This window comes from Mycobacterium bourgelatii (genome assembly GCF_010723575.1).
GTDB classification, from domain to species: Bacteria; Actinomycetota; Actinomycetes; order Mycobacteriales; family Mycobacteriaceae; genus Mycobacterium; species Mycobacterium bourgelatii.
The window spans coordinates 57,672-173,014 of sequence record NZ_BLKZ01000001.1 but is presented as its reverse complement, the minus strand read 5'-3'; the positions used below and the strand labels follow the sequence as shown (position 1 = coordinate 173,014).

The window sequence follows — 115,343 nt, the reverse complement described above, 5'->3', positions numbered from 1 at the left end:
TCGGGACGTTCTCGTGGCGCAAGGCGCTTAGTTGCGCGGCTCGAAACTATCCCGTATTTTGATGCCGCAAACTCACGCACCGGGGGCCGGGAAGGAGCGGGTTGGAGGCCACGGCCGACCCGGTGTTGTTGCCACCGACTGCACCGATTCCGAAATGGCTCGTCGCCGCAGGGGTCTTGTTGGCCCGAAACGCGGCCGTTCGAGCAATGGGTCAACGCTACGGTGGCGCTTTCGCGGTGAAGGTCCCAGTGGTGGGCACGCTAGTAGTAATTAGCGACCCGCAGCTGATCAAAGACATCAACGCCACGCGCAGCGATCTGATGATGCGACCGTCGACCCTAGGTTCGGCGTTGGGGCCCGGATCGACATTCAGCCTCCATGGAGACCCGCATCGCCGACGCCGCAAGCTGCTCATGCCGGCGATCAACGGCAGGCGCGTTAGCGGTTATGAATCCATCGTCGAGGACGAGGTACAGCGCGAGACCGCCGACTGGCCCGAGGGTCGCGAGTTCGCCACTCTCGAGTCGATGAGGCGAATCACCTTGAACGTGATCCTGCGCGCGGTGTTCGGCGCCGACGGGGAAGAGCTCGAGGAACTGCGAGCGTTGTTGCCTCCCATGGTAATTCGAACCTCGATTATGGCGGCGCTACCGCCACGCTTGCGCCGTGATGTCGGGGCGTGGAGTCCCGGTGGCCAATACGGTCGCTATCGCCGCCGTTATGACGAGGTCATCGAGGCATTGATCGCCAGGTCGCGGCAGGACCCGGATTCGGCCGATCGCCGCGATGTGCTGTCGTTGCTGGTCGGCGCGCGGTATGAGGATGGTCAGCCGATTTCCAACTCTCATATCGCCGACGAATTGCTCACCTTGCTCGCCGCCGGCCACGAAACCACGGCGACCTCCCTGGCCTGGGCGGTAGAGAGGTTACGCCGCCACCCGAAACTTCTTGAGCGACTGGTCGCTGAAGTCGACGCCGGGAAATCGGAATTGCTGCAGGCCACGGTGTGGGAGGTGCAGCGCACCCGTCCCGTCATCGAGGGCATCGAGCGGTTCACATTGAAGCGAGTCCGACTGGGCCCGTATGTGATTCCCGAAAACACTCTGATCGCGGTGAGCATGGTGCTGGCTCACAACGCTGAGCAGAACTACCCAGACGCCGAGCGATTCGACCCAGATCGGTTCGCTGGCAACCCGCCGGACGGATCATTGTGGATTCCGTACGGCGGCGGCATCAACCGCTGCGTGGGCGCAGCATTTGCCAACATGGAGATGGTCATCACGTTGCGAACGTTGCTGCGCCACTTCACCTTCGCACCCACGACCGATAAGGCCGAGCGAAATTCCATGCGCAGCGTGACAACGTCGCCAAGTCGCGGCGGTCGAGCGGTGGTCTACCGCCGACCCGTCCGCAACGCTGGCCCAGACACAGCCGTCGCGGCGCCGGCAGCCCTAGCGCCTTGAGGCGAACAAGCCCTACTGGCGAAGCAGGGCCGCGAGTTCCTCACGACTCGAGACACCGGTTTTCGCCATGGCCCGGTAGATGTGACCCTCGACCGTGCGTACGGATAACGTCAGGCGCTCGGCAACCGCGCGACTGGACAAGCCTTCGCCCAACAACGCCACGATCTCTTGCTCACGTGCGGTAAACGGAAGGCGCGTGCTGGCCTGACGCAGCGCTGGGGTGGACGCTCCACCGCAGCGCTTGGCCAACGCTTCTGCCCGTGTCGAGCAAATCAGCGCCGTTCCCCGTAAGTCCTTGCGGCGGTATGCGATCGCTGCAAGTGCAGCCGCATCCAGCGCGGCGACCAGATCGCCCATCTTTTCGTATTCCTCGGACACCGAGGCCAACTCGTCGGCGGAGCCGGTGGCCAAAGCTTTGACGAAGCGTGCGGCAGTACCCACCCGCGGACCCTCCACCACCTTCGTGAGTTCGTCCAGCCGGTCCGCGGTCGAGCCGTCGCCGAATTGCGTTGCCGTCTGCAAGCAGACCACCTCTGCCGCGAATTGCCCATTGGCTCGGCTCTTTTCAGCAGCAGCGGCCGCAATCGCTATTGCTTCGCTGACCGCACCCTGGCACCCCGCGACCCAGGCGCGCGCCAGTTCGCGCTCATACTCGACGAATCCATAACTCCGATGGTGCTCTGCGTCAACGGCGCCGAGCGCAGCCGATGCTTCTTCGGTCAGGCCGGACATGGCCAACGCGGTGGTGAGCGGGATCAGATACCGGTACCGAAATCCGTTGGAATCACCGGTAAATAGCTCGGCGACGGTCGTTAAAAGTGATTTCGCTTCGTCGAGTCGGCCCGATCCTGCTGCGGTTCGACCCCCGATCGCGGTGCTCAGTAATTGGGCGACGCCGGGAACGTCGGCGGTCTGGCGCCGCGCCTGCTCCGCCATCGCAGTTGCGTCACCCAGCCGCCCGCACTGCAACAGCGCCCCGACATGCCGATCGACGATGAGGAGCCTCATGTGGGCCGCAGTTCCCATCCGAACCGCATAGGCATTGCCGACGTCGGCGACACGGTCCGCCTCGGCGACGCGACCCGCATCACCATGGGCCACAACCAGTCCCCACGTCGCCGCCGAGCTCAGTATCGCGGGCAGTTTCGCAAGGTCCAATCCCCTACCGAACTCCATCGCCATTTCCGGCTTGGCCATCGACGCCCAGTAGGTGGTCATATAGGCCTTGATCCAGCTGTGAGTGGACTCCGTCGCGACTCGCGCGGCTTCGTCGAACATCCTCTTCGCGCCGTCGGGATCAGCGAGTCCCCATAGCTTGCCGAACCCGCGATGACCGAGCAGATACACGTGGTCTTCCTCGGTCAGTCCTTCGATCGGCGTGGCCGCCACGAGGGCGTCGGCCTCTTCGCCGCGTCCCTGCCAGGCCAGCGCGAACGCGCGGACGTTATACGCGGCAAACCCACCGCCCGCGCGAATTGCCGCATCGGCCAGCCGGTCGGCCAACGGGGCGTCCGCCAAGAACATCGCACCTTCGGCAGCCTTCAGCAGCAGTTCAGGGTCGGGCGTGAGGTCGGAATCGATGCTCAACACCGCACGCCGGACCACCATTCGCACTTCGTCGCGGTCTGCCGATTTGGCCAGTTCCGCAGCGACACGACCCCGCAGTCTGCGCAATCTGGTGGCCGCGACGCGCTTGCGCCGCAACTCGCCATACAGCGGGTGAGCCAGTCGGACTTCCACGCCGCCGTCGACCTTCTCCAGCGTGATCAAGCCGCGCACATCGGCGTCCTCGATCGCCTCGGGTCCAACGATCCGCGACAGCATCGCCAGTTCGATCGGCTCGCCCACCGCGAGCGCGTCCACGACGTCGCCGACCGCGCCGGGCAGCGTGCCCATCCGTGACTCGATCAATTCCGCCAGATTGGGCGGCACGACGGGTTCACCGGTCCACTGCCAGTAACCATGCCGTTGCGCCAGCCGTCCGTCGAACACTTCTTGCTCGACGATGTTTCGTAGATACAGCGCGTTGCCCCGCGTGAGCTTCCACAGGCGCTGGATGGCAATCGGATCCACCCGGCCGTCTAGCGCCGCCGCCAACAGGGTCGAGGTCTCCTCGGCCGAAAGTGGTTGCAAGTCCAGCCGTTCGAAGTTTCCGTTGCGCCAGACATCCTGGACCGCAACAGGAATCGGTTCACCGCTGCGAATGGTCAGCAGCACTTTCGCCGCGCGCCGTGCCACGATCTGATGGAGAACGAAGGCCGACAAGTCGTCCAGCAGATGCGCATCGTCGACCGCGACTATGACCGAAGTACCCGACGCCGCAGCGGTCAGCGACTCGATCACGTCGCGGACGAGTTGCACCAACTGGCTGTTGGAGAATTCTGGCGGAGCCAGCCAGGGGGCAAACGCTCCCAAGGGAAGCGACCGCGCCGACGCGCTCCCGACTGCCCAGCGAACGACAGATCCGCCGGCGGCCGATGCCGCGAGCGCCTCCCGCGCGACTCGGCTCTTGCCGACGCCCGCGGCACCCCACACGATGATCCCGGCCGTTCCCCTGTCAGAAATGGCGGATTCGATGACCGCCATCTCTTGCGAGCGGCCAATGAGGGGCCACGTCAGACGCACGCGGATAGCGTAGCCCCGGTATGCGGTGTTCTGGTCCTAATTGCCCCCTGACACGGCACGGCTCTCACTCCTTATGTTGCAGGGCAATGAGTTTCGCCTCGGCAATGCGATAGACGCCGTCGAGGGAATCGCCCTCGACGCCGACGTATTCGCAGATCACTTCGCGCGCCACGCCGGCATCACGCAGCCGCAGCGCCAGTGAATACGGCAGCGGTAGTTTGCGGAGCGCTCGCTCACGCTCGTCGAGACCATCGGACACGCAATCAGCGTGAACCCGCGCGCCGAAAGCCGACTGAGTAACGCGGTACTCGATCTTGTCCGGACCGTAGTCAAGATCAGGGTTGACGCCAGCGCCTCACACGGCGCAATGTGATACGCGTCATATGACCACCAGTCACTGGGCAGGGAGGCGGCAGCTCATGACGACGAAAGACAAGTACACGCACGTACCCGAGCCGTACTCGTGGGAAGTCCCCTGCGCAGGCGACTCGCGATTTACGTGGGAGTACGACGAGGGCCGCGCCCGACTCCTTTCCCTGTATCAAAAGGGAAAGGACAAGCAATGGGACGCCCAGTCGCGCATCGACTGGACGCAACAGGTGGACCCGCTGAATCCGGTCGGTCTGCCCGACGAGTTCCATCCTCTGTTCGGCAGCCCCACGTGGGAGGCCGCCGACAAATCGCTGCGCGACCAGATGCGCCTGCACTTTCAAGCGTGGCAGTTCTCCCAGTTCCTGCACGGTGAGCAGGGAGCGATGGTGTGTGCAGCCAAGATCGTCGAGGTCGTCCCGGACCTGGACGCGAAGTTCTACGCGGCAACCCAAACCATGGACGAGGCAAGGCACGTCGAGGCGTTCTCGCGGTTTTTGCAGGAGAAGGTCGGCCTGGTCTACCCGATCAACAAGCACCTGACCGCGCTGCTAGACGACACCCTGCGCGACTCGCGCTGGGACATGCCCTACCTCGGCATGCAGGTTCTGATCGAGGGGTTGGCGCTGGCGGCCTTCGGGGTGCTGCGTGACATGACTCCGCAAGGCTCGCTGTCCAAGCAGCTGCTGGCCTACGTCATGCAAGATGAGGCACGGCACGTCGCCTTCGGCCGGATCTCGCTGAAGGACTACTACTCCGCACTGACCGAAGCCGAGCGAAACGAGCGCGAAGAATTCGTCGTGGACGCGTGTTACCTGATGCGTGACCGGTTCCGCGGCGAGGAAGTTTTCGAGACCCTGGGCCTGGACGTAGAAGCCTGCGCAAGCTGGCTCGACACGTCGCCACTGATGATTCAGTTCCGCTCGCACCTGTTCAGCCGCATCGTGCCAATCGTCAAGGACATCGGACTGTGGGGCGACAAGGTGCAGAAGGCCTTCTCGGACATGGGTGTCCTCGACATGGCCGGCTCCGACATCGAGACGCTGATGAAGGCCGATGAGGACCAGGCCGAAGCGCTGGACAAGGCGCACGCCGAGATGGCCGAGCGGGCCGCCGAGGTAGACCAGGTGATCGCGGCGGGCGCCGGCTAGGCCCCCCTGCGGATTCTTCGCACCCCACCCGCCGTGGACACGGCGGGCGACCGAGTGCGCTCCCGCCCAGGATCGCGCTAGCGGTTGAGGAATATTTATAAAAGACGCTAGTGTTCACTAATCCGGTACAGATCGGGAGGAGCCGGATGTGAATTCGAGCGCGTTTGGCGTATTGACCGTGATCTCCCTGGCGCTGATGCTGGTTGCGGCGGTCATAGCGAGTGCATATGTGAGTCGGCTACGTAAGCGGGAATCGACCCCGTTCGGCGAATCGGTCGGCAGCGCCAGAGTGGTCGTCCGAAAAGTACGCAAACGCGAGCCCATGTCGGAAGATGAGCTGCACTATGCCCGCCAGGTCGTGGCCGACCGCGGCTCCCTCATGGCACTCTCCATTCCCGCCATGATCTTCATGTTGGGGTGCTTCTACGTGTTCGGCAGCCTCCAGCACCTGCACGGCGCGACGCCCTCCGAGCGGACGTTTCTCGGCGTGATACCCATGCTGACCTCAACAAACCTCGCCCTTCGCATGCTCAGCCACGTGCGGTTGAAGAGGCGTCTGCGGAAGGCGGCGTGAACACATGAGCCATCGTTCGATTGGTAGAACCGTTCTGTCGCAGGCATGGATGCCGTTGGTCGCCGTAATTGCGATCGGGGTGGGGGCGCTGTGCATGTGGAAGGTCCACCAGTTCTCCGAGCCGCCGCCGGTCATCACCGTCAATCCGCAGCAGGCACCGGAACAAACCACTCCCAAACACCTCACCTACGAGCTGTTCGGCTCTGCCGGTCAGGGCGGGCTGCTCACCTACATCGACGTCGACGGCCACCCGCACAAGGTCGACATCACGACGCTGCCGTGGTCGCACACCGAGACCACCACACTCACCGTGGTGTCGGGCAGTATCTCGGCACAGGTACACGGTGGCCAGATCGGGTGCCGAATGTTGGTGAATGGCGTTGTGCGCGACGAACATACGGATAGTCACCAGGACGCGGACGTCCAGTGCCGGGTGAAGTCCGCATGAGCGCGCACCAAGCTCCCAACCGGCCCTTCGTTGCGAGAACCGTTCGCGCCCTGGCGATACCGATCATCGTCTTCTGGGCACTGCTGGCCGTAACGACGAACACCTTCGTGCCCCAGGTGGAGCGCGTCGCGGAGGAACTCGCCGGGCCTATGGTGCCGCACTACGCGCCGTCGCAACGGGCGATGCTCCGGATCGGCGAGAAGTTCCAAGAGTCCACCTCCACCAGCTTGACGATGGTCGTTTTCGAGGCCGACCGGCCGCTGGGCGATCAGGACCACCACTACTACGACGACCTGATGCGGCGACTCAAGCAGGACAGCGCGCACGTGCAGTACGTGATGGACCTGTGGGGCAAGCCGATCACCTCGGCAGGAGCGCAGAGCGTCGACGGCAAGGCCACGTATGTACTGCTACGCCTGGCGGGCGATATCGGTCAGATGCAAGCGAACGAGTCCGTCGACGCCGTCCGGAAAATCGTCGCGAACGATACCCCGCCGCCCGGGCTCAAGGTTTACGTCAGCGGCGCCGCTCCGCTGGCGTCCGACACCGTATCCATCGCCAACTCCAGCCTGAACAACATCACCATCGTCACGATCATCCTCATCATCGTGATGCTGTTACTGGTGTACCGCTCCGTCAGCACCCTGCTGGTGCCGTTGGCCGGCGTTCTCATCGAAATGCTGGTCGCAAAGGGCGTTGTCGCAACCCTCGGCCATTTCGGGTACATCGAACTCTCGTCATTCGCGGTGAACATAGTCGTGGCGCTGACCCTTGGCGCGGGCACGGATTACGGCATCTTCCTGATGGGCCGCTATCACGAGGCGCGACGGGCGGGCGAAAGCCGGGAGGACGCCTTTTACACTGCGTACCAAGGGGTTACGCCCATCATCATCGGCTCCGGGTTGACCATCGCGGGTGCCGGTTACTGCCTGAGCTTCGCCCGACTCAACTACTTCCACACCATGGGGCCGGCCGTCGCAATCGGCATGTTGTTGACCATCGCAGCGGCACTGACGCTGGGCCCGGCGATCTTGACCGTGGGCATCCTGTTCGGAATGTTCGACCCGAGCAGCGCGGCCAAGGCACGTCTTTACCGGCGGATCGGTGCGAGCGTGGTGCGTTGGCCGGTGCCCATCCTCGCCGCTAGTTCCGCCATCGTCATGATCGGGGCGATCTTCGTGCCGTCATTTCAGGTGAACTATGACGACCGCCAGTATCAGCCACCCGACGCTCCCGCGAATCAAGGCTTCGCCGCAGCGGATCGACACTTCTCGAAGAGCAAATTGTTCTCCGAGATGCTGGTGGTCGAATCCGACCACGACATGCGGAACTCGGCCGACTTCATCACGTTGGACCGGGTGGCCAAGGCACTCATCCGACTACCCGGTGTGGCAATGGTGCAGAGCATTACCCGCCCCCTGGGCCGAGCGCTCGAACACGCAAGCCTCCCTTACCTGTTCACCACGCAGGGTAGCGGCAACGGTCAACAGCTCCCGTTCAACATGGCGCAGAACGCCAACACCGACAGCCAGGCGGAGATCCAAGCGCACACCGTCGAGGTGCTGGATCGACTGATCGTGCTGTTCCAAAGCATGTCGGATGAGATGCACCAGACGGTGGTCACCATGGAGGACATGAAGCGGGTCACCGAGAACATCAACGAGGAAATCTCGAATCTCGACGACTTCTTCCGACCGATCCGCAGCTATTTCTATTGGGACAAACACTGTTTCGACATTCCCGTCTGCTGGACGTTCAGATCGGTGTTTGACGGCCTCGACGGCCTCGACCACATGGCCGCTGACATCAAGGATGCCGTGGCGTCGCTGGAAGTCATCGACAGACTGCTTCCGCAGATGATCACGCAGATGAAGGTCATGCGAAATGACACCGCGGCCATTCAGGCGCTGCTGGTCAACAACTACGGTTCAGCGGATCTGCAGTCCACGCAGACCGACCAGACCTATGACGACTTGATCAACGTGGGCAACGATTTTGACCGATCACGCAGCGATGACTACTTCTACATCCCCAGGGAGGGCTTCGACAACGAGGACGTCAAAATCGGGATGACGCTGATGATGTCGCCGGACGGCAAGGCCGCCCGCTTCATCGTCACCCACGAAGGCGATGCGATGGGGCCGGAGGGCGTGGAGCATGTGAATGCCTTCCCAACCGCGATAACGACTGTGCTGAAAGAGACCTCGCTCGCCGGCGCCCGCGTCTACATCGGCGGTTCCGGATCCAACGACAAGGACATCAAGCAGTACGCCATGTCCGACCTGCTGATCGCGGCGATCGCCGCCTTCGTGCTGATCTTCCTGATCATGATGTTCATCACGCGAAGTCTGATGGCGGCCTTGGTGATTCCCGCCACGGTGGCGTTCTCCTACGCGGGGGCGTTCGGACTCTCCGTGCTGGTCTGGCAGCACCTCATCGGCTTGCACCTGCATTGGCTGGTATTGCCGCTGACCTTCATCATCCTGGTGGCGGTGGGCTCGGACTACAACCTGCTGTTGGTCGCCCGAGTCAAGGAAGAGATACATGCCGGGTTGAATACCGGCCTCATCCGGGCGCTCGGCAGCACGGGCGGTGTGGTGACGTCGGCCGGTTTGGTCTTCGCATTCACCATGCTGGCAATGCTCGCCAGTGATCTCAGGACGATCGGTCAGGTCGGGTCCACCGTCTGCATCGGACTTCTGCTCGACACCTTGATCGTGCGTTCGTTCGTCGTGCCATGCGTCATGCGCCTCCTCGGCCCATGGTTTTGGTGGCCGACGTTCGTGCGACAGCGCCCGCTGCGGCGCCGATCTCCGTCGGCGGCGGTGGCCGCGGCTCGCCCTTAGCCCGTAGTTCCCCCTGGTTTGGTGATGAGTGTGCCGTGACCTGGGGTTTTGTGTTGTCTGCATGACTACTTGTAGCCCAGGCGGTGGGTGAGGCCGAGTAGTTCGAAGGCGTGGTGTTGTAGTGCGGTGGGGGTGGTGAATTTGGTGAACGTGGGCATGTCGTCGGCGGGCTGGATGTGGCTGGCGCAGATGGTGGCTAGGTCGGCGAGCAGGCTGGTGAAGCTGTGCACCGGGGTGTCGTCGGTGGTGCGTTTGCGGGAGGCTTTGGCTAGGGCGGCATCGGAACGTTGAGCGGGGGCAACGGGGTTGGTGCGTTTGGCGGCGGCTGCGGGTTTGTCGTGGTCGCGAAACAGCAGGGGGGCCAGGGCTTGTTTCATGTGCCAGCTGATGTAGTAGGACAGCATGCGTAGGAACATGTGGGCGCGGACCCGGTCGGCGAGGTGGTGGCGGATGGGTCGCACGTCAAGTTCACTGTTGAGGGTCCGGAAGAAGCGTTCGACGTCTTCGAGTCCCTTGTAGCGCAACACCACATCGTCACGGCCCAGGGCGGATTTGGGCAGGTTGGTACGCAGCACGTAGATGCCGTCGAGGGCGGCTTCGGCGGCGATGGCGTCTTCGTTGCGGGTGAAGGTGAATGAGTTGTCGGTGATGGTGATGTGGAAGTGTTTGGCCATCTTGTAGTGGTTGATCACCTTGCCTACCCGTAGCGCGATATCGTCTTTGCCGCGCAAGGGTCGGCGGGTTCGGGTGGTGGCGTCGGTAATGGCGGTGAGTTGTTTTTCGGTGGCGGCCAACAGGTCTTGGCGTTTTTGGGTGCGCTTTTGAGCTAGAGCGGGGTTGTGGCAGCAGACCAGGCGTTCGCCGGGATAGTCCGGGGAGTTGATCTCAGCGAGGTCGTGTTCGTCGAACAAGCTCAGCTGCAGGGCGTCGGCTTGCACAAGGGCCTTGATCTGCGGGGCGCGCAGCGCGGTGATCCAGTCCAGACCGGCAGGGCGTAGTTCCTCGGTGATGCGCGCGCTGGTGATCATGCCGCGATCGCCGACAAGGGCCACCCGCGACAGTCCGAACCGGTTTTTCAGCTTATTGATTTGGGCGGTCAACGTTTTCGGGTCAGCGGTGTTGCCGTCGAACACTTCGATGGCAACCGGTATCCCGGCGGTGGTGGCCAGCAGCCCGTAGACGATCTGCAAACGTCCTTTGACCCCGTCACGGGCGTGTCCGATCTTGCCCAGGGGGCAGGTGCGGCCCTCAAAGGCCGCCGAGGACACGTCGTAGAGCACTAGGGTGCCATCGTTCAGATGCCGGGCGGCCAGCGCGGTTTCGATGGCATCTTTGCGGGCCAGCGCCCAGTCCATCGCCGCGTACAGGTCGTCCTCATCGGCCCCACTGACCCCCAGCACCTCGCCCAGTGAGCTGGTGGCGGTCTGGGTGCGCAAACCGCGTGCGGTGGCCAGCTTGGATTCCGGGGCGATGACCTGGGCTACCAGCATCGCGGTGACCAGGTCGCGCCGCCGCGATGGTGTCGCGTCGATGAGATCTTCGACGCCCAGGGTCCGGGCGGTGCCCAGCACTGCGGCCACGTGCCCATGGGGCAGGCTGCGGGAGACCTCAAACGACTCGGCCAGATCCCGCGTGGCCGGCAGGCCTTTGAGGGCACGCTGTAGCTTTTCCACCTTGCGCTCGGGCCAGTGTGACAAGTTGGCCAGGGTGCGTGTTTTGACTTTGCCGTTGTCGCGGTAGGACTCCCGCAACAGCACCGCTGGCGGTGACCCACGGTTGGGAACCCGAGTCACGTACATGATTACTTTATATCAACTTATCCGCGCTATATCTACGATATGCCAAGTTAACACGCCGAGCAATGCCATGATAATACATGACTACATTAGTACGCCCGCATGAACGCCAAACACCTGCTCACGAACAACATCGGGGATTCAGAACCCACTCAGCGGGGGGAACTACGGCTTAGCCTCGCCCTCAGCCTTCTCCGCCGTTTGACGGACCCATCATGGCAACGCTGGCCTGCATGACCAGATTGACCGCTTCATTTCGCGAGAGGGACTTGAATACTTCTGCGGCCATTCGCATCTCGGGACCGACCATCAGTGTCGGCCCATGGGACAGGTTGGCGAACGCATCGTCGATGACCACCGCCGCGGGCACGGCACCCTTCGGAATTTCGTCCAGCGAAGCAATTTGACCTCGTCGGTATTCGAGTTGACGCAACGACGGCGTATCGGTCTTACCGAGGACCAAGGCGAGCACGTCGACACCCTTATCGTGCAGTTCGGTCCAAAGGCCTTCCGTGAAGACCAGGTCGAAAGCCTTGCTGGCACCGTACACAACCATGTTGGGACCGCCGGCTAGCGCCGCACCGGAAGTGAAGTTGACGATGCCACCGCGACCCCGTTCGACCATGGGTGCCGCGTAGTGGTGGCAGAGCTGCATCATCACCAAACAGTTGCGGCGCAGCAGCGCCTCGGCCGCTGACACCGGATTCGCCAGGAACGCTTGGTAATTGGGGTCGCCACCAGCGCAATAGACCAGCATGCCGACTTCGAGGTCCGCAGTGTTGTCGATGATCACGTGCACGGCCTCTGGTGCGGTCAGATCCACAGCCACGGTCCTGGTCATCGCCCCGGTGCGCTCCCCGATGCCGGCGGCCACCTCTTCCAGCACATGCTGGCGACGGGCCACGAGCGCGACGTTCACACCGTTCAACGCGACCCGCTCGGCGAACAGCGCTCCGACGCCATCGGACGCGCCGACAACGACTGCCCACGGGCCGTATTTGTCGGCGAACTCAACCATTTGTGGCTGCCACCGTGCCGATGCGGATCGAGGTGAACTTGCGGCGTGCGATTCGCCAGCCCGCGTCGGTGCGCACCAGATGATCGTCGTAATAGCCGACGGCGTTAACGCCGGATCCGTTGTCGGCGAGGATCAGTGCGTCGATGTATGTTCTGGCCTTGGCGGTGTCGCCGTCGATATCGATGGCCTGGTTGGACATGCGATGCAGGGTGTGCGCGGCTCCGGCGTGAACCGCGTCCATGAACTGCACCACCTGTTGCGCACCCGTCCACTGGCCGATCTCGCCGTAGTCCACGTCGGCGTCGGCGGTGAAAACCTCGGCCAGAAGCTGGTATTGGCGAGTGTCGATGGCGGTCGCGTACCGCACCGTCAGATCGAAGATCTCGTCGCGAGCGCCTGTCATGTGATGTCTCCGTTCGGGTGAATCACGACCCGAGGTGGTCCCTCTGATCGCCGGGTCTGTTCCAGCGCCCCGGGCACCTCGTCGAGACCGATGATCCGCCCCACGCTCGGGAGGGGGTCAAGGCGTCCCTCGACGACGGCGTCGAGCACCCCGTACCAGTCCTGCGGCATAGGCCCGCCGCCGAACTGCAACGTCAATCCGTTGCGAGTCGCTTCGGTGATGTTCAACGTGTCCCCGGTGTACCAGCCACCCGCGCAGTAGATGCGTGACGAGAACTCCGCTTCGGCCGCGAGTTGGTCGATGAGTCCAGGTGCGCCAACACATTCGATCACCACCGCGGACCCGCCGAGGTGGTAGTCCGCTCGCGCCTTGCGGAAAGCGTCGAACACGGACTGTTCCGATGGATCCACCAATATGTGTGCGCCGAAGTGGTCTCGGGCCAGCTCGCGACGTTCCGGCTTGAGGTCTGACACGATGATCGGCTCAACGCCGCGACTGGACAACGCGGCCACCGCAGACAGACCAATTGCTCCGGCACCCACCACTATTGGGACTTCACCGGGTTCCAGGCGAGCCGAACGCACGTAGAACTCCCCGACGGCGAAAGCGTCGACAAGGCTCACGGCGTCGCTGGAAACCGAGCCTTCGACCGCCCGCGCCACCACCTCCGACACCACCAGGAGTTCGCCGAAGCTGCCCTGCGCCTCGGGATGCTGCCCGACGATGCGCATGCCACCCGCGCCGCCGTCGACCAACCGGATCGGCATCGAGGTCACCCGCGTCCCGACCGGGAAGGCATCGGAGCAACCCGGGCCATGGCCGATGACTTCACCGACGAACTCGTGCCCCATGACGATGTCGACGTCAGGGTCATACAGCGAGCGTCCCGTCGGGTCGTCGATCGCCAGTTCGGGGTGATCCATGTAGTGCACGTCGGAAGCGCAAATCGCCGTGCTCAGCGTCCTCAGCAGCAATTCGCCCGGACCTGGGACGGGATCGGCGGTTTCCCTAACGGCAAGGTTGCCGCCTCGTAATACCACTGCGCGCAACGGCTTTCACATCCAATCCACCGTGCATTTGCGGTTTTATCGAATAATCGAGATAATTTCTCAAACTATCGATTCAATCTAAAGAGCCGCTGATCAGGAGTCAAGGGTGCGCGGAACGACGTCGGCCCCCACGGCTCGGGTGGTTGACGTAGTGGAATTGCTCAGCCGTCCGGGTGAGCGCAAGTGGCGCTTCTCCGATATCGTGCGCGAACTCGAACTGAACCAAGCCACCGCACACGCGATCCTGAAAACGTTGACCGACCGCGGCTGGATCACCCGCGATCCGGCGACTAAAGCGTTCGCACTCGGTCCCGCGCTGGCACTCATCGCGGCACAACTCGACCATGCTCGCCCGACCGCGCTCGTCGGGCGTGAGGCGGCACGTCGACTGGTCGTGACCACCGAAATGCCGGCCTCGGTGGTGGAACGGGCCGGCGCGGACCTGGTCCTCACCGCGTTCGAACGCCCCGCAGACAGCGTCGTGGTCGCGCCGATCCACGAGCGAATTCCGTACACCCCTCCGTTCGGGGTGGCTTTTGCGGCTTGGGACAACGAGGAATCGCAACGGGCCTGGGTGCAGCGCGGCGCCGCCGACGATGCTGCCTTGGCCCGACGGCTACACGACGTTCTGGACGAGACCAGTGCGCGCGGCTACGACATCGATTGGATGACACCCGCGCTCGCACAGGCTGCACGGGTGCTCGGCAACTTGTCGGCGGTGCCAACCAGCGTGCGTCCCATCATCGACCGGTTGCGGGTCGAATTCACCTCCGCCGGTATCGATCCGGATGCCGTGACACAAGACCATGCGCCCATCGCGACCATCTCTGCACCCGTGCTGGACCGCGACGGTCAGATCCAGTTTGCGCTCGCCGTCCATCCCCTGCGGCCGATGTCGGCTGGGGAAATCCAGGCCACCGCCGCCGCCCTGCTGGCGGAGATTAGACGGATCTCGTGAAACTTTGCTAACCAGCCCGAATGCGCGAAGATCTGTTCACTCGCGAAAGGACCCATCTGTGAAATCGATTGTGCGAATCGTCGCGGCCGCTCTGGCCGCCCCCGCGGCAGCTGCCGTCGTGTGCGCTCCCGGCGCATCAGCCGACGGCAACGGCTTCCTCAACGAACTGCGCGCGACCGAGTCCCAGTTGCCCGGCAAGACCGCGGCCGAGATGGTTACCGCAGGCTACTTCACCTGCGGCAACCTGCGTCGGGGGGCTCTCGTACCCGACGAGATCAACGCCGTCGAACAGCGGTATGGCATTCCCGACGGGACGGCGTTCGTCAACGCCGCCATCACCAATCTCTGCCCCGACTTCGCCGGCGCCCCGGGGTAAGGGGACGACGGCGGCCAGTGTGAATGTTGCGACGCGACGCGCCGGTGGGCCGTCGCACGATTCACACTCGGAGGTCACTCTTCAGCGCTTGGCGCAGTTCGGCGTAAGCAACGACCAAGGCGTCGAGTGTGAAGCTCCTGTTCAGACCGCTGGGGTTGGGCAAGATCCAGGCAGTTGCGTCAGCGAACTGATCTGGGTGTCGGCCCCACCCGACATCGGATGTGCCGGTCATGGCCGCGAAGGCGCGCTTGCCCAGAAAGGCGACCACGCGCGGTCCGTGGTGGCGCATCTTGGCTTCGAACTCCGGACGTGCCCGCCGGAATTCGTCCGCTGATATTTCGTCTGCCCGCTGGGTAGCCCGCGCAACGACGGCCGTTATGCCACAACCGTATTCGAGCAGGCGACGTTCGTCCTGCGGTTGCAGTCGGGTGTCGGTGAAGCCCGCGAGATGCAGTACGGGCCAGAACCGGTTGCTGCGGTTGGAGAAGTTGTGACCGTCGGCCACGGCGGTCGCGGCGGGGTTGATCCCGCAGAAGACGACGTCGAGACCGTAGGCCAAGATGTCCGAGTCGAATCCGGTCGATCGGGTCATCTCTGACTGGCGCCGGGACGGCGCGCCCGATAGATCGAGATGGACCCGGACACCGTTCGGATCACCGATACCTCTCGGACGTTCAGAAAACCGGCCTCCTCGATCAGTTTCGGCAGGATCCCATCGGCATTGGGCTGGGTGTCGTCCTTGCCGTCGGCCATTTGGACCAGCCGAAACCCCAACCGCATCAACGCGTCGCGCTGCAGACCGAAGTCGGCGATGACGAGTTCACCACCGGGCCGCAACGCCTGGAACATGTTGCGGATGATTGCCCGCTTCATCGGCACCGGACACTGGTGCAGTACGAGGCTGGACACCGCCTTGTCCGCGATTGCAGTTCCGACCAGGTCGGCGACCGTGTCGCCCATCCCCTGGACGAATTCGACGTCGACGTGGGCTGCGCGCGTCTTCTTCCGCGCGATGCCGAGGACTTCCGGGTCGGGGTCGACGCCGATGACTCGCGCTTCGGGTTGGCCCCGTCCCAGCAACACCGCCAAAGATCCTGTGCCACAACCGACGTCGACGACCACATCGCCTGGACGCAGGGAAAGCTGGCGGACCACCTCCGAACGCCACCGCTTTTCGCGTGTCACCAGGGCGATAACCGCGTCGTAGTACTTGGTCCACTTCGGGTTGCCGGCGGCTGGCGTGAATGACTGCACTGACATGGCTTCGGTGATCCTAATCGTTTAGTAGGGGTTGGTTACTGGTCGTGTAGGCCAGGGCCATTCCTGTGTGGTCTGCCGTTGGGTGATGCCTGGGAGCTCCCGGCGTATGACGCCTTATGAGAGAGCGGCGCGCCTGACGGCAGATCATGGCTTTCGGTGGTGGGATGCCGTTGCTCGAGCCCGCCACAGGGTCGACCTCCCGGCTAACGATCCCGAGCTTCGAGCTCTTCGAAAGAACGAGGCCCTGTGGTGTGCTGGAGTCACGGACGGCTAGTGAGATGACGGACCTTCGAGTCCTGCGATTAGGGCGCCGCGTGACCCCATCAAGGCTCGTGACCGGTTGAGTGATCGAAGGAGCGGTAATTTGGAACTTTTTTGCGGAATCGACTGGGCCACATCGCATCACGATGTCGCCGTGGTAGACGCCGACGGTCGCGTGGTGGCCCGCGGGAGGGTCGATAACGACGCGGCCGGCTTTGCACAGTTGTTGACCCTGTTGGCCGAGGTCGGCGACAGCGCCGAGCATCCGATCCCGGTGGGGATCGAAACCGACCGCGGGCTGTGGGTAGGCGCGTTGCGCGAAACCGGCCGGGCGATATATCCGATCAATCCGTTGGCGGCCTCGCGGTATCGGGCGCGGTATGCACTCTCGGGCGCCAAATCCGATGCCACCGACGCAGTGCTGTTGGCCAACATCATCCGCACCGACCCCGACGCCCACCGCCGGCTGCCCCTCGACACCGAGCTGACCCAGGCTATCCGGGTACTGGCGCGCGCCCAGCAGGACGCCGTGTGGGCACGTCAGCAGATCGGCAACCAGATCCGCGATCTGCTCAAAGACTTCTACCCGGCCGCGCTGGCGGCCTTCGCAGACCTGCCCAGCGGAGGGCTGGCCCGCGCCGACGCGCGCACCATCCTGGCGGCCGCGCCAGCCCCACGCAGGCTGCAAAACTGACCCGGCGCGGCTGCGCCGGTTGCTGGTCAAAGCCGGCCGCCGCCGTGACCTCGACCGTGACGTCGAGCGGCTGCGCAGCGTGTTCACCGACACCTACCTGCACCAACCACCCATGGTGGAAAACGCGATGGGCATCCAGCTGGCCGCGCTGCTGCGCCAGTTCGAGGCCGCGAGCGCGGCCGGCGATGACCTGGCCGAGGCGGCGATCGCCCATTTTGAACAGCACCCGGACGCCGCGATCATCACCAGCTTCCCTGGCCTGGGAATCTGACTGGCGCCCGGGTGCTCGCCGAGATCGGCGACGACCGCGCCCGCTTCGCTGATGCCCGCGGGTTGAAAGCCTTCGCTGGATCGGCCCCTATCACCCGCGCCAGCGGAAAGAAAACCGTTGTGACACATCGGCATATCAAAAACCGGCGCCTGGCCGCGGTCGGCTCGATCTGGGCGTTGGCATCGTTGCGCGGTTCCCCGGGTGCCCGTCGCCACTTCGATGCCCGCCGCGCCGCAGGAGACTGGAACCGCCAAGCCCAACGACACCTGTTCAACAAGTTCCTCGGCCAACTCCACCACTGCCTGCAAACTGGCCAACGGTACAACGAACATCAGGCGTTTCCACCCCCTCTCACACTCGCGGCTTGACTTCTAACTTCGTGAGATGTCTCTCGGCTTGTCCTATGCCTAGTCGTACCATCGTTGACTAATGACTTTCTCTGCACGAACGGCCACATCCTTGTCCGCAGCGGCCAACCTGGAAATGGTCGACATGCGGCAGGGTGGTCGACCCATCGCCGGATCATTCGTCTACGAAGGTCACCGGGTGACGACCACCCGACATGTGCATGATCTCCACCAATTGGAGTACGTCTTGCAGGGCGTGCTCGAGGTGGAGACGGACTCCTCCGCCTACATCATGTCCGCGCGACAAGCCGCGTGGATTCCGGCCGGCCTCGGACACGTCAGCACGATCGACACGCAGGTCCGGTCGGTGTCGATATTTCTGCATCCGATGCTCATTCAACCCGGCCATCGCGGCGCCGGGATCGTCGCCGTGTCGCCGCTTCTCCGCGAAATGATCCGCTATGCGTCCCGCTGGCCCATAAACCGACCATCGTCGGATGCGTTGGCCGATGCCTATTTTCACTGTTTCGCCGAACTGCTGGCCGAGCTTCTCGATGCGCAGCATCCCTTCAGCCTGCCCACCACGCATCATCCGCAGCTCGCGGCGGCGCTCAAACATACGCGAAACAATCTGGACCGCATAACAATTGAAGATGCCGCTGCGTCGGCCGGAATGTCGCCCCGTTCGCTGCGGCGTTTGTGCCAGCGCGACTTGCAGATGACGTGGCGGGAGTACACCCAACAAGCCCGGCTGATGCGCGCCGCGGCACTACTCGCCGATCCTGAGCTGACCGTTCTTCAAGCAGCAACCATGGTCGGCTTCGACAGTGCGAGCTCATTCACGCGGGCGTTCAGGAACACCTGGGGCCAGTCCCCTTCGGCGTACCGCCGCCACGCTGACGCGCCCGGGCTGGCTTAGCGACGTCCCGCCGCCGTCGGACCGGCGACTACCTGCTGCGGCCGGAACTGCCGCCCGAACTGCCTCCGGAGCTGCCACCCGAGCTGCCGCCCGAGCTGCCGCCGGAACTTCCGCCCGAGCTGCCACCGGAGCTGCCACCGGAACTGAAGCCGCCGGAACTGCCGCCGCCGATGGAACCGCCACCGATCGAACCGCCACCCGAGCTGCCGCCCCCGATGGAACCGCCACCGATCGAACCGCCACCCGAGCTGCCGCCTCCGATGGAACCCCCACCCAGGCCGCCGCCACCCAGGCCACCGCCACCCAGGCCACCGCCACCCAGGCCACCGCCGCCGAGGGAGCCGCCGCCCAAGCCGCCACCCGGGCTACCGCCGATGGGACCACCTCCGCCGATACCCCCACCGGGCGACAGTCCCCCACCGGGAGACGGTCCCCCACCGGGGGCAAGTCCCCCACCGGGCGAGAGTCCACCACCGGGGGTAACTCCACCGCCACCGAGCGGCCCACCGCCTCCCCCGAGCGGGGGCGACGGCACTTGCACCGGTGCTGGGACCGACTGCGGCGGTAGGGGAATGACCGGAGGAATACCCAGCCCCGGGAAACCCCCGGGCAAGCCGGGAGCCGGCGGGCTATCCGGGATCGGTTCGCCAATCACCGGCGGGGTGTCCAGACCTGGTGAACCCGGAATCGGTGGGGTATCTGGCGCAGGAACGCCAACCGGGGTTTGAGGTTCTGGAATCGACACGGGAGGCGGCGCCACCGGCACGTACGTCGGCGGGTTGGCCACCGGCACGGTAGTCGGTGGGTATGACACTGGCGGACGCGTGGCCGGTGGCTGCGACACCGGAACCGTTGTCGGTGCGGGGGAGACCGGAGCCGTCGTGGGCGCGGGTGACGACACCGGGACCGTAGCTGACGGCTTCGGCGAGGCCGGAACCGTCGACGGCGCGGGCGACGACACCGGAACGGTGGACGACGGCGACGCCGGAACCGTCGAAGTTGGCGAATGCGCCGGGACTGTGGACGACGGTGACGCCGGAACCGTCGAGGTCGGTGAAGACGCCGGGACGGTCGACGACGGGGACGCCGGAATTGTCGAGGTCGGTGAGGACGCCGGCACCGTCGAGGACGGGGTTGGCGACGCCGGTACGGGCGACGACGGCGAAGACGCCGGCACCGTCGAGGACGGGGTTGGCGACGCCGGAACCGGCGACGACGGCGAAGACGCCGGCACCGTCGATGGAACCGGCGACGATGGCGAGGGCTGTGACACCGGCAGAGTTGGCGCAACCGGAACCGTTGGCTGGCGCGGCGGCGCTAACGGCAACGGAACGAGGAGCGGATAGTCGGGGTAGCTACGCGACACCCGACCCGGCACGATGGTGTCCGGCATTGTCGCGGGCAGCGGAAAGACAACCGGCATCGCCACCGCCGCATCCGCCGGTACTCCGGCAACGGGCAGCTGCGGGGGCGCAAACCCGTTAACCGGCACCGGATTTACCTCTGGGACGACCAACTGGATCAGCCTGGGCGACGGCGCCGACGACACATTCGGCACGGGTTCCCCCTGCTGAGTCGGGAAGATGAAGTTTTGTCCCGGCAGTTGTCGCACAGCTACGGCGGTATCCCGGATGCCAAGCGCCAGTGCAACTTCCAGTGCCACCACCGCGCTGATGAGCCCCACTGCCGCGATGCTGCCCAACAGCAGCATCGGTCTGCGTTGCTGCGGAGTCTCAATTATGCTGGTTTCTTCACCGGTGTCCAACACCACGGTGAAGGCCTCGGTGTCCTTATGCTCATCAGGTATTTCGCTATAGGCGAGCTTCTCGTCGCTGGCGGCCATCGCGTCGGAAAATATCGGTTCAGTAGCCGAATCATGATCGGACGCAATGGCTTCGGTGTAGAAGGCAACCGTTGACGGGTGGGCAGAGGCCAATGCCGCACCACGCGCAAGCGCGGTCTTTGGTTCCTCCGGAACAACTATCGCAAGCGAAGTCGCCGTCTGCAGTTGCCATTTCATCGAAGCGACATCGACGTCGGAGCCGATGACGAACAGGCCTTCAGGGCGCGTCTCGAGAGCCTCCGCCTCCCTAGCGAGCCGAGCCAGCTGCGCCATGTGGTCGGGGCCGTCCAGCGCTTCCTTGTGAATGTCATCGATCGCCCCGTCGGCGGCGGCAACGACCGCCAAGGTCGCGGTGTCGGGCTCGACCAGCAGCACGGCAATGCGCTCGTAGCCGTTCGCCTGCCCAACCGACTGGGCCAATGCCGCGGCAGCCAGGAACGCCGAGACCAGCATGACCTTGTCGACACGGTGCGCGGTCAACGCGTCGCGCAACGTGGCTGCCTCTAATTGGTCGGTCCAGGTCACCCCAATCGAGGCCACCTGGTGGCCGGCGTCGTTTGCATCCGCCTGCGTACCCAGGATTGCAGCCACCACTTGATTAGTTGCTGAGTCGGAGGCCTTCGATACCCGAAGCTCGCCCGTTTCGACGGTGACGCCGTCTGCGTTTTCCCCATCAACCAGCACCATACGGATTGCCGCAGGTGTCATCGATAGCCCGATTACGATGTCCACGCTACTCCAATTGTCTTTGCTAGCGAGCTACGTTTCCACGCTTCGTTAGGCTCGCGAAAGACAACCTAACGCCGCAATGCATGTACTTCGTTAGTCAGAGTTAGGTGCTAGCTGTGACTTCGCCGGCGCGAGGATTCAGGGGTTGCGGACGCACTCGTACGTGAGAGGGATGTCGGGACCGAGTTCGACGACGTCGAACTGGTCGACTCCGATGTGGTTGAAGGAGTCAGCCTTGATTCCGAGGCTCGACCACTTGGCGGTGTTCGTACGGTCGTCAGCGAACGTCAACGGAATCTCACCCCCATCTGACAGCAGCATGCCGTAGGTCTTGAGCGCCTTGAGGATTACCTTCTCGGACTTCGAGTACTTCGACTCATCGAAGTCGGCCCTCAGCCGAAACCACACACCGTAGGGCGGAGCATTCGGGTCGGAATTCTGCGGTCCGCCAGCGTGTGTCGCCGGACGCACGTAGACCCCCTCGCGCATGTGGCTGTTTGGAAGGATGAACCGAAGCGGGTGATTCACTGCGCCGGAGGCAACTTCGTCAGCGGTCGGAAGCAGCGCTGCGATCGGGAATCCCGCGGCGTCGGCGCTGGTGCACTGATCACCACGAAGAGTCTCCGGATAGGACTTGTTCAGGTCCCAGACGAAAAAGCCCACGGCCGCAATTGCATCGTCCCGTTTCGAGCCTTGGTAGATCTCGTAGAGCTTGTGCTCGTCGCGTTCCACCACGAGCAGATGGCAGTCGCCCTGGCCCTCGGTATTGCCCGACGGGTCACAGGTAAGGTCCGACGACCCCTCGATGTAAGCGTTGGGAGGCACGGGCATTCGCGCCGGAACTTGATCGCAGTCGGGGCCGCCAAAGCAATACTCCTCGGCGCCAACCACTTGCATACGGGGCGTGTTGCGATCGGCGTAGAAGATCGGAATCGAAAAGTCGATCTGAAAAGCATTGCCGTTCCCCCAGCCACCGGCGGCACTCAGTGCCTCGATGATGGCGGCGCTGCGCTGCGCGACGGCCGATCCGCTGACGTTCTTGCCGAACGGTTCGGCGACTTCGAACAACGCTCCACTAGCGGCGGGCTGGCCGATGTTGGTGCTGGTTGGCACGCTCGAACCCGATGGCGGCTTGCTCGTACTGCTGCCGCTGTTACAGCCGGTGCTCACCAACCCGACTGCGCAGCACGCAACAAGAACTTTCGTGAGGACAGAGCGGGACATCGGGTCGGTCCCCCCGTGGCTCAGCCGGCGAAGTCTGGGCAGAGATTGGTCGTCGCGGCGCTGACGAACAGCGTTCCGTTGCTGATCCCGTATTGCTTTTCGACCTTGCTCATCTCGTCGAGGACGGAGGCCCCGCCGCGTAGGTCACTGCACGTCTGGTAACCCGCCGCGACCACCTGATCCGGCGTCTTGCCGGGAAGCATGACGTTATTGGTTCGCAGTTCGCTGAGGAAGCTGTTCGCGTCGGCCGACGCCGTCGGGGAACACAAGACAGCGCCGGTGGCCAGGGCTACCAGGGAAGGAGCGACGAATCGCAAGATCGAACTCATGACGGGTTCCTTTCGCCGGAAGGTTTCCCGCGCATTCCCGTTTGTCCATTTTTCGAAACGATAAAAGCGACGGATTGGACCGTCGACGACTCTCCGTGCCTTTGGTACGGGTGATGGCCATGCGGCTGCGGCTGCAGATGCGACTGCAGATGAAGTGTTTACGACGCCCCGCCGCTAGAACGGTGGTGGTTCGTCGTCGGGGTCCAGCGGTGGGCCTTGTACGAGTTCGCCGGTCATGCTGAAGATGCGGATCTTGGCGCGGGCTTCGCGGTTGCGTTTACGTTCGGCCTTGACCCGTGTGGCGCGCTCTTGGGCGCGGGTGCGGCGCCGGCGGGGCATCATCGCGGCGCGCTGCCCGCAATAGTCCTCGGTGCCCTCGACCTTGAGACGAGGCATACCCCCCACCGCGCGGCACAGGCTGGGGAACAGCAACGCGCTGCCCGGGGTGGTGACGTGGGTGTCCCCGCTCGGGGACGTCAGGATCAGGGTGCCATCAGCCAGCTGTTGTTCGGTCCACCCGACAAACGTCTTCACCAAATGATGAAAAGTGCAGTAACACTTCATGTTCCCCGCATGCGTAGGACCACCCTGGGCATACGGGATGGTGTGATCGAGCTGGCAGTCCCAGGCCGACACCTCACACCCCGGCCACCGACACGTCAGATCCCGGCACTTGAGGAAATCCGCCAACCCCGCCGACGGCCGATAATGCGGTTCCGGCGCGGTGTCGCCGGGATGAGCCAACGGCACCACGGTCGCCGTGTGAGCCAACTCAGCCACCAGCTCAGGGGTGATCAGCCCGTCGGCGCGGACCTCGCAGGCCGGGGTGGTGCCGGCGCCCTGCAGGGTGGCCTGTTCGGCGATGACGTGGATGACCACCGGCGAGGCCGGCTTCTTCCCACCAGCGGTGCAGTCTTTGCGTTGGCAGTGACACGCCAGCCGGTCCGCCCCCGCGGCCAGTGCCCCCAGCGCATCGGCGCGGCGCTGCTCCCGGCTGCGCGGATCGTGGGCACATACCGTGCCCGCCAGCGCGGACAGGCGTTTGTCCAGGGCGTGGGCGTCGGGGGTCAGGAAGAATCCCTCGATGCGCGAGATGCCGTCCTGGTCCCCGCCGATCCACACCTGCCGATCCGTGTGCTGCTGGTCGCGCCGGCGCAGCGCATCGCGGTCCTGGCCGGCCACGATCTTGTCCACCTGCGCGGCCAACCGGCCCCTGGTCAGCGAGGGCCAGCGGCTGATATTGGTGGCGATCAGCTCATCGACGCGGGCCAGGATCTCCGGGTCCTCGATCGCATCAGTGTGATAGGCAATCGTGATAAAAGCACGGAAGTCGATGTCCCCGGCACCAAACACCTCCCCGGTCTTGGGCAGGCGCTCACGCATCACCCGCGCATAATGCAGCCGGCTCAAAGCCAGCCCCCGACTGATCCGCAGCCCCGCCCCCACCTCCGCAGCGACCGCGGCCATCGCATCAATGGCCCAGTCCTCATCACACCCACAGTCGGCGAACCGTTGGGCGAACAACTCCCCGATCGCCACCAACTGCGCGGCCGCGGCCTGATTCTCCACCCGCGCCGCCGCCCGCACCCGATCCAGCCACTTCGTGGTCTCCGCGGTCGTGGACAGCAACGCCTCCCGCCGCACCAGGCTCTCATCCAGCCACGCCAACGCCTCTTCGGGCACCACCCGCTCGGATAACCGCCCCCGCGACGTCGCCGGCCGCGGGTCGTCGAACATCGACAACTGGGAATCGAACATACTTTCGATTATAGCCAGCGCCACTGACTTGATGCTGACAAAGCGGGCTGGTCGATGATGACGCTGATCAAGCGCGGGCCGGGTCGTCTCCCAGTTGAGCTGTCCCACTGGTAATCGGGCGCTGATCAACAGCAGCGCCGAGGCGCGATGACAATCAGGAGCCTGGCAGGTCCGCCCGCTCCGCCACGATTTCGTGGTCGCGGACGAAAAAGAGTGACGAGTTCGGCAAGTCGATGAATTTCCGTTCGTCTTCCAGCAACGCCCTGCCCGCCTCGCGTCCTATCTCCGACGTACTTGCCGCGACCATGTCTTCCACACTGTCCCAAGAGAGTTCGGCGACGCCGTCATAGGGCGGCACCTCGCAGCCGCGCACGGCGGCCGCGGCGCCGAGGCGTGGATCGGCGATGGCATGCCCCTGGGTGTACCGGCGGATCCCCAGCGCGGCCGCATAGCTACGCACCAACGGCCCATGGCTTTCCAACCAGTAGCGGTGAAACTCCTCTGGCGACAACGTCGGCAGACGCCTGAGACAGAAAACGATCTTGATCACTTGGACTCCCCTGTCGGTTCAGCGGCGCGCGTGGTAGACCTCGACCCATGGGAGAGCGTGTCACGTCAACCTCAACGACTCGTCGAAGCAGCTGATCTCATGACCGAACGCGAGACCGCTGCCGACGCCTACATCGATGACGAGTAAGTCGGCGAAGCAGATTCCGTCACCACGCCGCCGCGGCGCACTGCGGCCCCTAGAGCCCCTTCTAGTTGGAATGCTCGCCGCCGCAGTCAGCATGGGCTGGGCCGGCCGGCCGTCGTACTGGTATGACGAAGCCGCAACGATCTCGGCCTCATACAGTCGGTCCCTTGGCCAGTTATGGCACATGTTGGGCAATGTCGATGCCGTCCACGGTCTCTACTACCTGCTCATGCACTGCTGGTTCCAGATTTTCCCGCCCACCGAGTTCTGGTCCCGCGCACCGAGCGCTCTGGCCGTTGGAGGCACTGCAGCGGGGGTAGTGGTGTTGGGCAACCAACTGTCGTCTCGCACTGCCGCGGTTACCGCCGGATTTCTGTGCGCGATTTTGCCCCGCGCCACGTGGGCGGGCATCGAAGCCCGTCCATACGCACTGTCGATGATGGCCGCTGCCTGGCTCACGGTCCTGCTCATCTGTGCCGTGCGGCGTAACACCGTATGGATATGGCTGACTTACGGCATCGCCCTGGCTGCGGCGATCGTGCTCGACGTGTATTTAGCGCTGCTGCTCGTGGCGTATGCCATTTTCGTTTGCATCGATCAGCGTCGACGAATGGTCTTGCTGCCGTTCACCCTTACATCGGCCGCCGCAGTCACTGCCGTCGCACCGTTCGTGGCGGTCGTGGCCGGGCAAGTGCACCAGATCAGCTGGGTCGCACCTATCGGGCACCGAACGATCGAAGACGTCGCGGTCCAGCAATATTTCGAGAGGAACCCACCGTTCGCGATTCTGTCGGCCTTGGTCGCGGTGGCCGCTGTTGCCGTCTGGCTGCGCTCGTCCCGGCAACCGACGGAGGGTGATCGCCAGCTGCTGATCATGGCGCTCGCGTGGCTGGTAATCCCGACCGCTCTGATTGTCATGTGGTCGGTGGTGGCCCACCCGATCTATACGCCCCGCTACTTGACCTTCACCGCGCCGGCCGTGGCACTGATCCTCGGGGTGTGCATAGCCGCGGTAGCGGTCAAGCCATGGATCGCGGTAGTGCTAGTCATCGTGTTCACGCTTTCCGCTGCCCCGAATTATGTTCGTATACAACGTAATCCGTATGCAAAATACGGCATGGATTACAGCCAGGTAGCCGACCTGATCGATGCGAAGGCGGCACCCGGAGACTGCTTGCTGGTGAACGACACGGTGTCGTTCATGCCTGCCCCAATGCGACCGTTGCTGGCGGCACGCCCGGATACCTATCGAAAACTGGACGATCTCACCCTCTGGCAGCGAGCAACCGACCGCAATGACGTCTTCGACACCAACCTCATACCTGAGGTCGTCGCCGGCCCGCTGCGTCAGTGCAAGGTCGTGTGGATCGTCACCGAGGCGGATAAGTCAATGCCGGCCCACGAACAGGGCATCGCGCTGCCACCGGGTCCGCGCTATGGAGCGACCCCCGCCTTTGCGGTTCCGCGCGACTTGGGGTTCCGGCTAGTTGAGCGGTGGCAGTTCAACCTGGTTCAGGTCATCCAAGCGGTGCGGTAGCCGCTACCAGACGCGGATGTAATCGATGAGCATGGACGCCGGGAACGAACCGCCCGCGGGATCACCAGCCCCGACTCCACCGACGGCAAGTGTGAACATGGGGGTCATCCAGTAACCCGGATTGTTGAACGGCCAGCGGAAGTCGTCGGGAGCGCCGCCGTAGACGTGGATGGGCTTCGGCGGAACGCTGAAGTACTGGGCGCCATCACGGAAGAACTTGAAGCCACCCTCATCCCAGCGCATTTGCCAGGTGTGCCAGTTCTCGTCCACCAAACCGGGAATGGACTTTCCTTCCCAGGTCTTCCCGTTCGATGCCGCATGGACCGTGGAGCCTGGGGCCCACTCGCCGTTGCCGTACCACTCGAAAATGTCGACTTCGCCATCGGGCAGCGGATCTTCGTTTACGGTCCAGAATGCGGGCCACAGACCCGGGCTGAGGCAATCCAGTTTGATCCGCGCTTCCCAGGTGGTGTTGATCATGCCTCGCCAGTTACCACGCAGCTTGCCGCTGTAATAACCGTCTAGCTCTCTGGTTGCCCGCAGCACGAGGTTGGAATTGCCGTCTTGGAAAACGTTGCGGCGATCGTCCCGGTAAATCCCATCTACCGGGGGGAACACGTCGTCCTGCCAGGTTTGCACAGTCCACTTGCTGGGATCGGGACCCGAGCCGGCCGGACCGTCGAATTCGTCATGGAAGAGGTAGGGCCCGGAAGGACCCGCGGATGGCGCTTGAGGCGGCGAGGGGTGAGCCTGGGCTTCGGGCACGCGAATCGCGGCCGCGGCTGCCAGCATGCCTAATCCGGTCGTCAACAACATGCTGCGACGATCCATTGAGGTACCACCGTTCTTTAGAGCAGGGATCTCAGTCTCGCGCCTTCCCCCTAGCCAATTTCATAAACGGTGTTATACAACCACGCGCCGGGGGACTCGCGCATCTCGCCACACAGGGTCGTCGCCACTTCGGGACTACTTAACGTTGCCTCACCTGGTGTGACATGGTCTCCGGTAACGCCATTGGTCCAAGACTGTACCGCCCGGCCCCTGAGGTGGTAGACCTCACCCATGGGCGAGCGCGTCACGTTCCCAAGCTCCACGGGTCCGATGCTGGCCGGCATCATCGACAAGCCGGAAGGGGCCGTGCGCGGCTGGGGCGTGTTTGCCCACGGCTTCACGCTGAACAAGGAATCTCCGGCCGCATCCCGGATCTGTAAGCAACTCGCCTCGGACGGCATCGGCATGCTGCGCTTCGATGCACTGGGCCTCGGTGGATCCGAAGGAGATTGGGGTGACGGGTCGTTCACCGGGAAGGTCGACGACATCGTCAAGGCTTGCGAATTCATGGCCGAGCGAAACACCGCACCCGACATCCTGATCGGGCATTCGTGGGGCGGCGCGGCGGTACTGGCCGCTGCCCGACAGGCTCCGGGGGTGCGCGCGGTTGTCACCGTGGCCGCACCCGTGGACCCCAGCCACGTCGAAAAACATTACGACGCCGTCGTCGACCGCTGCCTGTCCGAAGGCAGTGCCGAGTGGATGGTCGGGGGGCGCACGCTGACCCTCAAGCGGGCATTCGTCGAGGATGTCCGCGAGGCCCACCTGCACGACAAGATCAAGACCTTGCGACTGCCGCTGCTGATCCTGCACTCCCCCACCGACAACACCGTCGGCATCCGCAACGCGACCGAGATCTTCCGGTTGGCCCGGCACCCGCGTAGTTTCGTGTCTCTTGAGGGTTCCGACCACCTACTCACCGCCCGTGGTCAGGCTCGGCGCGCGGGACGAATCATTGGCGCGTGGGCGGACGCATACCTCGACGACGAGTAGTAGTAGGCGAGCACTAAGGGGAGTCGATGAAAACCACGGTGGCCCTCGTCGATCAACCGGGCGGCGAGTTCTCCCTCGAAGAGGTTGAGCTCGACGGCCCGCGCGACGACGAGATCCTCGTCCGGATTGTCGCAACGGGGCTGTGCCACACCGATATTCACCTGAAGGCCGCCCTTCCGGCCGAAACCTTTCCCCGAGTCCTCGGCCACGAAGGCGCCGGAGTGGTCGAGGCGGTGGGCTCGGGAGTCAGCGGCATCGAGGTGGACGACCACGTGGTGCTCAGCTTCCGCTCGTGCCGGAATTGCGAAAGCTGCACCACCGGACCGGTCGGCTACTGCCCCTCGGCAATGCTGCTCAACTACCTGGGTATGCGCTTGGACGGGTCGACGACTTACACACGCAGCGGCTCCCCTGTATTCGGCAACTTCTTTGGGCAATCGAGCCTTTCGAGGCACGCGATCGCCTACGCGGACAACTGCGTCGTCGTCGACAAGTCCATCGACCTGACGAAGGTGGCCCCGTACGGATGCGGCTTCCAGACCGGGGCCGGCACCGTGCTCAACGTGCTCAAGCCGGACCCGGCTGACAGCCTGGTCGTCTTCGGCGTCGGCGCGGTCGGTTTGGCCGCGTTCGCCGCTGCCAAGCATCTGCAGGTCGGGACGCTGGTGGCGGTCGACCCCCTCGAGAGCCGCCGCGATGCCGCGGCCGCCTACGGCGCGGTCGGCGTTGACCCAACCGCGGAAGGGGACGTCATCGCACGGGTGAAGGAACTGACCGGCGGCGGCGCATCGTATGCGATTGACACGACAGCGATTTCGCCGGTGGTGAAGCAGGCTCAACTGTCGTTGCGCAACCGCGGCACGCTGGTCGCGCTCGGCCTCGGGGCCGAGGAGTACACGATAGACGCGCTCGACCTGCTGCAAACAGGCAAGGTGATCAGGTCTTCGATCGAGGGCGACGCGGACCCACAGGAGATGGTGCCGCAGTTGATCGAGTTGAACGCCGCGGGTGAGTTCGATGTCGACGGGCTGATCGCGACTTACCCGTTCAGCGAGATCAACACGGCCGTCTCCGATGTGCTAGCGGGAAGGGTCGTCAAACCGGTGTTCGTCTGGTGAGGATCGACGCCGTCGAGACCCTCCACTGCTAGCCCTTGCCAGCATCTTCCTTTGTCGTGTAATCGATTTCGAGCTCTTGCTCGGGACGCTGCGCCTCGGCACGGAGGGAGTGGGTGTAGTAAGCCTTGTCCGCATCCGTGAGGGGAGGTTGGACAATGCTTCTGGGCCACAAGCGTCGGGCACGGACAACGTCGATCTGCATGGCATAGACGATCACGGTCGCCTGAAGGGCCAACCACGCGAGAAGTCCAAGGACGGCACCGAACATCCCGGCGACGGCCTGAGCGTGGCGCAGTTGGCGGTCCACAATGATGCCCGCCGCGGTGAGCAAGACTTGCCACCCCAAGGCGCTGATCGCGGCGCCCAACATCATCGACCGGACCGGCACACCTGAAGCCGCAACCCGGAACAGGACCAAGAAGAAGCCGAAACCTAATACCGTTCCGACGGCAAGGCTGACGAAGCGCGCAGGTAGGCCGCCGAAGCCCATCGATGCCGCAGCGCCCGCGGCGGTACTCGCAGCACCGGTGACCACGACAATGAGGCCCAACAGTGAGAGCAGGGTGAAGGTCCGCAAGTACCGGGGGAAGAATCCCGGCCAGTCGACTTTGGGTACGGCCCACACGGTGTTCAGCGTCTTCTGCAACGCATGGGCGAACCCTCGGCCGCCAATCAGTGCCCCACCGATTCCGATAAGTAGCGAGGGCGCCGTGCCGCTGAACGCTTCGACACCAAGTTGGTCGTGAATCTGGCCGCCGACGATAGGGAACTCGGCAAAAGCTGAGCTCACGACTTTTGCGTGCAGGTCGGGATGGCTGCGTAACACCACGCCCAGCACGGCGGTGAATGCCAGCAGCAGAGGAAACGTCGCCAAGAACGCGTGATACGTCAGCAGCGCCACCAGGTTGCCCGCCTCGTCATCGCCGAATTTCTTGACCACGGCGATCGGGAAGCCCATGACCGAGTGGCGCTGCTGCCAACGGTCGAATCTGCGAAATACCCGTTCGATCGCGTTCGGCTGCGACTCATTCGCCTCGTCTTCATCACCGGCGTCCCCGTTCTCGCAGTCATCCATCGGTCAACCTCCCACGCACCCGTCGGGGGATACCCGGAAACCCAACCCTTGCAACGGCAATCGCGGCCACATTTGAGCAACGGTCGAGCTACTGCGTCAACGCGATCTGACTGAAGAGCACCGATGTTGTTGGAAGAGAAGGTGAACAAGCCCTGCGGTTCATAACGCGGCTCATAAAAGGGTGAGCCCGGCTGACGAAGAGTCAGCCGGGCTCATGGGTGGAGGAGACGTCAGCGTCTCATCACCCCGGTCCGCCCACCGCCCAATCGGGACCTTGGTCCGTAGACGCCCGCGACGATGGCAACACCGATCGCGGCCAGTACCACCTGGACCAGTAGCTCCATCCAGTCGACACCTGGCGTCGCGGTTGGGATGCCCAACTTGTCAGCCAGCAGCGTGCCGAGCAGGGCGGCACCAATACCGACCACAATCGTCAACCAAATGGGGATGCGCTGCTTTCCCGGAACAACGAGTCGTCCCAGCGCACCAACCACCAGGCCGATGAGTATGGCGCTTAATACACCGTGAATTGTCATGTCGTTTCTCCCGTCGAGTGCATGATGCAGATCACATACCCGGCGGATCTCGCCATCAAACGCATGCATAATTCCGTCTTCGCATCGAATCCGTTGCATGCGAGGCCCCTTGAGTATGACTTGTCTATGACCCGGAGGGGCCCTGGAAAGCGGGGGCTGGCGTTCGTTATCGTCGCGCTCATGCTCGGTGGACTTGCCGCGACCCTGTGGGGCCAGCAGCGTCGGCTCATCTACTTTCCGACGCGCGGTCCGGTGCCGTCGGTGACCACCATCGCGCGCGACGCACAAGACGTCGTCCTGGAGACCGCCGACGGACTCCGACTCGGAGCGTGGTACCTACCAAGCCGAGGCCCCAGACCGGGCACTAGAGCAAGCCCGGGCCCGGCAATTCTGGTCTGCAACGGCAACGGCGGCGACCGTTCCGGACGGGCGCCACTGGCCCTCGCCCTGCAACGCGCGGGCTTCTCGGTACTGCTGTTCGACTACCGCGGCTACGGAGAAAACCCCGGGAAGCCCACCGAGGAGGGCCTGGCCCTCGACGCGGCCGCCGCTCGGGCCTGGCTTGTCGCACGGCCCGAGGTTGACCCTAAGCGTCTGGTGTATTTCGGCGAATCGCTAGGTGGCGCCGTCTCGCTGCGGCTTGCCCTTGAACATCCGCCTGCGGCCTTGGTCTTGCGTTCGCCGTTCACCTCACTGGCCGACGCCGGCCGGGTCCACTATCCGTATCTGCCGTTGCATCTCCTGCTGTTGGACCGCTACCCGTCCATCGACCGGATCGCCGCTCTGAGGGCGCCCTTGCTGGTCATCGCCGGCGACCGGGACAGTGTGGTGCCAGATACGTTGAGCCGGCGGCTGTTTGACGCAGCCCCCGAACCCAAGAAGTTCGTGTTGATAGCCGACGCAGACCACAATGATCGGGAACTGCTCGACGGCACTGAATTGATCGGCGAGACGCTGAAATTCCTGCGCGAACACTCGGTGCTGTAAAGCGGTCCAACGGATACACCAGGGGCGGTCCCTGCGTGTAGCGTGCTCGCATGGTTCAACAGTTGGATGCGGCCATCCAGCAATCGCCAGAGGCCCGCGTTCACACGTGGCTGGCCGACTTCGAGTCCGCCTTGGCGGCACGCGACGTCGACCGCGTAGCTGCGAAGTTCAACCAAGACAGCCTCTGGCGGGATCTGGTGGCGTTCACCTGGAATATCAAGACAGTCGAGGGCCGCGAAGGCATCGTCAACATGTTGCGTGCGCGGCTCGACGACACTAACCCGGCGGGTTTTCGCACCCAGGAACCTCCGGTCGACGAGGGCGACGGCGTGACGTCGGCGTTCATCGAGTTCGAGACCACCGTCGGCCGGGCCGTCGGTCACCTGCGGCTCAAGGGTGATCAGGGTTGGACACTGCTCACCGCGCTGAACGAGCTCAAGGGCCACGAGGAGCCGGTCGGTTCGCGCCGACCGCTCGGGGCGGTGCACGGTCCCGACCGGGACCTGACATGGGCCGAGAAGCGCGCGGAACACGAAGCCTCCCTCGGCTATTCGCAACAGCCGTATGTAGTGATCGTTGGGGGCGGCCAAGGCGGAATCGCGCTGGGTGCCCGGCTGAGCCAGGTGGGGGTCCCGGCCATCGTCCTAGAAAAGCACGCCCGCCCCGGCGACAACTGGCGTACTCGGTACAAGACGCTCTGCCTTCATGATCCGGTGTGGTACGACCACTTGCCGTATCTGCCGTTCCCGCCGAACTGGCCGGTGTTTTCGCCAAAGGACAAGATCGCGGACTGGCTCGAGTTCTATACGCGGGTAATGGAAATCCCGTACTGGACATCGACCACGTGCCTTTCGGCGTCTTTTGGTGCCGATACCAAACGGTGGACGGTCGAGGTCGACCGCGACGGTGAACGGCACACACTACGGCCCACCCACCTGGTGCTGGCGACGGGCATGGCGGGCAAGCCGAATGTGCCGGAACTCCCCGGCCAGAACGAGTTTCGGGGGGAACAGCATCACTCCAGCCAGCATCCCGGCCCGGACGCCTATGCGGGCAAGCGCGCCGTCGTGATCGGCTCCGGCACCTCCGCACACGACATCTGTAAGGCGCTCTACGAGAACGGCGCTGACGTCACCATGGTGCAGCGTGCGTCGACCCTCGTCGTCACGTCCGAGGCGGTGCTGGAAATCGCACTCGGCGGCCTGTACTCCGAGCAGGCGGCGGCTGCGGGTATCACGACCGAAAAGGCCGACCTGACAGGGGCATCGGTGCCGTACCGGATCATCGCGGACTTCCAGAAGCCGATATCGGACGCGATGCGATTGCGCGACAGTGATTTATACGAGCGCCTGGCGCAGGCCGGCTTCCGGCTGGATTTCGGCGACGACGACTCCGGCCAGTTCATGAAGTACCTGCGGCGCGGCGGCGGCTTCTATATCGATGTCGGCGCCTGCGATCTCATCTGCGACGGCAGCATCAAGCTTCGCCACGGTGCGGTGGACCGGCTGACCGAGGACTCGGTGATGCTGGCCGACGGCACCCAACTGCCCGCCGATCTGGTTGTCTACGCCACCGGCTTCCGGTCGATGAACAGCTTTGTGGCAGACCTGATCGGTCAGGACGTGGCCGACAGGGTCGGCAAGGTGTGGGGCTACGGTTCGGGCACCACCCAAGACCCCGGACCGTGGGAAGGCGAGCTGCGCAACATGTGGAAGCCGACCCAACAGGAGAACCTGTGGTTCCACGGCGGCAACCTGCACCAATCACGGCATTACTCGCTCTTCTTGGCGCTGCAACTCAAGGCCCGTTATGAGGGGATCCCCACGCCCGTATACGGCTTGCAAGAGGTGCACCACCCCACCTAAAGGAGGGGCAATGGCTCATACCGGGCACTCGAACCTTGTTTCCTGCTTTCGGTCTCGTCTCGAAACCTACGGCGAAACAAGGAATTTCACTTACCTGGTCGAGTCTGGGCGGCATCTGGTTGAAGACGTCACGACGCTTACAGCCCTCGACCGCAGCGCTCGCGAGGTGGCGGCGTGGCTGGGCTCACGTCCGGAAGCCACGCGGCCCGTGCTGCTGTTGTTCGAGCCGGGTCTCGACTTTTGGCGGGCGTTCCTCGGCTGCGTGTACGCCGGTGTGATCGCGGTCCCGGCTCCGCTGCCGCATGACGAACGCAGCTTGTCCCGTGTCGCCAGCATTCTTCGCGACGCCGGTAGTGGTCTGGCACTCACCAGCGCCAAGCTCCGCGACGTGCTCGCCGCGGGCATCGATGGCCTCGGCCTTGAGCACCCGATCCGCTGCGTGGCGATCGACGACGGGCCGCTCGCCGACCCGGATGACTGGACGATGCCGCAGATCGCGCCCGACGCCGTGGCCTTCCTGCAGTACACCTCCGGCTCGACCGGTGACCCGAAGGGCGTCGGCGTCACCCACGGCAACGTGCTGAGCAACGAGGCGACGATCGCCGAAGCGGTTGGTGTGACCGACGAGTCCGTCCTCGTCGGTTGGATTCCGCACTTCCACGACATGGGCCTGATCAGCGGGATGCTGGCGTTCTTCGTGGGGACCAACATCGTCAACATGTCTCCGCTGGCATTCCTGAAGCAGCCGATCCGCATGCTCAAGGCGGTCAGCGACTACCGCGGCACCCACGCCGCCGCACCGAACTTCGCCTACGACTTGATCGCCCGCCGGGTGACCCCTGAGCACCTCGCCGGGCTCGACCTGTCCTCCTGGAAAGCCGCGCTCAATGGCGCCGAGCCGGTTCGCCGCCGCACCGTGGAGCGAATCACCGAGCTGCTTGCGCCGGCCGGGTTTGCGGCTACGGTCTTGCGTCCTACCTACGGTCTGGCCGAGGTGACGTTGATGGCCACCATCTGTGGCGGCGTGCAGCGCTACCTCGACGCCGATGCCGAAGCTCTCGAGCAGAACCGCTACTCACCCGCTACGCAGCGGTCGGTCAGCCTGGTGAGTTCCGGCGCGCCGGCACCCGGCGTCGACGTGCGCATCGTCGGCCCGGACACCCTCGAGGAGTTGCCCGAGGACCGCGTCGGCGAGATCTGGCTGCGCAGCCCGAGCGTGGCCAGCGGCTACCGCAACCGCCCGGAGGAGACACTCCAGCGCTTTGAGGCCCGCACCAGCGGCGGCGACGGTCCCTTCCTGCGCACGGGCGACCTGGGGCTGCTGCACGACGGCGAGCTCTACGTCACCGGCCGTCGCAAAGATCTGTTGATCATCAACGGCCGCAACCTCTACCCGCAGGACATCGAAGAGTTCGTGCAGACCGTGCACCCAGCGTTGGCCGGTGCACGCGGAGTTGTCATCTCGGTCGACGTCAACGACGCCGAACGCCTCGTCCTGATCCAGGCGGTCAAGGACGCCGTACTGGACGGATTGACCTATGCGGAACTGGCCGCATCGGTCAAGCGCGACGTCGCACGAGCCTTTGAGGTCCCGGCCCCCGGTGTGGTGTTGGTCGACCGCGCCGGCATCCATCTCACGACCAGCGGAAAGGTACAGCGCGCGTCGATGCGCGCCGCCTACCTGAATTCCGAGCTGTCCAACGTTCTCCACGTCAGCCCCGTGATCGGGTGACAAGCTCCGTTACGCGACGGCCGCCGTCTGCTCCACGAGGGATGTGCTGATGTATTCGGCGATGTGCGCAAGGGTCGGGTAGTCGAAGACCAGGGTCGGGTCGACGTCGATGTCGTACTGCATCTCGATCTGGCCCACCAGGCTGACCGCTTGGACGGAGTCCACACCCATCTCGGCCAGCGGCACCATCGGGTCCAGGCTGGTGACCGAGACCTCGAGCGCGGCGGCGAGGGTCGTGGTCAGCCAGCGGAGGATCGGGCGGCGGTTGGCGTTCATCGGGGCTCCTGTGCGGTGACGGTTGCTGTTGGGAATGAGTCTCAGGAGCGGGGCTTGCTGTTCTCTTGGAGCTTTCTCAACGCCCTAAAAGGGCCAGCTAACGGCACAAATCGACTCGTCACCCACTACCCTTGACCGCATGATGTCGCCCGCCTACCCCGGCGTTGAACCGGTCACCTGATGACCGACATCGCCGTCGTCGGGCTTGACTGCCGCTTTCCCAAAGCAAGCGACCCGGCCCGGCTGTGGAAGTTGTTGCTGGACAACGCGGACGCAATCGACGAGATTCCGCCGACCGAGCGCTGGGACGCCGCCCAGCTAGTTGCCGACGGGACGATCAACCACCGGACCGGCGGGTCGATCAGCGACGCGGACGCTTTCGACAACGAGTTCTTCGGCATCCCGCCACGCGAAGCGGAGGCGATGGACCCACAGCAGCGCCTGCTGCTCCAAACGGCCTGGCGGGCAATCGAAAACGCCACCCTTGATCCACGGGCGCAGGCGTGTTCGAAGACCGGGGTGTACGTCGGCGTGATGGCCAACGAATGGGCCCACCTGCACATGGCGGACCACCGGCGGATCACTGCGCAGTCCGGCACCGGCAACGGCTACTTCATGACCGCCAACCGGCTGTCCTACCAACTGGACCTCAGGGGCCCCAGCCTCGCCGTGGACACCGCGTGCTCTTCGTCCTTGGTCGCCGTGCACCTGGCCGTCCAGGCGCTGCGCAATGGCGAATGCGACCAAGCGATCGCCGCCGGCGTGAACCTGGCCCTGACCCCCGCACTCAATGTCTTCTACACCCAGGCCGGTTTGGCGGCCCCGGATGGGCGCTGCAAGCCGTTCAGTGGCTCGGCCGACGGCATCGGTCGCGGCGAGGGCGTCGCCGCCGTCGTCCTGCGCCGACTGGACGACGCCCTCGCCGCGCGGTTGCCGATCTACGCCGTTATCAAGGGCAGCGCGGTCAACAGCGACGGCCGCAGCAACGGCATCACCGCACCCAGCCGCTGGGCCCAGCAGCAGGTCGTCGACGCCACCTACAAAGCCGCCGGAATCAGTCCGGCGCAGATCAGCTTCGTCGAGGCGCACGGCACCGGCACCCTGCTGGGCGACATGATCGAGGCGAAAGCCCTTGCCCATGCCCATCGATCCGGGCGTGACCAGCCCTGCGCGGTCGGGTCGATCAAGGGTAACCTCGGCCACACCGAAGGCGCGGCCGGGATCGCGGGCCTGATCAAGGTCGTGCTCAGCCTGCACCACGGCGTGGTCCCGCCGTCCCGATTCGCCGACACCGAGAACGAGGCGCTACGACTGGCCGACGGTGGGCTGCGGTTGTTGTCCGAACCGATGGAGCTGCCCGCCGACACGGTCTATGCCGGTGTATCCAGCTTCGGCATTGGCGGCACCAATTGCCATGTGGTGCTGGCCACCGCGCCCGCCGATGAACCTGTGGCTCAGCCCAAGTCGGGAACCACCGGCGGGGGCATCCTCTCCCTCTCGGCCGACTGCACCGAGGCGTTGCGACGCAACGCATTACAGCTTGCCAAGGACATCGAGAGCACCGCGGCTCCCCTATCGCAGCTGTGCTGGTCGACCAACCAGATCAAATCCCGGGGCAAGGTCCGGCTGGCCGTGGTCACCGCCGATCGCTCCGAAGCCGTCGCAGCGTTGCGTGCCGACGACTTGGAAACCGTTGTGTCCGGCGGGATGTCGGCCGGCTGGTTGTTCAGCGGTCAGGGCGCGCAGTACCCCGGCATGGCCGCGGCGCTGCAAGAGAACATCCCGGCATTCCGCGACGCGTTCGACCGGGTCGAGACGGCGCTGCTGCCGCACCTGGGGGTGCGCATCCGCGATGTCATGGATGACGACCGCATCAACCGCACGGAATTCGCCCAGCCCGGTATCTTCGCGCTGCAGTATGCGCAGGCACAGGCGCTGGTTGAGATGGGCGCCGAACCGGCCTGGCTGCTCGGCCACAGCATCGGCGAGTACGCCGCGGCCGTCATCGCCGAGGTATTCAGCCTCGACGATGCCTGCCGCCTGGTCGCCGCCCGAGGCCGCTTGATGCAGCAACTGCCCGACGGCGGTGGCATGCTGGCGGTCCTCGGTCCGATCAGCGAGATCGACGGGCTGCCACTGGATCTCGCTGCCGTGAATGGACCCGAAGAGATCGTGCTCTCCGGTGCGCTCGAAGAGATCGAGCGGGCGGCGCACTCCCTCACCGAGGCCGGCGTGCGAGTGCGACGGCTCAACGTGTCGCACGCCTTCCACTCCCGGCTGATGGAGCCGATCGCCGCCGAGTTCGCGGCCGTCGCCGCGCAGTGTGACTACGGATTGCCCGCTTACCCCATCTATTCCACCTTGCACGGCCGGATGCTCGGTGACGACGAACCAATGGATGCGGCCTACTGGACCGCGCATGTCGGGGCGACCGTGCGGTTCGCCGACGCGGCCGCCGCGGCGATGGAGGCCGATCCGACGCTGCTCGTCGAATTCGGGCCCAAGCGGACCCTGGGCCCAATGATCGTACGAGCACAGGAGGCCACTGCTGAAGTCGTCCCGCCGTCCGTGACGGTTGCGTCGGGCGTCGCGGAAACCGTTGCCGCACTGTACCGCCACGGCCTGAATCCGAACTGGAGCCTGTTGTATCCAGCCGAGGCTCAGGTGACGCATCGGTTGAGCGGCTACCAGTTCAGCACCACCAATCGTTTTTGGGTCAACGAATCCGCCACCATGTCAACCTCTGCCTCGGCAGGCACCCCCACCTCCACTTTCACCCAGGACACAACGATGGACAATCTCATCGCGCTGTTCCGCGAACAAGCGGCCGTGCTCGCCGCATACAGCGGTGGGAATGTGCCGGCTGTGCCGTTCCCAGAGTCACTGACGACGCAACCGGCCGTCAGTACGGCGGGCATCGTGCGGTCCGAAATCGCCCGGGTCAGTGGATTTCCGGAGCAGCGACTGCGCAACTCCCAGACCATCATCGGCGACCTGGGGTTCGACTCGATCATGGTGACGGACCTGTTCGGTGGCTTGAATCGCAAGCTGCCGGGCCGCAACATCAATCTGGCGATGTTCGGTCCCGCCACCACGGTCGCCGACGTGATCGTCATGGCCGGCGGCCAGGCGCACGAATCCGCAACGGGAACAACGCCGAACGGGTCCGTGCAGCCGGAATACGACATCAGCGAGTTCGCCGAAGTCAAGGCGCTGGCCGAGCGCATCGCGCACGTCGAGGCCGCCGGCATCGAGAACCCGTACTTCGTGGTCAACGACGGCATCACCGATGCCACCTCGATAGTCAACGGCGTCGAGGTAATCAACTTTTCCAGCTTCAATTACTTGGGCATGTCCGGTCACCCAGCGGTAGCCGAGGCGATGACCGACGCGGTTCGCCGCTGGGGCAGCTCCTGCTCGGCGTCGCGGCTCCTCGCCGGCGAAAAGCCGATTCACCGCGACCTGGAGCTCGAGCTGGCCAAACTCCTCGGCACCCAGGATGCACTCGCACTGGTCAACGGCCACGCCACCAACGTCACGGTGATCGGACACCTGCTCGGTGAAGGCGACCTGGTGATCCATGACAGCCTGGCGCACGACAGCATCGTGCAGGGCTGCAAGCTCTCCGGCGCGACCAGGCGGCCGTTCCCGCACAACAACCCCGCCGCCCTGGACGAAGTGCTGACCAACATCCGCCACCAGTACCGCCGGGTGCTGATCATCATCGAGGGCGTCTACAGCCAGGACGGTGACATCGCCGACCTGCCGGCGTTCATCGACGTCAAACGCAAACACCAGGCGCTGCTGATGATCGACGAGGCACATAGCATCGGGGTGCTCGGCGCGACCGGCGGCGGCATCGGGGAGTACTTCGACGTCGACCGCGGTGCGGTTGAATTGTGGTCCGGCACAATGTCGAAGGCATTGGCTGCCTGCGGCGGCTACGTCGCCGGGACCAACGAACTCATCCAATACCTCAAGTACACGACGCCGGGTTTCATCTTCAGTGGCGGTATACCGCCGAGCATCGCGGCGGCCGCGCTGGCGGCGATCCGAACAATGCACAGCGAGCCGGAGCACCTGGTTAGGCTGCGCGAATTGTCCATGCTGTTCCTGCGCCTGGCTCGCGAAGCCGGCCTGGACACCGGCGACAGCTTGGGCACTCCGATCGTGCCGTGCATCGTCGGCGACTCGATGACCGCACTCAAGCTGTCGAACGCGTTGCTGAAGCGCGGTGTCAATGTCAACCCAATCCTGTACCCGGCCGTGCCGGAGGACAAAGCGCGGCTGCGGTTCTTTATAACGAGTTGCCATTCCGAAGACCAGATCCGTTACACCATCAAGGTTCTCACCGAAGAGCTTGCGCTGATAAAGGCGGCGGCTTAGCCGCTGCGCATGGTGACATGCAGCTGAACGCAGAGAACTCAGGGACGCTGCAGATCCCGGTCCAGCAATACGACCGGGGTCAAATACGCACGGGCATCGTGCATTTCGGCGCGGGTGGCTTCCACCGCGCCCACCAGGCCATGTACATCGACAGGCTGCTCAACCAGGGACTGGCCCAAGACTGGGGCATCTGCGGCGTCGGCGTGCTGCCCGCCGACCGGCGCATGCGCGACGTGCTGCGCGCTCAGGACCACCTGTACACGTTGATCCTCGAACACCCCGACGGCATCCGGGAACCGCGGGTCATCGGCTCCATCGTCGATTTCCGTTATGCCCCAGACGACCCCGAAGTGGTAGTGGAACTGCTCGCGGACCCGGCCGTCCGGATCATCTCGCTGACCATCACCGAGGGCGGCTACAGTCCCCCGTTGAGTGCCGTCTTCGAACTGGTGACCACGGCCTTGCAACGCCGACGTGAGCGACGGCTCCTGTCGCCGACGATCGTGTCCTGCGACAACATCGTCGAGAACGGTCAGGTGGCGCGGCGGGCCTTCACGTCCTACGCGCAGTCATCGGATCCCGCCCTTGCGCAGTGGATGCAAGAGAACACCCGGTTCCCGAATTCGATGGTCGACCGCATCACGCCGGTCACCACGCTCGACGTGATCGAAGGACTGCAGGCCGAATTCGGAGTCGAAGATGCCTGGCCGGTGGCCACGGAGCCGTTCGCGATGTGGGTGCTGGAGGATGATTTCGCCGACGGTCGACCCCCACTGGACCTAGCGGGTGTGCGGCTCGTCGACAACGTATCCCCGTACGAAGCCATGAAGCTGCGGTTGCTCAACGCCAGCCATCAGGGGCTGTGCTACTTCGCCTACCTGATGGGGTACCGGCTCGTACACGACGCCGCACAGGACCCGGTGATCGCCGAATTCCTCACGCGTTACATGGATTCCGAGGCCTTGCCCACGCTGGCCAAGATCGACGGCCGCACCGAGTTCAAGGAACAGCTCATTCCGCGATTCGCCAACGCGTACGTCCGCGACACGGTGACCCGGTTGTGCGCCGAATCCTCCGACCGAATCCCGAAGTGGCTGCTGCCCGTCGTCCACGACAATCTCCGCTCCGAAGGACCGGTACGACTCGCGGCGGCCATCGTCGCGAGTTGGGCCCGTTATGCCGAGGGCATCGACGAAGACGGACAACCGATCGACGTGGTGGACCGGCTGGCCGGCACGCTCGTTCCGCTGGCCCGCTCACAGCGGGACAACCCCGCGGCCTTTCTGACCAACCGGTCCTTGTTCGGCGATCTGGTTGACGATCGACGCTTCCTGGAACCGTATCTGTGGACGTTGGAGTCGCTGCACCACCGCGGCGCCCGCGCCACCCTGGATGCGCTGCTACGGAGGGAAGGGAGCAACGACGCATGACCCTGGTAGCGGGCATCGACTCGTCCACGCAGTCGTGCAAGGTGCTGGTGTGCGACGCCGACACCGGTGATGTCGTCCGCCAAGGCCGGGCCAGTCACCCCGACGGCACCGAGATCGACCCGGCCGCTTGGGAATCCGCAGCCCGGGACGCCGTCGCGGCCGCGGGTGGCCTAGACGACGTTGACGCCGTCGCCATCGGCGCACAGCAGCACGGCATGGTGTGCCTCGACGCCAGCGGCCAGGTGGTGCGGCCGGCGTTGTTGTGGAACGACATCCGGTCCGCCGGCGCCGCGCGGGCCTTGGTGGACGAACTCGGCGGCCCCGACGCATGGGCGCAAGCCGTCGGCCTGGTTCCGCTCGCCGCCATCACGGTGGCCAAACTGCGCTGGCTGGCCGACCACGAGCCGGCGAACGCCGATCGCACGGCGACCGTCTGCCTGCCGCACGACTGGCTGACCTGGCGGCTCAACGGCGACGGGGGCGCCCTCGACCTCGCGACCCTGACGACCGATCGCAGCGACGCCAGCGGTACCGGCTATTACGACGCAGCCAGCGGTCACTACCGGTTCGACCTCCTCGAATTGGCGCTACACGGCCGACGTCCCGAGCTGCCCGAGGTCCTAGGGCCGGCGGAACGAGTCAGTGGTGCACGGATTTTCGGCGCCGGCCTCGGCGACAACGCTGCGTCGGGGCTCGGCCTCGGCGCCGACGAGGGAGATGTCGTCGTCTCGGTCGGGACGTCGGGCGTCGTGTGCTCCGTCACCGCCCACCCGGTCCGCGACGGGGCCGGTTTCGTCGCGGGATTCGCCGACGGGACCGGACGCTACCTACCCCTGGTGTGCACGCTCAACGGTGCGCGGATCCTCGACGCCACCGCCGCGTTGCTGCGGGTCGACCACGACGAACTTTCCCGGCTCGCGCTCTCGGCACCGCCGGGCAGCAAGGGCCTGGTCCTGGTCCCCTACTTCGAGGGCGAGCGAACTCCGAACCGCCCCAACGCAACCGGCGCGTTGCACGGGCTGCGGGTATCGAACTCTCATCCGGCCAACGTGGCCAGGGCGGCGGTGGAGGGACTGCTGTGCGCGCTTGCCGACGGGCTCGGCCAACTCACCAAGCACGGGGTCGTCGCGCGGCGGATCCTGCTGATCGGCGGAGCGGCGCAGTCGCAAGCACTGCGCGAGATCGCTCCGATGGTTTTCGGGCTCCCCGTGCTGGTACCGAGTCCTGCGGAGTACGTCGCGCTGGGCGCGGCGCGCCAGGCCGCGTGGGCGTTGAGCGGCTCACCGCTGCCGCCCGCGTGGCAGCCGCCGGCGACGCAAGAATACACCGCCGACCCGACCCCGGACGTGCCGGAACGCTATGCGCAACTGCGTGATTTGACCGAGGGCGGGCCCTAACGCAAATTCGCCCTAATCAAGTGGACGGAATACCGGCAGTATCCGGTACTGCGCCGCGAAGGTCGCCTCCTCGTACTCCTCACCGATCTCTCCGTCGTGGGCGATGAGCGTGGGACCATCGACGGCGGTGAAAGTGAATTGGGGAACCTGCATTTCGTGGTAGAGCGGGCTGCGCTGCAGACGTCCGAGGAGCATCGCGGTCAAGATCCGCAGTGTCGAAAACCTGGGGCCGGTTTCCAGGATGCGCACATCGATGAGCCCGTCGTCCATCCGGGTGCGGCGGGCGGGCGCGAACCCGGTCGGCACGTATAGAGAATTCCCGATGAAGAACAGCGATGTCTGCAGTGTCTTGTTGTCGTAGCTGATCCGGACGGTCTGGTCCTTACGCAGCGTGTGCCACGTCGCGTAGAGCGCCGCCAACGGCTTGCCGATGCGGTGTTCGAGCTTCTCGCGCTGCTGGACGAAGGTGGGGTACGCGCCGATGCTGGCGGTGTTGACGACCATGCGATCTTCGTTGAGGCACACCAGATCAACACGGGACACCGTGCCGCGGCGGATCGCGTCGATCGTCTTGGCCACCGTGTCGCAGCCGATGTCCTTGGCGAAATGGTTGAACGTCCCGGCAGGGAATACCGCCAGCGGAAGCCCCGCCTGCAGGGCAACCTCCGCCGCGGTGGCTACGGTGCCGTCACCCCCGCCGACCGCCAGCACCTCGGCCCGCTCGGCCGCGCGGCGCAGCACCTCTCGCGGGTCGTCGTCCGGGCCCAGTTCGACGATTTCCACCAGCGGCAACTCGGCTCGGACCTCGTCGATGACGCGTGCCCCGGTGCCGCTGCCGGACGCCGGGTTGACGACCAGGACCACTCCCGCCCCCTCCGGGCGGGCCGGGGCCTCGACCCGCAGCAGTTCCGTTCTAGGCAGGGCGGTTTCGGCGATCGGCGGGACGAGCCGGCTGCCCAGGACGGCGATGCCGGCGCCGATGCCAAAGCCGATGACCACGTCGCCGGGGTAATGCGCGCCGGTTGCCACCCGGGACAGGCCGACCAGACCGGCCAGCATCGCCAGCGGAAAGCCCAGCGTCGGGTTTTCCAGCCCCACCCCGACGGCGAACGCGGCGGCGCTCGCGGAGTGCCCGGACGGCAGCGAGTTGGACGTCGGGCGACGCCGCACGCGTCGGACCAGCGGCACCGATTCATACAGCGGACGTGGGCGCTGACGGATGCGCTTGGCGACCTGATTGGTGACCAAACTGGTCACCGCCAGCGACGCCACCCCACGTACGGCGCCGCGCTGCGCGGAGTACTTTCCGGAGGCGAAGAGCGCCGCCGCAATGGCGATCCAGAGCTTGGAATGGTCGGCCGCGCGGGTCAGCGGCGGCATTGCCGTATCCAGTAGGGGTGTCGGGCTCTCGGCGATCGCCTCAAACAGCTCGCGATCAAGGGCACCCAAGCCCCGAGTTACCCGCTCCATGCCGCGCGCGCGGCGCCAGGGCAGCGTGTCCATTGCATCCACACTATGTGGGCGCGTCAGCTCAGGCGTACCGGATCGTGGGGATGCGGCCGTAACGGGCTTGTCTCGATGGTCATCCAGCCCGACAGCGGCAGCGAATCCAAAATCGCCATCAACTCGCCGGGATCGCGGGCTCGCCACAGTCCCAGGGTGCGGGGCCCGTCCGGACCGTCGGCCAGCGTCCAGAACCGCACCAGGTGCCCACCGGCCGCCAGGTCGCGAGCGCGGCCGGCCTCCCGCGCCACGGCCTCGTCGACGGTGGACGCCGGGGTGCCTTGCGGCACCGTCATCGTCATCGTGATCAGGAACTCGGGCCCCTTGCCTGGCCGGATGGTTATCCCCTGACCCAGCGGGTCGTTCGGATGCGGACCGAGCGGCGTGACTTCGTCAAACCGCCAGATCTGCGGTGGAGCTGCGGCCACGGCGCGGTGCAGGTGTGCCTCGTCGTCAGCGTCGAACAGCGCCAGGGTGCACCCCTCGTCCGGACGCAGGGGCATGCGCCACAGGCGCAGTAGTCGCCCCTGTACGGCGAGCTCGCGGGATCGCGCGGCCTCTAGCGTGCCAACGTCGGCGGCCTGGCCTTCTGACGTGCCCTGGGCAAGGTGGGCCGTCATGGTGACGAGAAATTCCATGCCTGCCGGCCGACCTAACCGATCGTGAACGGTTTGCTGAGATTCGGCACGAAAAGACTGTAAAGCTACTCCTTGTAAACCCGCACGACGACGGGGTCATCCGAGCTGACCACCGATCCGGGCGGCGGCTCGATGCCCACCGCGGTCCAGCACGACTCCAGCATGACCACTCGGTAGGCGGGATTCGTCGAAGACATGCTCACGTCGGTGAAACCCATTCGTTGCAGGGTCTTTCGCACCGTGTCGCCGTCTTTGCCACACAGATCAGGAACGGTGATCCGAGTCGGGGGGCGCTGCGGACTCACGGTAGCGATCGATGCGCTTTCTGCTAATAGTTGCTAGCGACAATGTTTGCGTTGACGCAATTATAAGCTACTGCCCGGCCAAATGATGGCAGCGGTTTGGTTGGGATTCGGTTCGCCGGCAGCGGTGGCGAATCGATCCAGGGCCGTCTTGAGCTGCTCGCGGTCCTTTGGCGCCATGTCGCGCAGCACCCGGGTGATGGCTGCGCGCCGGTGTTTGATGACCTTGTTGACCAGGCGCCGCCCGGCGGGGGTGAGACTCAGAACGATGTGGCGTCTATCGTTGACCGCTTCTTGGCGGTCGAGCAGCCCCGCCTTGATCAGTCGGTCGCAGATGCGACTGGCGTTGGATGGGTTGACGTCCAGAGCTTCTGCCACCGCCGCGAGGTTCAGCGGACCTCTGGTGTCGATCATCACCAGGACGCGCAACTGCGGAACGGTCACGCTGTCGTCCACCGCGGCGATGGACGCCGCGGCGATACCTACGAGCGCCCGCGACGCCCGCAGTACGGCTTCAATCTGGTCGGCCGAAGGCCCCTCGCCAGGCACAAATCACCGCGCTAGAAGACGCGCACCCAGTCGACGAGCATGTCCATAGGGTACGTCCCACTTGCGGGATCACCACCACCGGAACCGCCGACCGCGAGGTTCAGGACGGGGAACACTGTGTAATCAGGATCGTTGAACGGCCATTCCCGGAAGGGCTCGTCCAGGTTCTCGATGCCCGTCGCAGGAACGCTGAAGTAGGGTTGGTCGCCTTCGGCATAGTCAAGCCAGAAATACATGCCGGTGACGTCCCAGCGCACCCGCCAGTTGTGCCACCCGCCGTCCACACCGATGGGGTGCGTCTCAAACGCGGTGCCGTCCGGATTGGCGTGCACGGTGGTCCCGGACGGCCACGTCCCGTTGCCGTACCACTCGATCAAGTCGATTTCCCCGCTGCGGCCGGGGTCGTCGTTGGACAACCACCAGGCCGGCCACATGCCAGGCCCCAGGCAGTTGAACTTGATCCGAGCTTCCCAGGTGGTCCCGACACCCCCGCGCCAGAGGCCGTGAACCAGCCCGCCGAAATAACTGTTGCCGTCCCTGGTGGCGCGCAGCACCAGGTTCGAGTTGCCGTCCAGGAACACATTTGCGCGGCTGTCGCGGTACTGGCCCCAGAATTGCGGCCGGTCGAAGCCGACGGGGTTTCGGATCGGCGTCCGGAAGTTGGAGACGCCCCACTTCGACGGGTCCGGCGCCGAGCCTGCCGGACCGTCGAATTCGTCGTGCCATAGCCAGCCGCCGGACGCTCCGGCGGCGGGCGCGAGCGGTGCGGGCGGAGCTTTCGGGGGACCCGCAGGAGTTTGCGGGCGAGACGGGTCGGCGAGGGCATTCGGGGCCGGGATCGCGGCCGCAAGGGCACCGAATCCCGCCATCATGATCATGCGACGACGGTCCATCTGAGGCATAAGAATGGGACGATAGCAGTCCGCGCCGCGCCGCGGAGAGATCGGCACTTTCGCTCAGCGGTCTCGATACGGTGGCCTGCCGATCACCACCCCATCTCAAGCGGACTCTGGTTCGCTCAGCTTGACCAGTGTCTTACCGATGTTCAGGCCGGTGAACAGCCCATTGAGCGCGTCGATGCACGACTCGATGCCGTCGAAAATAGTTTGCCGATGCTTGAGCTGGCCGTCAGCCTCCCACTGGCGCAGGTGCGCAAAGGCTTCGTCGAACCGGTGCCACTGGTCGAGTGCGTTAAAGCCTTGCATGAGTGCGGTTTTGGACAACAGGTTCACGTAGTTTGCTGGGCCCGGATGCTCGCCGGTCAAGTAGCTGGAGATGACCCCACACAACACCACCCGCGCCTTCGGTGCGAGCCGGCCCAGTACCGCGTTCAGTATCGGGCCGCCGACGTTGTCGAAGTAGACGTCCACGCGCCGCGGGCAGTGCTCCTTGAGAGCGGCCGCCAGGTTGCCCGCCTTGTAGTCGATGCACGCGTCGAAGCCGAAGTCTTCAACCACGGCCCGGCACTTCTCCGGTCCACCCGCGATGCCCACCACCCGGGCGCCCGCGATCTTGGCGATCTGACCGGCAATAGACCCGGTCGCGCCTCCGGCCGCCGAAACCACCACCGTCTCACCCGGTTGCGGCCGCCCGATGTCGGTCATCCCGAAATAAGCGGTGGCGCCGGTGGGGCCGTAGACGGACATGATGGCCAGCTGATCACTCTCACCGGGAATGGGTGTGCTGAATACGTCATCGCGAATGATCACGTACTCCTGAAATCCCGTCAGCGTGGTGACGATGTCGCCGACGGCGTAAGCGTCACAACGCGTCTCGACGACCTCGCCGATCCCGGCCGCCCGGATAACTTCGCCCAGCTGGACCGGCGGTAGGTAGCTGGGCTGGTCGTCGAGCCAGGTCCGGACCGCGGCATCGAGGCCCACATACGTGGTGCGCAGCAACGCCTCACCTTCGCCCGGCTCGGGTGCCGGCCGGGTGATCAACTCGGTGTCACCGGGCTGAACCAACCCCTTCGGGCGACGACGCAACACAATCTGACGGTTCGGCAAGTCGGCCACGACTGCGATCCTATGCGCAGACTGTTCGCTCCCTACTCGGTTCGATGTGCGTGTGGGAGCATCGATTCATGAACCCTGAGGACGACCCGGAAGCCCGCATCCGGCAGCTCGAGCAACCTCTGGCCGACGTCGCCCGCGCGTCCGAAATTGGCATCAACGACGATGGCGGCCAGGCGTATCAGTACCCGCCTCCGCCGCCCGGTCCGGTGCCGCCGCCGATGACACCTTCGGCACCCTCGTACGGCTCGTACGGCTCGTACGGCTCGGGATACAGCAGCCCGTTTCCGGGTGCGACCGCGCGATCGGTCTCGGGGATGCGGGCGTTTTGGCTCTTGGCCACGTTGTTCGTCCTGATCGCACTGGGCGTCGCCGGCGCCATTGCGTTCTTCGTGTCCAACCAGCTGCACCGCAACGACTTCTCGGTGCCGACGATTTCGGAGACGTTCGGAACTGCGGCCCCGCCTTCTGAGCCCACCTCCGCGCCATCGCCTCCCGACGCCAAGACCGCAACACCGACCCCCGGGCCCACGACCGCCGGTCCGACGACCGCTGCCCCGCCGCAGGGCGCGCCGCTTTCCATCTCCGGCATCGACGAGAACCGGACGATCGCCTGCAACGACAACGTCGTCACCGTGAGCGGAATCTCCAACACCGTCGTACTCACCGGGCACTGCGCGAGCGTCACCGTGTCCGGCATGGAGAACACGGTGACCGTCGACTCCGCCGACAAGCTCGACGCCTCCGGCTTCAACAACAAGATCATCTACCACACGGGATCGCCGACGATCTCCAAGTCCGGCGACGGCAACGAGATCGCCCAGGGCTGACCAGTCGCGCTAACCCATTTGTTGGGCCTGGGCCAGATATCCCATGAATTCGGCTGCGCGCGCCCCGGCGGCTAAACGCTGCACCAACTCGCGATAACCGGGTTCGTCGCCGCGTGCACGCGCGAGCAGGGCACGCATCCGCAGCACCGCCAGTTCGTGCAGCACGAAGCCGGGTTCGGTCGGCACCGCCGCAAGTCTGTCGATCGCTTTTTGGGCCTCGTCCAGGTCGGTAGCGGAACCACGCGCCAGCAACGCCTCGACCAGTGCGGCGGTCGCCGGTCCGCGGAAAATCATTTCGCCGGTGTCGAATTGCTCGGTGATCACGGCCGTGGCGAGCTCGGTCGCCCCGTCGATGTCTCCCGCTCGGGTTCGCTCCCGGGCGAATTCGATGTCGCAGATCCGCCGCAACGCGCGCGGGAGCTGTTCGGAGACGAACATATCCTTGGCCTTGACCAAGCATTCCATGCCCCCGGCTTCGAAATCGTTGTGCAGCAACGCCATGGCCCGGTTCAGCAAGGCGTAGGCAAGTGCAACGTCGTCGCCGGACCGTTGCGCGAGTTCCAAGGATTCTGCCGCCAGAGCCAAATCACGCTCGGTGGGCTGCACGGCGCCGTTCTGAATTGCCGCCGCGTACTTGTACAGCTGAACGTAGGAACGGGCACCGGCGTCCACCGCGCGGGCCATCACGATGCCGGCCCGTAGGTCGTCACGCCAGCCTTTGCGCCCCAGGAACATTCCGGCCGCACCCTTGACGGTCAGCGCCCAGGCGAGTGGAGAACCGATCAGCAGGTTGCCCATGGTGGGGTTGCCGTCCGCCAGGTCGATGACCCGTTGCGCCAGCCGCAGACTCTCCGTCGCTTCGCCGGCTTCCCATTTGGATTGGGCGGCCGCATAAAACAACCCGACGGTGATCGTCGGATCACCAATGGATTCGACGAGGGTGGCGAATTCCGAAGCCATTTCGGCGGCTTCGCGATGGCGCGAATGAAAGGTGAGGGTGGTGAGGTGCCCGGCCATCCCGATGACCAACGACTTCTTGTCACCCGCCAGGGTGGCCAACTCGCGCAACTCCTCGAATCCGGTATCGGCCGGCGTGCCGCCAACCTGAAAGGTGCTGCCGCACAACAGTGCCCGCGGCGCTATCCGCATGGACAGCAGGTCGGGCTCGTCCTCGGGGAGTCCGTCGGCGACGCGCAGCGCACATTGCCAACTCTGGCGGGCCGCCCGAATGTCGCGTGCCCCATACCAAGTCGCCGCTTGCATGTGCCACTCGAAAGCGTCGTGCAAGTCGCCGGCTGCCGCATATTGGGTTGCGACGATGGCGGCTTCCTCACCGGTGAACCCGCCGCGGGTTCGTTGCATCACCGCGGCGACCCGCCGGTGCAGCTCCGAACGGCCGGCCTTCAATTGCGATTCGTAGGCCACCGCCTGGATCAGTGGATGGACGAATCCATACTCGACGCGCGTGGCCCGCGGTACCACTTCGACCAGTTCGGCTTCGATCAGCGGCGCCAAATTCACTGCGTCCGGAGTGGTGTCGAGCAGTAACGCCAGGAGGGTGGTGTCGAACCGCGCGCCGATCACCGCCGCGGCGTGCAGCGTGCGCTTCGACATGGCGTTCAGTCGGTCGATGCGAGCACCGACGACCGCCTGAATGCTTGCCGGCACATGGATTTCGCTCACCTCACGCACGCAGACGTAAGCGCCCGGTGTGCCCTGCAACTCGCCGCGCTCAGCCAGGTCACGCACGATTTCTTCCGCGCAAAACGGAACGCCCGCCGCGCGCTCGGCGATCACCGCGGGCAACCCCGCGACCGACGGATGCTCGCCGAGGAGCTCGTTGATCAACTCGTAGATGTGCGAATCGCTCAGCGGAGCAATGCTAAACGCGGTAGCCCCAGGGATGCGCGACAGCGGCCCCCGATATTCCGGACGATACGCGATCAACAGCAGCGCGCGCGTCCTGGGCAGGGTGGCCGCGAATTCGGCGAGCATGGATTCGCTGGCGGCATCGATCCACTGGGTATCCTCGATGACATAGACGGCGGGCTCGGCCCGCGCCACCGCGAGGGTGTTGACGAGTTCGACGAGCCGCCGACGACGGGCGTCCGGGGTGACGTCGGGCAACGGTGTGTGGTCGTCGCGCACACCGAGCAAGTCGTCGAGCAGCACCAGATCTTCCGCACTGACGAAGGGAGCGGCAGTGCGCACTCGGCTCCGAGCCTGCTCGATGCCGAGGCCGCCGATGTCGAGCACCGCGCGCAACAGCCGGGAGATCACGTGGAACGCGATCTCGCGGGTATGGGATTCGCAGTAGGTGACGAACGTGTCGAACCCGATACCGCGGGCGGTCGTCAGCGTCTCACGGAGCAACCTGGTCTTTCCGACGCCCGGCCCGCCCTGCACGGTGACGGCGGTGCCGTGGCCATTCGCGACCCGGTCGAGCACCGCGCTGACGGTGGCCATTTCCCGCTCACGTCCCACCAGGCGCGATTCATGGCGCGGCTTGCGACGGCACTCCCCGTCGGCGGACAGCAGCCGCCGCGCCGGCACCCCGTCGTCGACACCCTTGATCTGCACGGTTTCGCGCTCCCCCAGGACAACGCGATGCTCGACGAGTCGCGCCGTCGATTCACTGAGCAACACGCCGCCCGGTGGCGCGGCCGACTCCATCCGCTGCGCCATCCCCACCTGGGCGCCGACCGCCGTGTAACCGAGGTGAGTGGCGCCGACTTCACCTGCGATCACCCGACCGGAATTCAGGCCGACCCGCAAGCGCAGGTCGATCCCGTCTAGGCGGGCCACCTCGACGGCCAGGTCTTTGGCCTCCTGCTGGATGTCCAAGGCCGCGAGGCAGGCCCGAAAAGCATGGTCCTCCAACGTGATTGGCGCACCGAACAGGGCCATGATGCCGTCGCCGGTGAACTTGTCCACGGTGCCGCCGTAGCGCTGCACCACCGCGGCGGAGCGATTGACCAGCTCGGTCATCACCTCACGCAGCCGCTCCGCCCCGAGGGCCGCCGCGATATCCATCGAACGCACGACGTCGGCGAACAGCACCGTCACTTGCTTGTACTCAGCCGGTTCGACGACCAGCGTCAGCCGCGCACCACAGGCATCGCAGAATCGCGCACCCTTGCGCGGCTCAGAACCGCAGGAGGGGCAAACTGGCGACGTTGCGGCCACACTCTGCAGAGAATAGGCCGCAAAATCGGTTATGTGGACTCGTCGGACTGATCCGGAGAGTCGTCGAGGACGCTGACCGCAATTCCGTAGGGCAGGAATCGGACCTTACGCTTCGGGTCGGTGTTGTTCTTGTTCGCGCGCAGAGCATCGAGTTCGGTGGCATACACCTGCTCGACGCGCGCGGACCCGTCATCGTCCACGGTGAAGATGGCCCATACGCCGTCGCCCGCCTCACCGGCGGTTTCGGGCGCCGGACGCGATCGCCGGCCCATGTCGTCGAACAGCACCGACCACGCAGACCGGTTTGCGGGACCGTTGACGAACTTCCCGATCCGGTCGAACACGTCGCGCAGCCCCTCGCTGCCCTCCCTGATCACCCGATCGATGTCGTCGGGATCGAAGCCAAAAGCATTTGAGTCGCCCACGCGACCTCCTCCAGTTAAGTCAGTTAGCTACCAGTGTGCGCCCTGTTAGACGCGGCCGCCACGAAGTCCGGACTTCGATGGGTCAGGGCGATGGCTTAGGGGCCAGGTTCGGGCGGGGCCGGCGGAGGCGGCGGCGGCGCGGGCGGGTAGATCGGGATCGGGATCGTGACGAACGGTACGTGCAGGTACATCGTCATGACCGGACTCGGAGGCGCGGCGGGCGCGGGCGGCGGCGCAGCCGGTTCGGGAGGGGCGGGCGGCGCTGCCGGAGCGGGCGGTGGCGCGGCCTCCGGCACGGGCGCCTGGACCGGCGGCGGCGCCTGCCGGGTCGGCTGGCGGCGCGGGGCGGGTACCGCATTCGCCACGGTCGGGGGCGCCTTCTGCACCACCGTCGGTTGCTGCAGCACCGTGGGCGGGGGCGGGGCGGCCACCTCGGTGACTGGCGCGGGCTTCGGGCTCGGCGCGGGCAGGTGTGCCGGGGGCGGTTCGGCAGTGGCCGGGGCCGGGATTTGACTCGCCGGCGGGGGGATGGTTGCTGGCGGGCTTACCGGGGGGTTCGCCGGCGTGGCAATGCCGGCCGGTGGGGTGGGTCGCGGGCTGGGCTCGGACAGCGCGGCGGGCCGGACGTCGGAGGTCAGGGAAATCACCAGTGCCCCGGCCGCCATGGCCGTCATCCCGGCCATGGCGCTGCCGGCCAGCGCCAGCCTGCGTGGCTTCTTGGCGTGCCCGCCGGCTAAGCCGTCTAAGCCGTCCGGGTCGTCCGACCAAGCGCTGTAGGCCAGCGCTTCGTCGCCCAGGTCAGCGTTGGCGCACACGTCAAGGTAGGTCGGGGTGAGGGCCTGGGAGTTCACCTCACCGGTGCCCGGATCCAGCGCGTAGGCCAGTGCGGCCGTGGACGATGCAAACAGTGGCGCGTTTGCCGAGGCCAGGGCCGCTCCCCGGGCCAGGGCCAGGTGCGGTTCCGCGGGGAAACTCACCGTCAATGCGGTCGCCGCCTCCAGCGCGGGCTTCAACGGCACGATGTCCACGCCACAGCCGACGACGAACACGCCCTTCGCTCGCGACGCCGGGGCATGGAGTTCGGCGACCATTGCCGCAAGCTCGGCGCGCCTGTCCCGCTCGACGCCGCCCAGCGGTTGCCGATGCAAGTCGACAATCGAGCCGTCGGCGACATCGACGACGGCCAGCGTGGCGCTGTCGGCCTCGACGAACAGCATGGCGATGTACGGGTAGTACAGAGCGGACCCGACCGTCTGGGTAAGGGCGGCCGCCGCGAGCAGCGGGGAAACCAGCATGACGTTGCCGATGTCGCGCGCCGCCAACTCTTCGCGCAGGGCAGTCGCCGCCGCGGGGTCCGTCCAGGTCACGCCGGCTGAGCTCAGCTGATGGCCAGCCTCCACCGCACCTTCGCGGGTGCCGACCAGCGCCGAGATCACCTGCGTGGGAGCGCCACCGGGCCGGACCTGAAAACTGTCTTCTTCGACGGTCGCGCCGTCGGCATTTTCACCCTCGACCAGCACCAAGCGGACAGCCGTGGGTTCCATCGATACCCCAAGGACGATGTCCACTTCGCCTCCCAAGAAGGCGGGCCCAGCGCACCCCGCGGGCCGCCGTGGCTTGACCCTATCCGCACCCTACCCGCGCGCGAATAGCCGCGACTCGATTCTAGTCAAGCTCTAAGGTCGCGGCTATACAGCGGAAACGAGAGGTTAATGGGAGCCGGGGGCGGCAAACGGATTCTGCGGGCTCACCTCCTGCGGCGGTTGGGGTTGCGGGGGCTTCGGTACCGGGACCGGTATGGGGACCGGTAGCAGCGGGACGTGCAACCACTGCGTGGTCATCTGCACCGTGGATGGCGCCGAAGTCGGTGGGGGCGGCGGTGCCGGCTCCTGGGCGCTGGGCGCCTCGGCGGCAAATTGTCCGGCGCCCGGCGGCTCGGTTGTAGCGGGTGTGGTGATGGTCGGTGCAGGGGTGGTGGCCACCGGCGGTGGCGTGGTGGTCGTGGTGGGCAGCGGCGGCGCCGTGGTGGTTGTCAACACCGGCGGTGGCGGTGACGACGGCGGTGGGGGCGAGGGCGGCGGCGGGGGGACGCTGGTGGGTTCGGGCAAAGCGCTGGGGGGCGGTGCGATCGATTCGGCCACCGGGGGTGGGAGCTCGCTGGGCACGCTAGGGGGGACCGCGCTGGGCGGGATGGCGCTGGGCGGGATTGCGTTAGGGGCCACGGACCCCGACGGCCTTGGCGCGACGCTCGGGACGACTGGATGGTGTCGCGGACTGTGGTGCTGTTCAGTGGTCGTCAACGTGACCGCCACACCGCCGATAGCGGTTACCGCCACCGCGGCACACAGCCCGATCAGCAGTTGCGATACCCGGAAGCGCCGCCACGGCGGCTCTTTGGGACGGTCGATCACGTTCAGCCGCATCGACCAGCAGGGACCCTCTTCGTTGAAGGCATCGCCGTGGAACCGGACCGGGAGGTCGCCGGTGAATTCGGTCTGCGACCACGCCAGCTCACGATCGGTCATCGCGTCGCAGTCGATCACCATCACGTCACCGGCCGGCAGTTCGATCAGGCCGGTGCCCGCGTGACTGCCGGCATGTGCCGAAACCAGACCCAAGGACATCCGGGTCCGGAAATCGACCTCTTTGCCGCGGGTGGAGAGCAGCAACGCGCCCGTCGCCGCAGCGCACGCCGGCTCGGCCGGGGTAAGGACCGGCAACCGGGTGTGCACCGAAAGACGTTCGGTGATAAGCGGAATACTCGCGCCGCCGCCGACGGTCACCAAGGCAGCGAGGTCCGTCCAGGTGGAGTTGCTGCGCGCCAGCATGTCGTCGAACGCGTAGATGAAGCCGGTCAGGCGGTCGTGGAACAGATCCTCGAGTTTGCTGCGGCTCAGTTCGATGATGGCGCTGGAGCCGCGCAGTTCGGCCAGCAATTGGGTTGTCGTGTCGACGGATAACCGCTCCTTGGCGGCTCGGCACTGTTCTCGCAACAACCCGAGTTGGGCAACCGCGGCCGTGTCGTCCGGGTCGATGTCGTCGTGGCCGAGTTCGTCGATGACATGCTGCAGCAGTGCCTGGTCAATCTCGGCACCGGAAAAATCTTCGTACCGCATGGTGGCGCTGATCGGCGTGAATTCGGACTCGGTCTCCAACAACGTGACGTACGTGCCGGAACCACCGAAATCGAGCAGCGCCACCGCTTTTCCATCGGGCATGCCCAGCTCGGAATTCGCCGCCGTCAGGGCCGCTACGGTATCCGGGACGAGTCGAGGCGCCATGCCGCTGCGCACGAATCCCACGTGCGTACGCAGGCCGTTGCGCAGCGCCTGGGCGGTTCTGGCGTTCCAATACGCCGGAACGGCAATGGAGATCTCGGCCGAGCTGGCATCCACATCCACCGCGGACACCATCGCATCGAGAGCCTCGACCATCAGCAGGGCCGGGTCGTGCGTCGAGCCGTCGGGCGACACCAGCGGAACCCGATCTCCGAGCCGCTCCACGAAGCCGCCCATCAACACGCCGGGTTCCGTCAGTTCCGGATCTTGTTCCGGCGTACCGACTTTCGGCGCGCAGTGCGGATACAGGGTCAACACAGTGCGACGCGTCACCGGTGTCTTACCGTTGCACGCCGCGACCAGGTTAGTGGCCCCGATCGACAAGCCGAGCGGGTCATACATAGAACGAAGACTTTCGGCGATAGGTGGTGTCCTGCATGGGCGTCCAGCCAGCGTTAACCATAGCCGCGAGCGCCCCGTACGCCGTTAGTTCACAACCTTATTGGTATCTGGTCGATGTCGTGTCGTCATCGAAACGGTATACCCGGCACCTTGACACCGCCTGGCGGATCACACCACCGTGAGTGGCAGCGAACGCCGTGGCTCGAACTGAAAGTCCGCGCCGCGGCTGACTTTGGCCACCGATACCTCCGGCAATTCCGTTGTCGGATGGTCGGTTTCCACCAGCTCAGCGGTCCAGTCGGTATCCGTTCCGATGCTGCGAACCTGGATTCGGGGAGCTACCGCGGTCGCTATCGCCTGCAGCGGCTGCACGGAATCCGGGCCGCACAGCGAAATCCACGCGCGGTCATCGTGAGCCGGTGAGCGATGCACGGCCACCTTGTTCTCCGCTATCTCGGCCACCACGTAGCCGGCGGGGTTGAACAGCGGATGCAGCTCGAACACCCGTACCAATCCTTCGATTCCGCCGGGCAATCCCAGTGCGCGGTGAATGCGCTCGGCGCCAAGGCCGGCGACACCGATCAACTGGCGCGTGCCCACCGAACGCGCCAATTCGGCATCGTCGCCGGCCCGTTTGGCCACCGCGATGGCGAACGACAGATACAGCAGGTGCATCTGCAGACATACCTCGTCGGCCATCCGCGTCAACGCGGAGTGCGAGAACGCCGCGAAGTCCAGGTCGGACAGCAACGGACCCGAGTAGTCCGCCAACCCCTCGTCGGACGGGTCGATGGGCGTCAATTCCCAAGCGGCGGCACACGTTCGGCGAATCTTCTCGGCGGCCGGGATATCTTCAACCGCGGGATGGGACTCGTCGATGACGACGGTCCAGGCGCAGTGCGGATGACGATCCGCCGGCACCCGAGGGGGTCGGTGCAGGGGACGCATCTGCGCCTTCGGATTGGTCGCCACCGCCGTGGCGTCGAAGGTCGGGTCTTCGATGGTGTGGCACATGCCGAGGACATAATCGTCACCCATGGGCTCGACGTCGAGCAGAGCGCCGCAGTGATCCAGATGAAATTCGCCGTGCCAGCGGTCGCGGACGGTGTAACGGAAGTCCATGAACTGCGGCGGCGCGCCGATGTCGAGTTGCAGCCCCTTGAAGATCGTGGGCACGTCGTTGCCCTCGTAGTTCAGTGCCCGTTGCATGCGCTTGGTGTAGGTGGGGCTGGCCCCGGCCCATTCCTCGATGGCGATCTGCAGCATTTCCTCGCGCCCGAACGACTGGATGCACCAAGCCATCCCGGAGCGGTCGATCATGTGCCCGATCAGGAGCAACTCAGGGACCAGCACCGCGAGTTCGCTGCGGGACAACTCCGCGTATCGCGATTGGCTCATCCCCCAAAGCTACTCGCGAGGCGATGTGCTGCAATGGCCTGATGGGCCATGACGACATTGCCGCGATCCAACAAGTCAAATACCGCTACCTGCGCGCGCTGGACACCAAACACTGGGACGACTTCGCAGACACCCTGACCGAGGACATCAAGGGCGACTACGGCTCATCGCTCGGCAAGGAACTGCATTTCACCAACCGCACCGAACTGGTCGACTTCATGCGCTCCGCGATGCCCGCGAGCGTGGTGACCGAGCATCGGGTGACCCATCCGGAGATCACGGTGAACGGAGACACCGCTACGGGCGTGTGGTACCTGCAGGATCGCGTTATCGTCGCCGAGTACGACTTCATGCTCATCGGCGCCGCCTTCTACCGCGACCAGTACCGACGTACCGAAAACGGTTGGAAAATCAGCGCTACCGGCTATGACCGGACCTACGAGGCGACGATGTCGCTCAAGGGACTCGACTTCAAGTTGACACCCGGGCGCGCCATCGCCGGCCACGAGGCCGGACAGCAGGCCGACACTACTTAGCGATCGCGATCACCGCACCTGGCCGCAACCAGCGGATGATCTGCACCAGGGTGGCGTCGTCGATAGCGACACACCCTGCGGTGGGACCACCGTCGGTGGTGTGAAAGAAGAACGCAGCACCTCCGCCCGGGACCTTGTTCTTGTTGACGCCCATCACCACCGCGTGCTTGTACTGCGGGATTTGCAGGTTCTCGCTTTCCGCCAAATTGAACGGGCACTTGGACTTTTCGCATACCTGCATGGTGTTGAAGGTGGGGCTGCTGTCGTCGCCGCTCCACCAATGATTGGGCCCGACCTGTGTGTACGGCAGGCCACCACCGGGATTCGGCGCGGTACCGAATGCGGAGTCGAGGCTGTACACGCCCATCGGCGTGGCCGGATACCCACTCTTGGCCTGCGGCGCCATGCCCGCCGAACCCACATGGGTCGGGATACCGGTTTTCAGTGGTTGCCAGCCCGCGGCGGTGCGTTGGTAGACATCCATCTTCGCGTTCGATCCGCCGGTCGAGATGACCGAAACCACCTGTGTTGCATTACCAACCGAGTTGGCGAACCACGGGTTGCCCGCAGCGAGCGTCATCGGCGGGAGGGCCAGAGCGAGCCCGGCCAGGCACACCGCAGCACAAAGGACGGCTCCCATTCGGCGCATGACTTACATGGTCAGATGCGCCGAATCGTTAGGTCAAGTAAAGGTTTAGCTCCGGTTGGGTCACCGCGCCGTGACCAACCGGTCCTCCCCGCGCTTAATCGGTAACGGCCTAAAAGCCCACAGGCACAACAGGAAGTACACGTAGCCCATTGCCCAGCCGGCGATCACGTCGGACGGGTGGTGCACATTCAGTGCTACGCGGGCGATGCCGACCGTAATGACGCTCAGTGCGGCCAGGACCACGGCGGCAACCCGCATCGCCCGCCGTTGCACCACCGGCAACAGGACCGTCAACACTGCCGGCATGGCGGCCATCGCCTCGAGCGCGTGTCCCGAGGGGAACGAGGTGGAGCTCGCATGAACCAGTGCGGTCGCAGGTCGCGGGCGATCGGCCAGACCCTTGGTCGCAACGGTTACCAGGCCGTTCAACGTGACGCAGAACAGCAACAGCAACCCGATCCGAACCTTTCGCTTCACGAACGCGACCGCCGCGGCCACCGCGCCCAGGAGGCGAATCGGCACCGGCCCCAGGATGAAGGACACGGCATACCAGAAGCGCACCCAGGACGGGTGCTTGATCCCGATGTCATGCGCCGGGTTCAACAGCCACCAGTCAAACGTGTGCAGCCAAGCCCAGTCCTGCCGGTAGCCCACCCACAACACGGTGTAGAGCACGACCGCCGCCGCTGCCAACGGCACGGACCACCGCGGGGGAAGCATGCCTCCACGGATACCAGCATGGGTGCGTCGCATATCCGACGGCCCCATACTGGCCTCATGGCGGTGTTTCTTCGCAAGCTGTTCGGCATCGGCAAGCTGCCCGATGACTTCCGGGCTCAACTCGAATCGGAAGGGATCCTGTTTCTCGCCGAGTACGTCGCCGTCACCAGGCGGTTCAGCGGTGCCATCCCGGGGCTGCGCGCGGCGCACAGCGTCGCCAGCTACGCGGGGTCGCTGGCCCTGACCTCGCAGCGAGTGGTCGGCACGTTGTCGTCGCTGCCCAAGCTGGCCGGACGGGTGATCGATGTGGCGTGGGACGCGCCGCAGACGGGTGCGGCCATGGCCGAGATCGGACCGAACGGTCTGCAGATCGAACTCGATGTCGGCAAGGTGGACCCCAAATTTCACGGCCACCTCGCACTGCATTTCAAGACCGATGTCCCCGAGGATGTCCTGTCCCGGCTGCCGCTACGTTCGCTGGCTTTCGACGTGCCGCCCGAGTACGTATTCCGCGCGGTAGGCGCTACCTATAGCCCCTGACGCGGTCCCTGATGGCGGGCGGGTGCCCGGTTCTTACGATGGGCCGGTGCCCGACTACGCGTTCACCGCAGCGGAGCGTCAGGCGGTCTATCGCGCGATCTCCGAACGACGTGACATGCGCCGCTTCGCGCCCGGCGGTGTGGTGCCCGAGGAGGTGCTGACGCGACTCCTGCACGCCGCGCACGCCGCGCCCAGCGTCGGGCTGATGCAGCCGTGGCGGTTCATCCGGATCACCGACGTCGACCTGAGGCGCAGCATCCACGCGATCGTCGACGAGGAACGGGCGCTCACCGCGCAGGCCCTGGGCCCACGTGGCGACGAGTTTCTGGCCCTGAAGGTCGAGGGCATCCTGGACTGCGCCGAACTGCTCGTGGTCGCGCTGCGCGACAACCGCGACGCGCACATTTTCGGGCGGCGCACGCTTCCGCAGATGGACTTCGCGTCCGTGTGCTGTGCGATCCAGAACCTGTGGCTGGCCGCCCGCTCCGAGGGCATCGGAATGGGCTGGGTGTCGCTGTTCGACCCGGCGCGGCTAGCGTCATTGCTGCACATCCCGGACGACGCCGAACCGGTGGCCATTCTGTGCCTCGGCCCGGTACCGGAGTTTCCCGAACGGCCCCAGTTGGAGCTGGACGGCTGGGCCGTGGCACGCCCGTTGCCGGACTTCGTCTCGGAGAATCGGTGGGTTGAGCGGGTACCGTAGCCGCGGCGAGCAAACCTGGAGGGGTGACTTTCATGACCAGTGACGCCGAGCACGACAACGTCCTGATCGTGCACTGGCACGACCTGGGGCGCTACCTGCACGTCTACGGCCATGACGACGTCGTCAGCCCACGACTGGACCAGCTTGCCGCCGAGGGCATTCTGTTCACCCACGCACACGCCACCGCTCCCCTGTGCTCGCCGTCCCGTGGCTCGCTGTTCACCGGCCGCTACCCGCAGGGCAACGGCCTGGTCGGGCTGGCGCACCACGGCTGGGAATTCCGGTCCGGTGTCCGCACGCTGCCGCAGATACTCGGCGAATCGGGTTGGTATTCGGCCCTTTTCGGGATGCAGCACGAGACGTCATATCCGACGCGGTTGGGCTTCGACGAGTTCGACGTGTCGAACTCCTACTGCGAGTACGTCGTCGAGAAATGCCGGGAATGGCTGCACCACAGCGCGCCCACCCTGGTCGGCCAGCCCTTCCTGCTGACCGCCGGGTTCTTCGAAACTCACCGGCCCTACCCCCATGACCGCTACGAGCCTGCCGACAGCTCGACCGTCCAGGTGCCCGACTACCTGCCCGACACCCCCGAGGTGCGTCAGGATCTGGCAGATTTTTACGGCTCCATCACCACCGCGGACACCGCCGTCGGCGAACTGCTGGACACGCTCGCCGAGACGGGCCTGGACGCCAGCACGTGGGTGGTGTTCTTCACCGACCACGGACCGGCGTTCCCCCGGGCCAAGTCCACGCTCTACGACGCGGGAACCGGGATTGCGATGATCGTCCGACCGCCCACCCGGCGGGCGGTGCGACCCCGGGTGTACGACGAGCTGTTCAGCGGGGTTGACCTGCTGCCCACGCTCCTGGGCCTGCTGGGCCTCGACGTCCCGGCCGATGTCGACGGCCTGTCCCACGCGGCCGCCCTGCTCAGGCCGGATCCCCGCGACAAACCGGTTCGCGACCACGTGTACACCACGAAGACCTATCACGACTCCTTCGATCCGATTCGGGCGATCCGCACCAAGGAATACAGCTACATCGAGAACTACGTGCCGCGACCACTGCTGGATCTGCCCTGGGACATCGAGGAAAGCCCGTCCGGCGTGGCCGTCGCGCCGTTGGTCAAGGCGCCGCGCCCGGAACGCGAACTCTACGATCTGAGTGCCGATCCCACCGAGACCAACAACCTGCTGGCGGGCGCTCCCCCCGGCGAGCCCGTGGATGCGATTGCAGCGGATCTTGCGTTCCGACTACATGACTGGCGCCAGCGCACCAACGACGTCATACCGTCGGACTTCGCCGGCACCCGCATCTCGCAGCGCTATACCGAGACCTATTTGAAGATTCACCGCACCACCCCGACCAGCAGGTCCGCGAAAGCGCACGACCGCGGTATCGAGGAGGAGGTCACGCCCGGCCTAGGCCCGTGAGCGGCGCGCGCCACCCACTTCGGCGACGATGAACAACCTGCGGAACGGAAAGATGGTGATGCCGTCGGCGCGGGGCGGATAAGCATCGTCCAACAGCGGGACGAGCTCCCGACGGAACTGCTCCCAGGTCACGTCGTCGAGGCGCTCGCGCACCGGGACCAGCGCGGTGCCGGTGATCCAGTCGAGCACCGGGTGTTCGCCGGTCAGTTGGTGCAGATACGTCGTCTCCCAGACATCCACCTTGCAGCCCGCGTCCAACAGCAGGTTCGCGTAGTGACTCGGCGAGTGCACCACCGCACCAGCACGAAAAGGTATGTCCCGCATGATTTTGGCGTAAGGTTCGCGGCGTGCGAGAGCCCGCACCGCGGCATGCGAGGGGGTCTCGAAGTTGCCGGGCATCTGCACCGCCAGCCACGAGCTCGGCGGCAGCTGATCAACCCAGCGCAGCAGCAGGTCGGAGTGCTCGGGCACCCAGTGCAATGCCGCGTTGCTGACCACCACGTCGGTGTCCGGCCGGGGAACCCAGTCGCGCAGGTCCCCGGTGCTGGCGTCTATCCCCCGCTCGCGGGCGGCGGCCACCATCTCCGGCGAGCTGTCTATCGCCTCGATGGTCGCGCCCGGCCAGCGCTTCAACAGGGTCTTGGTCAGGTGTCCGGGGCCACAACCCAGGTCCACCACCCGGCGCGCCCGCTCCGCGCCGACCCGCGAGACCAAGTCGTAGAACGGGCGGCTGCGGTGATCCGCAAAAGCCAGGTAGACGTCGGGATCCCACATATCGGTCCTCCTGATCAACACCATCGCCCGTAGGTGCTTAAGGACAAACCTATTACTGGAGACGGCGTTAAGGCGGGTGGAACCGCCATTCCGAATTGACGAAAGCGTTGAATTCTATCGAATCCAGCAACCATTGGCGATGTCAGCGGGCTACCATCGGCGAGATGTCCGATAAATCGTTGGCCGCCGATACATCGTCCGACGAGGTGGCCGGAACGTCGATGGGCACCGAACCCGATCCCATCGATCCACCCCTTCCCATCCCGGATGTGCCGGGCGCCGACGCCGGCGCCGAGGGACTGCCTCCGCTCTCCGCACTGTCGCTGCGCCAGCGCGCAGTGGTCGAGGCCTCGGCGCTCGGAGACGTCGCGCTGCGCACCGCCGCCTCCTCACTGTTGTCGGTGACGGTGGCCCCGGCGGTGGTGGTCAACACCTTGCGTCGCAGGGCATCTGAGAGCGAGCGCAACAGCCTCAACTTCTACGCCGAGCTGGCGGCCGAGCGCGACGCGACGAAGTCGTTCCCTGCGCCCACTCAACCGCCAAGAGTCGTCTCGCGGCGCGCGAGCGCGCTTGCGGAGTGGGTGGTGCACGGCACCGTCGACAACATCTCGTTCGCCAGCAGCTACCGCGCGATGAACCCCACCATGCGCGAGCAGTGGAGTGCCCTGTCCGCCAACAACATCGTGCACGCGCAGCATTGGCGCCACGACGACGGGCCGCGCCCCACCCTGTGCGTCATCCATGGCTTCATGGGCTCGTCCTACTTACTCAACGGCGCGTTCCTGTCGCTGCCCTGGTACTACCGGTCCGGTTACGACGTCTTGTTGTACACGTTGCCGTTTCACGGCAAGCGCGCCGAGAAGCACTCACCGTTCAGCGGCTGGGGCTACTTTGCCCACGGGTTGAGCGGATTCGCCGAGGCGATGGCCCAGGCGGTGTACGACTTTCGCTCGGTCGTGGATTATCTGCGCCAGACCGGTGTCGAGCGCATCGGTCTGACCGGCATCTCGCTGGGCGGTTACACGTCGGCGCTGCTGGCCGCCGTCGAGGACCGGCTGGAGGCGGTGATACCCAACTGTCCCGTCGTCCGGCCGGCACTGCTGTTCGAGGAATGGTTCCCGGCCAGCACGCTGGTCGGACTGGGACTCAAACTCACCAGCATCAGCCGGGACGAGCTCAACGCTGGGATGGCCTACCACTGCCCGCTGAACTATCAGCCCCTGCTATCCAAGGACCGACGGATGATCATTACCGGTCTGGGCGACCGGATGGCTCCGCCGGAACACGCCGTCATGCTGTGGGAGCACTGGGACCGGTGCGCGCTGCACTGGTTCCCGGGCAACCACGTTCTGCACGTCAGCCAGCTGGACTACCTGCGCCGGATAAGCCCGTTCCTGCGCGGCTTCATGTTCGAGTGACTTCGGTGGCGGCCTCGCTGGGCGCACCGCGGTGGTTCCCCGCGGCCGGAGCGGGCCACACCAGCTGGTTGAGCAGATCCCCGGTCGCGGTCGTGTGCCCGTCGAGTCGCTGGGTCGACAGCGGATCCAGCGCCAGCAGCGCCGACCACTGACTGCCGCGTTGCGGCGTCAGCCCGCCCACCGGTACCCCACCACCCGGACGTTCATCGGTGCGGAAGGCGCACGCGGCGGCGACGGTGAGTTGACTTCCCGGGCCGGACGCACTGGCGATCTCCAACGCGGTCCAGGTTTCGCGCGCCGGATGCGAGCGGATCGCGGTCAGCCTGTCCGCCAGGCCGGAATCCACGCTGACCCGATACGCCGCAACGTAATCCGAGTCGCTCTGGCGCACCGCGGACCAGGTTTCCCGCGCGTCCGGCGCGATCACCTCCGGCACCTCGTCAGATCCCACAGTGCTTGCCTCCCAGCCTTTTTCGCGCAAATGATCGGCTAGCCGGCGCGCCGCCACCTGAGCGGTCTCGTGCAGCGGGATCTGGGACGAGCGCGCCTGCAGCGCCGCCAAGTTGTCGGCGGCGGACAGGATCAACCCGATCCATGTCTCCCGATCACCGGATGCGGTGTCGCGGTTCGTGATTCGGATCGCATCGGCGCGCACGCCGTAGCGGTCCAGGTACCGGGCGATGAGCGGCAACGGCAGCACGTCCCCGTTGGAAGCCGGTGGGCCGATTCGCAGCAATGCCGTGGTGCGCGTGTCGATTCCGGCCTCGGGCCGCGGGGCGGATCGGCGTCCCAGCACCGCCACCCGACGCCGCAGAATCGTCGTGAAGTGCAGTCCACGCCACCAGCCGAACAGCACGATCACCACCGCGATCGCCACGCCCAGGATCCAGCGCTCGCGGGTGGACTGCCACGGGTACGCCATGACGGCGGGCACCACGGCAAGCAGTCCCAAAGTGATGCGCCCGCTCCCGGGCACGGGGATTGATCCAGTCACGCTCACGGGCGAAGTTCCTTTCGTCTGCGCGTTATCGCGACAGTCGCCGCGGTGATCGCTACCAGCAAAGCCAGCGTCGCCGCCCCGGCGAATGCAACGTTGCGCGGCGTGGTGTCTTTAGGCGCCGGCGCCGGTGGGACGGCGACCGGTTTTACGGGGGTGGCACCGGGCGCGTTCGCGGGCAGCTCCCAGGTCAGGGCCGCCACCGCGTCGACATTTCCGGCGCCGACCACGTTGGACGGCGCCCGCGCGCCGTCGTGCGCGGTGGTCGTGAGGCGGTTGATCACCTCGGTCGCGGATAGCCCCGGATACCTGCTGCGCACCAGCGCGGCCACACCGGAGACGTAACCGGAGGCGTAGCTGGTGCCGTTCAGCGAGGAGAGCTGTCCGTGGTCGTCGGGCAGGCCGTTGGCCAGGCCGCCGCCGTCTCCGTTGCCCACCGAGAGGATCTTCTCGCCGGGTGCCGCGATACCGACCCAGGGGCCGGCCATGGTGAATTTGGAGGGCTGCCCCTCCGGCGTCAGCGACGCCACCGACAACACATAGGGCTGCCACCACGACGGGATCGAGACCGACGTGACGCCCGCCCAGTTGCGCGGGTCGTCCGGGTGACTTAGGTCGGTGAGTGGGTTGGAATCGCATGACGCTCCGCTGGCGGCCGAGCCGGTCGTCCCGCTGTTGCCGGCCGCGGCCACGATCACCACGTCCTTTTCCACCGCCGCATAGCGGATTGCCGCACCCAGCGCCGCCTGGTCGACCGGGCGGTCGGCGGGCAGACAGGTGATGGCGGAGATGTTGATCACCCGCGCACCCAGATCTGCCGCGTGCACGATCGCACGCGCCAGTGCCGCGATGTCCAACGACGCCCGCGCGATCATCGGATCGCCCCCCGGGGTGCGAGGCGAAAACTTGGCCGAGGTGACCCTGATGGACAGCACCCGCGCGGCCGGGGCTACCCCGGAGAAACCGTCTTCTTCACCGGGCGGACCGGGTTGTCCCGCGATGATCCCGGCGACCAGGGTGCCGTGCCCGTCGCAATCGGTGAGCCCGTCGGTGGTTTCGACGAAGTCACCGCCGGGTTCGACGTTGGGCAACCGGGGACCCGGCCGCACCCCGGTGTCGATGACCGCCACCAGCTGACCCTCGCCGCGGGAAAACTGCCATGCCGCAGGCAGATTCAGCACGGCTTGGCTGGCCGTCGGGGCACTGGTGTCGGTGCCGGGAATCAGGCCGGCGACGCTGCACGGGCCGCGTTGCTCCATGGGCTGGATGGGTCCGGGAGCGCCGGGCGGCGGTGGCACAGCCGGGTCCACCTCGGGTTTGTCAATGGCCAGCGCCGACGGACAGGTCCACATCACCGCCGCGAATGCGGCCGTGAGGCAGGCTAATCCGCGCCGTGTCATCGATTGAGCACCCAGGCGAACAGTCCGACCAAATAGGCCATGACGGGGATGAGCGAAGCATCGAGACCGGACGCGAGGAAGCCGAGCAGTCGACGCAACGGCAGCGAATAGCTCTCCGGCGAGGCGATACGCGGGTTCAGCGCCACGACGGCCCACACCAGCACGAGCAGCGCCAGCACCAGCGCGGCGCCGAAGGCGGCCGTGAAACGCCCGGTAGCACTGTAGATCACCAGCAGCGTGCCGGCGACCAGAAAAGGCTGAGCCAACAGCCAGGCCTTGCATGCGGCCGAGTCCCAAACCCGGGCGCGCAGCACGGCCGCGGCGGCGGTGGCCGCCACCACGTACCAACCCGCGACGCTGACGGCCTCGGGCCGCAACGCGATCGCCACCGAACCCAGCGCACTGAGCAACACGGCCGCGGCAATGAAACCGCTTTGATGCGCGTCGCTGATGCGCACCCGTCGCGGCAGGTCCTCGAGTACCCGCAATGACGGCGCCGAAGGGGTGGGATCCCCCGGGGCCGGAATGACCGGCAACGGGAAGCGTGCCCACAGTGCCGAGAGTTGGGCCGCCTGGATGGTGACCAACAACGCGGCCACGATCAACCCGCTGCCGATGGTGGAAATCGGGAACTGCCAGAGCAATAGCGCGCCAGCGGCCAGTGCCACCCCGGCGCCGACGACTGCCGTTGCGGTGAAGAAAGCGACAATGCGCTCGCGTTCCGCGCTCGGGACCAGCAGCACGATCAGTGACCACGCGCTGACGCCGGCGGCGGCCAGCAGCACCTGGGCGGGCCCGAACTCTCCGGGCACCGCCAAAGCCAGGGCGGCCGCGATCGGCCCGAGTGCGGCGATCGACAAGGCGGCACCCGCCCGCGCCGAACGAGCCGTGATCACCAGCCCGGCCAGCGCGACGACCACCGCGATCCCGGCGACCGCCAGCAATCCGGCCAGCGCACCGGTGGCCGCCCGGTAGGCGACCCCCAATCCGGTGGCTACCAGGGCGACCCCGATCGTGGCCACCAGCGCACCGCGCTGAATGTGCTCTGTGCCCCAGGGGTTTAGCCGCGAGGTCGAGAAGATCATCGCGGCGTCCGCGATGTCCTCGACGATCCCCGGGGCGGCCGGGCCCTGCGGCACCGGCTGCAACGCGAGCAGGTCACCGTCGACGACGCCGACCGTGTCCAGGCTGGCGTCCAGGCTGAACGGTGCCCCACCGATGGGCGCCAGGCTCAGTTGCACTGGAGCAGCGGAATCGGCCTCGGCGTCAGCGTCCTGGCCCGAGGGAATCACCAAACGCTGTACCGCGGGCAGGATTTCGCGCAACGGCAGTTCCGCGGGCAGGGCCATCTCCGTCAGGCGACTGTCCGCGAGGATGGCAACGCGGACGATCGGCATGACGGTACCGGACATCACAGTGGCCGCCCAAAGAACTCGGCATTGGCATGGCGCCGTGGCTGGGACATCGTGCTCTCTTTCTGGTTCTCGTTGAGGGGGTTCGTATTACGACGACTCTTATGAAGACTCTTATGAAGACTGGGTGGTGAAATCTCGAGACAGCCGGTGCCCGGGGAACCAATCCCCATCCGGTAGACAGGCGGTCAACTTCTCGATCGCGACGGCGGTCGCAAAGGGCGTGCCGGGACTGAACGTCGATACCCATTCGCCGTCAAATGCCCGGGACGGACTGACCAGCACCCGGCCGGCGGTGGTGTCGACGAGGCTCAGGCCGACCTCGGTGGTGGTGTGCTGCCCGTCTCGGTTGCAACCCGCGACGACCTCGACGTAGCTGCGCGGGCCGGAGAACACCGCCTCGACCACCGGCCGGGCCGACGCCGGGATGCCCAGGTAGTCAAGGACTTCGGCGAGCGGCGCACCCGCCCGCAGCCGCTCGTCGGCACGGGCGCCGACGCGAGTAGGCATGCTGAACTCGTCGAACCGGGCGGGTGGGCGGTGCTGCAATCCCACGCCGAGCACCGGAACCAGCGCCCGGGCATCGTCGATATCCATTGCCGTGAAGGTGACCAGCTGAGCGCTGCGCAGCGCCACAACGGTTTGGGCGACCGCCTGCGTGGTGGTCTTGTCGACCCGTTGCGCGACGATGCCGCGCAACATCTCGCCGGGTTCGCCGGCAACGGCGGGCCCGACGAAGCGCATGTCGAGCCACCGGTCTGGGAAGCACACCAGCTTGATCCAGTCGGCGACCACCGGGTTGATGGCACCCTCTGGCGACAACAGACCCATTCGGGTCAGTTCGCCCTTCTGACGATCGATGAAAGCTTTGCGCTCCGCGGTGTCACGGTAGGGGGAGGTGATGGCCAGCACCCACGGGAAGCTGCCCGCCCCAACCGTTTCCGCGATGAACCACGCGTTGTCAACCGTCAGCTCGACGGCATTGGGTTGTGGATTCATCTAACCCATCAAGCGGCTGTTAGCCGCCCCACTTTGCGGCTTCGGCCTGGTCGCGCGCCAGCATGGACATGGTGTTGGCCTCGTGCGTGCTGGCCATCGCCTGGTAGGCCCGCACCAGATCCTCCATCGCCTGGTTCCACTGCACCTGCCAGGTCTGGTAGGTCATACCGGTGTCGCCCTGCCACGCGTTCTGCAACGCGGCCTGCTCCGCCGAGATGTCCGCGCCGAGTGACTGCAGCGTGCCGGCATAGCCCGACATGTCGCCGGCGTGGGCGAGCATCGCCGGGTAGTTGTACGTGATCTGTCCCATCACAAATCCTTTCGCTATCGGCCCGGTCAGAAGCCGGTGTAGGTGGACGCGGCGGCGGCGTCGGCGGCGACGTAGGTGCCGGCGGCGTCACCCAGGTTGGCCTGTGCGATGTCGAGCAAGGAGTTGACTCGCGCCGCTACCTCGACGAAGCGGGCGTGCGCGGCCTGGAACGCTGCCGCCGCCTCGCCCTGGTGAAAAGCTTGCGCCGACAACGCTGCCTGCTCGGCTTGACCGATGGTGTGGCGCATCAACCCGGCCTTGGCGGCAAAGTTCGACTGCGAGGCCACCAACTGTGGGATGTGCGCATCCAAAAGACTCATTGTTTTCCCTTCTCACGCTTTCGATTTCGGTCTTGCTCAGTCACTGTGATGCGGTAAACCGTTTCCCCCTTTCTGCCCTTCGTCCCCTGCTCTGGGCTCTGCTCCGGGCCCCTCCACCCCTGCTGAGGGATCGTCCCAGGTCCCGGGCATCATGGGCATGCGCGGACCGCCGCCGAACTCGTCACCGGCCAGCGCCGTCAAACCCGCGGCCTGCAGCACCCGCTCCTTGTGCCTGGTGCCGGCAAATCCGAGCGTTCCCGCCCCTTGCTCGGAGGCTTGCGTGTCGTACTCCGGCGTGACGTCGAAATCGGAGTTCATGTCGAGGAATTCATCGCTGTGGTCGTGCAGTTCGGACTTGCGACGCCGCTTGGCCCGCGCCGAGGCGCGACTCTTCGCCGCCGCCCCAACCGCCGGGATGGTGGCCGCCGGCGCCTTGACTCCGGTGCGACCACCCACGGTCGGCCCGAGGGCTGGTCCCCATTCGCCCGGAGCGGCGACCGCGTAGACAAGACTCGTCGCCGCCGGAGCCGGTGTCGCGGCGGCGGTGCTGGCCGGCGCGCCCGCCGGCGTAGTCGGGGCTGGTGCGCTGGTGGGCGTCCCGACGGTCGTGGTGAGGGCGGCGGCAGGAAGTTGCTGCTGCGGCTGCGCCCCGCCGGGAACGGTGTCCAGGGGCGGGAAATCGAAATTGAGATTGATCAGACCTAGGAAACCCAACGACCCCAGTCCGACGGCCAGCAGCGGCGGCGCCCACGCGGGCGACGTACCCAGCGTGATCCAGAAACCCCAGCCAACCGGCTGCCAAAACGCCTGATACGCCAACGACAAAAGCAACGGACCCCAGGAAACGAGGGCCGCCGACGGATTCGTGCTGAAGTCGATCAGCATCTGCTGGATCTGCTCGACAGGATGGGTGAGGAAGTACCAGATGGCGTCACCGTTGGGCAACGTCTTCACGTACGACTCGAGCGCGGCCACGATGGGGTTGAGGAAGTCGAGTTGCGCACCCGAATCGGCGGCCGGTGCGACGGCGGCGGTTTGGGCCGAATCGGCCGCCGCCGCTGCGGCCTCGCCGCCGGGGGTGACGATGGTCGGGGCGGCCATGCTGCGCGGCGCCGAGGCCAGGGCGGTGCCCGAAAGCACCTGATACACGCCCATGGTCGTGGCCGCCTGCACCCACATCCGCACATAGTCGGCTTCGTTCAGCGCGATCGGAATCGTGTTGATACCAAAGAAATTTGTCGCAACCAGCACGCCGTGGATGATGTGGTTGGCGGCGAGCTCGGCCATGGTGGGCATCGCCGCCAGAGCCGTGGTGTAGGCCGCTGCGGCAACCTCGTGTTGCGCGGCCACTGCGGCCGCGTCGGCGCTGGCCTGCATGAGCCACGCCACGTACGGCAGGTGCGCTGACGCATATTGTTCAGCGCTCGGCCCCTGCCACGCCCCCGCTTGAACTCCCCCCAGGAGCCCACTGAGTTCGGCTGCCGTCGCGGCGTATTCGGCGCTGAGCGAGTTCCAGGCGCCAGCGGCCGCCATCAGCGACCCCGGGCCTGGCCCACTGCTCAGCAACGCCGAATGCACCTCCGGCGGCGAAGCCATCCAGATGGGCGAACTCATCAATCAGCCGCCCGAAATCCCATACGTCGCGGCGGCCGCTGCATCACCGGCGAGGTAACTTGCGCCCGCCTCGCCCACGCCGACACCAGCGCGGCCCAGCTCCTCGACGCCTTGCGCCGCAACCGCGGCGTGCTCCGCGCCCTGAGCGCTGAACCCGGCGGCGGTCTGCAACGACACCGGATCGGCCGCCGGCGGGACGACCGCGGTGATCAACGGGGCCGCGGCTGCCTGCGCTGCCGCCAGCCGCGCCGTCAGCGCCTCAACCGCGGCACTGGCGGCGGCCAATCCCTCGGGAACCACTCGCAACGTCATGATTAACTTCCCTTCTGTTGCGTATCACCGGATATTGCGGCCTCCCCGACCAGCGGGTTGACCAATTGCACGTAGGTAGGACCGTCGCTGTCGTCCAACAGGATTGCGCGTCCGGCGGGGAGCCGGCTGAAGCGCTGGCCGCGGATCTTGCCACCGTCGGCCGGGTTGCCCGCGAGCATCAAGGTGGTCGCCTGCAAGTCGTTGAACCGGCGCAGCAGCGGGCTGGTCATCAGTCCGTGCGCCGATCCAGACGCCCGAGCCGTGACGATCACCCGCAGCCCCAAATCGGCTGCTTGCGAGAGGATTCCGAGCAGCGGAGTCCAGGGTCGCTGGCCCACGTACGGACCCGTCATCGCCGCCGAATCCGGAATCTGGTCGACATCGTCGATGATCAGGTAGTGGGTGTGGCCGTCATAGCTCCACTTAGACAGCTCGGCCGGGGACAGGCCCGCCGGTGGGCGCCGTGACTCGATCAGGTTGGCCAGACCCAGCATCGCGGGGATGACCCGGTCGATGTTGGCCGTGTACTCGTTGTCGGGGAACAGCGGCTCGTCGACCAGGTGCAACCGACGGTCCAGCACCGTGAACGCCACCTGATCGGAGGTGGAGTTTTCTCGGATGGTGCGGATGAGATGGCGCAGCAGGGTCGTCTTTCCAGACTTGCTGTCGCCGAACACCATCAGCAATGGGTTCTCGGCGAAGTCGAGCACCACCGGTGCCAGGTCTTCTTCGCGCTGCCCGATCACGACCTGGTCGGGACCGCGATAGAGCGGACCGATGGCCTCAGGTGCGAGGTTGGTGGGCAGCAACCGCACCCGGGGAGCCGTCACGCCCGGGTAGCGGGCGTTGATCGCGGGAATCTGGTCCAGTTCGGGTTGCGCGAACAGGAAGTGTTCGGCCGCCATGGTCAGGCCGCGGCCCGGCTGGTCTGCCGGGACGGCATCGGCCGGCCGGCGCAACGCACCGACCACCCGGACGTTGCTGTCCCGCGCATCGTGCAACCGCAGCTCGAGGCGCAGCCCAAGCCCGTCGCGCATCGCCAGCGGCAGCTCCAACCAGCTCGGCGTCGTGATGATCACGTGGATGCCGTAGGCCAGGCCCACGTTGACCAGTTCGGTTACCTTGGCCAGCAACGGGTTACGGGTGTTGAACTGATCGGTGTTGTCGCGGCCGAAGGCATACAGGTTGTCGATGACCAGGAACACCTCGCCGTAACCGTCATCAGGCGTGTTGCCGTTGGCGTGCCCGTTCGAAGAGCCGTTGCCCGGCCGGTCGCGGAACACCTCGCGCTGCTGCCGCGACAGCAGCAGCTGTTCCAGCTCGCCGAAGGTGCGCCGGATGCGCTCGGGTTCCAGCGCCGATGCGACGCTGCCGACGTGCGCGAGGTGCTCGAGCGCGCGCAGTTGGCCCCCGCCATAGTCCAGGCAGTAGAACGTGACGTCGCGCGGCGAGTGCAGATTCGCGGCCGAGAGGATGAACGTCTGCAGCGCCGTCGATTTGCCGGACTTGGGCCCACCGTGGATCACCATGTTGCCGGCCGACGATGTCGCGTCGAACACCAGCGGGTCGCGGCGCATCTCGAACGGCTTGTCGATCTCACCGAGCGGCCAGCGCCACTGGCGTTGCGGCACACCGGCGCGCGCGAGCACGTTGCTCAGCGGGATTGGTTCGTCCAGCGGCGGCAGCCACAGCTGCGGCGCCTGCGGACCGAAGCGGGCCAACTGCTCGCCGATGGTCGCGATCAACTTCTTCGGCGGTCCGGTCAGTTCCTCTTCGTCGGCCTCGGCGATCACGGTGCCCGGGTCCGGTTCCACTGCACCCGCGGTGAACAGCTTCGGTTCTGGAATAGATGGCACGACAAGGGCTTTCGCGACCTGCGGCGGTTCGTAGATACCGTCCACGTAGGTGCTGCGGAACTTGATCGGCGTGGCGCCCGGAGCGGGCACCAGGAAGCCGATGCCCTTGTGCTCCTTGCCCGATTCGATGTGGTACGCGTCTTCGACACCGATGATCTGGCGAGAAACGCTGGGGCTGGCCACCTTCAACCCGATCCGGTAGGAGGTGTTCTTGTCGATGTCCTTGATCTTGCCGACGTCGAGGGTCTGGGACGCGAACAAGATATGGATGCGGAACGAACGGCCCTTGCGCGCCACGTAGTCGAACAGCTCGGCGTACTCGGGATGGTCGGCCAGCATCAAGGTGAACTCGTCGGCAACCACGAACAGCGTTGGGATCGGCGGCAAATCGTGTCCGGCCTCGCGGGCGTTCTCGTACTCCAGCACCGAGTTGAACGCACTGCCCTGAATCTGGCGACCGGCCTCGCGCAGCAGGATCTCGCGCCGGGCCACCTCACCACGCAACGTGTCGGCGAAGCGGTCGGCCAACGACTTCTTTTCGGCCATGTTGGAGATGACCGCGACGACCTGCGGGAAGTTGCGGAAGCTGTCGGCGCCCGCCTCACCCTTGAAGTCGGCGTAGATGACGATCAACCGGTCGGCCGAGTGAGTGGTCAACAGCGACAACAGAATCGACATCAACGTCTGCGACTTGCCGGAACCGGTCATACCGATCATCAGGCCGTGCGGCCCCATCCCGCCCTCGGCTTCGTCCTTGAGGTCGAACATCAAGGGCTCACCAGTGGCGGTGACACCGATCGGGACGCGCAATTCGTCATCACGCCGCCTCGGCGCCCACAACGCGGGCACATCCAGTCGGGACGCGTCCGGGATTCCCAGCAGGGTGGTGAAACTCGCGCCGCGGGTCGCTGCCGAGCGCAGTCCGGTGTGCGTGGGGTTGGAATCCCAACGTGACAGTCGGCGAGCGAGGTGCGCCGCTTCGTCGGCGCCGAATTGGTCGGCAGCGTCGATGAAGGGCTGCCAGCCGCCGGTCTGCCACCGTTCGATGGCCCCGTTGCCGATGCGCAGGATCGGTTTCTCCGGGTCCGAATACTGTTCCCGGTGCGGTTCGGTAGCTGACAGGTGTATGACGGTGACACCCGCCCGCCCCACGGCCAGCGGGGACACCTGCAGGTCGTAATTGGGGTCGTCGACGATGATCAGCAAGTGCCGCAAGGTATCTGCGGGCTGTCCGGTAAACGCCGGTCGATCAACCAGCGCCGAGCCCAGCAGCTCGATCAGCTCGTCGGTGTCGGTGGACAGGTAGCGCGCCGGCCCGACCCCGTCGACCTGGCCGGGAACGTCGATGTGGGGCAACCACTTCAGCCACGACCAGTCCGGGCTCTCCAGATCACGGCTGGCCAGCGCCACGCCCAGCACCGTGGGGTCGTGCCAGGTCACCGCCTGGGCGATCCAGGCGCGCAACGCGGCCCGTACTTCGTCCCGTTCGCCTAAGAGAGTGATCCGGGCCAGCTTGGTCACATCGATCCCGGTCGGCACGTCCCGGACGGTGCGCTGGGTGTCGAGCAGGCTGCGTAATGCGCTGTGCGACACCGGTTCCAGGTCGATCTCGTCGGCCGTGTCGTTGACCCGCAGCGGGGTGATCAAGGGTGCGTCGTGCCGGCCGGCCCGCAGCACCAAGAAGTCGGGGTCGTGCGGGTCGCGCTCCCACTGTCGACGCGAGCCCGGCACGGCGGCCAGGGCGGTCGGTTCGGGGTGGGACCACTGCGCGGCCACCCGCTGCTCGGCGGCGGCGGCGCGGACGTTGTCCCGAACGACCGCGAGGTAGCGCAGGTAGTCGGCCCGTTCGGCGTCGACTTCCTCGGTGCGCATCTTGTTGTCGTTGCCGCGGTAGAGGGCCGTCGCCGCCAGCAGCAACACGAACGGGAAGAACAGCGTCTGCGGCGAGATCACCCGCATCCCGGTCGCGACCAACGCAACGATCATGCCGACGATGAGGATCCCGATCAGGTAGGGCAGCGCCCGTCGCAGCAACGACGGCGGAATCACCCTGGGCAATTCCGGCGGTGCCTCAATCGTGATGGTGCCCTTGCGGACGGCGGGCGGCGCCAGTCGGCGCCGCGCTTCGAAGACCAATCTGCTCATCGCGGCGCTCCCTCAGCCGATACCGGACGACCGGGCTTGCTGTCGGGCGGCAGGCCGTCGTGAGCTAACAATGCGTCGGCGCGCGACAGGGTCGGGCCGGACGCGAACAAGGACAGAATTGACCACGGGATCGCTACCGGCGGACCCTGAAGACCAAGGGCTTCAATGGTTTTGCCGTTTCCGCCGGCCACCGTTCGATCTGCCTCCGTGTCGATGCCGTACCGCACACCGGTGTCGGACACCCAGAACAGTGATCCGGTGGGCGGTGCGGACGGGCCGCCGCCCACGGTCTGGGCAAAGTAGCCGGTGCCCGGCTCCAGCGCGACCCGGGAGGCCGTGCCGTTGTTGCCGCCGCCGACCAAGTCCACGGCGTGGATCGACTCGGGCACCGGCAGCGCCGAACCGGACAACAGGCTCAGCGAACTGGTGGCCGCGCCCGCCGGCTTGCTCCAATGGGCACACGTGACGGGATCGCGGCCCGCATCGACGAGGGTGACCGGCTGCGCGGGGTACCGCGTGGTGTCCAGCAACCGGGAGACGGGTAGCCGGGCGATCTCGTCGGCGCCCAGCCGCGGCGGCTGATGCAGGCCATAGGAATTGGTGTTGCGCAGGACCGCGGCCAGCACCGGCGAGATGGGCTGCAGGCCGTCCGGCAATACCGCGTAGTACAAGGAGTGTGCCGTGTCGGCGGACGGGTTGTGGTCGAGCGAGTACGCCGTCACGACCCCGCCGATCGGCGCCGGCACCGGGAAGCTTGCCGGGCTGCCGGCGTTCGGGATCACCGGCGGGGTAAGCGCCGGCGATTCGGGGATCGCGTTGAACAATCCGGCAGCGATCGGCCGTGGGGCGGGTACGTCGGCACCCAGACCCAGGGCGCCGGTGACCGCGTGGTCGGCCAGGTCGATCCGGCTGCGCTTGCCGTCCCACAGCAACCACGTGCTGTTTCCACCCAGGAACGAGGCGTCGACCAGGACCGCATGTCCGGGGGGTAACGCGCCGGCCCGGGCGCCCTCACTGTCCGGCTTGCCGGCAATAACCGTCAAGCCCGTGCTGTGCACCGCGCGCCCGCCCGCTCCGCTGACGGGGTCGCACACCGTCCACTCGGCGTCGTGGGTGGCGTTTTGCACCATCCGCTCCGGCGCGCCCGGGATGCCGATCAAGCTGCCCCGCGGAAACTTGTCCAGCTCAGCGCTTTTCACCGTCGTCGGGTTGACCGGCTTGCCGGCGATGAGCCGGGCCGAGGTCAGGTTGAGCACCGGGTGCAGCCGGTCGCCGACGCGCACATACAGCGCGGCGGTGGACCGGTCGGCCAGCACGGTGTTGCTTCCGACCTGCCCGTTGGGCCGGATCAGCGAAAAGACGAAGCAGCCCGCCAGCCCGGTGATCAGGATCAGCACGCCCATCAACACCGCCCGGGACTGGGTGCGCAACGGGTCGACCAGCATCCTGGTGTCGTGCAGCGCAATACCCGAGGCGATGCGGCGCATCACGAACCGCCAACCGGTGACCTGGTGGCGGGTGACGAAACCGCGTCGGTACTCGACCTGGTCGGGATTCTGGTTTACCGGGGTCCGGGAGGTGAACGAACGGCGCTCTTCCTCTTGGTAGTCGCTCATGCCGACACCGACAAACCAAGGCCGCGCAGCAGCGGGTCTACCGATCTTGCGACGTCCTGGGCCGTGATCGTCATCAGCTCCTCATCGGTGAACTCGCCGGTTCCCGCATGCTCGGAGTGGTCCAGCCGGAACTCACGTTCTTCTTCGGACCGTTCGACGATGTTGCGGACAAAGCGGCCGTTGCCGGCGATGTCCAGGCTGCGCCGCGCGATTCCGTTGGAGTCAGGTGTCGTGGACGACGCCAACTTGGCGAACAATTTCTCCAAGTCTTCGAGGGCGGCCTCTTCGAAGAGGCTGTCTCGCTGTTCGGCCATCTTGTGCGCGATCTCCACCAGTTCATGTGACGTGTACGAGGGAAACTCGATGCTTCGGGTAAACCGCGACCGCAGACCCTCGTTGGTGTCAAGGAACTTGTCCAGGTCGGCGCGGTAGCCGGCGATGATCACCACCAGCCGATCGCGGTCGTTCTCCATTCGGGCCAGCAGCGTGTCGATGGCCACCAACCCGAAGTCGTTCTTGGCGCCGGTCGCCACCAGCGCGTAAGCCTCGTCGAGGAACAGCACCCCGTCGAGTGCGCTGTCGATGATGGCGTTGGTCTTGGCCTCGGTCTCGCCGATGTGCTGGCCGATCAGGTCGGCACGGTGTACCTCTCTGATGTTCTCCCGCTTCAGCAGGCCCAGACCGCAATAGATCTTGGCGACCACACGCGCGATCGTGGTCTTACCGGTGCCGGGCGGGCCGGCGAAGATCAGGTGGTGGGTGCGTTGGGCCACCGCGAGTCCGCGCTGCTTTCGCACCAACTCCATGGCCACCGAACTCTTCAGCCGCGAGACCTGGTTCTTGACCTCTTCCAACCCGATGAATTCGGCGAGCTGACGCTCGGCCTCGTGCAGCAGCGTCGCCTTGCGTTCATGGGCGGCGGGGTCGATGAAGTCCTCCGCGGTGGGTTCCGTGGCCGGATCCCACGGGTCGGTGCGCGCCTCGATCCGCCCCGCGGTGGTGGTCACGATGCCGAAGCTGGTGTCCGAGAGCGCGTGCTCGATCTGTTCGTTCTCCGGGTGGGCTGCGTACAAGTCCTGCAGCACTTCGGCCGCCGACTCCTCGTCGACGTGGGCACGCAGCACCAGGGCCTTGGCCAGCGCACCGTCGACGGCCGCCACCGGTACCGGACCTTCGGGCTCCTCGAGATACGACAGCGCGGGCGCGAACATGCCCAGCCGCGCCAGGGCGGTGCCCAGGGCGATCTTGGCCGCGTGTGAGAAGGCCTCGTCCAGGTTGGCGTCGTTGACGATCGGCGTGAGTAGCTTGACGACATCCGACCAGCGCTCGGCCCGGTAGTTGATGACGACCGACACCCAGCGGGCTTCGCGCCAGCCCGGCCGACGCTGGGAGATGGCCGAGACGATCTGATGGGCCTTGCCATATTCGGCCGGACCCCCCGCCGAGGCGAGCGCCGCCGCGTACGCGAGATGGAAGTCGTCCGGTTCGGTCGCGCGGAACCGCAGGTACAGGCCCGTGTCATAGAGGAAGCCGAGCGCCCCACTCTTCAGCTCGACGTGACGCTGCAAGACGCCAGCCGTCCCCGACGTGCGGGAGACCGCCTCGAGCACCCGCACGGAGGTGTCGCCGGAGGCGGCCAAACCCGTCCAGGCGTCGCATTGATCATGCGCGATGCGCGTCAACGCGGTGAATCCCGATCGCGCGGCGGACAAGTCGGCGGGTCGCTGACGCTCGTAAACCGCCAGGCCGAGGGCCCGGCAGCACGTGGCGAAACGGCTGACTACGTCAGCATCTACCTTGCCGTTCACCCGTGTCGCTACCGGCTGACCCGAAAGCACGCCGACATCACTAAGTTCCACGCCCCCGATGTCTCCTGAATCTCGTGCGGTCATTGGCCAAACTCGCCCGGACTTAGGCCAGAAGCTAGGCCTGAAGTTAGCATTGCATAAGCTAACTTGTCGAGGCACACGAACCCTGACAATCCACCGTCAATTCGCCGCTTTTGCGCCACTGACCAGCGCATTACGGGCTCACAGGGATCGACAGCGACCATCTGGTCATCCGGACTCTCCACCCAGGCAGCGTACTCGACATACCAGCCTATTGAACATGGTTTTCATTATCAAGGTGCTGATGAGGCTGCAGTGGTCAACCCCCCGGTCCCGTTGCTGGCGCCACCTCGGCACCGCAAAAATGCTCCGTATGCGGCATAAATGGCGTTTGCCGTTAACAGTCTGCGCCGAGACCGAAAAAGTTCCTTCGGATGGCCGAACTTATTTGATATGCATGAGCCAAATAGGCTCGCAACCGTCCACTAGGACTTGACGGCGCTGACCAGAGTGATGCGACGGAGCATGGAAGCGGGCTCGGAGCCCGGGTCCGGCAGCCCCCGGCCTACCTCCGTTATGTAGTCCGTCAGTGGCGTACCGACCGCCGTCCATCCCCGCGCGCCAAACCAGTCCGTGGCCGGCGCGTGCTGCTCGTTGTAGACCAACTGGAAGAACGGACGCTGGTCGCCGTCGGGTGCGGCACGTTCTTCCTCCACCTTGGCGGCGAACTCGTCAGCGGGTAGCGGCGTGCCGTCCTCGACGGCCACGTGACTGCCGCGCGACGCCAGCCCGTCGATCCCGGTGAATAGTTGCTCCTGCGCCGTGGCGGGAAGATAGATCAACAGCCCTTCGGCAATCCACGCCGACGGCTGAGCGGGATCGAAACCGCTGTCCCGTAGGGCCTGCGACCAGTCGTCGCGCAGGTCGACGGCGATCTCGCGGCGCTCGGCTCGCGGTTGCACTCGGTGGGCGGCGAGGACCTCACGCTTGAAATCGAGAACTTGGGGGCGGTCCAGTTCGAAAACGGTGGTCCCGTCCGGCCACGGCAGTCGGTAGGCGCGCGAGTCCAATCCCGCCGCCACCACGACCACTTGTCGGGCGCCGGCGTCGGCGGCGCGCTGGAAATAGGCGTCGAAGTATTTGGTGCGAGCGCCCTGGAAAGTGACGAAGTGGGCCCCGAAGTCTTCGCTCAACAATTCGTGGTCGGGCGCCGTGCCGTCGAGCACCTCCGCCCAGGAACCGCCGACCGCCCGGCAGAACAACTCGGCATATGGATCCACGGCCAGCGGATCAGGCTTCTGGGCTTCCAACGCTCGTGCCGTCGCAACGAAGAGCGCTGTCGATCCGACGCTCGTCGTTATGTCCCAGGTGTCACCTTCGCTACGCACCCTGCCGACAGTACGCCGGGTTTATTGGTCGCCGGGGGACTCCGGCTTCCAGTTTCCTGGGAGCATCGGCAGCGCCGGACCGCCACCGAACTCGTTGTCGCGCATCGTGGTCAAGCCGCTTGCCGGCCGTGACGCGTCCTGACCAAGGGTGCCGGCGAAGCCGAACTCCCGCGCACCCTGATCCGAGGCCGCCGTCGCCAGCGCGGGTTCCCGGTCCGGTGGCATGGCCCAGTCCGGGGTCACGTCGACATCCATGAACTCGTGGTTGTGCTCCTCGACGGTCGAGCGCTTTCGTCGGCGCCGACGGGCCTGTTCGCGTGCCGCCGCTGCGGCCGCTGCGCTGACCGCGTCGGGCTCCGGCGCCTTCCGCTTGGCGCTGGCGCTCGCACTGGCGCTCATCCCCGAGCCGAACCCGATTCCCGGTGGACCCACCAGGAAGGGGAAACCGAAACCCGCCGTCGGAGTGGGGGCCGGCGGGGGCGGCGCTGGGCTGGCTCCGGCAACGGTGCTGGTCACAGCGGTTGGCGTGGGGGCGGCCACCGTGGTCGCGACCGCGCCGACGCCGCCGGGTGCGGTCCCCGCGACGACCGAAAGCGCGGGCGCGCCGGCGACGGGCGGCGTGACGACCGGGACTACGGCGGGCTGGATGGCGGCCAAGCCGGAGAGTCCGGCCAAGCCGGTGACGGCGCCCAGGTTGGAGATGGCGGCGCCGAGCGCGGCGGTGAGCAGCTGCGGCGTCTGGACCACCTGCAAGGCCTGCGCCACGTGGGTCGGCCAGTCGAACTCGGCGAGCTCCACGACGTATTCGAGGGCTCCCGCAGGGTTCGTGAAGAGCTGCTGGACAAAGGTTTCAAACTGCTGGCCGAATTCGAGCGAGCGCGCGACCCACCAAATCGGTTGCGATGCGTCGGTGATGTCGTGCATGGGAACACCGTTCAGGGTGCCCTCCAAAGGGTCCCAATTGATCTGCCCGTTGGTGAGCACGCGCAGCAGATCTGCGACGAGGTAATCCAACTGCGTGGGGTCCCCATGGTCATGATCTTCATGACCCTCGTGGCCATCTTCGTGTTCTTCGTGGTCGTGGTCAGCCTCGGCGCGCACGATCTGGGGTGCGGCGGAGGTCTGCGGCGTCGCCGCGACGGCAGCGTCGGACACTGCTTCGTAGGTGGCCATCGTGGTGGCCGCCTGCACCCACATCCGCACGTAGTCGGCCTCGTTGACCGCAATGGGGATGGTGTTGATGCCGAAGAAGTTCGTCGCCACCAGCACCCCGTGGATGACGTGGTTGGTGGCGAGCTCGGGCAGCGTAGGCATGGCCGCCAGCGCGGTGGTGTATGCCGCGGCCGCGGCCTGGTGCTGAGCCGCCGCCTGGGCACTGGTGATGCTGGCCTGCATCAACCACATCAGGTACGGGACATGGGCCGCCACATACTGTTCGGCGGTGGGGCCCTCCCAGGCTCCTCCCTGCACCGCGCCCAGCAACGCGGTCAGTTCGTCTGCCGCCGAGGTGTACTCGTCGCTGAGTGCGGACCACGCCCCCGCCGCCGACAACAACGGGCCGGGACCTGGGCCGCTGCTCAACAGCGCCGAGTGGACCTCAGGCGGCGACGCCATCCAGACCGGGGCCATCACAGCCACCAGTCCGTGAGGCTACCGACGCGCCACCACATCCGAACCACTCCTCCGCCCACGAACACCAGCTTTGGAGGTTACTGAATGTGATAATCGTTTTCAATATCAACCCTAGACCAACGGGCGGCCCGTCCTGATTCGGCGGTTCAGGTCCCACAGCATCAGGTTGAACGGGAACTGGCGAATGGGCCGTGGCAACGCGCTGTTTACCGCTGCGAACAGTGCCATCAGCCGGTCGAAGCGCCGCTGGCTGGCCTCGTCCCACGGCAGCCGCATCTCATCCCGGAACCGTTGCGGCAGAAAGCCCGTGGTGATCAGCAGGTTGAACCTCTCCGACCGTTCGCGCAACCACCGCGGAAGCCGGACGCCTTTGACTCGCGACACGGCGATCGGATACAGGAACTCGCGAACGGCGTCGTCGATGTGCGCCTTATCCAACGACTCCTGCCAGTACCGGTCAAACGCAGCCCGGTCCGGCGGCCACATCTGGGGCGGCACCTGCAGCGTGGTGCCCAGCGTCTTTCCCTCCTCGTATAGACGGTCGGCCTCGTCCTCATCGATTTCGCCGATGAAGGTGCGGTAGATGTCGATGCCGCCCTTGTAGAGGCAGGCCGCCACCCACAGCTGCAGTTCCGGGTCGAACGCGTTGTAGGCAACGGGGCTATCAGGCAGGGAGTAGACCTGCGCGTGCGCCCGGTTTACGGCGCGACGGAAAGCCGCCTTCTGCGTGTCGGTCCCAGCGTTGGCCACCGCGATGTAGGTGAAGGTGGTGCGGGCCCGCTTGATGGGATGACGGTCAATTCGTCCGCTCTCCACCCGACTGTCCTTGACCCCGTAGCCGACGGCCGGGCGCGAGAGTTGCATAATGACGTTCGCTGGGCCGGCCAGCAGGGCCACGCCCATCAACCCATAGTCGCCCGCGAGGCGGCTCCGACGCCTGCTGCGTTGCGGTCGGGGCGGGTCGGAGATACCTCGCTCGACATGCGGAACGGGCCTTTCGTCCGTGGGTTGCAACGTCATAACCCAGCCTTTCGCAGCCCGCAAATTGTGAGAACGTGTGTTTCCTGATATTGTCGGGGCGTTGCTCAGGTGTCAAGATGGTCCCCATGGCTAATTCATCCGGGTTGGCTGGGAGTTCGAGCGCGCGGCCCTATCGAGGGGTTGAGGCCGCCGAGCGACTCGCGGATCGCCGCCGGCGGCTTCTAGCCGCCGGCCTAGACATTTTGGGTTCGGAGCAGCAAGACATCTCCGCGCTGACCGTACGCGCGGTATGTCGGGACGCGGGCTTGGCATCCCGCTACTTCTACGAAAGCTTCGCGGACAAAGACGAATTCATTGCCGGCGTATTCGACTGGGTGATCGCCAAACTCGCCGTCAGCACCCAGGCGACGGTGGCGTCATATCCCGCCCACGAGAAGGCCCGGGCCGGCATGGCGAAGGTCGTGCAGATCATCGCCGAAGACGCCCGGATCGGGCGCATCCTGTTCAGCACGCACCTGGCCGACCCGGTCATCGTGCGTAAACGAGCCGAGTCGACCGCGCTGTTCGCCATGCTGTCTGGACAGCTGGCGGTCGACGCGCTGCACGCCCCGGCAAATGACGCACTCAAGGCCGCGGCACACTTCGTGGTCGGCGGTGTCGGTCAGACGATCAGCGCATGGTTGGCCGGCGATCTCCACCTGCCACCGGAGGACCTTGTTGAACTGCTTGCGGCCGTGGTGGGCGGGCTCTCCGAACCGGCGCGCCTGTTGTCCGGCGCCACGGGCGATCTGGCGGGAAAACTCACGGCGGAACTTACGGAAGACCTCACGGAAGACCTCACGGAAGAAGAGGTAGTCGCCATAGCCGCATCCCGGGATGCAAAAGCCACAGACGCATCAGGGTAAGCCGCATGATGCGTTGCGCGCCGGTGATCAGCAGGATCGCTAGCGGCACCTCGATGAGCAACGCGGTCCCCACCGACAGCCAAAAATCGGCGGGCCCCGCGGTCATCAGGTCGAACCAGGCGTCGCAAATCAGCAACACCCCACTGGTGAACGCCGTGAGGAGCAATAGCTGGCGCCGCAAGTAGCCCAGCACGGCGGTGGCCGCCATGAATCCGACCAGCAGGATGTCGAAGCCGACCCAGGTGACACGCCAGTTGTGCGCGACATAGTTCGGCGGCAAAGTCAGCGCCAAATAGACAATCCACGGGATCAGAGCAATGGATCCGGTGATGATCAAACCCAACCGGATGCGGCGCAGCCGCGCGAATTCCGCCGGGTCAATCAGTTCGTTCAGCGGTCGTTCCAGCCTTGTGATCAGGTCGCGGCGTTGCTCTGCGGAAAGCGCGGCGATCTGATCGTCGGTCAGGATGCCGTGGGTCACTCCCGGCCTAGCTGCTCGCGGCCGCCGCGGGTCGCCGGTCGGCCGCGGTGCGGGGGACGACCTGTGTGTCGTTCTCCGTGAATTCCTTCACCCAGCAAGCAAACTCGAGCGTGATGCCGTCCGGATCCTGGAAGTAGAAGGAGCGCACGTAGACGCCGGGGTGCACGGTCGCCGAAACCTGCAATTCGCTCTCGTCGTGATTGAGCACCGGACCGACCCGAACGCCCTTGTCCTTCAACCGCTGCCGGTATTCGTCGAATTTCTCCGGCGGGACATGAAACGCCAAGTGGTTGAGGCTGCTCACCGCACTGGTGATGTCGCCGATGCCGGGGATGGCGCCCGGTGACGAGATGCCCGGGACACGGTCGGGCGCGTCCTTGAACCAGAAAAAAGCCACGCAGTCGCCGTTGCCCGCGTCGAAGAAGAAGTGCTGACCCTGGCCGAACGGCAGGTCGAGCGATTTGACCAGCGGCATCCCGAGGATGTTGGTGTAGAAGTCCACCGTTCGCTCCATGTCCGAACACACCAACGCGACGTGGTTGATTCCGCCGAGCTGGAACTCTTTGTTGGTGTTGTGCGGCTTGATCATTGCGTCTCCCCTTCACCAGCCGGTGGAATGGCCCTAGGCTAGGATCTGAATCTAACATCAGATTCAGGTTTGTTCCAGGGAGGTGTCGATGACTTCGGCATCTGAGGCACCTGAGGCATCTGAGACAGCTCACGAGTCCGCGCTTGGCGGTCAGGCACCCACCTACCCAACCCACCGGGGACGCCGGACCCAAGCGGCGATCGACTCCGCCGCGCGAGCGGTCATCGCACGAAAAGGCGTCCTGGCCACGACCATCGCCGATATTGCGGCCGAGGCGGGCCGCTCGGCGGCATCCTTCTACAACTACTACGACTCCAAAGAAGCGATGGTCCGGCAATGGGCGCTGCGATTCCGCGACGAAGCCAACGAGCGGGCACGGACGGTCATCCGCCACGGATTGACGGACCGTGAACGCGCCTACGAGGCCGCCGCAGCCCATTGGCACACCTACCGCCACCGACTCGCCGAGGTGATCAGCGTGTCGCAGTTGGCGATGATCAACGATGACTTCGCGCAGTATTGGGCCGAGATGTGCGCCATTCCCATCTCTTTCATCGCCGAATCGGTGCGGCGCGCCCAGGCGAGAGGCTTCTGTCCCGGCGACGATCCACAGCTGCTGGCTCAAGCTATCGTGGCGATGTTCAACCAGTTCTGCTATATCCAGCTGAGCGGATCGGACGAGCCCGACGATCAAGCCTGCATCCGAACCCTGGCCAACATCTACTACCGAGCCATCTACGGGGAGAAGGGTCACTGAATTGACCAGCGTCACACGAGAGTTCGTAGGTCTGCCGTCACCCACCGCCGCGCGCGCGGGCGCGGGCGGTCACCCCTGCCAAGGGCTCTACCACCGCGGCGCGGGTCACAAGCCCAAGGTGGCGATGATCGCCACCCACTACCAGATCGATTTCTCTGAGCATTATCTCGCCGATTTCATGGCCGCCCGCGGTATCGGCTTCCTCGGCTGGAACACCAGATTCCGCGGCTTCGAAACCGATTTCGTTCTTGACCACGCCCTGGTCGACATCGGCGTCGGAGTACGTTGGCTGCGCGAGACGCAGGGCGTGGAAACGGTTGTGCTGTTGGGCAACTCCGGCGGAGGCTCGCTGATGGCCGCCTACCAGTCGCAGGCGGTCGAGCCGAACGTGACGCCGTTGGAAGGGATGCGGCCGGCCGCAGGAGCCGACGAGCTGCCCCCCGCGGACGGGTATGTCGCCACCGCCGCCCACCTCGGCCGCCCAGATGTGTTGACCGCCTGGATGGACGGCGCTGTCGTTGACGAAAATGACCCCGTCGCAACCGACCCCGACCTCGACCTGTTCAACGAGCGCAACGGCCCGCCGTATTCGGACGAGTTCGTCAGCCGCTACCGCGCAGCGCAGATCGCACGTAACCATGCCATCACCGACTGGGCCGAAGCCGAGCTCAAACGCATTCGCGCCGCCGGCTTTTCGGATCGCCCATTCTCGGTGATGCGGACCTGGGCCGATCCCCGCATGGTCGACCCCAGCCTGGAGCCCACCAAGCGGACGCCCAACCAGTGCTATGCGGGCACGCCGGTACGCGCCAACCGCTCCGCACGCGGCATCGCGGCGGCGTGCACCCTGCGCAATTGGTTGGGAATGTGGAGCCTGCGGGTGGCGCAAACGAGGGCCGAGCCGCACCTGGCCCGGATCACCTGCCCCGCGCTGGTGATCAACGCCGACGCCGACACCGGGGTCTTCCCATCCGACGCCCAGCGCATCTACGACGGCCTCGCCAGTACCGACAAGGCCCAAACCTCGATCGACGCCGACCACTACTTCACCAATCCCGGTGCGCGCGACAAGCAGGCCGACACCATCGCCGACTGGATTGCCAAGCGGTGGCCCTAAGGGTTCTCGCGCACTTTGTTCCCCGGAAGAAAGTGCTTGATTTCCTTGCCCCGGAAGCGGATTGGCTTGACGTCCGATGGTGCGCCGAAGACGACGACGCAACGTTCTACCGAGAGTTGCCGGACGCGGAGGTGATCTGGCACGTGCTGCGCCCGCTGACGGGTTCCGACCTGCGGTTGGGTACGCGGCTGCGACTGGTCCACAAGCTCGGCGCCGGGGTGAACACCATCGACGTGGCCACCGCGACCGAATGCGGGATCGCGGTGGCCAACATGCCCGGCGCCAACGCGCCATCGGTTGCCGAGGGGGCGGTGTTGCTGATGCTCGCCGCGCTACGCCGGCTCAGGCAACTCGACCACGCCGTCCGGTGCGGACGCGGCTGGCCCGCCGACCCGGATCTCGGCGAGACGGTGCGCGATCTCGGTGGCTGCACCGTCGGGCTGGTCGGCTACGGGAACATCGCCAAGCGCGTCGCCACGATCGTTTCCGCGATGGGCGCCACCGTGCTGCACACCAGCACCGCCGACGACGGACGACCCGGTTGGCGCCCGTTGGCCGATCTGCTGGCCGAAAGCGACGTCGTCTCGTTGCACCTGCCGCTGACCGCGGACACTCATCACCTACTCGACGCCAATGCGCTGGCCCGAATGAAATCCAGTGCGGTGCTGGTCAACACGTCGCGTGGCGCGATCGTCGATGAGAACGCGCTGGTCGACGCGCTGCGGGTGGGGCGGCTGGCGGCGGCGGGCCTCGACGTGTTCGAAGTGGAGCCGGTGACTCCCGACAACCGGCTGCTGGACCTGGACAACGTGGTACTCACGCCGCACGTGAGCTGGTACACCGCCGACACCATGCGGCGCTACCTCATCGAGGCCGTCGCCAACTGTCGGCGACTGCGCGACGGCGAGCCGCTGGCCAACCTAGTAGGCCCGGTCGTCCACCAACCACCCGGTTGTTAGCTTGGAGGGACCGGCCCCCCGGTAGGGAAGGCAAGGGAAGGTAAGGGAAGGCGAACAATGCCGATCGCAGTAATTCCTGAACATAAAGACCTGGCCGATTCGGTGCGCTCGCTGGTCGCGCGGGTCGCGCCCTCCGAGGTGCTACACCAGGCTCTAGAGACCCCGTTCGAGAACCCGCCACCGTACTGGCAGGCCGCCGCCGAGCAGGGCTTGCAGGGCGTCCACCTCGCCGAGAACGTAGGTGGACAAGGCTTCGGCATCCTTGAACTGGCCATCGTGCTCGCCGAGTTCGGCTACGGGGCGGTACCCGGTCCGTTCGTGCCGTCGGCAATCGCCAGCGCGCTGATCGCCGCCCACGACCCCGTCGCCAAGGTGCTCGCCGAGCTGGCATCGGGCGCCGTCATCGCCTCGTATGCGCTGGGTTCCGGGCTCACCGCGACCCGCCACGGCGACGTGCTGGTGATCCGCGGCGAAGCCCGCGCGGTTCCCGCGGCCGCTCAGGCGTCCATTCTGGTGCTGCCCGTGGCCATCGACAGTGGCGAGGAATGGGTGGTGCTGCAGGCCGACGAGCTCGAAATCGAGCCGGTGGCCAGCATCGATCCGCTGCGGCCGATCGCCGACGTGCGCGCCAACGCCATCGAGCTCGGCGATGACGCGGTGCTGAGCAGCCTGAGCCAGGCCGACGCTCACGCGTTGATCACCACCCTGCTATCGGCAGAGGCGGTGGGTGTCGCCCGGTGGGCCACCGACACCGCAGCGGCATACGCCAAGATCCGCGAACAATTCGGCCGGCCGATCGGCCAATTCCAGGCCATCAAGCACAAGTGCGCCGAGATGATCGCCGACACCGAGCGGGCCACCGCGGCGGTGTGGGACGCCGCGCGCGCTCTGGACGAGGACAGCCCCAAGGAGGGCGACGTCGAGTTCGCGGCGGCAGTCGCGGCCACGCTCGCGCCGGCGGCCGCTCAGCGGTGCACGCAGGATTGCATTCAGGTGCACGGCGGCATCGGCTTCACCTGGGAGCACGACACCAACGTCTACTACCGCCGCGCGCTGATCCTGGCCGCCAGCTTCGGTCGCTCGTCGGACTACCCGCAGAAGGTCGTCGATACGGCCACCACGACAGGCCTGCGCGCGGTGGACGTCGACCTGGATCCCGAGACCGACAAGCTGCGGGCCGAGATCCGCGCCGAGGTGGCCGCGTTGAAAGCGTTGCCGCGCGAGGAACGCCCTGCCGCCATCGCCGAAGGCGGCTGGGGACTGCCGTATCTGCCCAAGCCGTGGGGACGCGCGGCCGGCCCGGTCGAGCAGATCATCATCGCGCAGGAATTCAGCTACGGGCGGGTCAAGCGGCCGCAGCTCGCCATCGCCGCATGGATCGTCCCGTCGATCGTCGCGTTCGGAACCGAGGAGCAGAAGCAGCGCTTCCTGCCGCCGACCTTCCGCGGCGAAATTTTCTGGTGCCAGTTGTTCTCCGAGCCCGGCGCCGGGTCGGACCTGGCGGGCCTGTCCACCAAGGCCACAAAGGTGGACGGCGGCTGGCGCATCACCGGCCAGAAGATCTGGACCACCGCCGCCCAGTACTCGCAGTGGGGCGCGCTACTGGCCAGAACGGACCCGTCGGCACCGAAGCACAACGGCATCACGTACTTCCTGTTGGACATGAAAAGCGAAGGCGTGCAGGTAAAGCCGCTGCGCGAACTGACCGGCAACGCGATGTTCAACACCGTCTACCTCGACGACGTGTTCGTGCCCGACGACTGCGTGTTGGGCGATGTCAATCGGGGCTGGGAAGTCAGCCGCAACACCCTGACCGCCGAGCGGGTGTCGATTGGCAGCAGCGACGCGAACTTCCTGGCCAGCTTGCCGGAGTTCGTCGAGTTCGTTCGGGACGGCCAATTCGACCAGGTTGCCAGGCACCGGGCCGGCCAGTTGATCGCGGAGGGGCATGCCGCCAAATTGCTCAACCTGCGCTCGACGCTGTTGACGCTGGCCGGCGGCGACGCGATGCCGTCGGCGGCGATCTCCAAGCTGTTGTCGATGCGGACCGGGCAGGGTTACGCCGAGTTCGCGGTCGCCTCCTTCGGCAGCGACGCCGCGATCGGCGACACCAAGCAATTGCCGGGCAAATGGGGTGAGTACCTGTTGGCGAGCCGGGCCACGACGATCTACGGCGGAACGTCGGAGGTGCAGCTCAACATCATCGCCGAACGGCTGCTGGGCCTGCCCCGCGACCCGTAACCTTCACCGGCGAGCAGACGCAAACTCGTATCAAATCGGTTGATTTTGTACGAGTTTGCGTCTGCTCGGCGGGTGATCGGCGGCTCACCACCACCAGTGCCACCAGCGGCGGTGGCCCCAGCCGTGGCCCCAGCCATGGCCCCAGCCACCGCGGTGCCAGCCACCGTGACCACCCCAGCCGTGCCCGTGTCCCCAGCCGTGCCCGACCGGGACGAAGTGGGCGGGACTTTCGGGAATGCCCGCGCCACCATGCGGCCCGGCCAGTGCGACGCTGGCGACGGGAGACGGGGGCGCGGCTTGTGCGCTGGGCACGGCACCGAACAGCATTGCCGCGCTGAGCGCGCCGGAGCCCAGCGCGACTGTGCCCGCGCGGCGGACCGACCGCGGTGACAGCAACTTCGGGAACATCGACAACTCCTTTCATGACTTCGTTCGACACCAAAAACGCTATTCAGAAATTGCTAGGTGCACCATGGAAACAGCGTTGGATTTGGCTGTATATTTGCCCTTGGAGTTTGTCTTTACGGATTTACTGTCAGTATTTTGTACTAGCAAATCAGCAGCTCAAGCGATCTACTGGGCTACTGAAATCCGTGCAGCAGTAGCTCAGCATTTCAGCGTTTGGCAGCTTAATCAACTGTGTATTGGTCGGTGCTGAAAAGCGGCGTAAATGGTCGCGCATCGGCGTACAGGAAAGGTCCAGGTAGCGAACCTACACTGACTTACGGATCGCTCCGGGAGGACCTGACATGGCACACAGCATCGGCCCATTCCGCACGCACCCGGGAGCCGCGGGCCCCCCGTTAGACGGTGCGTCGACCGAGCGGTTCGCGCTCGCCCGCCAACCGCACGTACCGGCCAGGCGGGATCCGCCCGCGCGAAATCAACGCACCCGGCGGACGGTCGACCTCTCCCCCGCCACGCATCGAGCCCTGGACATCTGGCAGCGCCAGGCCGCCGACCGGCTCGGCGTCGCCCGCGTGACCGGCCAGGAAGTCATCAGCGCGCTCATCGAGCAGTTGTTGACCGATCCCAGGCTCTCAGCCCAGATCACCCGTGTCGTTCAGGCGCGACGCACCCAAGGGTGAGCAGCAGGGCTACTCGGCGGCCTCGTCGGAACCCGTGTCCTCGGAGCCCTCGTCGGCGCCTTTGTCCTCGGAGCTCTCCTTGGAGCCCTTGTCGGAACTCTTCTTGGAGTCCTTGCCCAGGTCTTTGGCCTTGTCCTTTGCCTTGTCCTTGTCGTCGACGTCCAACTCGCGCAGCTCGCGCTTGAGGATCTTGCCGGTCGGGTTGCGCGGCAGCTCGTCGAGGAAGATCACTTCGCGCGGCACCTTGTAACGCGCCAGGTGATCGCGCACATAGTGCTTGATCGTGTCCTCGTCGAGGTCGGAGCCCTCCTTCTTGACCACGAAGGCCCGCAGTCGATGACCCCACTCCTTGTCTTCGACCCCGATCGCGGTGGCCTCTATGACGTCCTCGTGGCCGCTGATCAGGTCCTCGACCTCGGCGGGGAACACGTTTTCGCCGCCGGACACGATCATCTCGTCGTCCCGGCCGCTGACGTAGAGCAGGCCGTCTTCGTCGAAGTAGCCCACGTCACCGGAGGACATCAGGCCGTCGATGATCTGCTTGTGGCCGCCGCCGGTGTAGCCCTCGAACGGGAAGGCGTTGCCGACGAAGATCCGCCCGACCTCGCCCTGCGGCTTCTCGTTGCCGTTGTCGTCGAGGATCTTGACCTTCACGCCCTTGACCACCGGGCCGACCGTGGCCGGGTTCTTCTCCAGGTCCTTGGGCCCGGCGATGGTCGCGAAGGCGATCTCGGTGGACCCGTACATGTTGTAGATGACCGGGCCGAAGTCTTTCAGCGCCCGCTGCGCCAGCTCGGCGCCCAGCTGCGACCCGGAGACGAAGATGATCTTCAGGTGCGACAAGTCGGGCTTCTTGTCCATCTTCTCGATCGTGTCCAGTAGGCGCGACAGCATCACCGGCACCACCACCATGGCGGTCGCCTTGTGCTTTTCGAGGTCTTCGAGCACCAGCGGCGGCTTGAACTTGCGACGCAACAGCAGCGTCGAGCCCAGGAACATCGCGATGGTCGCGTGCAGGTAGCCCAGCGCGTGGAACATCGGCGCCGGCAAGGACGTGATCTCGTTGGCCTTGAACGGCACGTGCGACAAGATGCCGCCGACCGGCGCCAGGGTGGGCGGCGTGCTGCGGTTCGCACCCTTGGGGGTGCCGGTGGTACCGCTGGTCAGGATGATGATCGAGGCGTGCTTGCTCGCCTTGGGCGCGGGCTCTTTGCTGCTGCGCTCGATCAGCTCGGCCAGCGTCTCGTGCTCGCTGCCCGAATCCTGGTCGCTGTCCGGATTGTGGCCCAGTGCGCGCAGGAAGCCCAGTTCGGGCTCGGCTTTGCTGACGGCCTTGGTGTATTCGTCGTCGTAGATGATCAGCTTGGCGCCCTCGCGCTCCGACACTTCCTTGATCTGCGGGCCGGAGAATTCGCTGTTGAGCAGGATGATGCGGGCGCCGGCGCGGGCGGCGCCGTAGTTGGCGATGACAAACCACCGGGTGTTGCGGGCCAGGATTGCGACGCCGTCGCCGGGCTTGATGCCCTTGTCGATCAGGCCGTTGGCCACCGCGTGCGCGGCCTCGTCGAGTTCCTTGTAGGTGATGTGGCCTTCTTCGTCGATGACGGCCCGCGCGTCGGGATGGCGCCGGGCGTTCAAGGACGGCAGCATGCCGAACTCGCCCCACTTCGCGAGCTCGGCCGCCATGGCCGCGGTCTTGAGCGGGGACTCGAGCCGGAAAGCTCCCGCTTCGAAGATCTTGCGCACATAGTGCAGTTCGGCTGCGCCGCGTTCGACGTATTGCTGGATCTTTCCGACGCCGGGTACTTCGCTCAGGCTAGGCATGTTCCTCACCATATGTGACGGAGGTCGCAATGCGACCAGTAGATTTCACCCGAATTACCATCGACATCGATGCCCAAACCCATGACGCTGTCGGTGGCTGGGCGCGAGGTCACCATCACCCACCCGGACAAAGAAGTTTTTCCGGGTCCTCCCACCTACACCAAGCTGGACCTGGTCCGGTACTACCTGGCAGTTGCCGACGGGGCCCTGCGGGGTGCGGCAGACCGGCCGATGATCCTCAAGCGATTCGTCAAAGGCATCTCGGAAGAGGCGATATTTCAGAAGCGCGCCCCGCAGAAACGCCCCGACTACGTCGACGTCGCCGAATTGCGCTACGCGTCCGGCACTTCGGCCAAGGAGGCCGTCATCCACGACGCCGCCGGGTTGGCCTGGGTGATCAATCTCGGCTGCGTCGACCTCAATCCACACGCGGTACAAGCGACCGACCTCGACCATCCAGACGAGCTGCGGATCGACCTGGATCCGATGCCCGGGGTCACGTGGCGGCACATCATCGAGGTAGCGCTGGTGGCACGGGAGGTGCTCGAGGAGTACGGGCTGACGGCGTGGCCGAAGACCTCCGGGTCGAGGGGATTTCACGTGTACTCCCGGATCGCACCGGAGTGGACGTTCAAGCAGGTGCGGCTGGCCGCTCAGACGGTGGCGCGGGAAGTCGAGCGTCGCATACCCGACGCGGCGACCAGCCGCTGGTGGAAGGAAGAGCGCGAAGGCGTCTTCGTCGACTTCAACCAGAACGCCAAAGACCGCACGGTCGCCTCGGCCTATTCGGTGCGAGCCACCGCGGACGCGCGGGTGTCGACGCCGCTGCACTGGGATGAGGTTCCCGGTTGCAACCCGGAAGAGTTCACCATCGACACAGTGCCCCGCCGGTTCGCCGAGATGGGCGACCCGTGGGCGGGGATGGACGACGCCGTCGGCGCGCTTGATCGGCTGCTCGTGTTGGCCGAGGAACTCGGTCCCCCGGAGCGCGCCCCGAAGGGCGCGAAAAAGAGCGGCAAGGGCACCGGCGGCAGGCGTCAGTCATCGATGCCGCTCATCGAGATCGCCCGTACCAAGACCAAGGACGAAGCGATGGCCGCGCTGGACACCTGGCGCGGTCGCCATCCGGCCGTGGCCGAGCTGCTGCAACCGGTGGATGTGCTGGTGGACGGCATGCGTGGGCCGAGTTCGATCTGGTACCGGATCCGCATCAATCTGCAGCATGTGCCACCCGAGCAGCGTCCACCGCAGGAGGAGCTGATCGCCGACTACAGCCCTTGGGACAAGTACATGCCCAGAGGCTGACGCCAGCGACACGCTAGTCTCACGCTGTGCAGCAGGTATGGAGTCGACGGCAATTCGTCCAGATTGCCGGGGCCACATGTCTACTCGCCGGCGGCGCGGCACCCCTGGCGGGGTGCTTCAAATCCAAGCCCCCACCGGGCACGCCGGGCGGCGGCGAGGTGACCATTACGCACCTGTTCGGCAAAACCGTCGTCAAGGAGCCGCCCAAGCGCGTGGTCAGCGCCGGTTACACCGAACAGGATGACCTGCTGGCCGTCGGTGTGGTGCCGATCGCGGTGACCAACTGGTTCGGCGACCAACCGTTCGCGGTGTGGCCGTGGGCTCAGCCCAAGCTGGGCACCGCGCAACCGGTGGTATTGAACCTGGACAACGGAATACCCGTCGACCAGATCGCCGGACTCAAGCCCGACCTGATCGTGGCCATCAACGCCGGCGTCGACGCCGACACCTACGAGAGACTGTCGGCGATAGCGCCCACCATCCCGCAGTCCGACGGCGACGCTTTCTTCGAGCCATGGAAGGACCAGGCCGCCGCGATCGGCCAGGCGGTGTTTCAGGCCGACCAGATGAAATCACTGGTCAACGCCGTCGACCAGAAGTTCGCCGCGGTGGCGCAGCAGTATCCGCAGTGGAAGGGCAGGACGGCGCTGCTGCTCGAGGGCAGGCTGGCGCAAGGCACTGTGGTGGCGACGACAGGCTGGCAGACCGACTTCCTGACCCAGATGGGACTGGTCATTGCCGACAGCATCAAGCAGTTCGGCGACGATCACCGCGCCGTCATCCCCCGCGAGCGGATCAAATCGGTGCTCGACTCCGCCGACGTGCTGATCTGGACCACGGAAAGCCCCGAGGAGCAACAGGCGTTGCTGGCCGACCCGGAGGTGGCCCAGTCACAGGCCACCACGCAGAACCGCCACGTCTTCACCACCAAGGACTTGGCGGGCGCAATAGCCTTCGCGTCGACCCTTAGTTACCCCGTCGTGGCCGACCAACTGCCCCCGCAAATCGCCAAGATCCTGGGCTGATAGCGGGGTGCTTGAGCGTTTGCTAAGGCAGCTCTGGCAGTGTCCATAATCCCTGGCCCGGCCCCCGAATTCGGGGCTACCGTCGAATTATGAGTGTGACGGATCTCTCCGGGCCTGCCATGGATGCCTCGGCCGAAGCGCTGCGCTGTTCCATTCTCGACTACGGCGACCAGGCGCTGCTGTTGGAGTGCGGCAGCATCGAAGGCGTATTGGCCTGGACTCAGGCCGTGCGCGCGGCGGCGTGGCCAGGTGTGGTCGACATCGTGCCGGCCGCACGCACCGTGCTGCTCAAGCTCGACGGCCCGCGCCTGCAGGCCATCATGCGTCACCGCCTGCGAAAACTGCGGGTGACGCTCGACGAATCCGCCCCCGCCGGCGAGGGTGAACTGGTGGTGATCGACGTCGTTTACGACGGACCCGACCTGGCCGACGTATCCCGGCACACGGGCCTGACCACCGCGCAAATCATCAACGCGCACACCAGCACCCGGTGGCGGGTGGGCTTCAGCGGCTTCGCGCCCGGGTTCGCCTACCTGGTCGATGGCGACCCGCGTCTACAGGTGCCGCGCCGGTCAGAGCCACGAACCGCGGTTCCAGCCGGTTCAGTGGCCTTGGCGGGCGAATTCAGCGCAATCTATCCGCGCCAGTCGCCCGGTGGGTGGCAGATCATCGGGCACACCGAGGCTGTGCTGTGGGACATCGATCGAGAGAATCCGGCCCTGCTCACGCCGGGCAAGTGGGTGCAGTTCCGCGCGAGGAGGCATCATGACTACCCTGGAAATCTTGCGTAGCGGACCGTTGGCCGTCGTCCAAGACCTCGGCCGGGCCGGGCTGGCCCACCTCGGAGTAGGCCGCTCCGGCGCCGCCGACCGTCGCTCGCACACCCTGGCCAATCGACTGGTGGCCAACCCCGACGACTGGGCCACCATCGAGATCACGTTCGGCGGCTTTTCGGCACGGGTACGCGGCGGCGACGTCGACATCGCGGTCACGGGTGCCGATACCGATCCGACCGTCGATGGAAACATGTTTGGCAACAACAGCGTTCACCATGTGCGCGACGGTCAGATCATCTCGTTGGGCACCCCTTGGGCCGGGCTGCGCACGTACCTGGCGGTGCGCGGCGGCATTGCCGTCACGCCCGTCCTGGGGTCACGCAGCTACGACGCGATGTCGGCGATCGGCCCCTTACCGTTGCAGGCCGGCGATGTGGTGCCCATCGGCGAACACACCGACGACTACCCCGAACTCGACCAAGCCCCGGTGGCCGCCATCGAGGAACACATCGTTGAACTGCAGGCGATACCGGGCCCGCGCGACGATTGGCTGCTCGACCCGGATGCCTTGGTGCACACCGTCTGGATGGCGTCCAACAACAGCGACCGGGTGGGCATGCGACTGGAGGGACGCCCGCTGCGCTACCGCTGGCCGGATCGGCAGCTCCCCAGCGAGGGCACCACTCGCGGCGCAATCCAGGTGCCGCCCAACGGATTACCAGTTATTCTGGGGCCCGACCACCCGATCACCGGTGGGTACCCGGTCGTCGGCGTGATCATCGACGAGGACATCGACAAGGTCGCCCAGATACGCCCAGGCCAGTACGTGCGGCTGCACTGGGCGCGGCCCCGCACGCCGACAGGAACCCGACCGTAGCGTGCGCAACCGGGTACACACGGCTCGGCTGATTCACACCGCCGACCTCGATAGCGACACCCGGCATGGCATCCACGCCATGCTCACCGAAGCCTTTGCGGGTGATTTCAGCGAAGACGACTGGGAACACGCGCTGGGCGGGATGCATGCCGTCATCTACCATCACGGCGCGATCATTGCCCACGCCGCGGTCATTCAGCGTCGGCTCATCTACCGCGGCAGCGCGCTTCGCTGCGGCTACGTCGAAGGTGTTGCGGTACGCGAGGATTGGCGCGGCCAAGGGCTGGTGCGAGCACTGCTGGACGGGGTCGAACAGGTGATGCGCGGCGCCTATCAGCTCGGGGCGCTCAGTTCAACGGTGCAGGCGCGGCGACTCTATGCATCGCGGGGTTGGTTGCCTTGGCGCGGAACCACGTTGGTGCTCAGTCCCACCGGTCCCGTTCGCACACCCGAAGACGACGGAACGGTCTTCGTATTGCCCATCGAGGTGCAACTGGACACCAAAGAGGAACTGATGTGCGACTGGCGTAACGGAGACGTCTGGTAAAGCGCACCGCGCACCGCCGCGCCATTGTGGTGGCTGCCACAGGAATGCGTCTCACAGTGCCCTCAGCTGGGCAGTGATCCGAATTTCACGCTCGGGTCACTGCCTGAAGCGCCGGGGCAACAAAGGGTTCCTACCGTGCAGGTAACGCCATTGACGATAGGAGCCTTTCGTGGGCCGTTCACACCTGATCACAGATTGGGACCCGGAAGACGTTGCCGCATGGGAAGCAGGCAACAAGAAGATCGCCCGCCGCAATCTGATTTGGTCGGTGATCGCCGAACACATTGGGTTTTCGATCTGGTCCCTCTGGTCGGTGATGGTTCTCTTCATGCCCGCATCGGTGTACGGCTTCTCCGCGAGCGACAAGTTCTTGCTCGGCGCCACCGCAACGCTGATCGGTGCGTGCCTACGCTTTCCCTACACCTTTGCCACCGCGAAGTTCGGTGGCCGCAACTGGACCATCTTCTCCGCGGTGGTGTTGTTCATTCCCACGGTCGGGACCATCTGGCTGTTGGCCCACCCGGGTCTGCCGCTGTGGCCATACCTCGTCTGCGCCGCGCTGACCGGCCTGGGAGGGGGCAATTTCGCTTCGTCGATGACGAACATCAACGCGTTCTTCCCGCAGCGACTGAAGGGCTGGGCGTTGGCGCTCAACGCCGGTGGCGGCAATCTGGGTGTGCCCATGGTTCAACTAGTCGGCTTGCTGGTGATCGCGGCGGTTGGTGACCGGCAACCCTACTGGGTGTGCGCCGTATACCTGGTGCTGCTGGCGGTGGCCGGCGTCGGCGCCGCCCTGTACATGGACAACCTGCGGGATTACCGCATCGAGCTGAACACCATGCGCTCGGTGCTCGCCGAGCCGCACACGTGGGTGATCTCGCTGCTCTACATCGGCACCTTCGGATCGTTCATCGGGTTCTCCTTCGCGTTCGGTCAGGTGCTGCAGATCAACTTCATTGCCAGCGGGCAGAGCACGGCACACGCTTCACTGCACGCCGCCCAAATCGCCTTCCTCGGGCCACTATTGGGATCGCTGTCTCGGGTGTACGGCGGCAAGATCGCGGACCGTGTTGGCGGCGGTCGCGTCACCTTGGCCGCGTTCGTCTTGATGATTCTGGGCGCCGGAATACTGTTGACGGCCAGCGTTTTCGGCGCACATACGCACGGACCTGCGCCAGCCGCAACGATGGTCGGCTATGTCGTTGGGTTCGTCCTGCTGTTCATCTTGTCCGGCATCGGCAACGGCTCTGTCTACAAGATGATTCCGTCGATCTTCGAGGCACGCAGTTACGCACTTCAGAAGAGCGAGGAAGAGCGCAGGCAATGGTCGCGCTCCATGTCTGGTGCCCTCATCGGATGGACCGGCGCGATCGGCGCCCTGGGTGGCGTGGGCGTCAATCTTGCGCTGCGACAGTCATATTTGAGCAGCGGAACCGCGACGTCGGCCTTCTGGGTCTTCGCGGTGTTCTATGTCGCAGCCTCGCTGCTGACCTGGACGGTATATGTGCGGCGCCCGCTTCCGGCCGTCGGCCAACTGCCGGAGGGTGCAACCGGCTTGGCTTACGTCTAGCCCGTACGTGTAGCAGTCACTTTGGTTTTCAGCGATCTACCAGTCAACTGGTGCCCAACTTTCAGCCGATTGCCGCCCTTCTGAGTTGACGCACTCCGCCGCCGATGTGAGCATCGAAACGGACTGCGGCGCATGCCTGCTCCGAATTCGGGGGCGCCCACATCGGAAGGGAAACAACTATGGGCCGCCACCGTCGGCTGTCAGATTGGAATCCGGAAGACATCGCGGCTTGGGAGTCCGGAAACAGCAAGATCGCCAGACGCAACCTGCTTTGCACCGTCGCCGGCGATCACGTGGCCTTCTCCATCTGGTCGTTGTGGTCGGTGATGACGCTGTTCATGCCGGCGTCCATGTACGGCTTCTCCGCCGGCGACAAGCTCTTGCTTGGCGCGGTGGCCACCCTGGTGGGTGGATGCGCGCGCATCCCCTACACGCTGGGCATCGCCAGGTTCGGCGGCCGCACCTGGACAACACTTTCGGCGTTCGTGCTGCTGATCCCGACGGTCGGCACCATCGCGCTGCTGGCCAACCCCGGACTGCCTTTGTGGCCGTATGTGGTGTGTGCGGCGCTGACCGGGCTGGGCGGCGGAAACTATGCGGCATCGCTGGCCAACGTCAACGCGTTTTACCCGCAACGCCTTAAGGGCGGCGCTCTGGCGTTCAACGCGGGCGTGGGCAACCTCGGTGTCGCGGTGGTCCAATTGATCGGCCTGCTGGTGCTGTCCACCGCGGGACACGAAGCGCCGTATTGGGTGTGCGCGATCTATCTCGTGCTGCTGACCTTGGTCGGCATCGCCGCGGCCCTGTTCATGGACGAACTCGATCACGGTGTCGAACTAAACACCATGCGTTCCATCGCGTTTGACCGCGACACGTGGGTGGTTTGCCTGTTGTACATCTGCACCTTCGGCTCCTGGATCGGCTTCGCCTTCGCGTTCGGCCAGGTGCTGCAGGTCAACTTTGAGGCCAGTGGCGAGAGTGTGAAGCACGCGTCCCTGCATGCCGCGCAAATCGCCTTCGTCGGACCACTTTTGGGTTCACTCGCCCGGATCTACGGCGGGCGGTTGGCAGACCGGCTCGGCGGCAGCCGGGTCACGCTGGGTGTTCTGGGCGGGATGATTCTGGGCGCCGGCCTCTTGGTGGGCATCAGCACGATCGACGACGCACACGCCGGCACGACGTCGTCGACGTTGGTCGGCTCCGTCATCGGCTTCGTCGCCCTCTTCATCCTCGCCGGCATGGGAAATGGCTCGCTGTTCAAGCTGATTCCGTCGATCTTCGAAGCACGCAGTCGCTCACTGGATGCCAGCGACGCCGAGCGGCGGCACTGGTCTCGAGCCATGTCCGGGTCGCTGATCGGCATCTGTTCGGCCGTTGGCGCGCTCGGTGGAGTGGGCATCAATTTGGCGCTGCGACAGTCCTATCTGACCACCGGCACGGAGACGCCCGCCTACTGGATCTTCCTGGCTTCCTACGTCGTTGCCGCGATTCTGACCTGGCTGATGTATGTGCGCCGACCCGCCACGGCCGCGCCCTCGTCGAACCCGCTGGCAGACCCCCAACACGAGGCAAAATCGGCCTCCACAGTGCGGGTTTAACCGAGTGCCAAAAGGGCAATGCGACAGCAATTGCGCGGTAACGATTCAGAAATTTCGCAGGCATACAAACGTCATATGGCTCTGCCAAACTCTGCGCCACTCGCAGGTTATCGGGTCGCGGTGACGTCAGCGCGCCGCGCCGAAGAGCTGTGCGCACTGCTGAGCCGACATGGCGCGGAGATATTCGCCGCACCGGCGATCAACATGATCGCCCTGCCGGACGACGACGAGTTGCACTACAACACTGAGGCGCTGATCACAAACCCGCCGGACATTCTGGTAGCTCACACTGGCATCGGGTTTCGCGGCTGGGTGGCCGCCGCAGAGGGGTGGGGGCTGGCCACCGAGCTCCTCGACGCATTGTCCGCGGCCCGAGTCGTATCGCGCGGACCGAAGGCGACCGGCGCATTGCGGGCCGCCGGGCTACGGGAGGAATGGTCCCCCGAATCGGAATCTTCGTACGAAGTCCTGGAATATCTGCTTGAGTCCGGTGTCGAGGGCATGCGAATCGCCATCCAGCTGCACGGTGCCGCCGATGCCTGGGATCCGTTCCCGGAGTTCCTCAACGGGCTGCGGGCCGCGGGAGCCGAGGTGATTCCGCTCCGCGTCTACCGTTGGAAGCCAACGCCATTGGGTGGTGACTTCGATCAGCTGGTCACCGGCATCGCCCGTCGGCAATTCGATGCAGTGAGTTTCACATCCGCACCCGCGGCCGCGGCGGTCCTGGAACGCGCGCGGGAGTTGGACATCGAGGACCAGGTGATCGAGGCGCTACGCACCGGCGTGCACGCGATGTGCGTCGGCCCGGTGACTTCACGACCCCTGATTCGTCGCGGGATACCGACGTCAGCGCCGGAGCGGATGCGGTTGGGGGCCTTGGCTCGGCACATCGCCGAGGAACTGCCGCTATTGGGGTCCTTCAGCGTTAAGGTCGCCGGCCACGTGATCGACATCCGCGGCACTTGCGTGCTGGTCGACGGCGAGGTCAAGACGATATCGGGCTCTGGGATGGCGATCCTGCGGGCATTGGCGCAGCGACCGGGCGACGTCGTCGCGCGTACGGAACTGCTGCGGGTGCTGCCTGGCAACGGCGACGACACCCACGCCGTTGACACCGCAGTGCTCCGACTGCGAACAGCATTGGGCGACAAAAACATCATTGCGACGGTGGTCAAGCGCGGTTACCGGCTGGCGATCGATGCCGTTGAGGCCGACCGGTGAGTCTGATCCTGGCAGCACACGGCACCAGGCGACCGTCTGGTGTCGCCATGGTCGGCGACCTGGCGGCTCACGTGGGCGCGCTGCTCGGCGGCACCGTGCAGGTCGTCTTTGTCGACGTGTTGGGCCCGACACCCAGCGAAGTGCTTGCCAGGCTGGCGCAGCCTGCCCACGATGAGAGGTCCGTACAGCCCGCAATTGTGGTGCCCGCCTTTCTGTCCCGCGGATACCACGTTCGCGCCGACCTGCCAGCTCATATCGTTGCCAGCGGCCATCCGAACGTCACCGTCACGCCCGCGCTGGGTCCGAGTTGGGAGCTCGCCCGCATACTCAAGCGGCAGCTGATCGAATTCGGCTGCCGGCCTGATGATTCGGTGATTTTGGCCGCCGCAGGCACGTCGGATCGGCGGGCGCTCGGCGACCTGCGCAGTGCTGCCACGTCGTTGTCCATGCTGACCGGGGCACGAGTTGAGCTGGGATTCGCGGCAACTGGGAGTCCCGACGTGCGGACCGCGGTCGCCAGTGCACGGCGCCGGGGCGCGCGTCGCGTCGTCGTCGCGTCCTATCTACTGGCCGACGGCCTGTTCCAACAGCGACTGCATGACAGTGGCGCCGACCTGATTACCCCGCCGCTGGGCACCCATCCGGGATTGGCCCGGCTGATAGCCAACCGATTCCGCAATGCGATGCCGCACCGCTTCGCCAGTCATCCAATGCAACACGTGCCGAATTTCGTGGGACGCAAGGGTTCGGTGCTCAGCCACACCAATACCGCCGGCGCTTGATCTTTACTCATATCCAAGTAATCCTGGCAATATGGCCAGGAACGAAGAGCCCTCGCGCGGGCTCCTCGACGACGTGGCAAAAATGCTGCGCCTGCCCTTCAGCACACCGGAGTTCATCGACCGCATCGTGACCGGCAGCGTCAACCAGGTTGGCCGTCGCACGCTTTACGTGCTGATCACCACCTGGGACGCCGCGGCCGGCGGGCCCTTTGCCGCCAGTGCCATCGCGTCGACGGGGCTGGCGAAGACCGCCGAAATCGTGCAGAGCATGTTCATTGGGCCGGTGTTCAACCCGCTGCTCAAGATGCTGGGCGCCGACAAGGTCGCCATCCGAGCGTCACTGTGCGCTTCGCAGCTCGTCGGCCTGGGCATCATGCGCTACGGCGTCCGCTCCGAACCGATGCACTCGATGACGGTGGAGCAACTCGTCGACGCCATCGGCCCGACGATGCAGCGCTACCTGGTCGGCAAGATCGACTAGGCAGCCATACGGGCGGCGAAGCGCCCGACGTGCACGCGGCCGTCCCCGGTGACGCGCACCGGGAACACCGGCACCGACACCTGCGGGTCGTCCAGGCAGGAACCGTCATCGAGCGCGAAAGCCTGCTTCAGGATCGGCGACTGGACCGTGACGCGGCCGGCACGGTCGCCGACGATGCCACGCGACAGTACCGCCGCGCCGGAGAACGGGTCGATGTTGCCGATCGCGCGCACTGAGCCGTCGTCCAGCCGGAACAACGCCGCCTGGCTGCCGTCGTCGAGCAGCACGCCGACGCCGCGGCCCGGGATGAGGTGGTCGTAGTTGCAGGCCACGGTCCAAACCTGAATGTCATTGAGAAGCGTCATGATGTTCCTCCCTGTTAGCTACGAATCCGTGGAATACCAATGGGCACTGGCACTTTGCGCCCGGCACGTTCGGTGAAGGCCACCGTCGAGTCGATTTCGTCGGGGGCGTTGACGAAGGAGACGAACCGCGAGAGTTTGTCCGGGTCTTCGAGCACGCCCTTCCATTCGCACTTGTAGTTGGCCACGTGGCGCTCCATGGCGGCCTCGAATTCCTCGGCCAGACCCAGCGAGTCGTCGCAAACGACCTCGCGCACGTGATCGAGCCCCAGCGATTCCACCCACGGCGCCGTGCGCTGCAACCGGTCGGCCGTGCGGATGTAGTACATGAGGAACCGGTCGATGTAGCGGGTCAGCGTCGCCGTGTCCAGATCGCTGGCCAGCAGCTGGGCGTGCTTGGGCGTCATGCCACCGTTGCCGCCCACGTAGAGGTTCCACCCCTTCTCGGTGGCGATCACGCCGACGTCCTTGCTGCGCGCTTCCGCACACTCACGCGCGCAGCCCGAGACGCCCAGCTTGATCTTGTGCGGGGCGCGCAGCCCCCGGTAGCGCAGTTCCAGGTCGATGGCGAGCTGCACGGAATCCTGCTGTCCGTAGCGGCACCAGTCGCTGCCGACGCAGCTTTTCACCGTGCGCAGCGCCTTGCCGTAGGCGTGGCCCGATTCCATGCCGGCGTCGACCAGGCGCTTCCAGATCGCCGGAAGCTGGTCCACCCGAGCCCCGAACAGGTCGATGCGCTGACCGCCGGTGATCTTGGTGTACAGGCCGAAGTCCTGTGCGATCTGCCCGATCAGGATCAGGTGCTCGGGCTTGATGTCGCCGCCGGGAACCCGCGGCACCACCGAGTAGCTGCCGTTCTTCTGGATGTTCGCCAGGAAGTGATCGTTCGAGTCCTGCAGCGACGCCTGCTCGCCGTCGAGGATGTGGTCGGAGCCGGTGGACGCCAGGATGGAAGCGACCACGGGTTTGCAGATGTCACAACCCTTGCCGCGCCCGAACCGCTCGATCAGCCCCGAGAAGGTCCGGATCTCGGTGGCCGAGATGATCTGGAAGAGTTCGGCCCTCGACTGGCTGAAGTGCTCGCACAGCGCCTTGGACTGCTCCACACCCTCGGCTTCCAGCAGCTGCTTGAGCAACGGCACGCACGACCCGCACGACGTACCGGCGCTGGTGCACGACTTGAGCGCGGGAACGTCGGCGCAGCCGTCGGCGATCGCGCACTTCAGGTCACCCTTGGTGACGTTGTTGCAGGAGCAGATCTGCCCCGAGTCGGGCAGCGCCCCAATGCCTAAGGCGCCCGCACCGTCACCGGACCCGGCGGGTGCGATCAACGACAGCGGGTCACCGGGCAACTCGCTCCCGACCATCGGGCGCAGCACCCCGTAGGAGGAGGCGTCGCCCACCAGCACGCCGCCGAGCAGCGTCTTGGCGTCGTCGGAGAGAACGAGCTTGGCGTAGGTGCGATTCACCGCGTCGTTGATGACGACCTCGAGGCAGTTCTCGGTGGTCCCCATCGCGTCGCCGAAACTGGCGACGTCGACGCCGAGCAGCTTGAGCTTCGTCGACAGGTCGGCTTCGGGGAACTCCGCCCCGCCGTCCAGCAGCCGGTCGGCCACCACTTCGGCGCTGGTGTAGCCGGGCCCGACCAAGCCGTAGCACCGGCCCTCGATCGCGGCCACCTCACCGACGGCATAGATATCCGGATCGCTTGTCCGGCAGGACAAATCGGTGAGAACACCGCCACGCTCGGCAATCGTCAATTCGGCGGCCCGGGCCAGCTCGTCGCGCGGTCGGATACCAGCGGCGAAGATCACCACCCCCGCGTCGATGGTCGCGCCGTCGGTCAGCTTGACGCGCATTGACTCGGCGCCGTCCGGGCCGGCAACTGGCTCAATCGATTCGGTGCCGGTGCCGACGTGCACGGCGATACCGAGTTCGGCAACCATCCTGGCCAGCAGTGCTCCACCCGCCTCGTCGATCTGCTGGGCCATCAAACGCGGCATCATCTCGACGACGTGCGTTTGCAAACCGAACTGCCGCAACGCGTTAGCGGCCTCCAGGCCGAGCAGCCCGCCACCGATCACCACCCCGGCACCGCCGTGGCCGGCGGCCACGGTGCGTTCGGCACCGGCGCGGATCGCGTCGAGGTCGTCGAGCGTGCGGTAGACGTGGCAGCCAGGCAGGTCATGGCCGGGCACCGGCGGGACGAAGGCATAGGACCCGGTGGCCAGCACCAGCGCGTCGTAGTTGTGCCGCTCGCCGGTCGCGGTTACGACCGACTTTGTAGCCCGGTCGATTTCCACGACGCGGCTGTTCAGCAGCAGGCGGACCCGCTCGTCGCCGGCGTAGTCGTTACCCGGCAGCGCCAGCAGGCTCCGGTCCCAGCTTTCGGTATACGAGGTCAGGCCGACGCGGTCGTAGGCCGCATCGGCTTCCTCGGCCAGCACGGTGATCCGCCACAACCCAGCGGTGTCGCGGGCACGCAGCGCCTCAACCAGCCGGTGGCCCACCATGCCGTGGCCCACCACGATGACGTGGCGGGCAGCATCGCGCGCCCGGTGATTTCCGGCAGAAGACATGAAGGGAAGGTTAAGGGCCGCAAATTACCTCAAAATCGCCTTATGTGACGCCGGGATGACGAGCTGCTCACGGTCTGTGAGTCCCCTGTGTGACTCTGTTCGCTGGGAGCGAACAACCAGGTGGAACTTAAGCGTGGTCGACTCAAGTTTTTATGAGTAGCCGGCCCATGGAGCGCCGGGCACAGCTAACTCACAAGGAAGCAGGAGGAGATATTCATGAGCAATCTCGCACTTTGGACGCGTCCGGCGTGGGACACCGACCGCTGGCTGCGGGACTTCTTCGGGCCCGCCGCTGCAGCGGACTGGTACAAGCCCATGAACGGCGCTTTCAGCCCCGCAGCGGAGATCGTCAAGGATGGCGATGACGCAGTCGTCCGCGTCGAACTGCCTGGCGTCGACGTCGAGAAGGACGTGAACGTCGAGCTCGAGCGGGGGCGTCTGGTTATCCACGGCGAACACCGCGACGAGTACGCGGAAGACAAGGATGGGCGCACCTTGCGGGAGATCCGCTACGGATCGTTCCGTCGGTCGTTCCAGCTGCCCGAGCACGTCACCAGCGAAGCCATTTCGGCCTCGTATGACGCCGGTGTGTTAACCGTCCGAGTAAAGGGCGCGTACGCCGGAGCGCAGAAGCAGCGAATCGCCATCACGAAGTAATCGCCGAAATCCGCAAAGCCCTGCCATGCCTGGCGGGGCTTTTGCGTCTGCCCGGTTAACGCCAGCGCTCCAGCAATTCGTTGGTCCGTGCCGCCAAGGCGTATTGCAGGAACGGGCCGAAGCTGATCCGGGCGACGCCCAGCTCCGCGAACGAGGCGCGATCACCCTGGTCCGGCGGGGCAATGGCGTTGACCGGCAGCGGCAATTCAGCGGCCAACCGGCGCAACGTATCCGGGTCGTGTCGGCCCAGCGGGTACAACACGTCGGCGCCGGCGTCGGCCGCCTCGGTCAACCTCGCCACGGCACGCTCGATGCGGTCCGATTCGTCGCCGTCCTGACGCAGAAACAGGTCGGTGCGGGCATTGATCACGACGTGCACCCCGGCGGCGTCGGCCGCCGAGCGCAGGGCCGCCACCAGTTCGGCGTGCTCACCAGCAGACCTGAGCCGCTTGCCCTCGGAGTGCACGGTGTCTTCGATGTTCAGCCCGACCGCACCCACACTGAGCAGGCCCTCGATCAACCGCGCCGCGGGTAGCCCGTAACCCGATTCGATGTCCACCGACACCGGAACGTCCACCGCCGCGGTGATTTGAGCGACTCGCGCCAAGACGTCGTCGAAGGACATGCTCTCGCCGTCCGACTTGCCGATCGAATCGGCCAGCGGGTGGCTGCCCACCGTAAGTCCGGCGAAGCCGGCGGAGGTTGCCAGCCGTGCCGACCAGGCGTCCCACACCGTCGGCAGGACCACCGGATTGCCCGGTTGATGCAGCTTTAGGAAGGCCGAGGCAAGCTCAGCTGTCATGTGATGGGTGCTTTCCGTTTCGCGCGCCGCGAATTGGTCCGGCGTCTGACTCCGGGTGTGGATACTATCGAGGACGTACTGTGATCCATCACACCTGTCCAGTCAGCGAAGACCAGGGAGCACACGTTGTCGGCCATTAGTGAACTTGCCGAATTGCACGACCTCATCGGCAACCTGCGGCGGTGTGCGACCTCGTTGAAGTCGCGCTACGGCGACAACCCGGCGACGCGCCGCATCCTCATCGACATCGACCGGCTGCTCAGCGACGTCCAATTGCTCGACACCGACGTGTCGGAATTGGACCTGAGTCGCGCCACCGAACAGCACTCGGGCGAGAAGATCATCATCCCCGACACCGAGTACGACCGTGATTTCTGGCGCGACGTCGACGACGAAGGTGTCGGAGGTCACAGCAGGTAGCGAGCGGGAAGCCCCGCTAAATTGCGCCCTCTTCTTCTGTGTACCCTTCCACAGACAGCCCGTTCGAAGAGGAACACAGTAAATGAGCGCACCAACGGCGAGCCGTTCTGAGTCTGGCGTCTTTTCAGCTGCCCGGGCCAAGATTCCGGCGAAGACGCTACGCACCGACAAGTGGTGGTTTCAGCCGCTGCGAATCAACCTGGGGTTCGCCGCATTCGTCATCTACGCGACGGCGCGTGCGTTCCAGCAGCAGCACTTCTACGTCGAGCAGTACCACTACCTGACGCCGTTTTACTCCCCCTGCGTCAGCAAGGGCTGCGGTGCGGCCAGCGAGTTTTGGCCGCAGATCTTCCCGGATGTGTGGTTCTTGCCGTATGCCGCGCTGTCGCTGCCGTTCCTGCTGCTGTTCCGGCTGACCTGCTACTACTACCGCGGTGCCTACTACCGCACGGTGTGGCAGTCACCGACGGCCTGCGCGGTGGCCGAGCCCCGGGTGCACTACACAGGCGAGACCAAGTTCCCGTTGATCATCCAAAACACCCACCGGTACTTCTTCTACATCGCCGTGGTCATCTCGTTGATCAACACCTACGACGCCATCCATGCATTCCACGGGCCCAAGGGATTCGGGTTCGGCCTGGGCAATGTGATCTTGCTCGGCAACGTCATCATGCTGTGGTTCTACACACTGTCCTGCCACTCGTGCCGGCACGTCACCGGCGGGCGGCTCAAGCACTTCTCCAAACACCCTGTGCGGTACTGGTTCTGGGAGCAGGTCAGCAAGATCAACACGCGGCACAAGATGTTTGCGTGGATCACGCTGGGCACGCTGATGCTCACCGACTTCTACGTCATGTTGGTGTCCATCAACCCGGCTTTGGACGTCAGGTTCTACTGATCACCAAGGCAATTCACACGTCTTATCGATTGCAGGAAAATAGCTGAGCGAGCGAGGGTTTCATGGTTGAGGTCGAGCGGCACGCGTACGACGTAGTCGTGATCGGTGCCGGCGGCGCGGGTTTGCGTGCGGTCATCGAAGCGCGGGAGCGCGGCTTGAAGGTCGCGGTCGTGTCAAAGTCGTTGTTCGGCAAGGCGCACACGGTGATGGCCGAGGGCGGCTGCGCCGCATCCATGGGCAACGCCAACCCGAAAGACAACTGGCAAACCCACTTTGGCGACACCATGCGGGGCGGCAAGTTCCTCAACAACTGGCGGATGGCCGAACTGCACGCCAAGGAGGCGCCCGACCGCGTCTGGGAGCTGGAGACCTACGGCGCACTGTTCGACCGCACCAAGGACGGCCGGATCAGCCAGCGCAACTTCGGTGGACACACCTATCCACGGCTCGCGCACGTCGGCGACCGCACCGGACTCGAACTCATTCGCACCATGCAGCAGAAGATCGTCTCGCTGCAGCAAGAGGATTTCGCCGAGTTCGGTGACTACGAGGCCCGGATCAGGGTGTTCGCCGAGTGCACCATCACCGAACTGATCAAGGACGGTGACGCGATCGCCGGGGCGTTCGGCTACTGGCGGGAAAGCGGCAACTTCATCTTGTTCGAGGCGCCCGCGGTGGTGTTGGCCACCGGCGGAATCGGCAAGTCGTTCAAGGTGACCTCGAACTCCTGGGAGTACACCGGCGACGGCCACGCGTTGGCGCTGCGCGCCGGCGCGACCTTGATCAACATGGAGTTCGTCCAGTTCCACCCGACGGGCATGGTGTGGCCGCCCAGCGTCAAGGGGATCCTGGTCACCGAAGGCGTCCGCGGCGACGGCGGCGTGCTGAAGAACTCGAACAACGAGCGCTTCATGTTCGGCTACATCCCACCGGTGTTCAAAGGCCAGTACGCCGAAACCGAGAAGGAAGCCGACGACTGGCTCAAGGACAACGACTCGGCCCGCCGCACACCGGATCTGCTGCCCCGCGACGAGGTCGCCCGCGCGATCAACTCCGAGGTGAAGGCCGGCCGTGGCAGCCCGCACGGGGGTGTCTACCTGGACATCGCTTCGCGGCTCACGCCGGAGGAGATCAAGCGCCGGTTGCCGTCGATGTACCACCAGTTCAAGGAGCTCGCCGGGGTCGACATCACCAAGGAGCCGATGGAAGTCGGACCCACCTGCCACTACGTGATGGGCGGTGTGGAGGTCGACGCCGACACCGGTGCGGCCAAGGTCCCCGGGTTGTTCGCCGCCGGCGAGTGCTCGGGCGGCATGCACGGGTCCAACCGGCTGGGCGGCAACTCGCTGTCTGACCTGCTGGTCTTCGGTCGCCGCGCGGGCCTGGGCGCCGCCGACTACGTGCGCGGGCTGAGCAGCCGGCCTTCGGTCTCGCAGGCAGCCGTCGAAGCCGCCGCCGAACTGGCTCTCAAGCCGTTCCAGGGGCCCACCGACGGCGCCCCGGAGAACCCGTATGCGCTGCAGCTAGACCTCCAGCACGTGATGAACGACCTGGTCGGCATCATCCGCAAGGAAGACGAGATCACCCAGGCGCTGGCGCAGCTGAAGGAACTTCGGGAGCGGTACAAGCGAGTGGCGGTCGAAGGGGGTCGCCGCTACAACCCCGCCTGGAACCTGGCCGTTGACCTGCGCAACATGCTGCTGGTCAGCGAATGCGTGGCCAAGGCGGCGCTGGAGCGCACCGAAAGCCGTGGCGGTCACACCCGCGACGACCACCCCGGCATGGACCCGTCCTGGCGCAAGACCCTGCTGGTGTGCCGGCTCGCCAAGGACAGCAGCGACGGTTCCCAGGTGGAGCTCACCCGCGAACCGCAAATTCCGATGCGGCCGGACCTGTTGGAACTGTTCAAGCTCTCCGAGCTGGAGAAGTACTACACCGCCGAAGAGCTGGCCGACCATTCCGAACGGAGAGCGTGATGGGCTACAACGCGAGCATGCGCGTCTGGCGCGGCGACGAAAGCGGCGGCGGGCTCGAAGATTTCACCGTCGAGGTGAATGAGGGCGAGGTGGTGCTCGACGTCATCCACCGCTTGCAGCAGACGCAGTCGCCCGACCTCGCGGTGCGCTGGAACTGCAAGGCCGGCAAGTGTGGGTCGTGTTCGGCGGAGATCAACGGCAGGCCGCGGCTGATGTGCATGACCCGGATGTCGACGTTCGCCGAGGACGAGGTCGTGACGGTCACTCCGATCCGGACGTTCCCGGTGATCCGTGACCTGGTGACCGACGTGTCGTTCAACTACGAGAAGGCGCGCGAGATCCCGTCTTTCACCCCACCCAAGGACCTGCAGCCCGGCGAATACCGGATGGCCCAGGTGGATGTGCAGCGGTCGCAGGAGTTCCGCAAGTGCATCGAGTGCTTCTTGTGTCAGAACGTCTGCCACGTGATCCGCGACCACGAGGAGAACAAGCAGGCTTTCGCAGGTCCACGCTTCCTGATGCGGATCGCCGAGCTCGAGATGCATCCGCTGGACACCCTGGACCGGCGCGACCAGGCGCAGGAAGAGCACGGCCTGGGCTACTGCAACATCACCAAGTGCTGCACCGAGGTGTGCCCGGAGAACATCAAGATCACCGACAACGCGTTGATCCCGATGAAAGAGCGGGTCGCCGACCGCAAGTACGACCCGATCGTCTGGCTGGGCAACAAGCTGTTCCGGCGCTGAGCTCAGTCTCAGGACAACCGGTCAACCGATCAACCCCGGTAGACGAAACAGCTGCCCGGCGGCTCCACCGAGCCGCTGGGCGGCTCTAGTTTCTCCCGATCCGATTCGACAGCGCGCTCAGGTGCGTTAAGCCCGGGGACTCCGGGTACTCAAACCGAATGCTAGATCCCACCAGCATCGACGACATCAAACACGCGATCCACGAACTCTCAGTCCGTGCGGAACTGGCACGCAAGGAAAACCGTCAGGACGATGCGGACGAGATGGATCGGCGCATCCAACGCCTTCGCGAGAAGCTGAGCCAGCGTTCGCCGACGTAGCCTAGACGCCGAGTCGGCGAAACTCGCTTCGGTGGAACACGATCGGGGCGACGTTCGAATCGACGGTGACGTGCTTGACCCTCAGCACCACGATGGTGTGGTCACCGGCCGTAATCAGTTGCTCGATTGCGCTCTCCAGCCACAGCCCGGTGCCCTTGATGAAGACGGCGCCCGTCTCGCTGGACACGGTTTCTAGACCTGCAAACCTGTCGCCGGTCTTGGCCGCGAGGGTGCGCGCCGCCGCGTCGTGGGCCTCGCCCAACACGCTGATACCCAGCATCGGCACACTTTTCAGCTTCGGCCAGGTCGTCGAGGTGTTCTGGACGCAAAACGACACCAGCGGTGGCTCCAGGGACACGGGGACAAAGGTGCTGGCCGCCAGCCCCTCGCGTACCCCATTGACCTGGGCCGCGATGGCCACCACCCCGGTGGGGAAGTGACCGAAAGCCTCGCGCAGTGACGACGGCGTCAGATTGCTGTTCGAATTCACGGAGTTGATCGCCCCTTGAGACGAGAACGGGATTCTCCCCTGACCCTACCTTGCCGCTTTTCCTGCCGAATACCCATGGGCGGAGGCCACATCCGGGTGTGCGCGCAGCCGGCTTTTCCAGGCATTGCGACCGTAGCTGGAGTAGATCGGGTCCGACGGGTCGTCGGCGCGCGTACCCCGGCTGACCGCGCGGGCCGCGAGGCTCTCGGGCAGCGTCAGCACCGGTATTTGTGCGTCCAACCGGGGATTGAAGAAGTAGGGAACCGAGATGCGCTCGCCGGCCGCCTCGTGCAGAGACACGCGATGCTCGGTGGCCCTGAGGTACCCGCCCGTCGCGACCTCAAGCAGCTCGCCGATGTTGACGACGAACGCCCCCTGGATGGGCTCGACGTCGACCCAGGCGTCGGTGTCGGGCGGCCGCACCTGCAAGCCGCGACTGCCCGGCTCGGCCAACAGCAACGTCAGCACCCCGGAATCGCGGTGCGCACCGACGCCCTGGGGACTGGCCGCGCGTGCCGGATACCGCACGATCTTGATCAACGTCGCGGGAGTGTCCGCGAATGCCGCGTCGAAGACATCCGCTGGGCTGCCCAACGATGCCGCCCAATGTCGCAACAGGGTCCGGGCCACCTTGGCGAGGGCAGCATCCCACTCTGCGACGACGCCGGGTAGCTCTGGGAAGCCAGCCGGCCACTGGTTGGGGCCCTGCAACCACAGGTAATCGGGCTTGTCGGGTCCGCCGACCGGCGCGCGCTCGGGACCGATGTCGATCTGCTCGCGCCAGTCCACTTCCCCCTGGGTGAGCTCCCCACCTAACCGGGTGTAGCCGCGGAAATGCGGACTGCGAACCATCGCGATGGCGTCCTTCTCGGACTGTGGCAGCGCGAACAGTCGCCGCGCGGCGGCGAGCACCTTCGCGGCGAGCTGATCAGGTACTCCGTGACCTACCAGATAGAAGAACCCGACCTCGTGGGCCGCCTCGCGCAGGGTCTCGCGCAGTTGGCCGGGCGCGGCCCGCAGGTCGACCACCGGGAGGGTGGTGATTCGGCGCACACTCGTCATTGGTCCATCATCGCCGCAGCTCAGCGGGCTTACCAGGGATGCGATCAGCCCTATCCCAACCGGTTGGTTAGTTGGTCGGTGGAATGTAGCTCACACTTGCTTGCGTTGAAGTTACTGGTCGGTATATTTTTAGCAGTGTTACTGGTGGGTAACTTAAGCAACAAGTACTCAACCACAAGGTGGCATTCTCAACGAGGAGGAACGTAGTGAGCCACTACAAGAGCAACGTCCGCGACCAGGAATTCAACCTGTTCGAACTTTTCGGCGTTGACAAGGCACTCGGCCAAGGCGAATACAGCGACCTGGACGTCGACACTGCCCGCGAAATGCTTTCTGAAATTGCCCGGCTGGCCGAGGGACCCGTGGCCGCATCGTTCGTCGAGGGTGACCGCAATCCGCCGGTCTTCGACCCCAAGACCTTCTCGGTGACGATGCCGGAGGGCTTCAAGGAGTCCGTGCACGCCGTAATCGAAGCCGGTTGGGACAAGGCCGGCCTCGACGAGGCGCTCGGCGGCATGCCCATGCCCCGTGCGTTGATGTGGGCCCTGCACGAGCACATCCTCGGGGCCAACCCCGCGGTGTGGATGTACAGCGGCGGCGCAGGCTTCGCCCAGATCCTCTACCACCTCGGCACCGAGGAGCAGAAGAAGTGGGCCGTGATCGCCGCCGAGCGTGGCTGGGGATCGACCATGGTGCTCACCGAGCCGGACGCCGGCTCGGACGTGGGCGCCGGTCGGACCAAGGCGATCAAGCAGGAAGACGGCTCGTGGCACATCGAGGGTGTCAAGCGGTTCATCACTTCCGCTGACTCCGGCGACATGTTCGAGAACATCTTCCACCTGGTGCTGGCCCGCCCCGAGGGCGCTGGTCCCGGCACCAAGGGCCTGTCCTTGTTCTTCGTGCCGAAGTTCCACTTCGACCCCGAGACCGGCGAGCTGGGCGAGCGTAACGGTGTGTTCGTCACCAACGTCGAGCACAAGATGGGTCTGAAGGTATCGACGACCTGCGAGCTGTCCCTGGGGCAGCACGACGTGCCCGCCAAGGGCTGGCTGGTCGGCGAGGTCCACGACGGCATTGCGCAGATGTTCGAGGTCATCGAGCAGGCCCGCATGATGGTGGGCACCAAGGCCATCGCCACCCTGTCCACCGGTTACCTGAACGCGCTGGAATACGCCAAGTCCCGCGTCCAGGGCGCCGACCTGACTCA

At 65.6% G+C, this 115,343-nt stretch carries 101 protein-coding genes and 3 pseudogenes (1 of these 104 only partly in view); 49 read left to right on the top strand and 55 right to left on the bottom strand.

Annotated features, from left to right (window positions below; all coding sequences use genetic code 11):
• Positions 1-101 precede the first annotated feature (101 nt).
• Positions 102-1,463 carry a cytochrome P450 gene (locus G6N68_RS00740; RefSeq protein WP_163706702.1) on the top strand — a complete coding sequence of 454 codons (1,362 nt, stop codon included), beginning with the start codon at positions 102-104 and terminating at the stop codon, positions 1,461-1,463.
• A 12-nt stretch (positions 1,464-1,475) separates the two neighbouring features.
• On the opposite strand, the gene G6N68_RS00735 is transcribed toward G6N68_RS00740, so the two are convergent.
• Both G6N68_RS00735 and G6N68_RS00730 read right to left on the bottom strand, forming a co-directional pair.
• Positions 1,476-4,088, bottom strand: coding sequence for a LuxR C-terminal-related transcriptional regulator (locus G6N68_RS00735; protein WP_163706700.1), 2,613 nt, complete (start codon positions 4,086-4,088; stop codon positions 1,476-1,478).
• A 64-nt stretch (positions 4,089-4,152) separates the two neighbouring features.
• On the bottom strand, positions 4,153-4,347 hold the full coding sequence (locus G6N68_RS00730; protein WP_163706698.1) for a hypothetical protein: 195 nt from the start codon (positions 4,345-4,347) through the stop codon (positions 4,153-4,155).
• Positions 4,348-4,507: 160 nt separating this feature from the next.
• Here G6N68_RS00730 and G6N68_RS00725 point away from each other — a divergent pair, with 160 nt between their 5' ends.
• The 4 genes from G6N68_RS00725 to G6N68_RS00710 all read left to right on the top strand — a co-directional run bounded on the left by G6N68_RS00725 (position 4,508) and on the right by G6N68_RS00710 (position 9,476).
• The gene (locus G6N68_RS00725; protein ID WP_163706696.1) at positions 4,508-5,608 is read left to right on the top strand and encodes a ferritin-like domain-containing protein; all 1,101 of its coding nucleotides are present in this window, start codon (positions 4,508-4,510) and stop codon (positions 5,606-5,608) included.
• A gap of 148 nt (positions 5,609-5,756) precedes the next feature.
• Positions 5,757-6,182, top strand: a complete 426-nt coding sequence (locus G6N68_RS00720) for a hypothetical protein (protein ID WP_163706694.1) — start codon at positions 5,757-5,759, stop codon at positions 6,180-6,182.
• A gap of 4 nt (positions 6,183-6,186) precedes the next feature.
• On the top strand, positions 6,187-6,630 hold the full coding sequence (locus G6N68_RS00715) for an MmpS family transport accessory protein (protein WP_163706692.1): 444 nt from the start codon (positions 6,187-6,189) through the stop codon (positions 6,628-6,630).
• Positions 6,627-9,476, top strand: a complete 2,850-nt coding sequence (locus G6N68_RS00710; protein WP_163706690.1) for an MMPL/RND family transporter — start codon at positions 6,627-6,629, stop codon at positions 9,474-9,476. The genes G6N68_RS00715 and G6N68_RS00710 overlap by 4 nt, the downstream gene beginning before the upstream one ends.
• 65 nt (positions 9,477-9,541) lie before the next feature.
• Here G6N68_RS00710 and G6N68_RS00705 read toward each other — a convergent pair whose 3' ends face one another.
• The 4 genes from G6N68_RS00705 to G6N68_RS00690 form a co-directional block, all read right to left on the bottom strand.
• A complete protein-coding gene (locus G6N68_RS00705; protein WP_163706688.1) occupies positions 9,542-11,275 on the bottom strand; it encodes an IS1634 family transposase in 1,734 nt (577 codons plus the stop codon).
• A gap of 181 nt (positions 11,276-11,456) precedes the next feature.
• Positions 11,457-12,290 carry an SDR family NAD(P)-dependent oxidoreductase gene (locus tag G6N68_RS00700; protein ID WP_163706686.1) on the bottom strand — a complete coding sequence of 278 codons (834 nt, stop codon included), beginning with the start codon at positions 12,288-12,290 and terminating at the stop codon, positions 11,457-11,459.
• A complete protein-coding gene (locus tag G6N68_RS00695; protein ID WP_163706684.1) occupies positions 12,283-12,693 on the bottom strand; it encodes a nuclear transport factor 2 family protein in 411 nt (136 codons plus the stop codon). Before G6N68_RS00695 ends, G6N68_RS00700 begins: the two co-directional genes overlap by 8 nt.
• Positions 12,690-13,733, bottom strand: a complete 1,044-nt coding sequence (locus G6N68_RS00690; protein WP_163717967.1) for a zinc-binding dehydrogenase — start codon at positions 13,731-13,733, stop codon at positions 12,690-12,692. The genes G6N68_RS00695 and G6N68_RS00690 overlap by 4 nt, the downstream gene beginning before the upstream one ends.
• Before the next feature lie 115 nt (positions 13,734-13,848).
• Here G6N68_RS00690 and G6N68_RS00685 point away from each other — a divergent pair, with 115 nt between their 5' ends.
• Both G6N68_RS00685 and G6N68_RS00680 read left to right on the top strand, forming a co-directional pair.
• Entirely contained in the window at positions 13,849-14,700 is an 852-nt protein-coding gene (locus G6N68_RS00685; protein WP_163706682.1) for a helix-turn-helix domain-containing protein, read from the top strand.
• A 58-nt stretch (positions 14,701-14,758) separates the two neighbouring features.
• Positions 14,759-15,076, top strand: a complete 318-nt coding sequence (locus tag G6N68_RS00680) for a DUF732 domain-containing protein (RefSeq protein WP_163706680.1) — start codon at positions 14,759-14,761, stop codon at positions 15,074-15,076.
• A gap of 61 nt (positions 15,077-15,137) precedes the next feature.
• Here the strand turns inward: G6N68_RS00680 and mug are convergent, their stop codons facing one another.
• On the bottom strand, positions 15,138-15,668 hold the full coding sequence (gene mug / locus G6N68_RS00675) for a G/U mismatch-specific DNA glycosylase (RefSeq protein ID WP_163706678.1): 531 nt from the start codon (positions 15,666-15,668) through the stop codon (positions 15,138-15,140).
• Positions 15,665-16,336, bottom strand: coding sequence for a class I SAM-dependent methyltransferase (locus G6N68_RS00670; protein ID WP_163706676.1), 672 nt, complete (start codon positions 16,334-16,336; stop codon positions 15,665-15,667). Before G6N68_RS00670 ends, mug begins: the two co-directional genes overlap by 4 nt.
• Positions 16,337-16,676: 340 nt before the next feature.
• Between G6N68_RS00670 and G6N68_RS00665 the strand changes: the two are divergent.
• Together G6N68_RS00665 and G6N68_RS00660 are read left to right on the top strand one after the other, a co-directional pair.
• Positions 16,677-17,930 (top strand): annotated as a pseudogene (locus G6N68_RS00665) (IS110 family RNA-guided transposase).
• Positions 17,931-17,991: 61 nt separating this feature from the next.
• Complete coding sequence (locus G6N68_RS00660) at positions 17,992-18,828, top strand: helix-turn-helix transcriptional regulator (RefSeq protein ID WP_275899923.1); 837 nt, start codon at positions 17,992-17,994, stop codon at positions 18,826-18,828.
• A gap of 28 nt (positions 18,829-18,856) precedes the next feature.
• Here the strand turns inward: G6N68_RS00660 and G6N68_RS30045 are convergent, their stop codons facing one another.
• Positions 18,857-19,642 (bottom strand): hypothetical protein, encoded by a 786-nt coding sequence (locus G6N68_RS30045; RefSeq protein ID WP_205351201.1) that lies wholly within the window; start codon positions 19,640-19,642, stop codon positions 18,857-18,859.
• A 10-nt stretch (positions 19,643-19,652) separates the two neighbouring features.
• On the opposite strand from G6N68_RS30045, the gene G6N68_RS30040 reads away from it, so the two are divergent.
• Together G6N68_RS30040 and G6N68_RS30035 are read left to right on the top strand one after the other, a co-directional pair.
• Entirely contained in the window at positions 19,653-20,174 is a 522-nt protein-coding gene (locus tag G6N68_RS30040) for a hypothetical protein (protein WP_205351200.1), read from the top strand.
• 33 nt (positions 20,175-20,207) lie between these two features.
• A complete protein-coding gene (locus G6N68_RS30035) occupies positions 20,208-20,402 on the top strand; it encodes a hypothetical protein (RefSeq protein WP_205351199.1) in 195 nt (64 codons plus the stop codon).
• A 398-nt stretch (positions 20,403-20,800) separates the two neighbouring features.
• Here G6N68_RS30035 and G6N68_RS32285 read toward each other — a convergent pair.
• The 5 genes and pseudogenes from G6N68_RS32285 to G6N68_RS00635 form a co-directional block, all read right to left on the bottom strand.
• A pseudogene (locus tag G6N68_RS32285) lies at positions 20,801-21,358 on the bottom strand (DUF7159 family protein); the annotation flags it as partial.
• 180 nt (positions 21,359-21,538) lie between these two features.
• Entirely contained in the window at positions 21,539-22,513 is a 975-nt protein-coding gene (locus G6N68_RS00650; RefSeq protein WP_163706674.1) for a hypothetical protein, read from the bottom strand.
• 131 nt (positions 22,514-22,644) lie between these two features.
• Positions 22,645-22,953 (bottom strand): DUF732 domain-containing protein, encoded by a 309-nt coding sequence (locus G6N68_RS00645; protein WP_163706672.1) that lies wholly within the window; start codon positions 22,951-22,953, stop codon positions 22,645-22,647.
• Between the two features lie 174 nt (positions 22,954-23,127).
• Entirely contained in the window at positions 23,128-24,690 is a 1,563-nt protein-coding gene (locus tag G6N68_RS00640) for an HNH endonuclease signature motif containing protein (protein ID WP_163717963.1), read from the bottom strand.
• A 175-nt stretch (positions 24,691-24,865) separates the two neighbouring features.
• On the bottom strand, positions 24,866-25,261 hold the full coding sequence (locus tag G6N68_RS00635; protein WP_163706670.1) for an EthD domain-containing protein: 396 nt from the start codon (positions 25,259-25,261) through the stop codon (positions 24,866-24,868).
• Between the two features lie 160 nt (positions 25,262-25,421).
• Between G6N68_RS00635 and G6N68_RS00630 the strand changes: the two genes are divergently transcribed.
• Entirely contained in the window at positions 25,422-26,942 is a 1,521-nt protein-coding gene (locus G6N68_RS00630; RefSeq protein ID WP_371871667.1) for a glycosyltransferase family 39 protein, read from the top strand.
• A 3-nt stretch (positions 26,943-26,945) separates the two neighbouring features.
• On the opposite strand, the gene G6N68_RS00625 is transcribed toward G6N68_RS00630, so the two are convergent.
• The gene (locus tag G6N68_RS00625; protein ID WP_163706666.1) at positions 26,946-27,773 is read right to left on the bottom strand and encodes a glycoside hydrolase family 16 protein; all 828 of its coding nucleotides are present in this window, start codon (positions 27,771-27,773) and stop codon (positions 26,946-26,948) included.
• 231 nt (positions 27,774-28,004) lie between these two features.
• Between G6N68_RS00625 and G6N68_RS00620 the strand changes: the two genes are divergently transcribed.
• Both G6N68_RS00620 and G6N68_RS00615 read left to right on the top strand, forming a co-directional pair.
• Positions 28,005-28,766 (top strand): alpha/beta hydrolase family protein, encoded by a 762-nt coding sequence (locus G6N68_RS00620; RefSeq protein ID WP_163706664.1) that lies wholly within the window; start codon positions 28,005-28,007, stop codon positions 28,764-28,766.
• A 26-nt stretch (positions 28,767-28,792) separates the two neighbouring features.
• A complete protein-coding gene (locus tag G6N68_RS00615) occupies positions 28,793-29,884 on the top strand; it encodes an NAD(P)-dependent alcohol dehydrogenase (RefSeq protein WP_163706661.1) in 1,092 nt (363 codons plus the stop codon).
• Between the two features lie 28 nt (positions 29,885-29,912).
• Here the strand turns inward: G6N68_RS00615 and G6N68_RS00610 are convergent, their stop codons facing one another.
• Entirely contained in the window at positions 29,913-30,959 is a 1,047-nt protein-coding gene (locus G6N68_RS00610; protein ID WP_163706659.1) for a YihY/virulence factor BrkB family protein, read from the bottom strand.
• A gap of 230 nt (positions 30,960-31,189) precedes the next feature.
• Positions 31,190-31,495, bottom strand: coding sequence for a GlsB/YeaQ/YmgE family stress response membrane protein (locus G6N68_RS00605; RefSeq protein WP_163706657.1), 306 nt, complete (start codon positions 31,493-31,495; stop codon positions 31,190-31,192).
• A gap of 180 nt (positions 31,496-31,675) precedes the next feature.
• On the opposite strand from G6N68_RS00605, the gene G6N68_RS00600 reads away from it, so the two are divergent.
• The 3 genes from G6N68_RS00600 to G6N68_RS00590 are packed head-to-tail and all read left to right on the top strand — an operon-like array spanning position 31,676 to position 36,079.
• The gene (locus G6N68_RS00600) at positions 31,676-32,482 is read left to right on the top strand and encodes an alpha/beta hydrolase (protein WP_163706655.1); all 807 of its coding nucleotides are present in this window, start codon (positions 31,676-31,678) and stop codon (positions 32,480-32,482) included.
• A gap of 50 nt (positions 32,483-32,532) precedes the next feature.
• Complete coding sequence (locus G6N68_RS00595; protein ID WP_163706653.1) at positions 32,533-34,347, top strand: flavin-containing monooxygenase; 1,815 nt, start codon at positions 32,533-32,535, stop codon at positions 34,345-34,347.
• 10 nt (positions 34,348-34,357) lie between these two features.
• On the top strand, positions 34,358-36,079 hold the full coding sequence (locus tag G6N68_RS00590) for a fatty acyl-AMP ligase (RefSeq protein ID WP_163706651.1): 1,722 nt from the start codon (positions 34,358-34,360) through the stop codon (positions 36,077-36,079).
• Positions 36,080-36,088: 9 nt separating this feature from the next.
• Here the strand turns inward: G6N68_RS00590 and G6N68_RS00585 are convergent, their stop codons facing one another.
• Entirely contained in the window at positions 36,089-36,355 is a 267-nt protein-coding gene (locus G6N68_RS00585; protein WP_163706649.1) for an acyl carrier protein, read from the bottom strand.
• A 180-nt stretch (positions 36,356-36,535) separates the two neighbouring features.
• On the opposite strand from G6N68_RS00585, the gene G6N68_RS00580 reads away from it, so the two are divergent.
• The 3 genes from G6N68_RS00580 to G6N68_RS00570 are packed head-to-tail and all read left to right on the top strand — an operon-like array spanning position 36,536 to position 43,568.
• Positions 36,536-40,741: a type I polyketide synthase gene (locus G6N68_RS00580; protein ID WP_163706647.1), complete on the top strand. Its 4,206-nt coding sequence runs from the start codon at positions 36,536-36,538 to the stop codon at positions 40,739-40,741.
• A gap of 17 nt (positions 40,742-40,758) precedes the next feature.
• The gene (locus G6N68_RS00575) at positions 40,759-42,171 is read left to right on the top strand and encodes a mannitol dehydrogenase family protein (protein ID WP_163706646.1); all 1,413 of its coding nucleotides are present in this window, start codon (positions 40,759-40,761) and stop codon (positions 42,169-42,171) included.
• Positions 42,168-43,568 carry an FGGY-family carbohydrate kinase gene (locus G6N68_RS00570; RefSeq protein ID WP_163706643.1) on the top strand — a complete coding sequence of 467 codons (1,401 nt, stop codon included), beginning with the start codon at positions 42,168-42,170 and terminating at the stop codon, positions 43,566-43,568. The genes G6N68_RS00575 and G6N68_RS00570 overlap by 4 nt, the downstream gene beginning before the upstream one ends.
• Positions 43,569-43,580: 12 nt before the next feature.
• Here G6N68_RS00570 and G6N68_RS00565 read toward each other — a convergent pair whose 3' ends face one another.
• From G6N68_RS00565 to G6N68_RS00540, 6 genes are all read right to left on the bottom strand, one after another.
• On the bottom strand, positions 43,581-45,071 hold the full coding sequence (locus G6N68_RS00565) for a bifunctional phosphatase PAP2/diacylglycerol kinase family protein (RefSeq protein WP_163706641.1): 1,491 nt from the start codon (positions 45,069-45,071) through the stop codon (positions 43,581-43,583).
• 23 nt (positions 45,072-45,094) lie between these two features.
• Complete coding sequence (locus G6N68_RS00560; protein WP_163706639.1) at positions 45,095-45,709, bottom strand: muconolactone Delta-isomerase family protein; 615 nt, start codon at positions 45,707-45,709, stop codon at positions 45,095-45,097.
• Positions 45,710-45,774: 65 nt separating this feature from the next.
• Entirely contained in the window at positions 45,775-46,014 is a 240-nt protein-coding gene (locus tag G6N68_RS00555; RefSeq protein ID WP_163706637.1) for a PASTA domain-containing protein, read from the bottom strand.
• Positions 46,015-46,074: 60 nt separating this feature from the next.
• The gene (locus tag G6N68_RS00550; RefSeq protein WP_163706635.1) at positions 46,075-46,560 is read right to left on the bottom strand and encodes a MarR family winged helix-turn-helix transcriptional regulator; all 486 of its coding nucleotides are present in this window, start codon (positions 46,558-46,560) and stop codon (positions 46,075-46,077) included.
• Positions 46,561-46,571: 11 nt separating this feature from the next.
• Positions 46,572-47,468, bottom strand: coding sequence for a glycoside hydrolase family 16 protein (locus tag G6N68_RS00545; RefSeq protein WP_163717961.1), 897 nt, complete (start codon positions 47,466-47,468; stop codon positions 46,572-46,574).
• A 90-nt stretch (positions 47,469-47,558) separates the two neighbouring features.
• Positions 47,559-48,578 (bottom strand): NADP-dependent oxidoreductase, encoded by a 1,020-nt coding sequence (locus G6N68_RS00540; protein ID WP_163706633.1) that lies wholly within the window; start codon positions 48,576-48,578, stop codon positions 47,559-47,561.
• A gap of 68 nt (positions 48,579-48,646) precedes the next feature.
• On the opposite strand from G6N68_RS00540, the gene G6N68_RS00535 reads away from it, so the two are divergent.
• Positions 48,647-49,405: a DUF3060 domain-containing protein gene (locus tag G6N68_RS00535; protein WP_163706631.1), complete on the top strand. Its 759-nt coding sequence runs from the start codon at positions 48,647-48,649 to the stop codon at positions 49,403-49,405.
• A gap of 9 nt (positions 49,406-49,414) precedes the next feature.
• Here G6N68_RS00535 and G6N68_RS00530 read toward each other — a convergent pair whose 3' ends face one another.
• From G6N68_RS00530 to G6N68_RS00510, 5 genes are all read right to left on the bottom strand, one after another.
• Positions 49,415-52,591, bottom strand: a complete 3,177-nt coding sequence (locus G6N68_RS00530; RefSeq protein ID WP_163706629.1) for an adenylate/guanylate cyclase domain-containing protein — start codon at positions 52,589-52,591, stop codon at positions 49,415-49,417.
• 29 nt (positions 52,592-52,620) lie between these two features.
• Complete coding sequence (locus G6N68_RS00525) at positions 52,621-53,016, bottom strand: Rv0313 family protein (protein WP_163706627.1); 396 nt, start codon at positions 53,014-53,016, stop codon at positions 52,621-52,623.
• 95 nt (positions 53,017-53,111) lie between these two features.
• Positions 53,112-54,584: a DUF7159 family protein gene (locus tag G6N68_RS00520; protein WP_163706625.1), complete on the bottom strand. Its 1,473-nt coding sequence runs from the start codon at positions 54,582-54,584 to the stop codon at positions 53,112-53,114.
• Between the two features lie 141 nt (positions 54,585-54,725).
• Entirely contained in the window at positions 54,726-56,696 is a 1,971-nt protein-coding gene (locus tag G6N68_RS00515; RefSeq protein ID WP_163706623.1) for an Hsp70 family protein, read from the bottom strand.
• Positions 56,697-56,864: 168 nt separating this feature from the next.
• Positions 56,865-58,094, bottom strand: coding sequence for a hypothetical protein (locus tag G6N68_RS00510; protein ID WP_163706621.1), 1,230 nt, complete (start codon positions 58,092-58,094; stop codon positions 56,865-56,867).
• A 23-nt stretch (positions 58,095-58,117) separates the two neighbouring features.
• Between G6N68_RS00510 and G6N68_RS00505 the strand changes: the two genes are divergently transcribed.
• Positions 58,118-58,630: a nuclear transport factor 2 family protein gene (locus G6N68_RS00505; protein WP_163706619.1), complete on the top strand. Its 513-nt coding sequence runs from the start codon at positions 58,118-58,120 to the stop codon at positions 58,628-58,630.
• Here G6N68_RS00505 and G6N68_RS00500 read toward each other — a convergent pair.
• A complete protein-coding gene (locus G6N68_RS00500; RefSeq protein ID WP_163706617.1) occupies positions 58,623-59,279 on the bottom strand; it encodes a L,D-transpeptidase family protein in 657 nt (218 codons plus the stop codon). The two genes, G6N68_RS00505 and G6N68_RS00500, sit on opposite strands and share 8 nt — an antisense overlap.
• Before the next feature lie 60 nt (positions 59,280-59,339).
• Positions 59,340-59,999, bottom strand: coding sequence for a phosphatase PAP2 family protein (locus G6N68_RS00495; protein WP_163706615.1), 660 nt, complete (start codon positions 59,997-59,999; stop codon positions 59,340-59,342).
• A 57-nt stretch (positions 60,000-60,056) separates the two neighbouring features.
• On the opposite strand from G6N68_RS00495, the gene G6N68_RS00490 reads away from it, so the two are divergent.
• The 3 genes from G6N68_RS00490 to G6N68_RS00480 are packed head-to-tail and all read left to right on the top strand — an operon-like array spanning position 60,057 to position 62,678.
• Complete coding sequence (locus G6N68_RS00490; RefSeq protein ID WP_163706613.1) at positions 60,057-60,539, top strand: hypothetical protein; 483 nt, start codon at positions 60,057-60,059, stop codon at positions 60,537-60,539.
• 46 nt (positions 60,540-60,585) lie between these two features.
• Entirely contained in the window at positions 60,586-61,242 is a 657-nt protein-coding gene (bluB, locus tag G6N68_RS00485) for a 5,6-dimethylbenzimidazole synthase (RefSeq protein WP_163706611.1), read from the top strand.
• A gap of 32 nt (positions 61,243-61,274) precedes the next feature.
• Positions 61,275-62,678, top strand: coding sequence for a sulfatase family protein (locus tag G6N68_RS00480; protein WP_163706609.1), 1,404 nt, complete (start codon positions 61,275-61,277; stop codon positions 62,676-62,678).
• Here the strand turns inward: G6N68_RS00480 and G6N68_RS00475 are convergent.
• Positions 62,667-63,452, bottom strand: coding sequence for a trans-aconitate 2-methyltransferase (locus G6N68_RS00475; RefSeq protein WP_163706607.1), 786 nt, complete (start codon positions 63,450-63,452; stop codon positions 62,667-62,669). The genes G6N68_RS00480 and G6N68_RS00475 overlap by 12 nt on opposite strands.
• 221 nt (positions 63,453-63,673) lie before the next feature.
• On the opposite strand from G6N68_RS00475, the gene G6N68_RS00470 reads away from it, so the two are divergent.
• Positions 63,674-64,870 carry an alpha/beta hydrolase family protein gene (locus G6N68_RS00470; RefSeq protein ID WP_163717959.1) on the top strand — a complete coding sequence of 399 codons (1,197 nt, stop codon included), beginning with the start codon at positions 63,674-63,676 and terminating at the stop codon, positions 64,868-64,870.
• Here G6N68_RS00470 and eccE read toward each other — a convergent pair.
• From eccE to G6N68_RS00400, 14 genes are all read right to left on the bottom strand, one after another.
• On the bottom strand, positions 64,857-65,870 hold the full coding sequence (eccE, locus tag G6N68_RS00465; RefSeq protein WP_163706605.1) for a type VII secretion protein EccE: 1,014 nt from the start codon (positions 65,868-65,870) through the stop codon (positions 64,857-64,859). The two genes, G6N68_RS00470 and eccE, sit on opposite strands and share 14 nt — an antisense overlap.
• Complete coding sequence (mycP, locus tag G6N68_RS00460) at positions 65,867-67,267, bottom strand: type VII secretion-associated serine protease mycosin (RefSeq protein ID WP_163706603.1); 1,401 nt, start codon at positions 67,265-67,267, stop codon at positions 65,867-65,869. Before mycP ends, eccE begins: the two co-directional genes overlap by 4 nt.
• The gene (gene eccD, locus G6N68_RS00455) at positions 67,264-68,679 is read right to left on the bottom strand and encodes a type VII secretion integral membrane protein EccD (protein ID WP_163706600.1); all 1,416 of its coding nucleotides are present in this window, start codon (positions 68,677-68,679) and stop codon (positions 67,264-67,266) included. Before eccD ends, mycP begins: the two co-directional genes overlap by 4 nt.
• A gap of 114 nt (positions 68,680-68,793) precedes the next feature.
• Complete coding sequence (locus G6N68_RS00450) at positions 68,794-69,678, bottom strand: ESX secretion-associated protein EspG (RefSeq protein ID WP_163706598.1); 885 nt, start codon at positions 69,676-69,678, stop codon at positions 68,794-68,796.
• A 19-nt stretch (positions 69,679-69,697) separates the two neighbouring features.
• Positions 69,698-69,988 (bottom strand): WXG100 family type VII secretion target, encoded by a 291-nt coding sequence (locus G6N68_RS00445; protein WP_163706596.1) that lies wholly within the window; start codon positions 69,986-69,988, stop codon positions 69,698-69,700.
• Between the two features lie 26 nt (positions 69,989-70,014).
• Positions 70,015-70,308 (bottom strand): type VII secretion system protein EsxG, encoded by a 294-nt coding sequence (gene esxG / locus G6N68_RS00440; RefSeq protein WP_163706594.1) that lies wholly within the window; start codon positions 70,306-70,308, stop codon positions 70,015-70,017.
• Positions 70,309-70,344: 36 nt separating this feature from the next.
• On the bottom strand, positions 70,345-71,922 hold the full coding sequence (locus tag G6N68_RS00435; RefSeq protein ID WP_163706593.1) for a PPE family protein: 1,578 nt from the start codon (positions 71,920-71,922) through the stop codon (positions 70,345-70,347).
• Positions 71,923-71,925: 3 nt separating this feature from the next.
• The gene (locus G6N68_RS00430; RefSeq protein WP_163706591.1) at positions 71,926-72,234 is read right to left on the bottom strand and encodes a PE family protein; all 309 of its coding nucleotides are present in this window, start codon (positions 72,232-72,234) and stop codon (positions 71,926-71,928) included.
• A gap of 2 nt (positions 72,235-72,236) precedes the next feature.
• Positions 72,237-76,235 carry a type VII secretion protein EccCa gene (eccCa, locus tag G6N68_RS00425; RefSeq protein WP_163706589.1) on the bottom strand — a complete coding sequence of 1,333 codons (3,999 nt, stop codon included), beginning with the start codon at positions 76,233-76,235 and terminating at the stop codon, positions 72,237-72,239.
• Entirely contained in the window at positions 76,232-77,851 is a 1,620-nt protein-coding gene (gene eccB / locus G6N68_RS00420) for a type VII secretion protein EccB (protein ID WP_163706587.1), read from the bottom strand. Before eccB ends, eccCa begins: the two co-directional genes overlap by 4 nt.
• Entirely contained in the window at positions 77,848-79,710 is a 1,863-nt protein-coding gene (gene eccA, locus G6N68_RS00415; protein WP_205351437.1) for a type VII secretion AAA-ATPase EccA, read from the bottom strand. Before eccA ends, eccB begins: the two co-directional genes overlap by 4 nt.
• A gap of 455 nt (positions 79,711-80,165) precedes the next feature.
• On the bottom strand, positions 80,166-81,068 hold the full coding sequence (locus G6N68_RS00410; RefSeq protein ID WP_163706582.1) for a class I SAM-dependent methyltransferase: 903 nt from the start codon (positions 81,066-81,068) through the stop codon (positions 80,166-80,168).
• A gap of 21 nt (positions 81,069-81,089) precedes the next feature.
• Complete coding sequence (locus tag G6N68_RS00405) at positions 81,090-82,697, bottom strand: PPE family protein (protein ID WP_163717957.1); 1,608 nt, start codon at positions 82,695-82,697, stop codon at positions 81,090-81,092.
• 114 nt (positions 82,698-82,811) lie between these two features.
• On the bottom strand, positions 82,812-83,720 hold the full coding sequence (locus G6N68_RS00400) for an oxygenase MpaB family protein (protein ID WP_163706580.1): 909 nt from the start codon (positions 83,718-83,720) through the stop codon (positions 82,812-82,814).
• Positions 83,721-83,797: 77 nt separating this feature from the next.
• Between G6N68_RS00400 and G6N68_RS00395 the strand changes: the two genes are divergently transcribed.
• Positions 83,798-84,586, top strand: a complete 789-nt coding sequence (locus G6N68_RS00395) for a TetR/AcrR family transcriptional regulator (RefSeq protein WP_240355315.1) — start codon at positions 83,798-83,800, stop codon at positions 84,584-84,586.
• Here G6N68_RS00395 and G6N68_RS00390 read toward each other — a convergent pair.
• Both G6N68_RS00390 and G6N68_RS00385 read right to left on the bottom strand, forming a co-directional pair.
• Positions 84,519-85,067, bottom strand: coding sequence for a hypothetical protein (locus G6N68_RS00390; RefSeq protein ID WP_163706579.1), 549 nt, complete (start codon positions 85,065-85,067; stop codon positions 84,519-84,521). The two genes, G6N68_RS00395 and G6N68_RS00390, sit on opposite strands and share 68 nt — an antisense overlap.
• Before the next feature lie 7 nt (positions 85,068-85,074).
• Positions 85,075-85,656: a VOC family protein gene (locus tag G6N68_RS00385; protein ID WP_163706577.1), complete on the bottom strand. Its 582-nt coding sequence runs from the start codon at positions 85,654-85,656 to the stop codon at positions 85,075-85,077.
• Between the two features lie 88 nt (positions 85,657-85,744).
• On the opposite strand from G6N68_RS00385, the gene G6N68_RS00380 reads away from it, so the two are divergent.
• The 4 genes from G6N68_RS00380 to G6N68_RS00365 are packed head-to-tail and all read left to right on the top strand — an operon-like array spanning position 85,745 to position 90,730.
• Positions 85,745-86,413 carry a TetR/AcrR family transcriptional regulator gene (locus G6N68_RS00380; protein WP_163706575.1) on the top strand — a complete coding sequence of 223 codons (669 nt, stop codon included), beginning with the start codon at positions 85,745-85,747 and terminating at the stop codon, positions 86,411-86,413.
• Position 86,414: 1 nt separating this feature from the next.
• Entirely contained in the window at positions 86,415-87,530 is a 1,116-nt protein-coding gene (locus tag G6N68_RS00375; RefSeq protein WP_163706573.1) for an alpha/beta hydrolase, read from the top strand.
• Complete coding sequence (locus tag G6N68_RS00370) at positions 87,521-88,489, top strand: 2-hydroxyacid dehydrogenase (RefSeq protein WP_163706570.1); 969 nt, start codon at positions 87,521-87,523, stop codon at positions 88,487-88,489. Before G6N68_RS00375 ends, G6N68_RS00370 begins: the two co-directional genes overlap by 10 nt.
• A gap of 57 nt (positions 88,490-88,546) precedes the next feature.
• Positions 88,547-90,730, top strand: coding sequence for an acyl-CoA dehydrogenase family protein (locus G6N68_RS00365; protein ID WP_163706568.1), 2,184 nt, complete (start codon positions 88,547-88,549; stop codon positions 90,728-90,730).
• Between the two features lie 84 nt (positions 90,731-90,814).
• Here G6N68_RS00365 and G6N68_RS00360 read toward each other — a convergent pair whose 3' ends face one another.
• Positions 90,815-91,138, bottom strand: a complete 324-nt coding sequence (locus G6N68_RS00360; RefSeq protein ID WP_163706397.1) for a hypothetical protein — start codon at positions 91,136-91,138, stop codon at positions 90,815-90,817.
• A gap of 341 nt (positions 91,139-91,479) precedes the next feature.
• On the opposite strand from G6N68_RS00360, the gene G6N68_RS00355 reads away from it, so the two are divergent.
• Positions 91,480-91,818, top strand: coding sequence for an ATPase (locus G6N68_RS00355; protein WP_163706567.1), 339 nt, complete (start codon positions 91,480-91,482; stop codon positions 91,816-91,818).
• Positions 91,819-91,980: 162 nt separating this feature from the next.
• Here the strand turns inward: G6N68_RS00355 and fadD2 are convergent.
• Positions 91,981-93,642: pseudogene (gene fadD2, locus G6N68_RS00350) on the bottom strand (long-chain-fatty-acid--CoA ligase FadD2); the annotation flags it as partial.
• Positions 93,643-93,711: 69 nt separating this feature from the next.
• Here fadD2 and G6N68_RS00345 point away from each other — a divergent pair.
• The 10 genes from G6N68_RS00345 (at position 93,712) to G6N68_RS00300 (ending at position 103,824) form a co-directional block, all read left to right on the top strand.
• Positions 93,712-94,947, top strand: coding sequence for a DNA polymerase domain-containing protein (locus G6N68_RS00345; RefSeq protein ID WP_163706564.1), 1,236 nt, complete (start codon positions 93,712-93,714; stop codon positions 94,945-94,947).
• Between the two features lie 26 nt (positions 94,948-94,973).
• On the top strand, positions 94,974-95,972 hold the full coding sequence (locus G6N68_RS00340) for an ABC transporter substrate-binding protein (protein ID WP_163706561.1): 999 nt from the start codon (positions 94,974-94,976) through the stop codon (positions 95,970-95,972).
• Between the two features lie 89 nt (positions 95,973-96,061).
• On the top strand, positions 96,062-96,763 hold the full coding sequence (locus G6N68_RS00335) for a 5-oxoprolinase subunit B family protein (RefSeq protein WP_163706559.1): 702 nt from the start codon (positions 96,062-96,064) through the stop codon (positions 96,761-96,763).
• Positions 96,738-97,625, top strand: a complete 888-nt coding sequence (locus G6N68_RS00330; RefSeq protein ID WP_163706557.1) for a 5-oxoprolinase/urea amidolyase family protein — start codon at positions 96,738-96,740, stop codon at positions 97,623-97,625. The genes G6N68_RS00335 and G6N68_RS00330 overlap by 26 nt, the downstream gene beginning before the upstream one ends.
• A gap of 1 nt (position 97,626) precedes the next feature.
• Entirely contained in the window at positions 97,627-98,172 is a 546-nt protein-coding gene (locus G6N68_RS00325; protein WP_163706555.1) for a GNAT family N-acetyltransferase, read from the top strand.
• A 169-nt stretch (positions 98,173-98,341) separates the two neighbouring features.
• Positions 98,342-99,742, top strand: a complete 1,401-nt coding sequence (locus G6N68_RS00320) for a nitrate/nitrite transporter (protein ID WP_163706553.1) — start codon at positions 98,342-98,344, stop codon at positions 99,740-99,742.
• Between the two features lie 179 nt (positions 99,743-99,921).
• Entirely contained in the window at positions 99,922-101,340 is a 1,419-nt protein-coding gene (locus G6N68_RS00315; protein ID WP_163706550.1) for a nitrate/nitrite transporter, read from the top strand.
• A 75-nt stretch (positions 101,341-101,415) separates the two neighbouring features.
• Positions 101,416-102,561 carry a uroporphyrinogen-III synthase gene (locus G6N68_RS00310; RefSeq protein ID WP_163706548.1) on the top strand — a complete coding sequence of 382 codons (1,146 nt, stop codon included), beginning with the start codon at positions 101,416-101,418 and terminating at the stop codon, positions 102,559-102,561.
• On the top strand, positions 102,558-103,343 hold the full coding sequence (locus G6N68_RS00305) for a sirohydrochlorin chelatase (protein ID WP_163706546.1): 786 nt from the start codon (positions 102,558-102,560) through the stop codon (positions 103,341-103,343). Before G6N68_RS00310 ends, G6N68_RS00305 begins: the two co-directional genes overlap by 4 nt.
• A 31-nt stretch (positions 103,344-103,374) precedes the next feature.
• Positions 103,375-103,824, top strand: coding sequence for a TetR/AcrR family transcriptional regulator (locus tag G6N68_RS00300; protein ID WP_163706544.1), 450 nt, complete (start codon positions 103,375-103,377; stop codon positions 103,822-103,824).
• Here G6N68_RS00300 and nirD read toward each other — a convergent pair.
• Positions 103,821-104,189 (bottom strand): nitrite reductase small subunit NirD, encoded by a 369-nt coding sequence (nirD, locus tag G6N68_RS00295; protein WP_163706543.1) that lies wholly within the window; start codon positions 104,187-104,189, stop codon positions 103,821-103,823. The genes G6N68_RS00300 and nirD overlap by 4 nt on opposite strands.
• 14 nt (positions 104,190-104,203) lie before the next feature.
• Positions 104,204-106,765 (bottom strand): nitrite reductase large subunit NirB, encoded by a 2,562-nt coding sequence (gene nirB, locus G6N68_RS00290; protein WP_163706541.1) that lies wholly within the window; start codon positions 106,763-106,765, stop codon positions 104,204-104,206.
• A 216-nt stretch (positions 106,766-106,981) separates the two neighbouring features.
• Between nirB and G6N68_RS00285 the strand changes: the two genes are divergently transcribed.
• Positions 106,982-107,422 (top strand): Hsp20/alpha crystallin family protein, encoded by a 441-nt coding sequence (locus G6N68_RS00285; RefSeq protein ID WP_163706539.1) that lies wholly within the window; start codon positions 106,982-106,984, stop codon positions 107,420-107,422.
• Positions 107,423-107,477: 55 nt separating this feature from the next.
• Here the strand turns inward: G6N68_RS00285 and G6N68_RS00280 are convergent, their stop codons facing one another.
• Positions 107,478-108,224, bottom strand: coding sequence for an isocitrate lyase/PEP mutase family protein (locus G6N68_RS00280; protein WP_163706538.1), 747 nt, complete (start codon positions 108,222-108,224; stop codon positions 107,478-107,480).
• Between the two features lie 126 nt (positions 108,225-108,350).
• Here G6N68_RS00280 and G6N68_RS00275 point away from each other — a divergent pair, with 126 nt between their 5' ends.
• The 5 genes from G6N68_RS00275 to G6N68_RS30025 all read left to right on the top strand — a co-directional run bounded on the left by G6N68_RS00275 (position 108,351) and on the right by G6N68_RS30025 (position 112,584).
• Complete coding sequence (locus G6N68_RS00275; protein WP_163706536.1) at positions 108,351-108,644, top strand: Rv0250c family protein; 294 nt, start codon at positions 108,351-108,353, stop codon at positions 108,642-108,644.
• Positions 108,645-108,726: 82 nt separating this feature from the next.
• On the top strand, positions 108,727-109,542 hold the full coding sequence (gene sdhC, locus G6N68_RS00270; protein WP_163706534.1) for a succinate dehydrogenase subunit SdhC: 816 nt from the start codon (positions 108,727-108,729) through the stop codon (positions 109,540-109,542).
• Between the two features lie 62 nt (positions 109,543-109,604).
• Positions 109,605-111,518, top strand: a complete 1,914-nt coding sequence (locus tag G6N68_RS00265; protein ID WP_163706532.1) for a fumarate reductase/succinate dehydrogenase flavoprotein subunit — start codon at positions 109,605-109,607, stop codon at positions 111,516-111,518.
• The gene (locus tag G6N68_RS00260) at positions 111,518-112,264 is read left to right on the top strand and encodes a succinate dehydrogenase/fumarate reductase iron-sulfur subunit (RefSeq protein WP_163706530.1); all 747 of its coding nucleotides are present in this window, start codon (positions 111,518-111,520) and stop codon (positions 112,262-112,264) included. The genes G6N68_RS00265 and G6N68_RS00260 overlap by 1 nt, the downstream gene beginning before the upstream one ends.
• Positions 112,265-112,422: 158 nt before the next feature.
• Positions 112,423-112,584: a hypothetical protein gene (locus G6N68_RS30025; RefSeq protein WP_205351197.1), complete on the top strand. Its 162-nt coding sequence runs from the start codon at positions 112,423-112,425 to the stop codon at positions 112,582-112,584.
• A gap of 1 nt (position 112,585) precedes the next feature.
• Here the strand turns inward: G6N68_RS30025 and G6N68_RS00255 are convergent, their stop codons facing one another.
• Together G6N68_RS00255 and G6N68_RS00250 are read right to left on the bottom strand one after the other, a co-directional pair.
• The gene (locus tag G6N68_RS00255) at positions 112,586-113,074 is read right to left on the bottom strand and encodes a flavin reductase family protein (RefSeq protein WP_163706528.1); all 489 of its coding nucleotides are present in this window, start codon (positions 113,072-113,074) and stop codon (positions 112,586-112,588) included.
• Positions 113,075-113,119: 45 nt separating this feature from the next.
• On the bottom strand, positions 113,120-114,136 hold the full coding sequence (locus G6N68_RS00250; RefSeq protein WP_163706525.1) for an isopenicillin N synthase family dioxygenase: 1,017 nt from the start codon (positions 114,134-114,136) through the stop codon (positions 113,120-113,122).
• 206 nt (positions 114,137-114,342) lie between these two features.
• On the opposite strand from G6N68_RS00250, the gene G6N68_RS00245 reads away from it, so the two are divergent.
• Positions 114,343-115,343, top strand: the 5' portion of a protein-coding gene (locus G6N68_RS00245) for an acyl-CoA dehydrogenase (RefSeq protein WP_163706524.1). 835 nt of this gene lie beyond the right edge of the window; only the first 1,001 of its 1,836 coding nucleotides appear in the window; it begins with the start codon at positions 114,343-114,345; its stop codon lies beyond the right edge, outside the window.

What these genes read in the sequence shown, in the direction of transcription:
- G6N68_RS00600 (WP_163706655.1), top strand. Translation starts at nt 31,676, where the DNA reads ATGCTCGGTGGACTTGCCGCGACCCTGTGGGGCCAGCAGCGTCGGCTC.
- G6N68_RS00620 (WP_163706664.1), top strand. Translation starts at nt 28,005, where the DNA reads ATGGGCGAGCGCGTCACGTTCCCAAGCTCCACGGGTCCGATGCTGGCC.
- G6N68_RS00615 (WP_163706661.1), top strand. Translation starts at nt 28,793, where the DNA reads ATGAAAACCACGGTGGCCCTCGTCGATCAACCGGGCGGCGAGTTCTCC.
- G6N68_RS00335 (WP_163706559.1), top strand. Translation starts at nt 96,062, where the DNA reads ATGAGTGTGACGGATCTCTCCGGGCCTGCCATGGATGCCTCGGCCGAA.
- G6N68_RS00495 (WP_163706615.1), bottom strand. Translation starts at nt 59,999, where the DNA reads ATGCTTCCCCCGCGGTGGTCCGTGCCGTTGGCAGCGGCGGCGGTCGTG.
- G6N68_RS00725 (WP_163706696.1), top strand. Translation starts at nt 4,508, where the DNA reads ATGACGACGAAAGACAAGTACACGCACGTACCCGAGCCGTACTCGTGG.
- G6N68_RS00625 (WP_163706666.1), bottom strand. Translation starts at nt 27,773, where the DNA reads ATGGATCGTCGCAGCATGTTGTTGACGACCGGATTAGGCATGCTGGCA.
- G6N68_RS00700 (WP_163706686.1), bottom strand. Translation starts at nt 12,290, where the DNA reads ATGGTTGAGTTCGCCGACAAATACGGCCCGTGGGCAGTCGTTGTCGGC.
- G6N68_RS00280 (WP_163706538.1), bottom strand. Translation starts at nt 108,224, where the DNA reads ATGACAGCTGAGCTTGCCTCGGCCTTCCTAAAGCTGCATCAACCGGGC.
- eccD (WP_163706600.1), bottom strand. Translation starts at nt 68,679, where the DNA reads ATGTCCGGTACCGTCATGCCGATCGTCCGCGTTGCCATCCTCGCGGAC.
- mug (WP_163706678.1), bottom strand. Translation starts at nt 15,668, where the DNA reads ATGACCCGATCGACCGGATTCGACTCGGACATCTTGGCCTACGGTCTC.
- G6N68_RS00365 (WP_163706568.1), top strand. Translation starts at nt 88,547, where the DNA reads ATGCCGATCGCAGTAATTCCTGAACATAAAGACCTGGCCGATTCGGTG.
- G6N68_RS00430 (WP_163706591.1), bottom strand. Translation starts at nt 72,234, where the DNA reads ATGACGTTGCGAGTGGTTCCCGAGGGATTGGCCGCCGCCAGTGCCGCG.
- G6N68_RS00250 (WP_163706525.1), bottom strand. Translation starts at nt 114,136, where the DNA reads ATGACGAGTGTGCGCCGAATCACCACCCTCCCGGTGGTCGACCTGCGG.
- G6N68_RS00660 (WP_275899923.1), top strand. Translation starts at nt 17,992, where the DNA reads ATGACTTTCTCTGCACGAACGGCCACATCCTTGTCCGCAGCGGCCAAC.
- G6N68_RS00505 (WP_163706619.1), top strand. Translation starts at nt 58,118, where the DNA reads ATGTGCTGCAATGGCCTGATGGGCCATGACGACATTGCCGCGATCCAA.
- G6N68_RS00510 (WP_163706621.1), bottom strand. Translation starts at nt 58,094, where the DNA reads ATGAGCCAATCGCGATACGCGGAGTTGTCCCGCAGCGAACTCGCGGTG.
- G6N68_RS00590 (WP_163706651.1), top strand. Translation starts at nt 34,358, where the DNA reads ATGGCTCATACCGGGCACTCGAACCTTGTTTCCTGCTTTCGGTCTCGT.
- sdhC (WP_163706534.1), top strand. Translation starts at nt 108,727, where the DNA reads ATGAGCGCACCAACGGCGAGCCGTTCTGAGTCTGGCGTCTTTTCAGCT.
- G6N68_RS30025 (WP_205351197.1), top strand. Translation starts at nt 112,423, where the DNA reads ATGCTAGATCCCACCAGCATCGACGACATCAAACACGCGATCCACGAA.
- G6N68_RS00265 (WP_163706532.1), top strand. Translation starts at nt 109,605, where the DNA reads ATGGTTGAGGTCGAGCGGCACGCGTACGACGTAGTCGTGATCGGTGCC.
- G6N68_RS00565 (WP_163706641.1), bottom strand. Translation starts at nt 45,071, where the DNA reads ATGGACACGCTGCCCTGGCGCCGCGCGCGCGGCATGGAGCGGGTAACT.
- G6N68_RS00705 (WP_163706688.1), bottom strand. Translation starts at nt 11,275, where the DNA reads ATGTACGTGACTCGGGTTCCCAACCGTGGGTCACCGCCAGCGGTGCTG.
- G6N68_RS00710 (WP_163706690.1), top strand. Translation starts at nt 6,627, where the DNA reads ATGAGCGCGCACCAAGCTCCCAACCGGCCCTTCGTTGCGAGAACCGTT.
- G6N68_RS00400 (WP_163706580.1), bottom strand. Translation starts at nt 83,720, where the DNA reads ATGACGTTGCAACCCACGGACGAAAGGCCCGTTCCGCATGTCGAGCGA.
- G6N68_RS00580 (WP_163706647.1), top strand. Translation starts at nt 36,536, where the DNA reads ATGACCGACATCGCCGTCGTCGGGCTTGACTGCCGCTTTCCCAAAGCA.
- G6N68_RS00595 (WP_163706653.1), top strand. Translation starts at nt 32,533, where the DNA reads ATGGTTCAACAGTTGGATGCGGCCATCCAGCAATCGCCAGAGGCCCGC.
- nirD (WP_163706543.1), bottom strand. Translation starts at nt 104,189, where the DNA reads ATGACGCTTCTCAATGACATTCAGGTTTGGACCGTGGCCTGCAACTAC.
- eccB (WP_163706587.1), bottom strand. Translation starts at nt 77,851, where the DNA reads ATGAGCGACTACCAAGAGGAAGAGCGCCGTTCGTTCACCTCCCGGACC.
- G6N68_RS00330 (WP_163706557.1), top strand. Translation starts at nt 96,738, where the DNA reads ATGACTACCCTGGAAATCTTGCGTAGCGGACCGTTGGCCGTCGTCCAA.
- G6N68_RS00535 (WP_163706631.1), top strand. Translation starts at nt 48,647, where the DNA reads ATGAACCCTGAGGACGACCCGGAAGCCCGCATCCGGCAGCTCGAGCAA.
- G6N68_RS00515 (WP_163706623.1), bottom strand. Translation starts at nt 56,696, where the DNA reads ATGTATGACCCGCTCGGCTTGTCGATCGGGGCCACTAACCTGGTCGCG.
- G6N68_RS00380 (WP_163706575.1), top strand. Translation starts at nt 85,745, where the DNA reads ATGACTTCGGCATCTGAGGCACCTGAGGCATCTGAGACAGCTCACGAG.
- G6N68_RS00670 (WP_163706676.1), bottom strand. Translation starts at nt 16,336, where the DNA reads ATGTCAGTGCAGTCATTCACGCCAGCCGCCGGCAACCCGAAGTGGACC.
- G6N68_RS00575 (WP_163706646.1), top strand. Translation starts at nt 40,759, where the DNA reads ATGCAGCTGAACGCAGAGAACTCAGGGACGCTGCAGATCCCGGTCCAG.
- G6N68_RS00355 (WP_163706567.1), top strand. Translation starts at nt 91,480, where the DNA reads ATGGCACACAGCATCGGCCCATTCCGCACGCACCCGGGAGCCGCGGGC.
- G6N68_RS00490 (WP_163706613.1), top strand. Translation starts at nt 60,057, where the DNA reads ATGGCGGTGTTTCTTCGCAAGCTGTTCGGCATCGGCAAGCTGCCCGAT.
- G6N68_RS00560 (WP_163706639.1), bottom strand. Translation starts at nt 45,709, where the DNA reads ATGGAATTTCTCGTCACCATGACGGCCCACCTTGCCCAGGGCACGTCA.
- G6N68_RS00695 (WP_163706684.1), bottom strand. Translation starts at nt 12,693, where the DNA reads ATGACAGGCGCTCGCGACGAGATCTTCGATCTGACGGTGCGGTACGCG.
- G6N68_RS00480 (WP_163706609.1), top strand. Translation starts at nt 61,275, where the DNA reads ATGACCAGTGACGCCGAGCACGACAACGTCCTGATCGTGCACTGGCAC.
- G6N68_RS00405 (WP_163717957.1), bottom strand. Translation starts at nt 82,697, where the DNA reads ATGGCCCCGGTCTGGATGGCGTCGCCGCCTGAGGTCCACTCGGCGCTG.
- G6N68_RS00360 (WP_163706397.1), bottom strand. Translation starts at nt 91,138, where the DNA reads ATGTTCCCGAAGTTGCTGTCACCGCGGTCGGTCCGCCGCGCGGGCACA.
- G6N68_RS00475 (WP_163706607.1), bottom strand. Translation starts at nt 63,452, where the DNA reads ATGTGGGATCCCGACGTCTACCTGGCTTTTGCGGATCACCGCAGCCGC.
- G6N68_RS00315 (WP_163706550.1), top strand. Translation starts at nt 99,922, where the DNA reads ATGGGCCGCCACCGTCGGCTGTCAGATTGGAATCCGGAAGACATCGCG.
- G6N68_RS00500 (WP_163706617.1), bottom strand. Translation starts at nt 59,279, where the DNA reads ATGCGCCGAATGGGAGCCGTCCTTTGTGCTGCGGTGTGCCTGGCCGGG.
- eccCa (WP_163706589.1), bottom strand. Translation starts at nt 76,235, where the DNA reads ATGAGCAGATTGGTCTTCGAAGCGCGGCGCCGACTGGCGCCGCCCGCC.
- G6N68_RS00570 (WP_163706643.1), top strand. Translation starts at nt 42,168, where the DNA reads ATGACCCTGGTAGCGGGCATCGACTCGTCCACGCAGTCGTGCAAGGTG.
- nirB (WP_163706541.1), bottom strand. Translation starts at nt 106,765, where the DNA reads ATGTCTTCTGCCGGAAATCACCGGGCGCGCGATGCTGCCCGCCACGTC.
- G6N68_RS00395 (WP_240355315.1), top strand. Translation starts at nt 83,798, where the DNA reads ATGGTCCCCATGGCTAATTCATCCGGGTTGGCTGGGAGTTCGAGCGCG.
- G6N68_RS00345 (WP_163706564.1), top strand. Translation starts at nt 93,712, where the DNA reads ATGCCCAAACCCATGACGCTGTCGGTGGCTGGGCGCGAGGTCACCATC.
- esxG (WP_163706594.1), bottom strand. Translation starts at nt 70,308, where the DNA reads ATGAGTCTTTTGGATGCGCACATCCCACAGTTGGTGGCCTCGCAGTCG.
- G6N68_RS00715 (WP_163706692.1), top strand. Translation starts at nt 6,187, where the DNA reads ATGAGCCATCGTTCGATTGGTAGAACCGTTCTGTCGCAGGCATGGATG.
- G6N68_RS00585 (WP_163706649.1), bottom strand. Translation starts at nt 36,355, where the DNA reads ATGAACGCCAACCGCCGCCCGATCCTCCGCTGGCTGACCACGACCCTC.
- G6N68_RS00285 (WP_163706539.1), top strand. Translation starts at nt 106,982, where the DNA reads ATGAGCAATCTCGCACTTTGGACGCGTCCGGCGTGGGACACCGACCGC.
- G6N68_RS00645 (WP_163706672.1), bottom strand. Translation starts at nt 22,953, where the DNA reads ATGAGTTCGATCTTGCGATTCGTCGCTCCTTCCCTGGTAGCCCTGGCC.
- G6N68_RS30035 (WP_205351199.1), top strand. Translation starts at nt 20,208, where the DNA reads ATGGTGTCCGGCATTGTCGCGGGCAGCGGAAAGACAACCGGCATCGCC.
- G6N68_RS00450 (WP_163706598.1), bottom strand. Translation starts at nt 69,678, where the DNA reads ATGAATCCACAACCCAATGCCGTCGAGCTGACGGTTGACAACGCGTGG.
- G6N68_RS00435 (WP_163706593.1), bottom strand. Translation starts at nt 71,922, where the DNA reads ATGAGTTCGCCCATCTGGATGGCTTCGCCGCCGGAGGTGCATTCGGCG.
- G6N68_RS00300 (WP_163706544.1), top strand. Translation starts at nt 103,375, where the DNA reads ATGGCCAGGAACGAAGAGCCCTCGCGCGGGCTCCTCGACGACGTGGCA.
- G6N68_RS00470 (WP_163717959.1), top strand. Translation starts at nt 63,674, where the DNA reads ATGGGCACCGAACCCGATCCCATCGATCCACCCCTTCCCATCCCGGAT.
- G6N68_RS00605 (WP_163706657.1), bottom strand. Translation starts at nt 31,495, where the DNA reads ATGACAATTCACGGTGTATTAAGCGCCATACTCATCGGCCTGGTGGTT.
- G6N68_RS00610 (WP_163706659.1), bottom strand. Translation starts at nt 30,959, where the DNA reads ATGGATGACTGCGAGAACGGGGACGCCGGTGATGAAGACGAGGCGAAT.
- G6N68_RS00445 (WP_163706596.1), bottom strand. Translation starts at nt 69,988, where the DNA reads ATGGGACAGATCACGTACAACTACCCGGCGATGCTCGCCCACGCCGGC.
- G6N68_RS00640 (WP_163717963.1), bottom strand. Translation starts at nt 24,690, where the DNA reads ATGTTCGACGACCCGCGGCCGGCGACGTCGCGGGGGCGGTTATCCGAG.
- G6N68_RS00385 (WP_163706577.1), bottom strand. Translation starts at nt 85,656, where the DNA reads ATGATCAAGCCGCACAACACCAACAAAGAGTTCCAGCTCGGCGGAATC.
- G6N68_RS00310 (WP_163706548.1), top strand. Translation starts at nt 101,416, where the DNA reads ATGGCTCTGCCAAACTCTGCGCCACTCGCAGGTTATCGGGTCGCGGTG.
- G6N68_RS00260 (WP_163706530.1), top strand. Translation starts at nt 111,518, where the DNA reads ATGGGCTACAACGCGAGCATGCGCGTCTGGCGCGGCGACGAAAGCGGC.
- mycP (WP_163706603.1), bottom strand. Translation starts at nt 67,267, where the DNA reads ATGACACGGCGCGGATTAGCCTGCCTCACGGCCGCATTCGCGGCGGTG.